This is a genomic window from Actinoplanes sp. NPDC020271, assembly GCF_044388125.1.
In the GTDB taxonomy this organism is placed as follows: Bacteria; Actinomycetota; Actinomycetes; order Mycobacteriales; family Micromonosporaceae; genus Actinoplanes.
The window spans coordinates 55,491-170,833 of record NZ_JBIRWQ010000021.1; the positions used below are offsets into that span (position 1 = coordinate 55,491).

81 protein-coding genes and 3 pseudogenes (2 of these 84 cut by a window edge) are annotated in these 115,343 nt (G+C 71.0%); 46 read left to right on the plus strand and 38 right to left on the minus strand.

What is annotated here, in order from left to right; translation table 11 throughout:
- A protein-coding gene (locus ACH442_RS34720; RefSeq protein WP_396342297.1) for a hypothetical protein crosses the window boundary here: on the minus strand, positions 1–1,001 show its 5' portion. Its footprint begins 358 nt before the window's first position; the window shows 1,001 of its 1,359 coding nt (coding positions 1–1,001); the start codon lies at positions 999–1,001; its stop codon lies off the left edge, out of view.
- 760 nt (positions 1,002–1,761) lie between these two features.
- Here ACH442_RS34720 and ACH442_RS34725 point away from each other — a divergent pair.
- Both ACH442_RS34725 and ACH442_RS34730 read left to right on the plus strand, forming a co-directional pair.
- Positions 1,762–2,082, plus strand: coding sequence for a MerR family transcriptional regulator (locus ACH442_RS34725; protein ID WP_396342298.1), 321 nt, complete (start codon positions 1,762–1,764; stop codon positions 2,080–2,082).
- 301 nt (positions 2,083–2,383) lie between these two features.
- Positions 2,384–2,587, plus strand: a complete 204-nt coding sequence (locus ACH442_RS34730; RefSeq protein WP_396342299.1) for a cold-shock protein — start codon at positions 2,384–2,386, stop codon at positions 2,585–2,587.
- A gap of 204 nt (positions 2,588–2,791) precedes the next feature.
- On the opposite strand, the gene ACH442_RS34735 is transcribed toward ACH442_RS34730, so the two are convergent.
- Together ACH442_RS34735 and ACH442_RS34740 are read right to left on the minus strand one after the other, a co-directional pair.
- Entirely contained in the window at positions 2,792–3,547 is a 756-nt protein-coding gene (locus tag ACH442_RS34735) for a class I SAM-dependent methyltransferase (RefSeq protein WP_396342300.1), read from the minus strand.
- A 118-nt stretch (positions 3,548–3,665) separates the two neighbouring features.
- Positions 3,666–3,869, minus strand: coding sequence for a cold-shock protein (locus ACH442_RS34740; protein WP_396342301.1), 204 nt, complete (start codon positions 3,867–3,869; stop codon positions 3,666–3,668).
- A 337-nt stretch (positions 3,870–4,206) separates the two neighbouring features.
- Here ACH442_RS34740 and ACH442_RS34745 point away from each other — a divergent pair, with 337 nt between their 5' ends.
- Positions 4,207–4,500, plus strand: a complete 294-nt coding sequence (locus ACH442_RS34745; protein WP_396342302.1) for a hypothetical protein — start codon at positions 4,207–4,209, stop codon at positions 4,498–4,500.
- A gap of 12 nt (positions 4,501–4,512) precedes the next feature.
- Here ACH442_RS34745 and ACH442_RS34750 read toward each other — a convergent pair whose 3' ends face one another.
- Positions 4,513–5,289, minus strand: a complete 777-nt coding sequence (locus ACH442_RS34750) for an inositol monophosphatase family protein (RefSeq protein ID WP_396342303.1) — start codon at positions 5,287–5,289, stop codon at positions 4,513–4,515.
- Between the two features lie 119 nt (positions 5,290–5,408).
- On the opposite strand from ACH442_RS34750, the gene ACH442_RS34755 reads away from it, so the two are divergent.
- The 3 genes and pseudogenes from ACH442_RS34755 (at position 5,409) to ACH442_RS34765 (ending at position 10,069) form a co-directional block, all read left to right on the plus strand.
- On the plus strand, positions 5,409–7,061 hold the full coding sequence (locus ACH442_RS34755; RefSeq protein ID WP_396342304.1) for an MFS transporter: 1,653 nt from the start codon (positions 5,409–5,411) through the stop codon (positions 7,059–7,061).
- A gap of 258 nt (positions 7,062–7,319) precedes the next feature.
- Positions 7,320–7,514: pseudogene (locus ACH442_RS34760) on the plus strand (respiratory nitrate reductase subunit gamma); the annotation flags it as partial.
- 257 nt (positions 7,515–7,771) lie between these two features.
- Complete coding sequence (locus tag ACH442_RS34765) at positions 7,772–10,069, plus strand: putative bifunctional diguanylate cyclase/phosphodiesterase (protein ID WP_396342305.1); 2,298 nt, start codon at positions 7,772–7,774, stop codon at positions 10,067–10,069.
- On the opposite strand, the gene ACH442_RS34770 is transcribed toward ACH442_RS34765, so the two are convergent.
- Both ACH442_RS34770 and ACH442_RS34775 read right to left on the minus strand, forming a co-directional pair.
- Positions 10,027–11,091, minus strand: a complete 1,065-nt coding sequence (locus ACH442_RS34770) for a sodium:calcium antiporter (protein ID WP_396342306.1) — start codon at positions 11,089–11,091, stop codon at positions 10,027–10,029. The genes ACH442_RS34765 and ACH442_RS34770 overlap by 43 nt on opposite strands.
- 203 nt (positions 11,092–11,294) lie before the next feature.
- Positions 11,295–13,001, minus strand: a complete 1,707-nt coding sequence (locus ACH442_RS34775) for an amylo-alpha-1,6-glucosidase (protein WP_396342307.1) — start codon at positions 12,999–13,001, stop codon at positions 11,295–11,297.
- 347 nt (positions 13,002–13,348) lie between these two features.
- Here ACH442_RS34775 and ACH442_RS34780 point away from each other — a divergent pair, with 347 nt between their 5' ends.
- Together ACH442_RS34780 and ACH442_RS34785 are read left to right on the plus strand one after the other, a co-directional pair.
- Positions 13,349–14,362 carry a LacI family DNA-binding transcriptional regulator gene (locus ACH442_RS34780; protein ID WP_396342308.1) on the plus strand — a complete coding sequence of 338 codons (1,014 nt, stop codon included), beginning with the start codon at positions 13,349–13,351 and terminating at the stop codon, positions 14,360–14,362.
- Between the two features lie 99 nt (positions 14,363–14,461).
- Positions 14,462–16,198 carry a cellulose binding domain-containing protein gene (locus tag ACH442_RS34785; protein ID WP_396342309.1) on the plus strand — a complete coding sequence of 579 codons (1,737 nt, stop codon included), beginning with the start codon at positions 14,462–14,464 and terminating at the stop codon, positions 16,196–16,198.
- Between the two features lie 103 nt (positions 16,199–16,301).
- Here the strand turns inward: ACH442_RS34785 and ACH442_RS34790 are convergent, their stop codons facing one another.
- A complete protein-coding gene (locus tag ACH442_RS34790; protein WP_396342310.1) occupies positions 16,302–18,638 on the minus strand; it encodes a beta-L-arabinofuranosidase domain-containing protein in 2,337 nt (778 codons plus the stop codon).
- A 1,091-nt stretch (positions 18,639–19,729) separates the two neighbouring features.
- On the opposite strand from ACH442_RS34790, the gene ACH442_RS34795 reads away from it, so the two are divergent.
- Positions 19,730–21,472: a glycoside hydrolase gene (locus tag ACH442_RS34795; protein ID WP_396342311.1), complete on the plus strand. Its 1,743-nt coding sequence runs from the start codon at positions 19,730–19,732 to the stop codon at positions 21,470–21,472.
- A gap of 124 nt (positions 21,473–21,596) precedes the next feature.
- On the opposite strand, the gene ACH442_RS34800 is transcribed toward ACH442_RS34795, so the two are convergent.
- The 3 genes from ACH442_RS34800 to ACH442_RS34810 form a co-directional block, all read right to left on the minus strand.
- The gene (locus ACH442_RS34800; protein WP_396342312.1) at positions 21,597–23,657 is read right to left on the minus strand and encodes a cellulose binding domain-containing protein; all 2,061 of its coding nucleotides are present in this window, start codon (positions 23,655–23,657) and stop codon (positions 21,597–21,599) included.
- 665 nt (positions 23,658–24,322) lie between these two features.
- A complete protein-coding gene (gene adhE, locus ACH442_RS34805; RefSeq protein WP_396342313.1) occupies positions 24,323–26,941 on the minus strand; it encodes a bifunctional acetaldehyde-CoA/alcohol dehydrogenase in 2,619 nt (872 codons plus the stop codon).
- On the minus strand, positions 26,938–28,137 hold the full coding sequence (locus ACH442_RS34810; RefSeq protein WP_396342314.1) for an MFS transporter: 1,200 nt from the start codon (positions 28,135–28,137) through the stop codon (positions 26,938–26,940). The genes adhE and ACH442_RS34810 overlap by 4 nt, the downstream gene beginning before the upstream one ends.
- A 625-nt stretch (positions 28,138–28,762) precedes the next feature.
- Between ACH442_RS34810 and ACH442_RS34815 the strand changes: the two genes are divergently transcribed.
- The 4 genes from ACH442_RS34815 to ACH442_RS34830 all read left to right on the plus strand — a co-directional run bounded on the left by ACH442_RS34815 (position 28,763) and on the right by ACH442_RS34830 (position 33,042).
- On the plus strand, positions 28,763–29,821 hold the full coding sequence (locus ACH442_RS34815; RefSeq protein ID WP_396342315.1) for a hypothetical protein: 1,059 nt from the start codon (positions 28,763–28,765) through the stop codon (positions 29,819–29,821).
- A 144-nt stretch (positions 29,822–29,965) separates the two neighbouring features.
- Complete coding sequence (locus tag ACH442_RS34820; protein WP_396342316.1) at positions 29,966–30,973, plus strand: hypothetical protein; 1,008 nt, start codon at positions 29,966–29,968, stop codon at positions 30,971–30,973.
- Positions 30,974–31,159: 186 nt separating this feature from the next.
- A complete protein-coding gene (locus ACH442_RS34825) occupies positions 31,160–32,437 on the plus strand; it encodes a hypothetical protein (RefSeq protein WP_396342317.1) in 1,278 nt (425 codons plus the stop codon).
- A complete protein-coding gene (locus tag ACH442_RS34830) occupies positions 32,434–33,042 on the plus strand; it encodes a hypothetical protein (protein WP_396342318.1) in 609 nt (202 codons plus the stop codon). The genes ACH442_RS34825 and ACH442_RS34830 overlap by 4 nt, the downstream gene beginning before the upstream one ends.
- A gap of 163 nt (positions 33,043–33,205) precedes the next feature.
- Here ACH442_RS34830 and narI read toward each other — a convergent pair whose 3' ends face one another.
- The 4 genes and pseudogenes from narI to ACH442_RS34850 all read right to left on the minus strand — a co-directional run bounded on the left by narI (position 33,206) and on the right by ACH442_RS34850 (position 39,664).
- The gene (gene narI, locus ACH442_RS34835) at positions 33,206–33,967 is read right to left on the minus strand and encodes a respiratory nitrate reductase subunit gamma (RefSeq protein WP_396342319.1); all 762 of its coding nucleotides are present in this window, start codon (positions 33,965–33,967) and stop codon (positions 33,206–33,208) included.
- Positions 33,964–34,590 carry a nitrate reductase molybdenum cofactor assembly chaperone gene (gene narJ / locus ACH442_RS34840; protein WP_396342320.1) on the minus strand — a complete coding sequence of 209 codons (627 nt, stop codon included), beginning with the start codon at positions 34,588–34,590 and terminating at the stop codon, positions 33,964–33,966. Before narJ ends, narI begins: the two co-directional genes overlap by 4 nt.
- A gap of 29 nt (positions 34,591–34,619) precedes the next feature.
- A pseudogene (narH, locus tag ACH442_RS34845) lies at positions 34,620–36,077 on the minus strand (nitrate reductase subunit beta); the annotation flags it as partial.
- On the minus strand, positions 36,077–39,664 hold the full coding sequence (locus ACH442_RS34850; RefSeq protein ID WP_396342321.1) for a nitrate reductase subunit alpha: 3,588 nt from the start codon (positions 39,662–39,664) through the stop codon (positions 36,077–36,079). The gene ACH442_RS34850 and the pseudogene narH, both read right to left, overlap by 1 nt.
- A 649-nt stretch (positions 39,665–40,313) precedes the next feature.
- On the opposite strand from ACH442_RS34850, the gene pflB reads away from it, so the two are divergent.
- From pflB to ACH442_RS34870, 4 genes and pseudogenes are all read left to right on the plus strand, one after another.
- Positions 40,314–42,575, plus strand: a complete 2,262-nt coding sequence (gene pflB, locus ACH442_RS34855) for a formate C-acetyltransferase (protein WP_396342322.1) — start codon at positions 40,314–40,316, stop codon at positions 42,573–42,575.
- Entirely contained in the window at positions 42,572–43,372 is an 801-nt protein-coding gene (gene pflA / locus ACH442_RS34860; RefSeq protein WP_396342323.1) for a pyruvate formate-lyase-activating protein, read from the plus strand. Before pflB ends, pflA begins: the two co-directional genes overlap by 4 nt.
- Before the next feature lie 470 nt (positions 43,373–43,842).
- Positions 43,843–43,956 (plus strand): annotated as a pseudogene (locus tag ACH442_RS34865) (ATP-binding protein); the annotation flags it as partial.
- Between the two features lie 130 nt (positions 43,957–44,086).
- On the plus strand, positions 44,087–45,031 hold the full coding sequence (locus ACH442_RS34870) for a calcium/sodium antiporter (RefSeq protein WP_396342324.1): 945 nt from the start codon (positions 44,087–44,089) through the stop codon (positions 45,029–45,031).
- Here ACH442_RS34870 and ACH442_RS34875 read toward each other — a convergent pair.
- Complete coding sequence (locus ACH442_RS34875) at positions 44,959–45,822, minus strand: aquaporin (RefSeq protein WP_396342325.1); 864 nt, start codon at positions 45,820–45,822, stop codon at positions 44,959–44,961. The genes ACH442_RS34870 and ACH442_RS34875 overlap by 73 nt on opposite strands.
- A 238-nt stretch (positions 45,823–46,060) precedes the next feature.
- Here ACH442_RS34875 and ACH442_RS34880 point away from each other — a divergent pair, with 238 nt between their 5' ends.
- Both ACH442_RS34880 and ACH442_RS34885 read left to right on the plus strand, forming a co-directional pair.
- Positions 46,061–46,549: a Crp/Fnr family transcriptional regulator gene (locus tag ACH442_RS34880; RefSeq protein WP_396342326.1), complete on the plus strand. Its 489-nt coding sequence runs from the start codon at positions 46,061–46,063 to the stop codon at positions 46,547–46,549.
- A gap of 89 nt (positions 46,550–46,638) precedes the next feature.
- On the plus strand, positions 46,639–48,288 hold the full coding sequence (locus ACH442_RS34885) for an aspartate:alanine exchanger family transporter (RefSeq protein ID WP_396342327.1): 1,650 nt from the start codon (positions 46,639–46,641) through the stop codon (positions 48,286–48,288).
- 88 nt (positions 48,289–48,376) lie between these two features.
- Here ACH442_RS34885 and ACH442_RS34890 read toward each other — a convergent pair whose 3' ends face one another.
- Positions 48,377–48,961: a DoxX family membrane protein gene (locus ACH442_RS34890; protein ID WP_396342328.1), complete on the minus strand. Its 585-nt coding sequence runs from the start codon at positions 48,959–48,961 to the stop codon at positions 48,377–48,379.
- Positions 48,962–49,171: 210 nt separating this feature from the next.
- Between ACH442_RS34890 and ACH442_RS34895 the strand changes: the two genes are divergently transcribed.
- Positions 49,172–49,447, plus strand: a complete 276-nt coding sequence (locus tag ACH442_RS34895; RefSeq protein WP_396342329.1) for a DUF1876 domain-containing protein — start codon at positions 49,172–49,174, stop codon at positions 49,445–49,447.
- A gap of 63 nt (positions 49,448–49,510) precedes the next feature.
- On the opposite strand, the gene ACH442_RS34900 is transcribed toward ACH442_RS34895, so the two are convergent.
- The gene (locus tag ACH442_RS34900) at positions 49,511–50,353 is read right to left on the minus strand and encodes a universal stress protein (RefSeq protein WP_396342330.1); all 843 of its coding nucleotides are present in this window, start codon (positions 50,351–50,353) and stop codon (positions 49,511–49,513) included.
- Positions 50,354–50,464: 111 nt separating this feature from the next.
- Here ACH442_RS34900 and ACH442_RS34905 point away from each other — a divergent pair, with 111 nt between their 5' ends.
- The 4 genes from ACH442_RS34905 to ACH442_RS34920 all read left to right on the plus strand — a co-directional run bounded on the left by ACH442_RS34905 (position 50,465) and on the right by ACH442_RS34920 (position 55,688).
- Positions 50,465–53,182: a cation-translocating P-type ATPase gene (locus tag ACH442_RS34905; RefSeq protein ID WP_396342331.1), complete on the plus strand. Its 2,718-nt coding sequence runs from the start codon at positions 50,465–50,467 to the stop codon at positions 53,180–53,182.
- The gene (locus tag ACH442_RS34910; RefSeq protein ID WP_396342332.1) at positions 53,161–53,817 is read left to right on the plus strand and encodes a CBS domain-containing protein; all 657 of its coding nucleotides are present in this window, start codon (positions 53,161–53,163) and stop codon (positions 53,815–53,817) included. The genes ACH442_RS34905 and ACH442_RS34910 overlap by 22 nt, the downstream gene beginning before the upstream one ends.
- A gap of 58 nt (positions 53,818–53,875) precedes the next feature.
- On the plus strand, positions 53,876–54,760 hold the full coding sequence (locus ACH442_RS34915) for a universal stress protein (protein WP_396342333.1): 885 nt from the start codon (positions 53,876–53,878) through the stop codon (positions 54,758–54,760).
- 280 nt (positions 54,761–55,040) lie between these two features.
- Positions 55,041–55,688 carry a hypothetical protein gene (locus ACH442_RS34920; RefSeq protein ID WP_396342334.1) on the plus strand — a complete coding sequence of 216 codons (648 nt, stop codon included), beginning with the start codon at positions 55,041–55,043 and terminating at the stop codon, positions 55,686–55,688.
- Positions 55,689–56,103: 415 nt separating this feature from the next.
- Here ACH442_RS34920 and ACH442_RS34925 read toward each other — a convergent pair whose 3' ends face one another.
- The gene (locus ACH442_RS34925; protein ID WP_396342335.1) at positions 56,104–56,550 is read right to left on the minus strand and encodes a CBS domain-containing protein; all 447 of its coding nucleotides are present in this window, start codon (positions 56,548–56,550) and stop codon (positions 56,104–56,106) included.
- 802 nt (positions 56,551–57,352) lie between these two features.
- On the opposite strand from ACH442_RS34925, the gene ACH442_RS34930 reads away from it, so the two are divergent.
- Complete coding sequence (locus ACH442_RS34930; RefSeq protein ID WP_396342336.1) at positions 57,353–58,798, plus strand: nitronate monooxygenase; 1,446 nt, start codon at positions 57,353–57,355, stop codon at positions 58,796–58,798.
- A gap of 175 nt (positions 58,799–58,973) precedes the next feature.
- On the opposite strand, the gene ACH442_RS34935 is transcribed toward ACH442_RS34930, so the two are convergent.
- The 5 genes from ACH442_RS34935 to ACH442_RS34955 form a co-directional block, all read right to left on the minus strand.
- Complete coding sequence (locus ACH442_RS34935) at positions 58,974–59,195, minus strand: hypothetical protein (RefSeq protein ID WP_396342337.1); 222 nt, start codon at positions 59,193–59,195, stop codon at positions 58,974–58,976.
- Between the two features lie 256 nt (positions 59,196–59,451).
- Positions 59,452–59,973: a hypothetical protein gene (locus tag ACH442_RS34940; RefSeq protein ID WP_396342338.1), complete on the minus strand. Its 522-nt coding sequence runs from the start codon at positions 59,971–59,973 to the stop codon at positions 59,452–59,454.
- 28 nt (positions 59,974–60,001) lie between these two features.
- Entirely contained in the window at positions 60,002–60,667 is a 666-nt protein-coding gene (locus ACH442_RS34945) for a DUF4232 domain-containing protein (protein ID WP_396342339.1), read from the minus strand.
- Between the two features lie 44 nt (positions 60,668–60,711).
- The gene (locus ACH442_RS34950) at positions 60,712–61,233 is read right to left on the minus strand and encodes a hypothetical protein (protein ID WP_396342340.1); all 522 of its coding nucleotides are present in this window, start codon (positions 61,231–61,233) and stop codon (positions 60,712–60,714) included.
- Between the two features lie 145 nt (positions 61,234–61,378).
- The gene (locus tag ACH442_RS34955) at positions 61,379–62,065 is read right to left on the minus strand and encodes a DUF4232 domain-containing protein (RefSeq protein ID WP_396342341.1); all 687 of its coding nucleotides are present in this window, start codon (positions 62,063–62,065) and stop codon (positions 61,379–61,381) included.
- Positions 62,066–62,503: 438 nt separating this feature from the next.
- Here ACH442_RS34955 and ACH442_RS34960 point away from each other — a divergent pair, with 438 nt between their 5' ends.
- From ACH442_RS34960 to ACH442_RS34970, 3 genes are all read left to right on the plus strand, one after another.
- Positions 62,504–63,019, plus strand: coding sequence for a hypothetical protein (locus ACH442_RS34960; protein ID WP_396342342.1), 516 nt, complete (start codon positions 62,504–62,506; stop codon positions 63,017–63,019).
- Between the two features lie 89 nt (positions 63,020–63,108).
- Positions 63,109–64,374 carry an esterase/lipase family protein gene (locus ACH442_RS34965; protein WP_396342343.1) on the plus strand — a complete coding sequence of 422 codons (1,266 nt, stop codon included), beginning with the start codon at positions 63,109–63,111 and terminating at the stop codon, positions 64,372–64,374.
- A 115-nt stretch (positions 64,375–64,489) separates the two neighbouring features.
- Positions 64,490–68,434 carry a tetratricopeptide repeat protein gene (locus ACH442_RS34970; RefSeq protein ID WP_396342344.1) on the plus strand — a complete coding sequence of 1,315 codons (3,945 nt, stop codon included), beginning with the start codon at positions 64,490–64,492 and terminating at the stop codon, positions 68,432–68,434.
- A gap of 99 nt (positions 68,435–68,533) precedes the next feature.
- Here the strand turns inward: ACH442_RS34970 and ACH442_RS34975 are convergent, their stop codons facing one another.
- The gene (locus ACH442_RS34975) at positions 68,534–69,547 is read right to left on the minus strand and encodes an NAD(P)H-dependent glycerol-3-phosphate dehydrogenase (RefSeq protein WP_396342345.1); all 1,014 of its coding nucleotides are present in this window, start codon (positions 69,545–69,547) and stop codon (positions 68,534–68,536) included.
- Between the two features lie 165 nt (positions 69,548–69,712).
- Between ACH442_RS34975 and ACH442_RS34980 the strand changes: the two genes are divergently transcribed.
- From ACH442_RS34980 to ACH442_RS35005, 6 genes are read left to right on the plus strand one after another with little or no spacing between them, the layout of a single operon-like run.
- Positions 69,713–70,492, plus strand: coding sequence for an electron transfer flavoprotein subunit beta/FixA family protein (locus tag ACH442_RS34980; protein ID WP_396342346.1), 780 nt, complete (start codon positions 69,713–69,715; stop codon positions 70,490–70,492).
- Between the two features lie 23 nt (positions 70,493–70,515).
- Positions 70,516–71,463 carry an electron transfer flavoprotein subunit alpha/FixB family protein gene (locus ACH442_RS34985; RefSeq protein WP_396342347.1) on the plus strand — a complete coding sequence of 316 codons (948 nt, stop codon included), beginning with the start codon at positions 70,516–70,518 and terminating at the stop codon, positions 71,461–71,463.
- Positions 71,460–73,562 carry a (Fe-S)-binding protein gene (locus tag ACH442_RS34990; RefSeq protein ID WP_396342348.1) on the plus strand — a complete coding sequence of 701 codons (2,103 nt, stop codon included), beginning with the start codon at positions 71,460–71,462 and terminating at the stop codon, positions 73,560–73,562. The genes ACH442_RS34985 and ACH442_RS34990 overlap by 4 nt, the downstream gene beginning before the upstream one ends.
- Positions 73,559–75,232 carry an acyl-CoA dehydrogenase family protein gene (locus ACH442_RS34995; RefSeq protein WP_396342349.1) on the plus strand — a complete coding sequence of 558 codons (1,674 nt, stop codon included), beginning with the start codon at positions 73,559–73,561 and terminating at the stop codon, positions 75,230–75,232. Before ACH442_RS34990 ends, ACH442_RS34995 begins: the two co-directional genes overlap by 4 nt.
- Positions 75,229–82,983, plus strand: a complete 7,755-nt coding sequence (locus ACH442_RS35000) for an SDR family NAD(P)-dependent oxidoreductase (RefSeq protein ID WP_396342350.1) — start codon at positions 75,229–75,231, stop codon at positions 82,981–82,983. The genes ACH442_RS34995 and ACH442_RS35000 overlap by 4 nt, the downstream gene beginning before the upstream one ends.
- 13 nt (positions 82,984–82,996) lie before the next feature.
- Entirely contained in the window at positions 82,997–88,528 is a 5,532-nt protein-coding gene (locus ACH442_RS35005) for a carboxyl transferase domain-containing protein (RefSeq protein WP_396342351.1), read from the plus strand.
- Here the strand turns inward: ACH442_RS35005 and ACH442_RS35010 are convergent.
- Positions 88,490–89,236, minus strand: coding sequence for a 4'-phosphopantetheinyl transferase family protein (locus ACH442_RS35010; RefSeq protein ID WP_396342352.1), 747 nt, complete (start codon positions 89,234–89,236; stop codon positions 88,490–88,492). The two genes, ACH442_RS35005 and ACH442_RS35010, sit on opposite strands and share 39 nt — an antisense overlap.
- Positions 89,237–89,442: 206 nt before the next feature.
- On the opposite strand from ACH442_RS35010, the gene ACH442_RS35015 reads away from it, so the two are divergent.
- A complete protein-coding gene (locus ACH442_RS35015; protein WP_396342353.1) occupies positions 89,443–91,695 on the plus strand; it encodes a putative bifunctional diguanylate cyclase/phosphodiesterase in 2,253 nt (750 codons plus the stop codon).
- A 207-nt stretch (positions 91,696–91,902) separates the two neighbouring features.
- A complete protein-coding gene (locus tag ACH442_RS35020) occupies positions 91,903–92,445 on the plus strand; it encodes a GNAT family N-acetyltransferase (protein WP_396342354.1) in 543 nt (180 codons plus the stop codon).
- 225 nt (positions 92,446–92,670) lie between these two features.
- Here ACH442_RS35020 and ACH442_RS35025 read toward each other — a convergent pair whose 3' ends face one another.
- From ACH442_RS35025 to ACH442_RS35035, 3 genes are all read right to left on the minus strand, one after another.
- Positions 92,671–93,885 (minus strand): response regulator, encoded by a 1,215-nt coding sequence (locus ACH442_RS35025; RefSeq protein WP_396342355.1) that lies wholly within the window; start codon positions 93,883–93,885, stop codon positions 92,671–92,673.
- Between the two features lie 431 nt (positions 93,886–94,316).
- Positions 94,317–95,603 carry an MFS transporter gene (locus ACH442_RS35030; protein WP_396342356.1) on the minus strand — a complete coding sequence of 429 codons (1,287 nt, stop codon included), beginning with the start codon at positions 95,601–95,603 and terminating at the stop codon, positions 94,317–94,319.
- Positions 95,603–96,850, minus strand: a complete 1,248-nt coding sequence (locus ACH442_RS35035; RefSeq protein ID WP_396342357.1) for an ATP-grasp domain-containing protein — start codon at positions 96,848–96,850, stop codon at positions 95,603–95,605. The genes ACH442_RS35030 and ACH442_RS35035 overlap by 1 nt, the downstream gene beginning before the upstream one ends.
- A gap of 285 nt (positions 96,851–97,135) precedes the next feature.
- Here ACH442_RS35035 and ACH442_RS35040 point away from each other — a divergent pair, with 285 nt between their 5' ends.
- From ACH442_RS35040 to ACH442_RS35065, 6 genes are all read left to right on the plus strand, one after another.
- Positions 97,136–98,248: an acyl-CoA dehydrogenase gene (locus ACH442_RS35040; RefSeq protein WP_396342359.1), complete on the plus strand. Its 1,113-nt coding sequence runs from the start codon at positions 97,136–97,138 to the stop codon at positions 98,246–98,248.
- A gap of 6 nt (positions 98,249–98,254) precedes the next feature.
- On the plus strand, positions 98,255–99,232 hold the full coding sequence (locus ACH442_RS35045) for a LuxR C-terminal-related transcriptional regulator (RefSeq protein ID WP_396342360.1): 978 nt from the start codon (positions 98,255–98,257) through the stop codon (positions 99,230–99,232).
- A 33-nt stretch (positions 99,233–99,265) separates the two neighbouring features.
- Positions 99,266–100,327: a saccharopine dehydrogenase gene (locus tag ACH442_RS35050; RefSeq protein WP_396342361.1), complete on the plus strand. Its 1,062-nt coding sequence runs from the start codon at positions 99,266–99,268 to the stop codon at positions 100,325–100,327.
- Positions 100,320–101,459 carry a saccharopine dehydrogenase family protein gene (locus ACH442_RS35055; protein ID WP_396342362.1) on the plus strand — a complete coding sequence of 380 codons (1,140 nt, stop codon included), beginning with the start codon at positions 100,320–100,322 and terminating at the stop codon, positions 101,457–101,459. The genes ACH442_RS35050 and ACH442_RS35055 overlap by 8 nt, the downstream gene beginning before the upstream one ends.
- A 180-nt stretch (positions 101,460–101,639) precedes the next feature.
- Positions 101,640–101,888 carry a WhiB family transcriptional regulator gene (locus tag ACH442_RS35060; protein WP_396342363.1) on the plus strand — a complete coding sequence of 83 codons (249 nt, stop codon included), beginning with the start codon at positions 101,640–101,642 and terminating at the stop codon, positions 101,886–101,888.
- A gap of 6 nt (positions 101,889–101,894) precedes the next feature.
- A complete protein-coding gene (locus ACH442_RS35065; protein WP_396342364.1) occupies positions 101,895–102,797 on the plus strand; it encodes a LysR family transcriptional regulator in 903 nt (300 codons plus the stop codon).
- 33 nt (positions 102,798–102,830) lie between these two features.
- Here the strand turns inward: ACH442_RS35065 and ACH442_RS35070 are convergent, their stop codons facing one another.
- Genes ACH442_RS35070 through ACH442_RS35115 form a run of 10 tightly spaced genes read right to left on the minus strand, consistent with a single transcriptional unit; the run spans position 102,831 to position 112,451 of the window.
- Positions 102,831–103,349, minus strand: coding sequence for a flavin reductase family protein (locus ACH442_RS35070; RefSeq protein WP_396342365.1), 519 nt, complete (start codon positions 103,347–103,349; stop codon positions 102,831–102,833).
- A 25-nt stretch (positions 103,350–103,374) separates the two neighbouring features.
- A complete protein-coding gene (locus ACH442_RS35075; RefSeq protein ID WP_396342366.1) occupies positions 103,375–104,721 on the minus strand; it encodes a TrpB-like pyridoxal phosphate-dependent enzyme in 1,347 nt (448 codons plus the stop codon).
- Between the two features lie 12 nt (positions 104,722–104,733).
- Positions 104,734–105,393 carry a 4'-phosphopantetheinyl transferase family protein gene (locus ACH442_RS35080; RefSeq protein WP_396342367.1) on the minus strand — a complete coding sequence of 220 codons (660 nt, stop codon included), beginning with the start codon at positions 105,391–105,393 and terminating at the stop codon, positions 104,734–104,736.
- Positions 105,383–106,570, minus strand: coding sequence for an acyl-CoA dehydrogenase family protein (locus tag ACH442_RS35085; RefSeq protein ID WP_396342368.1), 1,188 nt, complete (start codon positions 106,568–106,570; stop codon positions 105,383–105,385). The genes ACH442_RS35080 and ACH442_RS35085 overlap by 11 nt, the downstream gene beginning before the upstream one ends.
- A 2-nt stretch (positions 106,571–106,572) precedes the next feature.
- Positions 106,573–106,821 (minus strand): phosphopantetheine-binding protein, encoded by a 249-nt coding sequence (locus tag ACH442_RS35090; RefSeq protein WP_396342369.1) that lies wholly within the window; start codon positions 106,819–106,821, stop codon positions 106,573–106,575.
- 24 nt (positions 106,822–106,845) lie between these two features.
- Positions 106,846–108,114: a type III PLP-dependent enzyme gene (locus ACH442_RS35095; protein ID WP_396342370.1), complete on the minus strand. Its 1,269-nt coding sequence runs from the start codon at positions 108,112–108,114 to the stop codon at positions 106,846–106,848.
- Positions 108,111–109,643 carry a class I adenylate-forming enzyme family protein gene (locus ACH442_RS35100; protein WP_396342371.1) on the minus strand — a complete coding sequence of 511 codons (1,533 nt, stop codon included), beginning with the start codon at positions 109,641–109,643 and terminating at the stop codon, positions 108,111–108,113. Before ACH442_RS35100 ends, ACH442_RS35095 begins: the two co-directional genes overlap by 4 nt.
- Positions 109,640–109,936 carry an acyl carrier protein gene (locus ACH442_RS35105; protein WP_396342372.1) on the minus strand — a complete coding sequence of 99 codons (297 nt, stop codon included), beginning with the start codon at positions 109,934–109,936 and terminating at the stop codon, positions 109,640–109,642. Before ACH442_RS35105 ends, ACH442_RS35100 begins: the two co-directional genes overlap by 4 nt.
- The gene (locus ACH442_RS35110) at positions 109,933–111,477 is read right to left on the minus strand and encodes an amino acid adenylation domain-containing protein (protein WP_396342373.1); all 1,545 of its coding nucleotides are present in this window, start codon (positions 111,475–111,477) and stop codon (positions 109,933–109,935) included. Before ACH442_RS35110 ends, ACH442_RS35105 begins: the two co-directional genes overlap by 4 nt.
- Entirely contained in the window at positions 111,474–112,451 is a 978-nt protein-coding gene (locus ACH442_RS35115; protein ID WP_396342374.1) for a hypothetical protein, read from the minus strand. The genes ACH442_RS35110 and ACH442_RS35115 overlap by 4 nt, the downstream gene beginning before the upstream one ends.
- Before the next feature lie 208 nt (positions 112,452–112,659).
- Between ACH442_RS35115 and ACH442_RS35120 the strand changes: the two genes are divergently transcribed.
- The 4 genes in view from ACH442_RS35120 to ACH442_RS35135 are tightly spaced (at most 43 nt apart) and all read left to right on the plus strand, a layout consistent with a single transcriptional unit that may run on beyond the window.
- Positions 112,660–113,955: a glutamate-5-semialdehyde dehydrogenase gene (locus tag ACH442_RS35120; RefSeq protein ID WP_396342375.1), complete on the plus strand. Its 1,296-nt coding sequence runs from the start codon at positions 112,660–112,662 to the stop codon at positions 113,953–113,955.
- Positions 113,956–113,998: 43 nt separating this feature from the next.
- Entirely contained in the window at positions 113,999–114,295 is a 297-nt protein-coding gene (locus tag ACH442_RS35125) for an acyl carrier protein (RefSeq protein ID WP_396342376.1), read from the plus strand.
- The gene (locus ACH442_RS35130) at positions 114,292–115,293 is read left to right on the plus strand and encodes a hypothetical protein (RefSeq protein ID WP_396342377.1); all 1,002 of its coding nucleotides are present in this window, start codon (positions 114,292–114,294) and stop codon (positions 115,291–115,293) included. Before ACH442_RS35125 ends, ACH442_RS35130 begins: the two co-directional genes overlap by 4 nt.
- 24 nt (positions 115,294–115,317) lie before the next feature.
- On the plus strand, positions 115,318–115,343 hold the 5' end (the start) of the coding sequence (locus ACH442_RS35135) for an aminotransferase class III-fold pyridoxal phosphate-dependent enzyme (protein WP_396342378.1). Its footprint extends 1,231 nt past the window's final position; only the first 26 of its 1,257 coding nucleotides appear in the window; it begins with the start codon at positions 115,318–115,320; its stop codon lies beyond the right edge, outside the window.

Consider the following 115,343-nt stretch of genomic DNA (forward strand, 5'->3'; position numbering starts at 1 on the left):
CGCCCGCCGTTCAGGTCCTGGTCACACGCGATGACGTGGGCCGCCACCTCGGCGAAGAAGCCCGGCACGGCCCGGGCGGCCCGGACGGCCTCGACCATCAGCCGCCCGGCGTCCCTCGCGGCGGTGAGCAGCGCGTCGGCGTCCCGCGAACCCTGATCCTGGAAGATGCCGGCCAGCATCCGCAGGAAGGCGCCGGTGAAGACCCGGGAGAAGGAGTGCGGGCTGCGCGCCAGCATGGAGGCCGGAGCCGAGTTCGGCAGGGTGCGCGGGTCCTGGTAGGCGAAGTTGTTCGAGGCGTTGCGCAGACAGTCCGGCTCGACGCTGTTCGGCGACTCCTGGCGGATGGCCCAGCCCAGCTGTTCGGCCAGGCGGGAGAGCTGCGAGGAAGCGGCCAGGTTGCCGTTCGTCTCGACGATCACCGCCGCACGCAGGCTCGGCAGCATCAGGTTCGACAGGATGGAACTGATGTCACCGAACGACTCGTGGAAGGCCGCCGGTTCGACGCCCATCACGTCCCAGAGGCCCGGCTTCAACGCGTCGAGAACGGCGTGGCCGACCTCGTGGCACACCACGTCCGGGCTCTCGCCGGACATGACGCGGATGCCGCTGACCAGGTGATGCTCGAACCAGACACCGCGGCGGTCGTAGAAGGCGTTGAGTTCGTCGCCGGCGTCGAGAGTCGCGATCAGCGTCCCGCGGACCGCCGGGTTCCAGGCGGCCGGCGGCGGCATCAGCGGACCCCAGAAGCCGGCGGTGCGTCGCAGGGAGTCGGCCAGGTTCCAGTAGAGGAAGTCGGCGGTGCCCGGTCTGCCGCTGTGCGACGACGGCGCGCGCCCGGCGACGGCCACCGGAAGCAGGCTGCCGGCCAGGTCCGGCATCGGCTGCAGGACCGGGGTGTTCCACCGCGGCGGTGCGCCCGGGTCGGTCTCCCAGATCAGGACGTCGGTGGTTTCCCGCGCCGACAGCGGGGCGGGTGCGGGGGCGACTTCGAGTGTGTCCACGGCTGCTCCTGTGCTGGTGTTGATCACGCCAGTTCGGAGTATGTAGGTGTGGATGTTGAAAAAAAGGGTATTAGGGACAGTTTTACTCTTTTGAGGCGGCGTTCCCTCCCCTTGTCACCCGGTGGCCGGCCGAGAAAGCCGCTACCAGCCGCCTAGAAAATCTGGGTCCCGAGGACTAGACATTCTCGGCGTGGGTGGTTAATGTTGGCTCCGTTGACGACGGAGATCGGTTGAAGACGCCGACGTGACAAGCCGAGCGTCGAAGCAGGGCCCGGAAGTTCTCGTGGCTCGCTCGGTTATCGCGGTGGAAGTGCATCACCGCGCGCAACACCGCACGTGCACGACAAGACCTTGACGTAACTCCAGGTCAGGGCAACCGCAGGCAGGGCTGATGCAGTTTTCGGGGCTCCGCCTGATGCACCAAGGATCCGCCGCACATGCTCGGGGCCATGAAGTCGCGTGGGGCTCCGGCATCGACGGACAGCACCGTGGATAGTGAGAAGTTGAGGAAAGGGAGGGTTTGACGCCGTTGGATCGCCCACCGTCAGGACGTAGTTCCAGTTCTGGGGTGGACACCGTGGTCACTTTGAACGTGAGGTGGTCTCAGGTCACGCTTATGCGATCCTCGCACCGCTCGCTGACAGTGGCGGGGTGCGGAAAAGAGAACCCGACGAACCTGTCGGTAGATGGTGTGTGTAACCCGTAACCCTGGGCCCCGGCGCGACACGCGCCGGGGCCCTCGTTCTTGAAGAAGGAAGGTATGGCCCAACCCGACGACATGCTCAACGACGATGACTACCCCGCCTACACCATGGGCCGCGCCGCCGACATCGTCGGCGCCTCGCAGGATTTCCTGCGCCGCCTCGACGAGGCGAAACTGATCATCCCCTTCCGCTCCGCCGGTGGCCACCGCCGCTACTCCCGCTACCAGCTGCGCCTGGCCGCACGCGCCCGGGAGATGGTCGACCAGGGCACTGCCCTGGAAGCGGCCTGCCGGATCATCATCCTCGAGGACCAGCTCGAAGAAGCGCTTCAGCACCACCGCGACCACGAGTGCCGCCAGCGGGCCGGCGCCGCCTGACACCAGGCCGCACGGTCCTTCTCCCCGTGGGAAGGACCGTCCGAAGAAGCCTGTGGATGCCGTGCACCGCGGAACTGCCGGACCGCAACCCCGTACGAAAGATCTAGCCTGCCGTCCGATCTGTGGTACGGTCTTGTCGTTGCAGTTTTGATTTCCGTAGACGTTGCCAGCGCCTGATGGGTCATCCGAAACCCATCCAGGCGCTTTTTCGTTTTGTCGTGTCGGTTCGACGCGGGTGATCAACGCGGCGGCGTAAGGAGTTCGCACACCGCGGTCTCCCACAGCCTGCGAAGGAGCAGACATGACTACAGGTACCGTGAAGTGGTTCAACGCCGACAAGGGCTTCGGCTTCATCACCCCGGACGGCGGCGGCCCCGACGTCTTCGCCCACTTCTCCGCGATCTCCTCGAGCGGTTTCCGCAGCCTCGACGAGAACCAGAAGGTGGAGTTCGACATCACCCAGGGCCAGAAGGGCCCGCAGGCGGAGAACATCCGCCCGCTCTGATTCCCCGCACTACCCGAACGGCGGCCCGACTGATTCAGCGGGCCGCCGTTCGGCGTTCCACCGCACCGGCGTTACGCGCGGCCCTCGCCGGCACCGGGGTTCGGAACCGGTGCGCTGTTGAGCGCCGGGGCGAGCAGGCGCACGGCCTGACACGCCACCCGAGGTGAGCCCGAGCCCGCCAACCTGGCGCTCGACACCACCCGCTCAGCCCAGGAAACCGTTCCGGGCCGGTGGCATGTCGCTGGTGCCGTCCCGGTCCGTCTTCACCGCCGGCACCTGGCTGATCCCGATCCGCGCCTGCTCGAAGCCGAGCGCCGACGCCGCCGTGTAGAGCCGCCACACCCGGGCCCGTCCGCGGCCGGTCGGTTTCACCGTGGCGGCCCACTCCGAGTCCAGGCCGGAGGCCCAGGCGCGGGGCGTACGCCCGTAGTACTCCCGCAACGCGTGCACGTCCCGCACCTCGAAACCGGCGTCCTCCAGCAGTGTCACGGTGGTGCCGATCGGAGCCAGTTCGCCGTCCGGGAAGACGTACGCGTCAATGAAACCGCGCTGCTCGGAGGTGCCCGACGTGGACGGGTGCAAGGCCGAGATCCGGTGGTTGAGCCCACCGCCTCGAAGTACCGCAGCCCGAAGAAAGCCCGGGCTGCCGGCTGATCCAATTCGGTCAACGGCATCAGCGACAGTGGCCTGCCGGCGGTGTAGACGAGATGGCCGAACGAACCGATCCGCTCGAGCGGGTCGCCCGGCGGATCGTGAGGCCGGCGGCCGGCGGCCGGCGCCGTCCCGGACCCGCTGCGCGCCGGAGGAGACCACCACCACGTCGGCGCTCCGCTCGGCGGTGGCTGCCGGGTCGCGTACCCGATGCCCGACGTACCGCCGAGGACCGTGCCTTCGCCCGCGTCGACGACATCCCGGACAACCAGGTCGTCCTGGTCTGGCGGGCCGATCGGCACAGACCATTGGTCAGCGAGTTCGTGTCACTGGTGAATCCGGCAGGGCGAGCGTGGAAAACGTATAACGGAAAACGCAAACGGCGGCCCGCTGAATCAGTCGGACCGCCGAGATTGTGGTGCGTGGATCAGATGACGCGAATGTCCTGCGCCTGCGGGCCCTTCTGGCCCTGCGTGATCTCGAACTCCACGCGCTGATTCTCGTCAAGGCTGCGGAAACCGCTGGCCGAGATCGCGGAGAAGTGGGCAAAGACGTCCGGGCCGCCGTCGTCCTGGCTGATGAAACCGAAACCCTTGTCCCCGTTGAACCACTTCACCGTACCGGTAACCATGTCTGCTCCTTAGCAGGCTGTTCGAGTCCGCAGTTGCGGAATCGCACGCCGCCGTGTTGATCGCCCGCGTCGAACCGACGCGACAAACGAAAAAGCGCCCGCCGGGCTCAGATGACCCAACAGGCGCCGAAAACGTCTACGGAAATCAAAACTGCAACACGACGAACGTAGCACAGAATTAGCCGCGCGCCGCGCATTTCGACGAAGCGACCGCCGTCACAGCGTCGCCGGGATATCCGGCACGCGCGAACAGCGGCTTACGGCCGGGTGGCGCGTAGGGTTGAGCGGGGCTCGATCCGCCGGGGTCGCTCCACCGAGACCAGAGGAGAACCACCTCGTGTCAGTGCTGCCCACGGTCACCACCAGAAACCTGCGGGACAGGGGAGCAGCGAATTTCCACGCCGCGCTCGCCCGGGTCCTGACGACCGCGCTGGACGCAGCGCTGGAGGCGGGCGACCATCCCAAAGCCATCAGTGTGATCAACCGCGCTTTCGCCGAGGGCACCACTCAGATGGGCTGCGAGCTACTCTGCCACGCCAGTGAGAAAGTCGGTGCCGCCCGCACGTGGACGGTGCAGCTCTCGCCGCTGAACCACCCGCGGCAGCGACCCCTCACCGCCGACGTGCCCTGACCCGGGCACCCGTCAGGCGCTGGCCCGGACCCGTTCCGACAGGTCCGGCCAGAGCGCCGGTGCCGCCCCGATCGTCAGTTCGGTCGAGAAATCGGCCCCCTGACCGCCGAGGACCACCCCGGCCTCCCGGGCGATCAACGCCCCGGCCGCGATGTCCCACAGGAACGTGTCCAGGGCCACTCCGCCGTCGAGCCGCCCGGCCGCCTGATAGACCAGGTTGAGCGCGGCCGGCAGCCGCCGGATGTCCCCGACCGCCGGGAGCAGGTCCCGGACGACCTTCGCCGCGCGTTCCTTGGTCGCCGGGTTCGGCTGGAAGCTCACCCCGACCAGCGCCTTCTCCAGGGCCGCCCCGGCCGGCTCGGTGAGCCGTTCCCCATCGAGGAACGCCCCGCCGCCGTCGATCGCGCTGAACGTCTCCCCGGCCACCGGCTCGTGCACCACCGCCATCCGCAGCCGGTCCTCGAACCGCAGCGCGATGCTGACCGACCACGGCCCGGTCCGGCTGATGTAGTTCCGGGTCCCGTCGAGCGGGTCGACGATCCACGTCCAGCCGCTCGTCCCGTCCCGCCCGTGACCCTCCTCGGCCTGCACGGCGTCCTCCGGCCAGGCCGCCCGGATCGCGTCGACGATCAGCTGCTCGCTGGCGATGTCGACATCCGAGACGACATCGTTCACGTGCGCTTTCGGCGCGCCGACCGTCAGCGTGTCGCGGCGGTCCAGTTGCAGGCGCCCGGCCTGCTCGGCGAGGCCGGCGACCAGGTCACGGGCGGCGCGAAGATCTCGGTCCATCCCGGCACGCTATCGGATGGCACGTGACCAAATCCGGGCGCACAAGTGTTACCGTCTCCCGCCGAGCCGGTCCTGTTTCTCGCCGCCGGCAGAAACGGGACGAACGGAACAACGACCCCATGGTGCTCCTGGACCGCGTCTACGCAGGCCCGCGTGCCGCCCTGCCACGCTGGTGGCGCCGGCCGGACGTGGTCGCCGGCTCGCTCGCCGGTGTGCTCAGCCTCATCTGGGGCTTCTGGCTGGCCCGGGATGCCGGTGACCTCGCCGCGCAGTACGCGTGGACGTCGTTCGTCCGGCACCACCCCGGTTCGGCGTACAACCTGTCCTGGTACGGCGGCATGCACCCGGCGTCGTACAGTGTCCTCTCGCCGTACCTGATGGCCTGGCTCGGCGTCCGCACCACGGGTGTGCTCGCCTGCACGGGCACGGCCGCCCTGGCCGGGTATGTGTTGCTCCGCTCGGGCTTCCCGCGGCCGCTGTTACCGGCCCTGTGGATGGCGGTCGCCGTCTGGGGCAACCTCGCCGCGGGCCGCGTCACGTACCTCATCGGCCTGGTCTTTGCTCTTGCCGCGGCGATCTGCTCACTGAACGGAACCGGTCACCGCCGTCCTCGGCCGATCGCCGCGGCGGTGCTCGGCACGATCGCCACGCTGGGCAGTCCGGTCGCCGGCCTGTTCATCGAGGTGCTCGCGGCGGCGATATTCCTGACCGGCCGCAGGCGCCACGCGATCTGGCTGGCGGCCGGCCCGCCCGCGGTGATCGGCGCGACGACGATGCTGTTCCCGTTCTCCGGCGTCCAACCGTTCCCGTGGTACGCCGCCCTGGTCACGGTCGGTGCCGCGGTCGCCGTCGCCGCGCTGACCCCGGCCACGTGGCGCACCGTCCGGGCCGGTGCCTGGGTCTACGCGCTCGGCGTCGCGCTGTGCTGGTTGCTGCCCACCCCGATCGGCAGCAACGTCGAACGCCTCGCGGTCCTGCTCAGCGCGGCGTTCCTGATCTGTGCCGCCGCGATCAGCCGACCGCGCAGAGCGAAGACCCTGATCACGTTCGTCATAGCCACCGCCCTCGCGGCCTGGACCGTCATCCAGCCGCTGGTGGACTACGCCCGCACGAAGAACGCCCCCGCCACCGTCGCCGCCGCCCAGCCGCTGGTCGAAGCCCTGCAGCAACTGCACGCCGAACAGGGCCGGGTCGAGGTGGTGCCGTTGCGCACCCACTGGGAGGCGGTCAGCCTCGCCCCGCACGTCAACCTCGCCCGCGGCTGGAACCGGCAGGCCGACGTGCACCGTAACCCGCTCTTCTACGACGGCACGCTGACCGCCGAGTCGTACCGCACGTGGCTGCACAACTGGAGCGTCGGTTTCGTCGTCCTGCCCACCGCGGAGACCGACGACGCCGGCATCGCCGAGGCCCGGATCATCACCGCCGGCCAGTCCTGGCTGCCGCTCGTCTGGCAGGACCACAACTGGCGCATCTACCAGGTGGAGGGCTCCGACCCGCTCGCCTCCACCCCCGCCACGGTCACCTACGCCGGCCCCGCCGCGGTCACGGTCCACCTCCCCGCCCCCGGCACCACCCTTCTGCGCATCGCCTGGTCCCCGTGGCTCGCGATCCACGGCACGACGCCGCGAGCCTGCCTGGTCCAGAGCGGCTCCTGGACCGAGCTGATAGCCCAGGCCGCCGGCACGTACACCATCGAAGCCCGCTACAGCCTTCTCCGCGGCACCCCCTGCCCGACGAGCAGTTCCCCGTCCCCGACCCCGACCGGCTGACCCAAGATCACATTCAAGAGCCTCAGGTCCCCTCTCCGCTGTGGTCGCCCTCCGCCGCTCCCGCGGGGACCCTTCCGGGCCGAGCAGGGCGCGGGGCGCCCAGAACGCTCAGCCCTGCAGGGCGACCTCCGTGGCGGGTCCAGCTCAGACCGGAACCCGTCGAGGCCATTCAGTCAGCCGTGCGGTTCAGCCACCCGGAGTCCGCGAGGCAGCCGCTGGTCAGACCAGCGGCACGCCCCCGGTCCGGGCGGGGCGGGGATGGCGGTGGTCGATGCGCCGGTGGGGTGGGGCGCTGCGGAGCGGGGTGTGAACATCCTGCTGGTCGCCGTCGGCCACATCGGCGGCCTGCTGATCCCGGAGTCGTGGACCGAGGCCGCCGGGATCAGCGAGACCGCGTACCACGCGGTCGCGGTCGCGCTCGGCACGGTTGCCGGGTTCTGCACCCTGGCCGGCGGGGCGGCGGCTGCGGGCACACCGGCCGACACGGGGTGGCCGCGGGAGCTGATCGACACCCTCGATCTGCTGCGCGACCACATTCTCCGGGAGCAGGACGGGGTTTTCCCGGCCGCGCTGACCAGCCTCGACGGGGACGGCTGGGAGACGGTCGACCAGGTCCGGGCCCGGGTCGGCACCCTCCTGCCCGCCGAGGCGACCCCGGCGACCGGCTGACCCGGGCTCAACTTCACCTCGGCGCTGCCGATGGTTCCGGCATGCCCGAGACGCCCGGCGGCTTGCCCCTCTTCGCCGATCGGGCGTTCCGGGCCGTCACCGCTCTGGCGATCGTCGACGTCGCGGCGTTCCTGATCCAGGAACACGCCGGCCCGCTGTGGCCGGGGCCGGTGAACTGGCTGCTGATGATCGCGGTGATCATCCCCACGCTGATGCTCTGCCGCCGGGTGCGCAACGACCCGGAGTCCTCGCCGGTGGTCCGCCGCTACTGGCGCACGACCGAGATCGGCGTGTGCCTGTTCGTCGCCGTCGCGGGGCTGCGCATCGGCTACGAGTCCGGCGCCGGGAGCCGGCTGCTCCCGGCCTCGGTCGGGCTGCATCTGGTCGGCGGCATGGTGCTGACCGTGCCGCTGGTCGGCTTGCCGTTCAGTGTCCGGGGGCGCGCCCGCAAGGCCGGGGTCTGGCTCGACCTGGGCACCCTGACCACCGCGGCCGGGCTGCTGATCTGGCACTTCGCCGCGTCGGCCCAGTTCGCCGACGGGCGGGTCACCATGCCCCGGGTGCTGGCGGCGATCGTCATCATGGGCGCCGGGCTCAACGGCGTCTACCTGGCCGCCAAGGTGGTGCTGGCCGGCGTCGACTCGTTCGCGCGGCGCGGGCTGTACTGGATCGGCGCGTCGGCGCTGATCGGTGGGCTGGGCTCGGCCGTCAGCTTCCTTCAGCCACATCAGCCTCGGGGCAATCTGCTGGTGCTGGTGTTGCCGCTGGCCGCCTACGCCGCCGCGGTCGGCGCCCGGATGCAGGTGGTGGACACCGCGACCGGTGGCCGGCCGCGACGGGCCGCGCGCGGGTACAGCCTGATGCCGTACGTGGCGATCGCGGCCGTCGACGCCATGGTGATCTACCACCACGTCACCGGCCGGGGCAGCGGCGCGCTGATCGACGGGGTCACGGTCACGCTGACCACGCTGGTGGTCGTCCGGCAGCTGATCGCCTTCCGGCAGAACGACGCCCTGCTCACCCGGATCGGGCTGCAGGAGAGGCGGTTCCGCCACGAGGCCAGTCACGACAATCTCACCGGGCTGGCGAACCGGACGCTCTTCCACGAACGGCTGACCGCGGCCGTCTCCGCCGCCGGCCCGCATGAGGTGGTGCGGGTCGTGCTGGTCGACCTGGACGACTTCAAGACCGTCAACGACACCCTCGGGCACGCCGCCGGGGATGCGCTGCTGATCCACGTGGCCGAGCGGATGCAAGCCTGCCTGCGACCGGTCGACACCGTCGCCCGGCTGGGCGGCGACGAGTTCGCCATCCTCTTCAGCCGTGACGGTGACGTCGACGTCGACCAGGTGCTGGCCCGCGTCGCGGTGGCGCTGCTCGAACCGACCGTGCTCGACGGCGAGCCGATGACCGTGCGCGCGAGCTTCGGCGTGGTCGAGGGCCGCGGCGGCGACGACGCCGGCAACCTGCTTCGCCAGGCCGACATTGCGATGTACGAGGCGAAGGCGCGCGGCGAGGGCGGCCGCGAGTGGTATCGGCCGGGCATGGAGGCCCGTGGCGCCGAACGCAGCCGGCGGGCGGCCGCGCTGCAGACGGCGATCCTCGAGGACCAGTTGGTGGTCTACTTCCAGCCGGTGGTGACGTTGCCGGACGGCCGGCCCACCGGAGCCGAGGCGCTGGTGCGCTGGCAGCACCCCGCGGAGGGCCTGCTCGGGCCGGGCGCGTTCATCGACACCGCCGAACAGACCGGCCTGATCGTGCCGCTCGGCGCCTGGGTGCTGCGCGCCGCGACCCGTGAGGCCGCCACGTGGCCGGACGCCCTGACCGTGTCGGTGAACGTCTCCGCCCGGCAGTTGCGCGAGACCGGTTTCCCCGCCGTGGTCGCGGAAGCGCTTCGGGACAGCGGCCTGCCACCCCACCGGCTGACCGTGGAGATCACCGAGTCGGTCGCGGTCGGCGGCGGCGCCACCCACGACAACCTGGACGAGTTGCGGGCCATGGGCGTACGCCTGTCGCTGGACGATTTCGGCACCGGCGCGTCCACGCTGAGCCTGCTCGCCGGCTGCCCGGTGCACCAGATCAAGCTGGACCGCTCGTTCGTGACCGGCACGGAGGCAATCGCCGACGCGGTCGCTCAGATGGCCCGGGCCTTCGGTCTGCAGGCGGTCGCCGAGGGGATCGAGACGGCGGAGCAGGCGGCGCGCATGACCCGGCTGGGCTACGAGCGGGCCCAGGGTTTCCACTTCGCCCGGCCCATGAACGCCGCCGACTTCCGCGCCCGCCTCACGGTGAGGAGTCAGCCGGAGATGAACGCCAGCCCGGCGATCCCGGCCGCGTAGAGGATCAGCACGGCGATCGAGTCGGCGCCCATCCGCAGCCACTGCCGCTGCGGCCGGAACACCAGACCGGTCATGTAGACCACGGTCAGCAGTGCCCCGAGCGCCGTCAGGTAGATGTCGCTGTGGTGGGCGCCGGGCAGCACCGCCTGCCCGGACAGCACGCTCGCGACCAGGAACAACACCGGCAGGAAGGCGTTCCCGCCGAAGATGTCGCTGATCGCCAGCTGGTAGTCGCCCATCCGGGTCGAGGTCAGCCCGGTCGAGATCTCCGGCAGAGCGGTCGCTGCGGCCAGCACGGTCGCGCCGAACAGCACCCCGGACATGCCGAGCCGCCCGAACAACTCCTCACCACTGCGCTCGATGAACACACCGGCCACCAGGGTCACCGCTGCCGCGGAAGAGAAAATTGCCGCCGTACGGGCGGTGCTCACCCCCTTGGCGCTGGCCTGCCCTTCTTTCGTGGTCCGCGAGTGCCCGGCCGGCTTCTCCTGCCCGTCGGGCGCGTCGCCGCCCTCGTGCCACGGCAGCCCCCGCCCGGCGCGGCGCAGCAGGAACAGCCCGACGCCCCAGAGCACGGCGATGAGCACCGCGCCGGGCGTGAGCCGGAACGCGATCAGCGACGCCGGCAGCTGCGTCGACATGACGACCACCAGCAGCAGCGCGACCACGAGCGCGCCTTCCAGCAGCAGAGTCAGCGAAGCGGCGAGGTAGGTCAGCGGTTTGCGGGGGCGGACCCCGGCCGCGTCGAGGACTACCAGCACGACGGTCTGGATGGCGATGCCGCCGAGGATGTTGCCGACCGCGACGTCGAGCTGGTGCGAGAGCGCGGCGCTGACGGTGATCGCGATCTCCGGCAGGTTGGTCGCGATGGCCAGCAGGATGACCCCGCCGAGGGCCGCGCCCAGGTGCAGGCGCTCGGAGAGCACGTCGGTGGTGTCGGACAGCTTGATCCCGGCGCCCCAGATCGCCGCGGCGCAACCCACGAAGATCAGTAGCAACAGCCAGGAGTTGAGCGAGCTCATCAGGACGGCTCCGGTCGGTCAGGCGGTACGGGTGAATTCCGCTTGCCCCACCGATCGAAGCCGAAACCGTTGCCCAGTGCAACGCTTGCCGAGCGCAAGCAGTCGCACGCCGCAGAAAGCGGCGTGCGGTGGATCCGCAGCGCGAAGGTGCCCGGAACATGCCTGGCCGACCACGCTCGCAGCGGTGGCAACGTCCCTGAGCATCACGGGCGCCGGCAGTACTCCGCGGCGAGGATGAGATAGGTGGCGGCGGTCCAGGTGTACGCGCGGTCGCGCAGTCCGGCACCGGTGTCGGCGTTGAAGTTCTCGGCGAAGCCGGATGTCTCGCAGAGCCGCCGGAAGCGGCCGCTGAGGTCGTCGGCGAGGTCGACGTGCCCGGCGCGGCGTAGACCGTCCTCGATGAGCAGGGTGGCGGGCGCCCAGATGGGCCCACGCCAGTAGCCGTCGGGGGAGTACAGGTCGGAGTCGACTGGTTCGGTCGCCAGGCCGTGCGGCGTCAGATGTGCTTTGAGGGCGGCGGTCAGCGACGTGCGGATCTCGGCGGGAAGGTCGGCGCCGAGCACGATCGGCATCAGCGCGAGCAGGCTGGTGCTGTCGTGCACGGCGCCGGTGCGGGGGTCGCGGGCGCGGAACTGGTTGCCGTCCCACAGTTCCGACAGCAGCGCGGCCTGCAGTTGCCCGGCGGTGTCGTTCCAGCGGAGGGCGGCCATGGACTCGTCGAGCCGGTCCGCGAGATCACTGAGCTCGCGCAACTGGATGATCAGGAAAGCGGCCAGGTCGGCGGTCTGGAGTACCGGTCCGGCGTCGAAGGTCGTGGCGTTGTCCCAGCCGCTGTCGTTGCCGTGGTGGTAATAGGGCAGCGGGTGGCCGGGTGTGCGGCGCTGGGTGAGCCAGAAGGTCGTCCACCGGCTCAGCCGCTCGTAGGTCTCGGTCAACTGCTGTCGGTCGAGGGGCTGGGGGAGCTGCCGGCGCAGCCGGGCGAAGGCCCAGCCGTGGATGGGAGGTTTGACGAAGTTGTAAAGGACTTCGGAGTGGGTGACGGAGTCCGGCAGCGCGCCGGTCCGGTCCTGGTGGTCGAAGGGGAGGTGAAACTGGTGCCAGGCCAGTTCGGGGTCTCCCGCGGCGAGTGCGAGCGCGTTGAAACAGTGGTCCCAGCTCCAGACCTTGTCCATCCAGTGTTTGGACATCAGTACAGCCGGGCGGCCGATGAACCCGCCGGGTGCGACCGTGGCGGACCAGATCACGTAAGCGGCGAGTTCCGCGGCCGGTGCCCGGGAGTCCCGCCACGGCGCCACCGTCTCCAGGAATCGGTGGTAGGTGTCCTGCACGTTCCCGGCAGCCTCGTCGAAGGTCATGACAGGCCGGTACGGGTAGCGGCTTGCGGCGTATTCCTCGATGGCGATCTCCCACGGGGCGCCGGCGGCCAGTTCGACATGCCGGTCGTGGGTACCGAGCATTTCCGCGCCCTCCACCGTGTGCGGGCCACCGCTGAGCACGGTGATGCGGTAGCGGTGTCCGGTTTCGTAAGAGGTGAAGACGTACGAGTCGTCGCGCGGGTCGCGGAAGAGGTAGGTGCCGGAGAACGGCGTCAGGGCCGGTGCGGCGGCGGCGACACGCAACCCGAGCCCGGTGCCGCGCAAGCGGATGGTGTCGGCGTTCTCGTAGACCAGGTCGATGCGGCCGCCTCGAGATGTCCACTGCAGCCGGGTGGCCGAGGCTGCCGCGGGTGCCTCCAGCGGGCCGTCGGTCGAACGGGTTTCGAACCGCAGGATCGCGTGCATCCCGTTGCGGTGCGAGACCAGGTGCAGGTCTTCGGCGTAGGTCTTCTCCGCGATGACCGGGGAGATGTCGAACCAGGAGCCCGCATGACTGAAGGGGATTTCCTGGAGGGAGAAGGTGGCCTCGGACATGGATGCCTTTCCCGGGTGGCTCAGTCTTCCGCGCCGCCGACGGTGATGCGCGACGTAGCGCTGCGCGTCGTTCAGCGAACCGATTCGACATGTCGGTCAGCCGACCATAGGCCGCGTCCAACGTGACGGTCAAGAACATTGCAGAGCTGGAGTCCAGCGCATCGCCTTTGGCGGGGACAGCCGTTGACATCGACGATTGTCGCTATCTACGGTAGGGAGCGAATCGATTCGACAGCTGTTGTCTCGGTAAGGGCGCGTCCCGGCCGGCGACGAAGGCGGGCGGCCCTCGCGCGCGAGAGACCAAGATCGCCGTACAGTCTCGAGACGCCCAGTCAGATGAGGTGGAGATGAACATCGCGGAGATCGCCCGCCGGGCCGGGGTGTCGCGCAGCACCGTGTCATATGCGCTGAGCGGCCGCCGTACGGTGAGCCCGGAGACCAAACAGCGCATTCAAACCGTGATCGACGAGATCGGCTACCGCCCGAACGCCGCCGCCCGGGCGCTGAAGGAGGGCCGCACGCGCACTCTGGGCCTGGTGATCCCGCCGGCCGGGCTACTTCTGACTGATATGCAGCTGGGCTTCGTGGCCAGCGTCGTGGAGGCCGCGGCCCGCGCCGATCTCGACGTGTTGCTGTCACCCTCCGGCGGCGATCACGACCGGTCGTTCGAGCGACTCATCTCGGGCCGCCGAGTCGACGGAGTCATCCTGATGGAGATCCGGTTGGAGGACGAGCGGGCCACCCGGCTGCAGCGGACCGGACTGCCGTTCGTCACCATCGGCCACACCGCGCACCCGCACGGCACCTGCTGGGTCGACGTCGACTACGCCACGCTGGTCGCCCGATGCGTGCACCACCTCGCCGACCTCGGACACCGCATGGTCGCGTTGATCAACCGGTCCACCGAACTGATGGCCGCCGGCTACGGGCCGGCGCACCGGGCGCAGGCCGGCTTCGACGAGGCCATCAGCCAGCGAGGCCTGGTCGGCATGAATCTTCCTTGCGCCGACGATCCCGCCGCAGGCGAAGAATGCTTCGAACAACTGCGAGAGCTGCACCCCGAGGTCACCGCCATCGTGACCGTCAACGAAGCAGCGCTGCCCGGGATCCAGCGTGGCATCGAACGGGCCGGCGTCGCGGTCCCCCGGCAGATGTCCATCGCCGGAGTCGCGGCCCGGCACTGGGCCGAGGGGTTCCGGCCTCGGCTCACGGCCGCCGACGTCCCCGCCCTGGAAATGGGCGCATACGCCGTCGAACTGCTCCTCGAACGGATCGCCGCGCCGGCCGGCTCCCCCCGGCACCTGCTGCTCACCCCGCCGATCTCGCTGCGGGACAGCACCGGACCGGCGCCCACCCACTGACCCCAGTCCACCGCCCGGGACGAGCCGCCGGCTCGCCTCGCGATCCCTGCTGTCCGCTTCACCCCATCCCCCGTCATCGACTCGCCACCGGAGACCTCGATGCAACAGAGAACAGAACTTGCACGGTTCGTCACCCGAGCCTCGATCGCGCTGGGCATGATCCTGGCCGTCATCGTCGCGCTCACCACGGCCGGCCCCAGCCAGGCGGCCACCAACGAGGCGCTCAGCGTCGACCTCGCCTCCAACCGCGGAACGTCCACACTGGTCGGCGAAGGCGTCCTCTACGGGATCAACCAAGACGCCACCCTGCCGGCCGATCAGCACATCCAGCCGCTGAAACTCAACGCCTTCCGAGGCGGAGGGTGGTTCTCCGGCGGCTGGATCAAGGACAACTATCGCTACGGCTCGGCGACCCAGGCCGACATCACCTCGATCATCGCGCAGGCCCGGCGGTTGAACCAGGTCGGCAACCACCCGCAATACCAGGTGCTGCTGAGCGACCTGTACGGGCTCAACGGAGGCCAGCCGTCGAACACCGTCTACCCGTGTGACAACGGCAACTGCTCGAACTGGGCCACGTTCATCGACACCACCGTGGCGGCGCTGCAGGCCAGCGGTCTGCCGTTCGCGTACGACATCGACAACGAGCCCGACATCTCCGTGTTCTGGAAGGCCGGCGTCAACAGCGCCCAGTACTTCCAGATGTGGGACACCGCCTATCGGGAGTTGCGTAAGGTCGCCCCGGGCGCGCAGATCGTCGGCCCGTCGTTCGCGTACACGCCGCTGGCCCGGCCCTCGCAATGGAGCACCTTCCTCGACCACGTCAAGGCGGCCGGAACCGTACCGGACTGGATCACCAACCACGACGAAGGGGACGTCGACGACCCGGTTGCCGTGTCGCAGGCCCTCAACAGCCGGCTCGCTGCAGCCGGCATCCCGGCCCGTCCGCTGTCGGCCAACGAATACCAGCCCGCCGACCGGCAGACCGCCGGCGTGACCGCCTGGTATCTGGCCAGGTTCGCCCAATCCGGCTACACCAACGCGATGCGCGGCAACTGGGTCTGCTGCATGACACCCAACCTCACCGGAATCCTGACCCAGGTAAACGGCGCCTGGACGACCAGCGGCAACTGGTGGGCGATGCGGTCGTACGCCGACATGACGGGCACCCTGGTCAACACGTCCGGACAGGTCGGCAGCACCGCGATCTCCGCCTCGATCGACAGCACCAACCAACGGGCGGTCGCCATCATCGGCGACAGCAACGGCTATACCGGCACCGCCACGGTCACCTTCAACGGTGTGTCGGCCAACAGCTGGCTGGCCGGCAACGGCAGCGTCAACGTCACCGTCAAGCGGATTCCCGAGCAGGCGACGCTGACCGCCCCGCAGGTCGTGCTCAATCAGACCATGACCGTCTCCGGTGGCGTGGTCACGGTGCCGCTGACGTTCCAGGCCTCGCACGACGCCTTCGCCGTCTATGTCACCCCCGGAAGCGGGACCAGCCCCACGCCGCCGACGTCACCGTCGGCCTCGCCCCCGGTACAGGGCGCCTGCACGGCGACCGTCTCCACCAACGCCTGGACCGGCGGATTCGTCACCACCGTCCGGGTCACGGCCGGCTCCTCCCCGGTCAACGGCTGGTCGGTCGCGGTCACCCTGCCGTCGGGGTCCGCGGTCACGAGCTCCTGGAACACGCAGGCGGCCGGCAGCGCCGGAACCGTTCGCTTCGGCAACGTCTCCTACAACGGCCAACTGGCCGCTGGAGGTAGCACCGAGTTCGGCTTCCAAGGGACTGGCACCGCACCGTCCACCGCGATCTGCACGGCGAGCTGAGCCCGGCCGAAGAGCGGCTCGGCTGCCCGTGCGCGAGAGCGCGGAGAGTCGTGGGCCGGGCCACCACTGGGGTGACCCGGCCCGGCGCCGAGCGGTGAATGTGTCAGCTGACCTGGACAAGGCGCCAGTTGTTCAGGGCGCTGCCGTTGTCGGTGTATTGGACTATCTGGGTGCCCCACGCGTTGGCGCCGTTGAGCAGGGCGAGGACCTTACCGCTGTTGACGTTGCGGATGCGGTAGGACCCGTCGCTGTTGGCGACCAGGGTCCAGCGGTGGTCGGCGGTGCCGGTGTCGCCCCATTGCAGAACCTTGGCGTTGTCGGCGGTGGACATGCTGTCGACGCCGAGGACCTTGCCGCTGTTGGCGTTGCGGAACCGGACGTTGCCGCCGTCGGTGATCCGGACCCAGTTGTGGTCGGCGGTTCCGGTGTCACCCCAGCCGAGGGCCAGGCCGCCGTCGGCGGTGGACATGTTCTGCACGCCGACGACCAGCCCGGTACTCACGTTGACCAGTTTGTAGACCGGCTCGCCGCCGGTTCCGGTGCCGCTGGTGTTCCAGTAGACGACGTAGTTGAACCCCTGGGCGTCGTGGAACGGCGCGAGGTTGACCGTGCTGCCGTTGGCGGTGGCGGTGAAGGCGAGGCTGCTGGTGCTGCTCCGGGTGATCGACGAGGCGGTCAGTGACGGCGCCGAGGACAGGGTGGTGTTGCCGTAGTTGCCGCACAGCACCGCCGGCCCGTACGTGATGGCCTGAAGGTTGGGATTGTCGTTGGCCGCCTTCAGCTGCACGCTCATCGGCAGTCGCAGGGCGAGGGTGTCGCCGGCTGCCCAGGTTCGGGTGACGGTCGCGTAGCTGCCCGGTGTCGCGGTGATGTTCTGCGCGACGCCGTTGACGCTGATCACCGGGTTGCTCGTCCAGGACGGGATCCGCAGGCGGATGCTCCACGAGCCACTCATGCTGCCGGCCAGGGTCAGCGTGGTGGTGTCGCTGACCGGGTACGTCGTGGATTGGGTGACCGTGATTCCGCGCTGGCGCCAGGTGAGCACCGAAGGCGCGTAGAGGTTCACGGTCAGTGTGGTGCCGTTGTAGAAGTAGATCGAGTCCATCAGTTTGGTGTTGGTCTCGATGCCGGTGCCCTGACAGCACCAGAAGCTGTTGTAGTCGGTCGACCAGGTGCCGCCGCCCCAGGCCGGCCCCACACCCCGGCGTCCACCAGCCTTGAGCGGGGTGAAGTAGGTGATGTGACCGTGGGAGTCGGCCGGGTTCTGCGCGCCGACCAGGTGATTGAGCAGTGCCCGCTCGTAGTAGTCGAAGTAGTCGGCCCGGTTCGGGTCCAGCAGCCACAGCTCCCGGGTCAGCTTCAGCATGTTGTACGTGTTGCAGTGCTCGCAGGTGTCGCCGGTGAGGTAGCCGGCGATCGCGTTCGGCGGCTTGAAGTACTCGCCCTGACTGTTCCCGCCGATGACGTACGTGTGCGCCGACGTGATCATGTTCCAGGCATTGCCGGCGATGTCGCGGTAGCGAGTGGTGCCGGTGGCCTTGTACTCCCGCGCGGCGCCCACGAATTTCGGCAGGTTGGTGTTGGCGTGCTTGCCGTTGAGCTGGTCCTGGTTGCTCGCCAGCGGGTCGAAGATCGCGGCGTGGTCGAACCGTTGTGCGACGGTGAGCCAGCGTGAGTCACCGGTCTGCTGGTAGAGGTCGGTCAGGACCGCGTTCATGCCGCCGAACTCGGTCTTCAGCACCGTCTGCATCTGGCTGTAGCTCAACCGGCCGGTACGCCAGTCGACCCAGGCGGCGAAGTTGAGCAGCACGTCCCTGGCCTGGGTGCTGCCGATGTAGCGCCAGACGTCGAGCAGCCCGGCGAGGGTCTTGTGGATGCAGTAGTACGACACGGCGACGGGAGTGCCTGCCTCGACGGCGGCGACGTCGGATTCGGGGAAGCCGGAGAGGTATCCGGCGTTGAATCCGGCAGCGGCGTTGTTCGCCTGGCATTTAGCCAGCTCAGCCACCATGTAGGTGGCTTTGTCGCGGCACGTGGTGTCGCCCAGCACGGCGTACGCCTGAGCCCAGGCCGTCAGGAAGTGGCCCTGCATGTGACTGCGGAACGGGAACGACGGAGCATCCCATCCGCCGTTGGTGCCGGCGCCGTTGGTGGACAGCCTGTGATTGGCGCGGAACACGTACAGCATGCGGTCGACGTCGACGAACTTGAGGTAGTTCAGCGTGCGGGTCTGGTTCTCCATGAACCGGCCGGCCGACAGTTTGACCTGGTCAAGGTCGAACGGATAAGCGGACACGCCGATGTCCGAGCGGGTCGGCGCGATCACGGCGGCGGCAGCCGAGCCTGGCCGGAAGACGCCGGTGCCGCCGGCCGCGGAAGCCAGGGCGCCGGCACCGGCGGCCTGCAGAAGGCGGCGTCGACTCAGGGGCGAGGAAGACATGGATGCACTCCAACGCGGGTGGGGGAGGACGGGGATGTGGGATGCCGGCCGACCGCACATTCGCGGCTCGGGCCGGGTTGCGCTGATGCGTTACGAGGAAGGCATCAGCAACCACTCACGGCATGCTACGACATTGATCGCCGCAGATTCAAGAAAATGTTTCTCTCTTGTTTCCGGCAAATCCCAGGAGCTATCCGACTCAAGCAGGGAAATTATCGCTGCAGCTCAAACAGCTGAGTGGAGTCATATAACATTTTCCGGGCGGTGAGTTTTACATCATGCTGAAGAAAGTTAGGAAAACGTTTTCTCGAATGGTCGAGCTGGCTGACGGCCGGTGATTCCGGTAACCGAGCCGTGCGGCCGGCGGTGCGTCAGCCGGGAGATCGAGGTGCCTGCACAGGCCCGGCCACGGCAACCGGCCGTCCACCCTTCGGTCTCGACAGGTTCGGCGCAGGCGTGCGGGGTTCGAGCCGGCCCGCATCCCGGGCCGAACCGGCCGGGCGAAAAACTTCGGCCGCGGACGTCAGTTTTTGTTATCGGTAGCGCGGCAGCCCGGCCTGTCTGTGGTGAGCACCCTCGCGGTGAAACACGACGACAGGTGGAGCCTGCCCCTCATGACTTCCCATCGACCCGCGGCCCGGTCGCGCCGCACTACCCGGTTCCGGACGACCCCGGCGCGGATCACGTTGTCCGGGCCGGCGGTCTGCGCGAGGGTCTTCGGTACCGGCGCCAGGTCCGCTGCCGCGGCTGTCGGCTGTGACCGCCCGACGGCGGCCATCTGACGCGGTTTCCGCCCGGAGAACCCGCAGGCGGCAACCGAGGCGACCGGTTCGCGACGAAAGTCGTCAGTGGCGTCCTGCCGACCAGCGACATCAACCCGGCGATCTGGCCCGCGCGAACCGCGGTCAGGCGATGATCGCCGATTCGCGACACGGCACCGCTTCGGGCCCATCCACGGCGGTGCCACCGACTCGAACCCCGAACTCGGGTCCGCGAACCCGCAACCGAGCGTGCGAGGAACGCCCGGCGGCGGAACGTCCCCATCCCCCCGCAGGTCGTCAACGACCAGCGTGAACCCCGAAAGGTACGTCATGACAACCTCGGAACGTCCGGCCGGACACCGTCACCCCAGGAGACGGCGGACGGCGGCCGTCGCGGCCGGTATCGCCGGACTGCTCGCCGCAGGTGTGGGCATCGCCTACACCCAGAACGCCGATGCCGGCGCCGTCAGCTGCACGGTGACGGCCGGCCAGGTCTGGGGCGACCGGTACAACACGACGGTCACCGTCGACGGAGCCAAGAGCTGGACCGTCGTGGTCGCCATGACCGCACCGCAGAAGGTGGCTTCCGTCTGGAACGGTGCCGCGACGTGGGGCGGCGGTAGCGGCGACATCATGACGGTGAAGTCCGACGGCAAGGGCAACGCGTTCGGCTTCACCACGATGAACAACGGCAACGGTACGGCCCGCCCCAAGATCACCTCGTGTGCCGGCGGCAGTTCCCCGGCGGCATCGGCGTCGGTCACGACGGCCGTGGCCACCACGGCCCCGGCCGCGGCCCCTTCCGCCGCGCCGGCCACGGCCGCGTCCACCCCGCCGACGACCGCACCCGCCGCAGCGGACATCACGGTCAACACCGCGACCACCTTCCAGACCATCGACGGTTTCGGTGCCGCGGTCCCGATCTGGGGCACCGGCTGGTCGACCGCCGAGACCCGGACCTTGGTCGGTGCCGGCGCCGGTCAACTCGGCTTGTCGATCGTGCGGACCGGCATCTCGCCGGTCTCCAGTGAGTGGGCGACCCAGGTGAACGCCCTGAAGGCGGCGAAGGCATCAGGGTCGAACGTGAAGATCCTGGCGTCGCCGTGGACGGCGCCGGCGGCATGGAAGACCAACAACAGCCGGACCAACGGCGGCAAGCTGAAGTCCGACTACTACGACGACTACGCCGGCCACCTCAACGACTACGTCACGTACATGAAGAGCCAGGGCGTCACCATCGACGTCGTCTCGATCCAGAACGAGCCGGACTGGAAGCCCGAGTACGACTCCATGGAGTGGACCGGCGACGAGCTGCGCACCTTCGTCCGCGACCAGGGCTCCAAGATCAAGAACACCAAGCTCATGATCGCCGAGGGCGTCAACATGAACTACGGCCTCACCGACCCGACGCTCAACGACGCCACCGCCCGCGACAACACCGGCTACATCGGTGGGCACCTGTACGGCACCGAGGTGTCCGGCCGGCTCAAGGCGTACGCGCTGGCCGATCAGTACAAGAAGCCGGTGTGGATGACCGAGTACAACTTCCACGAGGCGGCCGGGGACACCTCCACCGCCTGGGCCGACGGCGGCAACCAGGCCGTCTGGGACGAGACCCTCGACGAGGTCATGCGCACGGTCAACAAGTCGATGGAGTCGGGTTGGAGCGCCTACGTCTGGTGGTACGGCAAGCGGTACTACTCCTTCATCGGTGACGGCACCGCCGGGACTACTTCCGGCGCCGTGCTCAAGCGGGGCTACGCCTTCGCGCAGTACGCCAAGTACGTACGCCCCGGCGACCAGAGGATCGCCCTGACCAAGAGCACCAAGGCGTCTCCGCTGGAGGTGACCGCCTACCGGGGTGACGGAAAGATCAAGCTGGTCATCCTGAACCGATCCGGCAGCGCCGTCACCAACGCCGTCATCCAGGCCCCGCAGACCGTAACCAAGGCTGAGGACCATCTGACCTCGAAGACCGCCAATGAGGCCAGTCAGCCGACCAGCATCAACGGTGCCCAGGTCACGGTGAGCATTCCGGCCCGCAGCATCTCCACCCTCGTCATCACCGCGTGACAGTCCGCCGGGCCCGGTCGCACCACAGCGGCCGGGCCCGGCGCCGCCCGCACCGGGCCAGCCCTCCCTTCCGCATGCCGCGCGGCCGCGGCGGCAGGCCCCGCCTGGTGCGTGTCACCGCACATCACGGCGAGTATGTCGTGGTGCAGACCGTGCCGTTCAACGTGAACGAGGCCGGCGGCGGGTTGGCTCCGCTCTGGTTGCCGATGAATCCGAAGCTGACGGTATTGGCGCCGTCGGCGGCAAGGGTGCCGTTGTAGGCGGACGGGGTGACGACGACGTGTTGGCCGTCGACGGCGAAGGTGGCGTTCCAGGTGCTGCCGGAGACCGATTCGGTGTCGGCGGGGAGAGCAAAGGCGAGGGTCCAGCCGGTGATCGGGTTCGGGCCGGTGTTGGTCAGGGTGATCGAGGCGACGAAGCCGCTGCCCCAGCCGCCGGACAGGTCATAGGTCACGGCGCACGTACTGGTGCGCGGCGTCCCGGTCGTGAAGGTCACCGGCGGGGATGGCGGTGAAAGGTAGCCCTTTTGATCCGTGGCGAGCACATTCACGGTGTACGCGGTCCCCGGCACCAGGTTGCGCACGGTCAGCGAGGTCGAAGTAGTGTCGCCGAGCAGAATGCTGTTGGTTCCGGTCTGCTGATACACGGCGTAGCGAGTGACCGTCGCACCGGATGACGGCTGCCAGCCGATCGTCGCGGTGGTCGCGTCGACGGCGCTGACGGTGGGTCGGGCGGGCGCGCTCAGGACGGCGCTCACCGGGTTGGTGGGTGACGGGCGCAATTTCAGCGTCACTATCGAGTACGGCGGGATGACCTGGCGGTGCGCGGTGCCCTCCCGTGCCGTGCTGATCGCGGTGTCCCGGGAGCCGTACTTGTGCACCGTCGGAACAGCCTCGCTCGGCGCCCAGCCGTCGTAGTTGAGGTCGACCGTGTAGGCGGTGGCCGGGTCCTGGTTGATCAGCTCGACGGAGAGCCCGCCGTCGGTGTTGCGGGCCGCGTGGACCGAGACCAGTCGGTTGTCCGTTCCGGCCCGTATCAGCGTGTCGCCGGGCTGGGCGACCAGGCCGAGCATCTGGAACGCGTGGTACGGGGCGAACGGCGTGTTCAGCGGCGGCTCGCACACGTTGTCGCTGTTGCAGTTGCCGCTGGAGATCATGCCGCCGTCGCCGTACGAAATGGTGCCGTCGGGCGCTGTCGTGACCCCGTTGTCCGGCATGCCGTTGCGGGTGTCCCAGTAATCGATGTTGAACACGCCGTTCTCCAGCGCCGCGAAGTAGACATCAGCGGTGAACAGCGCACCGACCTGAGTGTCGGATTGGTAGTTGGACGCTGTCTCGGTGACGGCGATTCCGATGTCCGCCGCATTCGGGCCCGCGTAATGGTCGATCTTCTGACGTAGCTGGGCCAGCTCGCCGGGTAGCAACTTCGTCTGCTGGAGCACGTCTGCGGCGGTGGTGTGGTTGGGGTAGTAGTGCATGATGACGAAGTCGATGGCCGGTCCGGCGATGGACAGAACGGTCCGGTTCCAGTCGCCCGGGTCGGCCGAGCCGACCACGCCGTCGGGCCAGTTACCCGGGTCGGTCACCACCGCGCCGACCTTGATGGCCGGGTCGACGGCCTTCATCGCGGCGGCGTATTGCACGACCAGGTTCGCGTACGTCGTGGCGCTCTTGCTGTCGTGGTAGTCGAGCTCCCAGTTCGCGCCGTAGTAGCCGTTGCCGAAGATCTCGTTGCCGATCTCCCAGTACTTGACTTCGTAGTCCTTGGTGACGTTGGCATAGCGCACCCAGTCGGCCGCCTCCTGCGGTGTGCCCGAGCCATAGTTCGCGATCAGCATGGCCTGGGCGCCGATCGCCTGGGTGGTGTGCATGAACGCGTCGAAGCCGGTGCCGGGGGCCACGTACCCGCCGCCGGAGACGGTTCCGGTCTGCCAGTGGTAGCCGTCGCCGTACGAACCGCCCGGGTAGCGCATCATCCGCACCCCGGCACGACCGAGGAGGTCCACCGATGCCGCGGTGTTCATGTTGGTGTCCCAGACAGCCTGGTTCAGCCCGTACGCCGTAGCCGGTACGACGCCCAGGCCGGCACGGGCGTTGACGGTGACGTTGACCGTCGCCGCCTCGCCGGCCGCCCGGACCGCCCCGCCGGGCCCGAGGCCGGCGACGACTGCGAGCAGCATCGTCATGGCGACGCTCGCCAGACGGCGCCGACCTCGCGCGGAGGATTCCCGGAGCACCATGTGCGGCCGGCTTTTCTGACTTCTCGATGAGGAGAGTCCGAGCCGGGGGACCCCGGCATGGATTGCCCTTGACTCGATCACAGGGACCTCCCGGATCCGTGACGATCCGTGCACGCAAAATATCGACGCATGCCAATGAAATGAACCGTGTCGAGCATGTTACGGGAGCGCTCCCAAATTTCCAACAGGATGCTCGTAGAATCGGTTTCAGCACGTCCGACAGTTCTGCGGTAGTCAAACTTGCAGGTGAGACCCGCACCACGGGCGGCGCGGCGCCTCACGCCGGGTCGCAGCCGTGCAGCTCGTCGTGCGGGAGAAAACCGCTCCAGCCCGGCCTGACGGACCGGGAGACGCAGGCGGGTTACTCGCCTCGAGGGGAGGGTCGGCGGGATCCGGTCCTCCCCGGCGCCGCGAAGAGCTCTTCGTACACCGTCACGGCGGACGGCGCGCCGCCGTTCGTCGAGGCGATGACCGAGTGCGCCCCGGCAATCAGGTGAACTCCGCGCATTGTTCGATGGTGAGTGATCGACACAGGCGTGATCGTCGCTGACTGTGTCAGCGACGATCACGCCGAGGTGCCGCAATATGTTCTCAGAGCGAGAAGATCAGCGCTACTTGCCGTAATACGCGGCTCGCATCAGGTCCTGCATGTCGTCGAGCATCGGCATCCGCGGGTTCGCCGGCGCGCACTGGTCCTCGTACGCGTTGAGCGCCTGCTGCGGCAGCGACTCGAGAAACGCCGTCTCGTCGACCCCGATCGCCGCGAAGGACGGTTCGATGCCGACCGCCGAGCGCAGCTGCTCGACCGCGGCGGCCAGTGACTCGACTGCCTCGGCCGGGGTGGCAGCGGGCAGGCCCAGCATGCGGGCGATGTCGGTGAAGCGTTCCGGCGCGCGGTAGCTCTCGTACTTCGGCCAGCCGGACAGCTTCGACGGCGTGGTGCCGTTGTACCGGATCACGTGCGGCAGCAGCACCGCGTTGGTGCGTCCGTGCGCGATGTGGAACGTGGCGCCGAGCGTGTGTGACATCGCGTGCACGATGCCGAGGAAGGCGCTGCCGAACGCCATGCCGGCGATCGTCCCGGCGTTGTGCATCCGTTCCCGCGCGTCCCCGTCCCCGTGCAGCACCGACTTCTCCAGGTTGGCGAAGATGAGCCGGATGGCGTGCAGGGCCAGGCCGTCGGTGAAGTCGTTGGCGTAGACCGACACGTACGCCTCGATGGCGTGGGTCAGTGCGTCGAAGCCGCTGTCGGCGGCGACGACCCGGGGCAGGTCCGCGGTCAGGGCGGGGTCGACGATGGCCACGGTCGGGGTGAGCGCGTAGTCGGCGAGGGGGTACTTCTTGCCCGTACGGTGGTCGGTGATCACCGCGAACGGGGTGACCTCCGCACCGGTTCCGGAGGTGGTCGGGACGCAGACCAGGCTGGCCTTCTCGCCCAGGGTCGGGAACGCGAACGCCCGCTTGCGGATGTCGAAGAACTTCTCCCGCATGTCGTCGAAGTCGATCTCCGGGTGCTCGTACTTGAGCCACATCACCTTGGCCGCGTCCATCGCCGATCCGCCGCCGAGCGCGATGATCGTGTCGGGCCGGAACGAGCGCATCAGCTCGGCGCCGCGCTCGACCGTGGTCATCCGCGGTTCCGGTTCGACGTCGTCGATGATCTGCACGACCACCCGGTTCGGGCGGTTCTGCAGGACCCGGTCGATGCGCTCGACGAAGCCGAGGCGGGTCATCGTCGCGTCGGTGACGACGGTGACGCGCTCGACGCCGGGCATGTCACTGAGGTACCGGATCGCGTACGGCTCGAAGTAGATCTTCGATGGCACCTTGAACCATTGCATGTTGTTGGTCCGCCTGCCGATCCGCTTGACGTTGATGAGGTTGACCGCGGAGACGTTGTTGGACACCGAGTTGTGCCCGTAGCTGCCGCATCCGAGGGTCAGCGAGGGCAGGAACGCGTTGTACATGTCGCCGATGCCGCCCTGCGAGGCCGGCGAGTTCCAGATCACCCGTACGGCCTTGACCCGCTGCCCGAACTCGACGACCAGCTGCTCGTCCTCGGTGTGGATGACCGCGCTGTGCCCGAGCCCGTGGAACTCGACCATGTCGGCCGCCGCCCGCACACCTTCCTCGCGGCTGCCGACGCGCAGCACGGCCAGGACCGGGCACAGCTTCTCCCGGGTCAACGGCTCGCTCGGCCCGACCTCGCCCACCTCGGCGAGGATGATCGAGGTGCCGTCCGGGACGGTGAACCCGGCGTGCTCGGCGACCCACGCGGCGCTCTGCCCGACGACGGCCGGGTTGAGCTTCGCGCCGTCGCATCCGGCGCCGTGCGCGGCCGTGCCGAAGATGAACTCCTCCAGCAGGCGCTTCTCGTCGGCCGACACGACGTACGCGTGCAGGCTCCGGAACTCGGCGAGCGCCTGGTCGTAAATCGCGTCGTCGATGATCGCGGCCTGCTCGGAAGCGCAGATCATGCCGTTGTCGAACGACTTGGACAGCACGATGTCGTTGACCGCGCGCTTGAGTTTGGCGCTGCTCTCGACGTACGCGGGAACGTTTCCGGCGCCGACGCCGAGCGCCGGTTTGCCGGCCGAGTACGCGGCCCGGACCATCGCGTTGCCGCCGGTGGCCAGGATCGTGGCGATGCCCGGGTGGTGCATGAGCGCGGTGGTCGCCTCGACCGACGGCTCGTCGATCCACTGGATGCAGTTGGCCGGCGCACCGGCGGCGACCGCCGCGTCCCGCACGATCCGGGCCGCCTCGGCGCTGCACCGCTGGGCGGACGGGTGGAACGCGAAGACGATCGGGTTGCGGGTCTTGAGGGCCAGCAGGGCCTTGAAGATCGTGGTGGAGGTCGGGTTGGTGACCGGGGTGATGCCGGCGACGACCCCGACCGGATCGGCGATCTCGGTGATCCCACTGATGTCGTCGTGGCTGATCACGCCGACCGTGCGAACCTTGGCCATGCTGTGCGTGACGTGCTCGCAGGCGAAGATGTTCTTCACCGCCTTGTCCTCGAAGACGCCGCGGCCGGTCTCCTCGACGGCGAGCCGGGCCAGCGCGGCGTGCCGGTCCAGGGCCGCGACCGAGGCCTTCTTGACGATCTGGTCGACGGTCTCCTGGTCGAAGGTGTCGTAGTCGGCGAGCGCCTTCAGGCCGGCGGTCACCAGGGTGTCCACCATGATGTTGACGTCGGTGGTCATCGTCTTCTCCTCCATGATCGTCATGCCGTCACCGCCGTGCGGGCGCGGCCGACCGAGAACAGGTCGAGTGCGAGGGCGGCCAGAGCGACCACGGCCAGCAGGGCCAGGCCGAGGCCGTACGAGTGGTAGCTGCCGTAGATCGAGCCCATCACCAGCGGCGGGACGAAGCCGCCGAGCCCGCCGGCCGCACCGACCACCCCGGTGACCGAGCCGACCTGACTGGCCGGGGCTTTCTGCGCGACCAGGGCGAACGTGGCCCCGCTGCCGATGCCGAGAGCCGCCGCCATCCCGAGGAAGGCGACCGTGCCGAGCGGCGCGAGCCCGGGGGTGAACGCCTGCACGACCGCACCGAGGGCGACGACGGCGAGGCCGGCGGCCAGCACGCGGGCGGCCGGAACGCGGTCGGCGAGCCAGCCACCGACCGGGCGCATCAGGACGGCGAGCAGCACGAACCCGGCCATCCGGTTCGCCGCGTCGGCCTGGGTCAGCCCGTACGCGTTCTTCAGATACGCCGGCAGGTAGACCGAGAAGGCCACGTACCCGCCGAACGCCACCGCGTAGAGCGCCGACGCCTGCCAGGTGATCCGCAGTCGCGTGGTCGCGGCGAGCCGGGCGGCGAAGGGGGTCGACGGGACGACGCGGCCGGGCGCGTCGCGCAGCACCAGCCAGGCGGTCACGGCGTAGACGGCCAGCACCGCGGCGGTGATCAGGAACGGGGTGCGCAGGCTGTTCGCGTTGACCAGCTTGACCGTGGTCAGGGCGCTGATCGCGGTGCCGCCCATGCCCATCCCGAAGACCCCGACGGCGAAGCCGCGGCGTTCCGGCGGGAACCAGGCGTTGACGAACGGGACGCCGACCGCGAACGCGGTGCCGCCGATACCGAGGAAGAATCCGCCGACCAGGATCGCCGCGAGGGAGTCGTGCCCGAACAGGCCCAGGTAGAGCACCGGGACGATGGTGGCCAGCGAGACCAGCGGGAACATGATCCGGCCGCCGAACTTGTCGGTGAGCGCGCCGACCGGGATCCGGCCGAGCGAGCCGACCACGACCGGGACCGCCACCAGCAGCGACTGCTGGAAGGAACTCAGGTGCAGGGCGGTGGTGAATCGGGCGGCGAGCGGGCTGAGCAGGGCCCAGGCCCAGAAGTTGACCGCGAAGCCGATCGTCGCGAGAGCCAGCATCACGCCGGGTCTCCGCCTGCTCTGGATGGTGCTGCTCATGACTTGATCCACCGTTCTGTGCGGCCCGTTCCCCGGGCTCTCACGAACAGCCTTCCGCGCCGCTGGGAGTTGGTACAGGGACCTTGGTCCCGGTCCGACGGGCCCTAATGACGGCAGCAGCACCGAAGTCGCCACCGCACGGAAGTGCTGCTGCGGCAAGCCGGCACCGGGCATCACCCCGACCCGGCGCTGGTGCGGTGAACAGTCACGCAGCGCAACATTCTCTGTGAGTTCAGAATCACCCAGCCGGGGCCGGATCGGACAGTCACGTCCCTCGGTTTCCCGATGGTCTTGGCCGTGACAGTCAGACCGGGCGAGGCCGCTGAGCTGAGGCACCTCATCTTCGACTCCGGTACCTCGGAATAACAGCAGCTCAATCAATTGCAGATCATGTTCGCCGCAGCGGCGGCGCGCGGTCGCCGTTCTCGCCGGCGTCGCGAGCGGATGGCCACCCGGCATGGCGAGTGTCAGCCGGGATGGATGCCGAACCAGCCCGACGCTGCCGTCTTTCGGCCGTGCGACGAATGCGGTGAGTGACGAATTCTGGCTGTAGAGATCTTTTTAACCCGCCCGTACCTGCGTACCGTCCGCTGCGCCTCATCAAGATCATCGAAAGGATGAGTTAGTGCCAAAGGCAAGACTCGCAGCGGCTGTCGTCGTCGCGACCACGTCCGTGCTGGCCACGGCCGGCATCACGGCGCCGGCGGCGGCCGCGCCCGCAGCCGCCGTCGGGAAGATCGCCAAGTACGACAGGTCGGTGCTGCGGCCGTCCTCGTCGGTGACCGGGAACCTGCGCAAGAAGCTCGAGACCGCCAAGACCGACTACCTCGACTTCGCTGCCCGTCACGGCCGGTCCTTGGACGCCCGCGGCGTGTCCGCGTTCACCGACCCGGCGTCCAAGGTCGTTCTCGCCGTCGGCGAAGGCACTGTCATCGACAAGGTCAACGTCGGCACGGTCGACGGCAAAGCCCGCGGTGTCGGAGTCGAGAGCCACGAGGCCGGCAACACCTCCACTGCTCAGGCACCGGTCATGGGCTTCGCCGGCGACCCGACGACCGACGGTTACAAGATGGTCGCAGCGAACTCACACATCGTCACCGTCGCTGACGACGCCGATGTCCAGCCGACGTCGCACTACACCAACTACGTCAAGAGCTGGTTCTGGAAGTACGAGCTTCCGGAAGGATCCGAGGTCAACGCGTTCAGCTCCACGGAACGTTCCGGGTCGGACTTCTTCGTCTACGCGCGGCGGGGTGACGCGAACCCCGGCGGCGCGAACGCCGATCTGTACTCGTCGGTCATGGATGATCTGACAATCCGGGCCCGGCCGTGGGGCGGCACGTCCGGCAACTTCAAGAAGATGATCAGCCGGCTGCCGGTGAGCACCACGAACTCCTGCACCAGCTCGGGCTCGCTCGAGGTCAGCGCGGGCCCTTACAGCGTGGAGATCCCGCAGAACAACTGCTCGAACGTGACCGGTCTGACGTCGACGTCGTCGCCGTACGAGTTCGGCGCTGACTGGAACGGCAAGACCCAGGGCGCCGTTTCGATCGAGGCGATCGCGAGCTTCAAGGTCGCCGAGGGCAAGGTGCCGTCGTTCGCCGACTACATCTGGATGAACTTCTACACCGTCACCGCGGGGTACCCCGTCGGCACCGTGAAGTGGACCGACACCGGCTGGTGACCGGTCACGGACACAGCAGTCGAGTGTCCCCGGACCACCAATGACCACCACCGCCCGGCGGGCCCGTGCGACCCGTCGGCGGTCAGCCAGATCACCAAGTAAGGCGAATCAGTGCGTAAACGAACAATAAGGGTCGCGATCGCTGTGGCGTCTGCCGCGATCGTCGCCGGGGCAGGCCTCGCGTCGCCGGCTCAGGCGGCGCCGAAGCAGACCGCCGGCAAAGTCACCCGGTACGACCGCGCCACCCTGCGGCCGGCCGCAGACGTGTCCGGAGTCCTGCGCCGCAAGATGGACACCGCCAAGTCCGACTTCGTCGAGAGCCACGCCCGCCGTGGCCGTAACGTCGACAGCCGCACGGTGGACGTCTACACCGACCCGGCGCAGTCGGTGATCGTGGCCGCAGGCGCCGACGAAGCGGTTGACGGCATCGACCTCGGTACCGTCGACGGTGTCCACGTGGCCGCCGGTGTGCGGACTCACCAGACCGGTGTTGTGACGAACCCGGCGGCGTCGGCAGTCGTCGGCTTCGCCGGAGCTCCGACCTACTCCGAGTATGTTCAGGACGGCTCCGGCTACCACACCGTCACAGCCACCAATGACGCCGACATCAAGATCGGCGGGACGGTCAACTTCCTGGAGAGCTGGTACTGGAAGTACGTCCTCCCCGAGGCCAAGGAAGCCAACTCGTTCGGCTCCGCGATGCGTAGCGGATCGGACTTCTACGTCTACGCACGTCGTGGTATCGCCGACGCGAAGTCGTCCGGCACGAGTCTGGTCGACCTGACCATCCGGTCACGTCCGTGGGGCGGCACGTCCGGCAACCTCAAGAAGATGCTGTACAGCGCGCCGGGTGGGTCCGCCACCAGCTGCTCCGAGCAGGGAGCAATCGGCGTCGGGTACGGCCCGGCCAGCGTGAAGATCCCCCGCTCGAACTGCGCCTCGGTGACCCAGGTGACCTCGACCGGCTCCGCGTTCGAGTTCGGCGCGGACTGGGACGGGGACACCAGCGACCAGATCGCCATCGAGGCGATCGCCAGCTACCAAGCCGTAGAAGGCAAGGTCCCGAGCTTCGCCGACTACATCTGGGCCACCTTCGACCCGGGCCTGCTCAGCAGCAACAAAGACGTGAAGTGGACCGACACGGGCTGGTGAACCGCCTGAGCCGGTGAACCGCCGGCCGGGCGAGCGCCGCCCGCGCTCACCCGGCCGGCTGGTACCGGCACCCACACCGGCCGAGAGCTTGCACCAACGCATCCCGAAGCGTCGAGTCACCGTCTTTGAAGGGAGGGGCGTCACCCGGCCTGATCGCAGGCCGCGGGCAAACGCCGCACAACACACATGACATCGCTGAGAAAAGCAGCTGCCGTCCTCGCCGTCCTCGCTGCCGTCACCCTGGCCGGATGCACGAACACCGGACATGGACCCGCAGCCGCGAAGCCGGACGTCGCCGCGAGCCAGCCGCCCTGCCAGGACTCCATCGCCGACGGCTGCCGCGAACTGTCCGTCGGCGGACGTGACTACCGGTACTACGTCAGCCCACCGCCAAGCGGGGCGACCGGTGAGGCACTTCTGGTCGACCTCGGCGGTCCCGGGATCAGCCTCAGCAGTCTGCTGCCCCCGAACTACGGAGACTCCTTCCGTAAGGACCTCGGCCCGATCGCCGACGGCAAGACCCTGCTGCTCGTCGAGGAACCGTGGGTATCCGGTAAAGCCGACCCCGCATGCAGGGAATCGTCGACGGCGTTCTACGCCTGGGCCCGGCAGAACTGGCGCACCATGAGCGCCGCGACAGCACCGCAGATGACCTGCCCGTGGGGCCAGGGAACGTATGGCTGGAACGCCACGACCTACCGCAACGTCATCCAGGCCATCACCGGGCGAGAACAAATCACCGGCGTCGACATGGCGGCGATCTCGTTCGGTGCCGTCCGCTACACCTACATCAGCGACCTCGTCGGCCATGTGACCCTGGTCCGCCCGGCCGCGGCGCCAGGAACGAACAGCGACACGGTCGTCGAAGCCCGGACCCGGCAGGTCTGGAAAGACCTCGTTGCCCGCTGCGCCGGATGCACCGCCGGGACGGTCAAACGCGTCGTCGCTGACACCGTCCGCCGCTACGCGGGAACAACCACCGAACTGCCCGACCGCAGCGTGCCGGTCAACGATTTCGACATCGCCAGCGGCCTCGCCGCCGCCGGGATCAGCACCGCTGACATCACGCTCTCCTGGACGTCCGCCACCCACACCGTCGATTTGCGCACAGCCGCGCAGCTGTCCGACGCGTTGTGGATGCGCATCGGGGAACAGTCGGTCAGCCCCGCCCTGGTCGCCTACACCGACGAGTACTGCCAGGCGTACCCTGCCGGACACGGCTCCACCGGCGACGACCCCATCCGAGCCATCCTCAACGCCCCGAACCTGTGCAACGGCCGGCAAGCTCAGACACCGGTGACCACCAAACCCGTCGACTGTCTGATCATCGGTGCCGATGACTCCTCCGCTCCCGCCGACCTGGCCGCGACATGGAAAGTAAACCCAGGAGGAATCACCTCCGTCTCCACCACCCGCCGGCACTGGTTCACTGATACAGCCAGGTGCGCGAAAGAGGACAAGTGATGATCGTGAAAAAGACCTACGTTCTCGGAACCGCGGTCGCCGCCGTGGCCGTCGCCGGCGCCGTCGTCGCCATGCACGCCGCGGACGCGGCGGACACCCCGGACAGTGCAGCCGTCGATGTGGTCGACCCGGCCGTCGCACAGCACGAGCTTCTTGACGACGTCCTGGCCATCGACGCGAAGCGGGCGACGGGAACAGACTTCGGGTTCACCTACCTGCCGAAAAACCAACCGGTCGGCTTGCGGCGTATGACACCCGCAACCGCTGGGGACACGATCGTCGACGGCTACCGGATCGGTACCGGGCCGGCGCAGGTGTTCGTCGAGTTCTCCGCTGAACCGACCGATACCTGCAACGGCATCACCGCGGACCCCGGATCCGGCATCTGTCTGAAACAGCGCACGTTGCCGGACGAACCGAAGATGCGAAACGTGACTGTCTATGTCACGCAAATCGGCGTATCCGCCGCCGATGCGAAAGACCCGGCGGCGCAGGCCCTGCAAACGTTCTGGAGCAGCACCGACCTGGTACCCGCCGGGCAGGCCGCCTGGTTCACCGACCTGGTCACCGAGGCAAGGAACGCGCCGAAGAAGCGCATGGGCTGAGCACAGCGCATCAGCAGTCAGCGAAAGCCCTGGACCCGCGGTCCAGGGCTTTCGTCTCGGATGGCGCAGCCTCGTCGAACGTCATACCGCCCGGCCGGCAGCGGCCGCAGCGTCAGGCTTCACGCACGGTCGACGTTCGTGACCACAGCCGCAGCGTCAGGCTTCACGCACGGTCGACGTTCGTGACCACGCCGGCCGCCGACCGGGCCGCGTCGCGAACCCGTGCCGGGGCGGGGACCGGCGCCGGGACCGGGCCGCGGCGGGCGCGGTACACGACGTACGGCCGGGACAGGTAGGCCAGGGGAGCGGACCAGACGTGCACGAGCCGGGTGAACGGCCACAGCGCCAGGAACAGGAACCCGCCGATCGCGTGCAGCCGGTAGACGAGCGGCGCCCCGGTCATCAGCTCGGTGTGCGGCTGGAACCAGAAGATGCCCCGGAACCAGACGGCGATCGTCTCCCGGTAGTCGTAGCCCGCGCCGAGCAGGTTCTTGCCCACGGTCGCGGTCATCCCGAGCACCACCATGGCGGCGAGGAAGACGTAGAGCACCTTGTCCATGCGTGTGGTGACCCGGCGGATCCGGCCGCTGACCAGGCGCCGCGCGATCAGCAGGAGCAGACCGGCGACCATGACCAGGCCGGTGACCGTGCCGCCCCAGACCGCCACCGCGTGGTAGAGGTGCTCCGGGATGCCCAGCGTCTCGGTGACCGACGCCGGGATGAGCAGGCCCATCGCGTGCCCGCCGATCACTCCGAATGCGCCGAGGTGGAACAGCGGGGACCCGAGCCGCAGCAGCCGGCTCTCCAGCAGCTGACTGGTGTGGGTGGTCCAGCCGAACTGGTCGTGCCGCCAGCGCCACACGTGCCCGGCCACGAAGACCGCGAGGCAGGTGTAGGGCAGCACGACCCAGATCAGGGTGTTCATCGGGGGGCCTCCGCGGGGGTGCAGGTGGCGTAGGACGTCAGGTCGGGGCCGAGACCCACGGTCTCCAGGGGCGGGCCGTCGAAGGCCGCTGAGGCGAGCGCGGCGCGATCGGTTTCGGACAGTTCCGGCAGCACCGCGCAAACAGCCGTCAAGATCTGCGCGTACGGCGTTCCGTCCTCCTCGAGAGCGGCACGAAGCAGTTCCAGACCTTGCCGGTGCTGCCGTAGCGGCGCCTCGCCGTCGCCGGGACCGACCGTGGCGGCGAACTCCAGGACCACCGGGAGAAGATCGGGCAGCTCGCCGCCGTCGAGGCGCAGCCCGTGCGCCCGGTACCGCTGCTTGAGCATGAGCAGGGCCATCCCGCGCTTGCGGGTGTCGCCGTGCAGGTAATAGGTGAGGTACAGGCCGGACTTGCGTCGCAGGTCGAACGTCCGCACGTAGTGGCGTTGCGCCTCGATCTCGGTCCAGCCCAGCAGTTCGCCGACGAACGCGGTCAGTGGTTCCCGCGCCTCGGGGACGGTGATCGCGGCGGCCGCGGCCCGCAACTCGTCGCCGGCCGCGAGCAGTTCCGCGTCGGGGTAGGTGAGCAGCACCGACGCCAGCTGGAAGATGGCCGCCCTCATGACCGGCCCGCCGGCGTGATCGTGAGTCCCATGCCGGGGCCGCCCGAGCAGTCCAGCGCGCACTCGGTCATCTGCGAGTCGAGCACGGCGGCCTGACGCCGGTGCGCGACCGGGATGACGTACCGCTCGCCGTACTTGGCGATGGCGAGCAGCCGATACATGGCCTCGACCTGCTCGCCGGTCATCCCGATCCGGTCGAGGATCTCCTCGGCGACCGTCCCGTCCAGGGTCCGCGCCCGCATGTACGACCGCATCCCGGCCAGCTTCATCAGCACGCCCCCGGTCGCCGCGGTGTCGCCGGCCGTGAAGATCGAGGCCAGGTACTCCAGGGGGATCCGCAGGTCGCTGATGGTGTGGAAGACGTCGTCGGCATCGGTGTCGTCCCGCCCGGCCGCACCGACCGCGTCCAGCACGGGGGAGAGCGGCGGCACGTACCAGACCATCGGCATCGTGCGGTACTCCGGGTGCAGCGGCAGCGCGATCCGGTACTCGCCGATCAGCTTCCACACCGGTGAGTTCGCGGCGGCCTCGATCCAGTCCTCGGGCATGCCCGCGTCCCGGGCGGCCTGCTGCACCGCGGGGTCGTTCGGGTCGAGGAAGACCGACCGTTGCGCGTCGAGCAGTTCGGTGTCGTCCTCGACCGAGGCGGCGGCCAGGACGGCGTCCTCGTCGTACCACATCAGGCCGAGGTAGCGCAGGCGGCCGACGCACGTCTCGGAGCAGATCGTCGGCTGGCCGGCCTCGATGCGCGGGAAGCACAGCGTGCACTTCTCCGCCTTGCCGGTCGCGTGGTTGACGTAGACCTTCTTGTACGGGCACGCCGACACGCACATCCGCCAGCCGCGGCACCGGTCCTGGTCGACCAGCACGATGCCGTCCTCGTCGCGTTTGTACATCGCGCCGGACGGGCACGCCGACACGCACGCCGGGTTCAGGCAGTGTTCGCAGATGCGCGGCAGGTGGAACAGGAACGTCTTCTCGAACTCGAACTTGACCGTCTCGCCCATCTTGGCGAGGTTCGGGTCGTCCTGCGCGGACGGGCCGCCCAGCGAGTCCTCCCAGTTCGCGCCCCAGGTGATCGCCATCGGCTCACCGGTCAGCTTCGAGTAGGGTTGCTTGACCGGGGTGTCGGCCAGCCCACCGGGTGCGTTGACCAGGATGTCCTTGTCGAACGTGGCCGGCTCGTAGTAGTCGTCGATCGACGGCAGGTCCGGGTTGGCGAAGATACTGCCGAGCCGCTTGAGCCGGCTGCCGCCGCGCAGGACCAGCCGTCCCTTGCGGTCGAGTTTCCAGCCGCCCTTCCAGCGTTCCTGGTCCTCGTAGAACTTCGGGTAGCCGATGCCGGGCTTGGTCTCGACGTTGTTGAACCAGACGTACTCGGTGCCCTCGCGGTTGGTCCACGTCTGCTTGCACGTGACCGAGCAGGTGTGGCAGCCGATGCACTTGTCGAGGTTCATCACCATCGCCATCTGCGCGCGGATCCGCATCAGAACTCCACTTCCTGGGTACGGCGGCGGATCACGGTGATCTCGTCGCGCTGGCTGCCGATCGGGCCGTAGTAGTTGAAGGCGTACGTGAGCTGCGCGTGCCCGCCGGCCAGATGTGTGGGCTTGATCAGCAGCCGGGTCATCGAGTTGTGGTAACCGCCGCGCTTCTTCGACTTCTCGGCCTTGGGGACGTTCACCGTGCGTTCCGGCGAGTGGTACTGGAAGACCGTGCCCTCGGGCATCCGGTGGCTGACCACCGCGCGGGCGACGACGACGCCGTTGCGGTTGTGCGCCTCGATCCAGTCGTTGTCGCGGACGCCGATCTTCTGCGCGTCCGGGACGCTCATCCAGATCACCGGGCCGCCGCGGGACAGCGCCAGCATCAGCTCGTTGTCGTGGTACATCGAGTGGATCGACCACTTGGCGTGCGGGGTCAGGAACCGGACCGTGAGCCCGCCGTCGACCGCGTCCCCGGGCTTGCCGAAGTGCCGGGCCATGTTCAGCGGCGGCCGGAACCCGGGGAGCTGCTCGCCGAGTTCGGCGACCCAGTCGTGCTCGACGAAGAAGTGCTGCCGGCCGGTGATCGTGTGCCACGGCTTGAGGCGTTCCACGTTCAGTGTGAACGGGGAGTAGCGGCGGCCGCCCTTCTCCGAGCCGGACCACTCCGGGCTGGTGAACACCGGCTGCGGACGGTCCTGCGTGTCCGCGTACGTGATGAGGTCCTTCTCGTGTCCCTCGATCAGGTCGGTGAAGGGCTGACCCGTTCGTTTCTCCAGCTCGGTGAAGCCGGCGTGGGCGATGCGCCCGTTCGTCGTGCCCGACAGCGCGAGGATCGCCTCGCACATCCGGTCGGCGGTGGCGATCGACGGTCGGCCGTCGATCACCCCGTTCCGGTGCTTCAGGTAGGCGATCTCCGGGTTCACGTCGACCGTGATCGCCTTGGTGGTGGTGCCGACCTCGTCCAGCAGGGGACCGACCGTGCGCATCTTCCGGCCGAGCTGCGTGTAGTCCCGCTCGATCGTGACCAGCTTCGGCATCGTCCGGCCCGGTGTGGGGTCGCACTCGCCGAGCTTCCAGTCGCGGACCCGTCCGCCCGGCATCGCCAGCTCGTCCGGGGTGTCGTGCATCAGAGGAACCGCAAGCACGTCGGTACGCGTACCGAGGTGCGTGACGGCCAGCTCGCTCACCCTGTCGGCCAGCGCCAGGAACGTGTCGTAGTCGGTGTGCACGTCCCCGGGCGGCTCGACCGCCGGGCTGAACGCGTGCACGAACGGGTGCATGTCCGTGGTGGAGATGTCGTGCTTCTCGTACCAGGTGGCGGCGGGCAGCACCAGGTCGGCGTGCAGCCCGGTGTTGGTCATCCGGAAGTCGATCGCGGTCAGCAGGTCGAGCTTGCCGGCCGGTGCCTCGTCCCGCCAGGTCACGTCCCGCGGCCGTTCCCCGGGCCCGCACTCGGTCGCGGTGGCCGAGCCCTCCACGCCGAGCAGGTGCCGCATGAAGTACTCGTTGCCCTTACCGGAGGATCCGAGCAGGTTGGCCCGCCACAGCGTCAGGCAGCGCGGGAAGTTCGCCGGGTCGTCGGGGTCCTCGGCGACGGGCTTCAGCGTCCCGTCCCGCAGCCCGTCGACGACGTACTCCGGGACCGGCTTGCCGGCGGCAGCGGCGTCATCCGCGAGGTCGAGCGGGTTGCGGTTGAAGAACGGATGACCCGGGCTCCAACCCATCCGCTGCGCGGCGGCGACCGTGTCGGCGAACGTCATCCCCTTGAACCGGCCGGTGCCCAGCGGCGAGGCCAGCTCGTCGGCCGGCACCCGCTCGTAGCGCCACTGGTCGGTGTGCAGGTACCAGAACGGGGTGGCCGCCTGGTGCCGCATCGGCCGCTGCCAGTCGAACGCGAAGCTCAGGTGCTGCTGCCCGGTGACCGGGCGCGCCTTCTCCTGACCGACGTAGTGCGCCCAGCCGCCACCGTTCACGCCCTGGCAGCCGGTGAGCGTGACCAGCGAGATGAACGCGCGGTAGGTCATGTCCGAGTGGAACCACTGGTTCGCGCCGGCGCCCAGCACGATCATCGACCGGCCGCGGCTGCGCTCGGCGTTGCGGGCGAACTCGCGGGCGATGCGGGTGGCGACCGCGGCCGGGACACCGGTGATCCGCTCCTGCCATGCGGGCGTGTTCGGGCCCTCGTCGTCACCCACGCCGTACTGGGCCAGAAGGAGCTCGTAAACCGTGGTGACGAGACGCTCGCCGACGCGCAGCGCCGGGACGGCCCGGCGGATCGTGGCACCTCCCTCGGTGTCGCCGACGTCGAAGCGCGCCAGGTCGAGCTCGGCCGTCTCACCGCCGGCCACTCCCAACGCCGGCACGACGTCGCCGAGGTCGAGATTCCAGCGGCCCGGTTCGCCGTACCGGAAACCGAGGGTGCCGTTCGGGACGACGATCTCCCCGTTGCGCTGGTCGATCAGCACCGGCTTGTGCTCGCCCTGCTCCTGGCCCAGGTCGGCGGCGGTGAGGAAGCGACCGGCCTTGCCGTCCTCGATCGTCACCAAGAACGGCAGGTCGGTGAACTTGCGCACGTAGTCCTGGAAGTAGGGGACCTGCCGCTCGACGAAGAACTCCGTGAGGATCACGTGACCCATCGCCATCGCCAGCGCGCCGTCGGTGCCCGGGTGCGGCGCCAGCCAGTCGTCGGCGAACTTCACGTTGTCGGCGTAGTCGGGGCTGACCGCGACCACCTTCGTGCCCTTGTAACGGGCCTCGGCCAGGAAGTGCGCGTCCGGCGTGCGGGTCACCGGGATGTTCGAGCCCCACATCATCAGGTAGGTGGAGTTCCACCAGTCGCCGGCCTCGGGCACGTCGGTCTGGTCGCCCCAGATCTGCGGGGAGGCGATCGGCAGGTCCGCGTACCAGTCGTAGAAGCTCAGCAGCGTCCCCCCGAGCAGCGCGTGATACCTGGTCCCGGCCGCGAACGAGGCCATCGACATGGCCGGGATCGGCGAGAAGCCGACCACCCGGTCCGGCCCGTAGGTCTTCGTGGTGTAGACGTGCGCGGCCGCCGCGATCTCGATCGCCTCGTCCCAGCTCGCCCGCACGAAACCGCCGCGCCCACGCTGCGACTTGTAGGCGCGTGCCTTCAGCGGCGTCTCCACGATCTCGGCCCACGCGAGCACCGGGTCACCCAGGCGCTGCCGCGCCTCCCGGAACATCTCGGCCAGAGTGCCGCGGAGGTACGGGTGACGCACGCGCGACGGCGAGTACTCGTACCAGGAGAACGAGGCACCGCGGGGGCAACCGCGCGGCTCGTAGTCCGGCGCGTCCGGGCCGGTCGTCGGATAGTCGGTGGCCTGGTGCTCCCAGGTGATCAGCCCGTCGCGGACGAACACGTTCCACGAGCACGATCCGGTGCAGTTCACGCCGTGCGTGGAGCGGACGACCTTGTCGTACTTCCACCGGTCGCGGTAGAACGACTCCCAGTCGCCGTCGGAGACCTGGTGCACCGTGCGACCGTGATCGCCGACGGTCTCCCGGGTCAGGAAACGGCGAGCAGCGAGCAGCGGCGCGAATTGTTCAGCCACGGAGGCCCCCTTCATCCGCCCCACAGCCTGGTCGTCCCCCTGCTCAAGATCAGGGGGACGTGGTCCCGAGTTCGTCGGGACCAAAGACACCGGGGGAGAGGTGTCCGCGAATGAGCGGAGGAGGGTGACAGGCAGCCCGTCCGACGTCCTTTTGGGCCTCTGAACTGCAGGTTTGACGATCATCGGCATCGGAAGCGAGGGCCTGCCGCCGGGGTGATGATGATGCTTTGCAGTGACATTTCCGGCACGGGACCTTGGACCTGGCTGCCGGCGGTCGATGCCACGAACGCCGGCGGTGGCGATGCGGGATGATTCCCGTCGTGCGGTTGGTGAGCCGCCTCAGGGGGCGGCTCAGGGCGGGGCAGAATTCTGGTGACACGGTGGTCCTGATCGCGGTGGCCGCCGGGACGCGATGACGGAGCCCGCGCTGCGCGGCCGACTGCGGACGGCCTGCGTGATCCGGGAATCGAGCTGGTCCATGCACACCCCGCGAGTCGCGCCACGGCGCCGGGCCTCTCCATCTGCGCCGGCCAGGGACGTGGAAAACGGGCCGAAGGTCCCGTGCAGTCCGTGCCGAAGCACCTGACCCCCGGGCTCGGGCACGCGCAATCTGTGAGTGAGCTCAAATCCGACAAGGATGAGACGAACGACCTGGGGGACTGAGATGAGCGCGACCGTTCTCGACGCTGCCACCACCGGCTTGGAACCGTGGCGGGGGTTCGCCGGTGACGACTGGCGCACGGGTGTGGCCGTGCGCGATTTCATCCAGGCCAACTACGTCCCGTACACCGGGGACGCGTCGTTCCTGACCGGGCCGACCGAGCGGACCACCGGCATCTGGGCCCGGCTGACGGCGATGTTCCCCGAGGAGCGCGAACGCGGCATCTACGACGTCGACGCGATCACCCCGTCGACCATCACCAGCCACAAGCCGGGCTACATCGACGAGCCGCACGAGCTGATCGTGGGCCTGCAGACCGACGCCCCGCTGCGCCGCGCGATCATCCCGAACGGCGGCTGGCGCATGGTCGAGGGCGGGCTGAAGGCGTACGGCTACACGCCCGACCCGCGGGTCGCGGAGATCTTCACCCGGTACCGCAAGACCCACAACGCGGGCGTGTTCGACGCGTACACCCCGGGGATCCTCGCGGCGCGCAAGTCGCACATCATCACGGGACTGCCCGACGCGTACGGCCGGGGCCGGATCATCGGCGACTACCGGCGCGTCGCCCTCTACGGCGTCGACGCGCTGATCGCGGCCAAGAAGGCGGACCTGGCGGCCTGTGCGACCGGCGCGATGACCGAGGACGTGATCCGCCGCCGGGAGGAGCTCGCCGAGCAGATCCGCGCCCTGGGCGAGCTGAAGGAGATGGCCGCCGGTTACGGCTACGACATCTCCGGGCCGGCGAGGACCGGGCGCGAGGCGATCCAGTGGCTCTACTTCGCCTACCTGGCCGCGGTCAAGGAGCAGAACGGCGCCGCGATGTCGCTCGGCCGCACCTCCACCTTCATCGACATCTACCTGCAGCGCGACCTGGACGAGGGCCGGCTCACCGAGCGTGAGGCGCAGGAGCTGGTCGACGACTTCGTGATCAAGCTGCGGATCGTGCGGTTCCTGCGCACCCCGGAGTACGACGAGCTGTTCTCCGGCGACCCGACCTGGGTGACCGAGTCGATCGGCGGCATCGGCACCGACGGCCGACCGCTGGTGACCCGGACCAGCTTCCGCTACCTGCAGACCCTCTACAACCTGGGCCCGGCGCCCGAGCCGAACCTGACCGTCTTCTGGTCGTCGCGGCTGCCGCAGGGCTTCAAGGACTTCTGCGCCCAGGTCTCCATCGACACCAGTGCCATCCAGTACGAGTCGGACGATCTGATGCGCCCGCGCTTCGGCGACGACACCGCGATCGCGTGCTGCGTGTCGGCCATGGAGGTCGGCAAGCAGATGCAGTTCTTCGGGGCCAGGGTCAACCTCGCCAAGACCTTGCTGTACGCGATCAACGGCGGCCGTGACGAGATCTCCGGCGCCCAGGTCGGCCCGGCGCTGCCTGCGCTCGACGGTGAGGTGCTCGACTACGAGCAGGTCGCCCAGCGGTTCGACACGATGATGGAGTGGCTGGCCGGCACGTACGTGAACGCGCTGAACATCATCCACTACATGCACGACCGGTACGCCTACGAGCGGATCGAGATGGCCCTGCACGACACCGACATCCTGCGCACCATGGCCTGTGGCATCGCCGGGCTGTCCGTCGCGGCCGACTCGTTGTCGGCGATCAAACACGCGACGGTACGGCCGGTCCGCGACGACCGTGGCCTGGTCGTCGACTACGTGGTGGAGGGCGAGTTCCCGGCCTACGGCAACAACGACGACCGGGCCGACGACATCGCGCGGGACCTCGTCGAGACGTTCATGGCGAAGATCCGCAAGCACCCGACCTACCGCGGCGCGGTGCACACCCAGTCGGTGCTGACGATCACGTCCAACGTGGTCTACGGCAAGCACACCGGCAACACCCCGGACGGCCGCCGCGCCGGAGCGCCGTTCGCACCGGGCGCCAACCCGATGAACGGACGCGACAAGCACGGCATGGTGGCGGCGGCACTGTCGGTGGCGAAACTGCCGTACGAGCACGCTCAGGACGGCATCTCGCTGACCACCACGGTCACCCCGAACGGCCTCGGCAACCGCCGTGACGAGCAGGTGCGCAACCTGGTCGGGGTGCTCGACGGCTACACCCGCGTCGACGGCTTCCACATGAACGTCAACGTGCTCGACCGGGCCACCCTCGAGGACGCGATGGCCCACCCGGAGAACTACCCGCAGCTGACCATCCGGGTCTCCGGATACGCGGTCAACTTCGTCCGGCTCACCCGGGAACAGCAGCTCGACGTCATCTCCCGCACCTTCCACGGTGCCCTGTGAACGGCCTTCACCTGCAGCGTCCCGACCTGGGCATCGCCCCGGCCGGGACGCACCCCGGGGACCTCGTCGCCTCGATGCACTCGTGGGACGTGGTGACCGCCGCGGACGGCCCCGGCACCCGGTTCGTCACGTTCCTGGCCGGCTGTCACCTGCGCTGCCTCTACTGCCACAACCCGGACACCTGGGAAGGGCGCAACGGGCAGCACGTCACCCTCGACGCGCTCGTGGCCAAGATGCTGACGTTCAAGGCGTTCATCCAGGCGTCCGGCGGCGGGGTGACGGTCTCCGGCGGGGAGCCGCTGCTGCAGGAGCACTTCGTGGAGGCGTACCTGCACCGCTGCAAGCAGGAGGGCATGCACACCGCCCTGGACACCTCCGGCTACCTCGGCGCCCGCGCCACCGACCGGCTGCTCGACGACACCGACCTGGTCCTGCTCGACGTCAAGTCCAGCGACCCGGCAACCTACCGCCGGGTCACCGGGGTCGACCTGCGCCCGACGATCGCATTCGGACACCGGCTGGCCGAGCGCGGCAACCGCATGCGGATCCGGTTCGTTCTCGTCCCCGGCCTCACCGACGACCCGGCCAACGTCGACGGCGTTGCCGAGATCGCCGCCGACTGGGGTGACGTCGTGGAGCAGGTGGACATCCTCGGCTACCACCGGCTGGGCGTCGCCAAGTACCGCGAGCTGGGCCTGCGTTACCCGCTGACCGGTACTCTCCCGCCGACCGCGGCGCAGTTGGCCGCCGCGGCCGAGCACTTCACCAGCCGGGGCCTGAGCGTCACGACCCAGTGACCTCGGGAGGCCGCTCGTCGATCTCCCACCCGGCCCCCAGCAGACAGTTCCCGCAGCCCCGGCAGGCGCCGTCCCCCTCGACGGCGCCGTCGGCGCGCACGGAGTACGGGCACGGCTCGCCGGTCGGGGTGGCGTAACGCCTGGGCTGCGCGGGGACCTGCGAACGGGTTTCCATACCTCTATTCACCCATGATCGCGCCGGGGCAGCGCCGGCCACAGGTCCCGGAAGCAACGGGCCGAAGGGCCGGGTCAGGTGTCGCTCACGCTGCCGGTCCACGTGGCTTCCGCGCCGCTGTCACCGATCCGGTAGATGCCGTAGACGCCGGCGGCCGCCGTCGCGACGGCCGCCACGGTCACGATCGCGGTGACCGCCCGGGACCGGGGAGCCAGCAGGGTCCGACCCCGGAACAGGGCCGTACCCGTCGCGGTCTCCCGCTGGCGCCACCAGATGACGGCGCCGCTTCGGGCTCGGCCTCGCCCTGGCCCGCGAGGTGATCACCGGGCACGGCGGCACGATCGAAGCCGTCGGCGCGCCCGGTCAGGGGGCCACCTTCACCGTCCGGCTTCCGGCGGCTGCTCCCTGAAGGTCCTTCCCGGTACTCACCGGCGGGCCCCGGCAGCGGCCGATGGTGTCGCGGTTCTATTGTGGAGGCGGTGTGCCGGGAAGGCTGGTCGGCGGCAGTTCATGCTGTCCTACCAGGCAGGAGAAGCACCATGCTGTGGCCCTTGCCGGCGGTCGTCGCCGGGCTCGTGATCCTCACCGCCGGCGCCGATCAACTCGTCGCCGGGGCCGGACGCCTGGCCCGCCGCTTCGGCGTCTCACCGATCGTCGTCGGTGTCGTGATCATCGGAATCGGCACCAGCGCGCCGGAGTTCGTCGTGTCGACCATCGCGGCGGCACGGGGCGACGCCGGCATCGCGCTGGGCAACCTCGTCGGCTCGAACATCCTCAACTTGACGTTGATCCTCGGCATCGCCGGTCTCATCGCACCCGTCATCGTGGGCTCGTCGGTGCCCCGGCGGGAGGCACCGCTCATGGTCGCGGGCGTCCTGCTCTTCGCCGTCGCCGCAGCCGCCGGGCTCGGCCGGGTTGCCGGTGCCGTCCTCGCGTTCGCCACCGCCGCGGCGACTGTTCTGCTGCTGCGCAACGCCCGCGTGGAGTCCGGCGATCCGTTGCCGGGCGAGGTCAGCTCGTTCCGGGAGATGGCGGAAAAGCCGGTGCGCACCTCGATCGAAAGCGTGCGGACCGTCCTCGGACTCGTCGCCACGCTCGTCGGGGCCCAGCTGCTCACCACCGGCGGCGCCGACGTCGCGGGACACCTCGGTGTGTCGCCCACGGTCATCGGCTTCACCGTCGTCGCGCTCGGCACCTCGCTGCCCGAGTTGTTCACCGCCGTTCAGGCCCAGCGCCGGGGAGACGGAGACCTGCTGGTGGGCAACCTGCTGGGCAGCAACCTGTTCAACAGCGTCGCCGGTGGTGCGCTCGTCGGGCTGGCCGGACGGGGCGAGCCGACCCGCCTGGGCTACCCCGTACTCGCCGCGATGGTCGCGGTCAGTCTGCTGGCGTGGCTGGTGCTGTACCGCCGTTACCGGGTCACCCGGGCCGAGGCGTCGTTCCTGCTCGTCGCGTACCTCATGACCCTGCCCCTGATCGGCTGACCGGGCGCGCATGCCCGGCCTGGTCCGGGCCGATCCGCAGCCGGGGCCGAGCGAGCGGGCGCCGGTGCGCTGACCACGGCATCGGCGGAAGCCGTCGTGGCTACAGCGCCGGGCTGCGGGTACAGCGCCGGGATCAGCAGACAGGCGACGGCCAGACCCGCCACCTGCGCCAGCAGGAACGCCGGAACGGAAGCGGGGGCGATGCCGGACTCGGTGCCGGTCAGCATCCGGCCCAGCGTGACGGCGGGATTGGCGAAGCACGACGACGACGTGAACCAGCAGGCGGCGCCGATGTACGCGCCCACGGCAGCCGGGCCGGCGGCGCCGCGCCCGGTGCGCACCAGCGCGGCGATCAGCACCAGCAGGCCGGCGGTGGCGACCACCTCGCTGAGCAGCAGATGCCCACCGGTACGGGCGGTGCCGGCGATCGTCACCGCGGGCCGGCCGGTCATCAGATTTCCGAGAACCGTTCCGGCCGCGGCACCGGCGAGCTGGGCGGCGATGTATCCGGCCAGTTCCGCGGTGGTGAGCCCGGTGCCGGTGCGGCGGCCGAGGAACCAGTCGGCGGCGGACACCACCGGGTTGAAGTGCGCACCGGAGACGGGGCCGAGGGCGACGATGACAGCGGCGAGGGCGAGGGCGACCGTGCTGGAGTTCTCCAGCAGCCGCAACCCGGCATCGTGCGGGGACAGGGTGGCCGCCATGGCGCTGACACCGACGACCGCGGTCAGCAACGCCGAAGTGCCGAGGAACTCGGCGAGCAGTCGTCGCTTCAGAGGCGGGGTGGTCATACGCACCTCCGATCGCTGGTGAGGCACGGACCGTGATCGCCATGCATCCGCCACGGTAGGCGCGCTGCCGGCGATCCACCCGGGCCCTTCGCACCCGTACGGCAGGCCTTTGTTCTCGGGTTGTCCCGGGCCCGGGTCAGAGGTCCTGATCGCCAGGTCCCCCGGTCCTGTCCGGTCACGTCAGGCCGGGCATAGCGTCGGAACGACCGCGACGAACCGCACCACCAGGAGATGCGTCATGACGTCCCTGAGCATTTTCGACCAGCTCGTGATGCACGACTTCGCGGCGGACGTGCCCGCCGAATGGTTGAGCCGCTGGGCCGCCCACGGCCGGCCGGTGTTCCACGCCAGCCGGACCCGGCTGTTCTCCACCGGCGACCCGGCGACCAGGTTCTGGCTGATCAACTCCGGGGCGGTGGTCCTCGACCTTCCCGTCCCCGGGCGCGGCGACATCGTCATCGAACGACTGCGCCACGGTTCGGTGCTCGGCTGGTCCTGGCTGATCGCCCCGTACCGCTGGCGGTTCGGTGCCCTGGTCGCCGAGGACATGCACGCCATCGAGTTCAGCGCCGCCCGGATCCGCGACCTGATCGCCGAGGACCCGGAGATGGGCCGCGACCTCAACAGCCGGTTCCTGACCGTGCTCGCCGACCGGCTGCAGGCCGCCCGGGGACGGCTGGCCGAGTTGTACGCCTACCCGGACGTGCCGCCGGGCGACCCCCGCTGAGACCACGAATACGGGTCACGCTGTTCGCGTGGCCCCGGCCGTTTCCGTCTCCGCCCGCTGACCTGCGCGGGCCGCGCATCATATCGAGGGTGAGTTTGTCGCCGATCAACCTGCTGGCGGGCAACGCCGTACTGCTGTGCGCGGTCGTCCTGGGTCTCGGGCACCTGCTCGGGAGTCTCCGGGTCCGTGGCGTCGCGCTGGGTGTCGCGGCCGTCTTCTTCGTCGGGCTCGGCCTCGGCGCCCTCGACGAGCGGCTGCGGCTGCCGGACTTCGCCGACCAGTTCGGGCTGGCCCTGTTCGTCTACCTGATCGGGCTGGCCGGCGGGGCCGGCTTCGTCACCGCCCTGCGCCGGCGCGGCCTGCTCGACAACCTCCTCGTCGTCGCGGTCCTGGCCGTTGCGGCACTGACCGCGGCCGGGGCCGCGGCGGCGCTCCACCTCGGTCCGGCCACGGCCGCCGGTGTGTTCGCCGGTGCACTGGTCAACGCGCCGGCGCTCGGGGGCGCCCAGGAGGCGCTGCGCGCCGTCGACCCGGCCCACGCCGGGGCCCTCGCCGGCGACGCGGCGGTCGGCATGAGCCTGACCTACGGGTACGGCGTCGTCGCCATGATCGGGGCGCTCGTCACGTACATGGTGATCGTCCGGGTCGACTTCGGGCGTGAAGCCGCCGAGAACACGGACCTGGCCGCCGCACCCCGACGACTCGTCGAACGAGCGGTGCGGGTCACCCGGGGTGCCGGAACCGACGTCCGGGAACTCAACGACGAGCTGGCCCGGCACGGCGAGGTGTTGCTGGTCCGGCTGCAGCGCGGCGACCACACGCACCTGGTCCCGACGATGACCACCCTGCGGGAGGGCGACCTGCTGTCGATGGTCGGCACCACCGACGCGACCAGGGACCTCGTCGCACGCCTGGGCGAGAAGGTCTGGCCGGTGCTGTCACTCGACCGCAACAGTCTCGACTTCCGGCGCATCACCGTCTCCAACCCCGAGGTCGTCGGCACCGCGCTCGCCGACCTGGATCTGCCGCACCTGCATCACGCGATCATCACCCGCGTACGGCGTGGTGATCAGGACCTGCTGGCGACCCCGGCCACCCGGCTGCTTCCGGGTGACCGCGTCCGCGTCGTCACGTCACGCGACCGCATGCCCGACGTGACGGCCATGCTCGGGGACTCCGACCAGTCGCTGACCCGCGTCGACTTCACCGGCCTCACCCTGGGCCTGGCCCTGGGGCTCCTCCTCGGTACGGTCTCGGTGCCGCTCGGCGGCGGTGCCGGCCTGCGCCTCGGCCTGGCCGCGGGGCCGCTCATCGTGGGCCTGATCCTGGGCCGCCTCGGCCGGACCGGCCCGATCACGTGGCACCAGCCGCGGTCCACGATGCTGGTGCTCCGTCAGGTCGGCGTCGCGCTGTTCTTCGCCGGGGTCGGGCTGAAGTCCGGCGGTGCGCTCGTGCACGGGTTCGCCGGCGGGGACGCGTGGAAGACGATCGCGGCCGGCGGGCTCGTCGCGGCCGGCACCGCCGTCGCCTGCATCGCCGCCGGGCGACTCCTGCGCATGCCCGTCTCGTGGCTGATGGGTGTGATGGCCGGCATCGACACCAACCCGGCGGTGCTCACCTTCGCGGAGGACCGCGCCCGCAACGAGTTGCCGGCGCTGGCGTACTCGACGGTGTTCCCGGTCGCCATGGTCCTGAAGATTCTCATCGCCCAGTTGATGATCGTGCTGCTGCTTCATTGATCGTGCCCGCGCCGCACGAACGCGTGGAGCGGGCCGGCCGCGGCAGCGGCCGGCCGATTGCGCTGTTCGCCGTCGCGCGGCGCGAGGGTCAGATCAGCCAGCGGTTGCGCTGGACCAGCGGGAGCTGCGCCCACCAGCGACCCAGGCCCCAGGTGTGACCCGCGTAGGTCAGGGCGGTGACGATCGCGCCGAGGGCGTACACGATGTGGTAGTCGACGATCGGGTTGGTGGAGTGGGTCGCCTCGCCCGAGCCGCTGGTCTTGGCCGGCGGGAACTCGGCGAACCACATCAGCAGCATCATCGCGGTGGCCGCGGTCGCGGCGATGCGCATGCCGATGCCGAGGATCAGCGCGACACCGATGCCCAGCAGGCCGAGCATGAACAGCCAGTCGGCCCAGCCCTTCCCGGCGATGTCGTTGAAGAAGCCCTGGAACGGTCCGACGTCGACGCCGGAGAGGAAGCCCTTGGTCGGCGAGCCGCCGTTGATCCAGGATTTCTCGGACGGGGTGGCGTAACCCCACCCGAAGGTCTTGTCGAGGAAGGCCCACAGGAACACGAATCCGGTGGCGATGCGCAGAACGGCGAGGCTGCGAGCCGCGGTGGTGGTGAGCATCGAGCCGGGCGCCGGGGCCCTCTCGAGCGAGGTGGCCGCGTCACGGCCGGTGGCAGTCATGATCTCCTCCTTTAGACGGTGCTCTATGGATCGACTATTCGCCGCCCCGGTTCTTGGTCACCTGGGCTGGTGGACCCGACTGCGCAGGGCCGAAGGACCCGGACGGGCCGCGGTGGACAGCCGGGACCCCACGACGGGACGAACAGCACTGTGCGGGCGTGCCCGGAACGGGTTCGCTGGCAGGAAACGGGACCGTGAGGGGAGTGGACGATGATTCACACGAAGACCTGGACGGTCGAGATCACCATCGACGAGCACGAGGACGAACGTCGTACCCGTGCCGTCGCCGTGTTGCGGACCGAGGCGAGGCCGCAGATCCATGGGGAGGGCAGCGCCAACCGGGCCCCCCGGGATCTCGAGGTGCCGGAGATCGGGGACGAGCTCGCCACCGCGCGGGCGCTGGCCGATCTCGCCTACCAGTTGCTGGACGTGACGGCCGCCGACATCGAACAGATCACGCACCGGCCGGTGCGCCTGCCCGGCTGACGATCACTCCGGTCGCGGCTCGACCCGCGGCGCCCAGAGGTTCTGTCCGGCGGGACAGAACCTCTAGGCGCTGACGACGAGCACCGGGCAGTCGCTGTGCTGCAGCAGGTGGCCGGTGGTGGCGTTGAACAGGTTTCCGCTGATCAGGCCGTGGCCGTGGTGGCCGGCCACGATCAGCTGAGTGCCGTGCGAGATCTCGGTCAGGGTCGCGGCCGTGCTCTCCGCCGAGACCAGGGTCTCCACAGCCACCTGCGGATACTTGTTCTGCCAGGGTGCGAGCTGCTCGGCCAGCCGATCGCGGTGGGCGGCCTCGGGGTCGGCCGTCACCTGTTCGGTGGCCGGCGTCGGGGCATACGAGCGGACCACCACCAGGCTCGCGTCGCGTCCGGCGGCCGTGGCGAAAGCGGCGTCCAGAACGGCGTCGTCGCACGCGGAGTCGTCCACCCCGGTAGCGACCGGTCCGGCACCAGGGTCGGCGCGACCACGGACGACGACCACCGGGCAGTGGGCGTGGGCGGCGATGCGCCGGGCGGACGAGCCCAGCAGCCGCTCCGAGAGACCGCCGTGGGCTCGGGTACCGACCACGAGGCCGGCCGCGCCGACCGACGCGTTGAGCAGTTGCGTCATGGGGCGGCCGATCCGGACCTGCGCCTCGGCCGCCATCAGGCCCGGCGCGGCTTCGGCGGCCTGACGGACAGCGTCGCGGACCACGGTCTGGGCACCTTCCCGGGCCATGCGGAAGTGCTCACCCGCGAAGTCGTAGCGGCTGACCGCCCAGTCCCACTGGAGGACGTGGACGATGCGTAACAGCAGATTCCGGCGTACGGCCTCGCGCGCGGCCCACCGGACGGCGGCGGTGCCGGCAGCGGTGCCGTCGGTGCCGGCCGTGATGCTCGGGGCGCCCATGGTGCCTCCTCCGCGTGTTCGTCACCATCGATCGTCTTGCTGACCCGGGCCTGCCGGTCAGGGCCGAACGACCCTGACTGTGGCCACTGTCGGGAGCGGACGCTGGGAGGTATGGCTCAGACGACGACGGCTCCGGCCGAGGTCGACGAGCGACAGCCGCCGACCGAACTCTTCCGGCACCTGCGTTCCGGACCCACTGGCCTGCGCTCTCGCGAGGCGGCCCGCCGGCTCACGGTGTACGGACCCAACGAGCTGTCGCGGCGGCACACCCGCAACTGGCCGCGTCAGCTGCTCGCCCAGTTCACCCAGCCACTGGCGGTGCTGCTGATGGTCGCCGCGGTGCTGGCCTGGGCCGGGCACACTCCCGCGCTGGCCGCCGCGGTGATCGCCGTGATCCTGCTCAACGCCGGGTTCGCGTTCGTCCAGGAGCAGCAGGCCGAACGGGCGGTGGAGGCACTGGCCGCGTTCCTGCCGCAGTCGGCGCGGGTGCTGCGCGACGGCGTGCTGGTCGAGGCGCCGGCCCGTGACCTCGTACCCGGTGATGTCATCGAGGTCGCCGAAGGCGATCGGATCTGCGCCGACGCACGGCTGATCGACGGATCCGTCGCGGTCGACCTCTCCGCGCTCAACGGCGAGTCCGTGCCCGCCATCCGGGCCGCCGACTCCGAACCGGTCCCAGGCCCGCTGCTGGAGGCCCGGGAACTGGTGTTCAGCGGCACCTCGTGCACAGCTGGGCAGGGGCATGCGGTGGTCACCCACACCGGCATGCACACCGAGATCGGGCGCATCGCCGCGCTCTCGCAGCGCGGTCACCTCGAGCCCAGCCCGCTGGAGCGGCAGGTCCGCCGGGCCACCTGGATCATCGCGGCCGCGGCGGTCGCGGCCGGGATCGCGTTCCTGCCCATCGGCGTGCTCGCCGGGCTGGGCTGGGCGGCCGCGATCAGCTTCGCGATCGGCCTGATCGTCGCGAACGTCCCGGAGGGTCTGCTGCCCACCATCACCCTCGCGCTCGCCGCGGGGGTACGCGAACTGGCGCGGGCCGGCGCGGTGGTCAAGCGGCTGTCCGCGGTGGAGACCCTCGGCTCGACCACGGTGATCTGCACCGACAAGACCGGCACGCTGACCGAGAACCGGATGCGGGTCACCCGGCTGTGGCTGGCCGGTGGCGAGCGCGACGCGAGCACCGCGGCCGGTGACGGACCGGCCCGCGCCCTGGCGATCGCGGCGGCCACCTGCACCACCGCCCACCCGGCCGGTGACGGCGCGCCGGCCGACAGCGGCGACCCGACCGAACTCGCCCTGATCCACCTGGCGTCCGCACTCGGGGTTCCGGTGCGATCGACCGAACGCGATGCTGCCCGCACCACCCTGTACGCCTTCGACCCGCGTACCAAGCGCATGTCCACGGTGACCGGTGGCCGCCTGCACGCCAAGGGCGCGCCGGAGGCGGTGATGCCGCTGTGCACGCGGATCCTCGACAGCTCCGGGCGGCCCGCCGACCTCACCGACGCGCAGCGCGACGAGGTCACCGCCGCCGTCGACCGGTACGCCCGGACCGGCCTGCGCGTGCTGGCCGTCGCCGAACGCGTCGCGGGCAGCGATGTACTGACCGCCGACCGCGACCGGGCCGAGACCGGGTTGACCCTGCTCGGCCTGATCGCGATGCTCGACCCGCCGCGCGAGGCGGTGCCCGCCGCGGTCGCCGCCGCACACCGGGCCGGGGTCCGGGTGCACGTCATCACCGGCGACTACGGGACGACCGCGGCGACGATCGCCGGCCAGGTCGGCATCGGCGACGGCCACCAGCAGGTGGTCACCGGGGCCGAACTGGACGCGATGGGCGACGCCGAGCTGGACCGGCTGCTCGGCGACGGACAGGAGATCGTCTTCGCCCGATCGTCGCCCGAGGGCAAACTGCGCATCTGCGAGGCGCTGCGCTCCCAGGGCCACATCGTGGCGATGACCGGTGACGGCGTCAACGACGCCCCGGCGCTGCGCCGCGCCGACATCGGGGTGGCGATGGGCCGCTCCGGCACCGACGTGGCCCGCGAGGCGGCGACCATGGTCCTCACCGACGACAACTTCGCCACGATCGTGCGGGCGGTCGAGGCCGGGCGGCGCGTGTTCGACAACGTACGCAAATTTGTTCTTTACATCTTTGCCCACGCCGTACCCGAGGTCGTGCCGTTCCTGATCTTCGCCCTGTCCGGCGGGGCCGTGCCGTTGCCCCTGACCGTGCTGCAGATCCTCGCCATCGACCTGGGCACCGAGACCCTGCCGGCGCTCGCGCTCGGCCGCGAACGCGCCGAACCCGGCCTGATGGACCGGCCGCCCCGGTCACCGAAGAGCGGGGTGATCGACCGGCGCCTGCTCTGGCGGGCCTGGGGCCTGCTCGGCGTCACCTCGGCGATCCTGGTCACCGCCGGGTTCTTCTGGACCCTGTGGCGCTCGGGATGGCATCCCGGCAGCGTGCTGGCCGGCCCGGCGCAGGCCAAGGCCACGACGATGACCTTCGCCGGGATCGTCGCGTGCCAGATCGGTACGGCGTTCGCCGCCCGCACCGACTACGCGCCGCTGCGCGCGATCGGCGTGTTCAGCAACCGCCTGCTGCTCGGCGGCATCGTGTTCGAGATCGTCTTCGCCGCCGCCCTGATCTACCTGGCACCTCTGCAGCCCCTGTTCGGCACGGCCGCTCTCGGCGGCGCCGAACTGCTGTTCATCGCCCCGTTCCCGCTGGTGGTGTGGGGCGTCGACGAGTTGTACCGCGCGTGGTTGCGCCACCGCGGCCCGGACAAGGAGGGATCATCATGCGAGTCCGCGGCATCATGACCAAGGCTGTTCACGTCGTCTGGCACGACGCGCCGGTGGAAACCGCCGCCGACCTGATGACCACCCATGCCGTCACCGCGCTGCCCGTGGTCGACGCCCACTGCCGTCTGGTCGGCATGGTCGGCGAGAGCGACCTGCTCTGGCATCGCGTCGCCGCCGAACCGCTGGCCGGTCCGGACGGGCATGCCGACACCATCGCTGAACCGGGGCGTCGCCCCGGCATCGTGGGTGAGGTGATGTCGGAGTATCCGGTCACCACCACACCGGGCGCGGACGTGGCCGACGTCGCGCAGGTGATGCTCGACCATGACGTACGCAGCCTGCCCGTACTGGAGGACGGCGAGATCATCGGCATCGTCAGCCGGCGGGACATCCTCAAGGCGATGGTCCGCGACGACAGCCTGCTCGCCGAGGACGTGCAGCGCCGCGTGGACGAGTACGCCGGCCGGCGCGGCCGCTGGGCGGTCACCGCCGACGCCGGCGTCGTCACCGTCACCGGCGGATTCCCGAACGAGCAGCAGCGTACGGTCGTCGCGCTACTGGCCCGCACCGTCCCCGGCGTGGCCGGCGTACGCCTGCCCGAGGTGGACGGGTCCAACGGCTCTGCCCCGCGGAACACGGCCGTGCTGGCATAGAGACATGGAGACGCCGGCGGCGGAGCCGGCGTCTCCGGCATTGCCGGGAGGTGTCGCCATGAGCACCATCGACTCGGGAACCTCGAACCGGTTCGGCGAGATGATCAACCGTTATCTGGCCACGGAGAGCTACCCCGACCCGTACGCCGTCGTGCCCACCCGGGCCCCGGCAACCACCCCGGTCCGCCCGGCCGCCACCACCGGCACGGTCCTGGTCGGCGTCGACGACAGCCCGATCAGTTGCGTCGCCGTCGACCACGCGGCGATCGAGGCCGAGTTGCACGGTTGGTCCCTGCACCTGATGACGATCCGGCGCGGCGAAGCCGACGAGGCGGCGGAGACCCTCCTGCAGCGGCTCACCGACCGGGTGCACGCCAGCGCTCCCGCTGTCTCGGTGACCAGCAGTCTGGCCGTCGGAACCCACCCGGCGCGGCTGCTGATGGCCGCGGCCGCCGAGGCCGGCCTGCTGGTGGTCGGTCACCGGCACGGCGCCACCAGCACCGCGCTGGGACGCAGCGTCGCCGACCAGGTCGCCCGGCGGCACTGCGGGCCGGTCCTCGTGGTCCGGATGCCGGGCTGGCCGGCCGGCCCCGAGTTCGGCCGCAAGCCGCTGGTGGCCGCGGTCGACGGTTCGGCGACGGCACAAGCCGCGGCGGAGTTCGCGTACGCCGAAGCCCGGGCCCGCGGCTGCGACGTCAACCTGCTGCACGTCGTCGGCGACCGGATGGACCTGGCGCGCCGCCTCGAGACCAGGGACGGCGTACGAGTGCACCACCGGATCCTCGTCGGGGACCCGGTCACCGCACTGATCCAGGAATCCGGGCGGGCGGCGGCCGTGGTGATCTCCCGCCAGCGGCGCAACCTGCTCGATCGGACCCTGCTCGGGCCGGCCGTGCATCTGCTGCCGCAGCGGGCGTACTGCCCGGTCTTCCTGGTCGGATGACCCGTGGCCGCGCCGTCCGTCGCCGTGCGGATGCCGGCGGCGGTCGGATGCTCGTGTGTCGGCGAGACGGCGGCGAGCCGGAAGAGGCCGGTGGGCCCTACCGTGCGCGGCGAGTAGCGGGAGACGGTGAGGATCGAAGAGTGCCATAGGTGCGGGCCGGAGTCCGCGTGGCGCGCGGCGCCATCTCCGTCGTCCGGCCGGCACCGGCACACCGTGGAGAAACCGGAGGTGAGCCGTGTTCCACCAGCGTAGTGACGACCCACATGAAAGCGCACCCCGCATGCGCGGCCTGCGACTGGGCATCGGCGCGGTACTGGCGCTGTGCCTGGGGCTCCCGTCCCTCGCGATGGCGACCCCGGCTGCGGCGGCGCCCGGGACGGGCGCGCCATCCGTGATCTCCGTCCCCGACGAGGCCATGCTGCAGCCGGCGGACCTGGGCGGCGTCGAGACCATGCCGGCCGCCGACGATCTGCGTCCCTGGCTGCGCCCGCCGCAACCGTGCGCCCTGTACCGCAGCGCCGCTCTGCGTGGCGCGGACCGCGCTGTCGAGGCGGTCTACCCGGTCGGTGACGTGCGACCCACCGTGTTACTGGAGTACGTCGCCGTCTACCGCGGCGGCGGTGCGGCCCAGTACCTGCGTGAGCTGACCCGGGCGGTGACCCGCTGCTCCGGCTGCACCGACACCGGCCGCACCTGGCAGGTGGTCGGCACCGGCATCGCCGGCCGGCACTCGCTGCTGCTGAGCGTGCGCGAAACCGTCGGCTACGAGGGCGACAACCGAGTGCAGACCAGCTATGTCGCGGTCGCCCGGACCGGACACGCGATCGTCGTGCTCGCCGACATCGGCTGGGAGATCGGCGACGGTCACGAGGCCGTGGTCCGCGATCTGGCGCCGGTCGCCGTCGCCCGCGCCGCCGTGGTGGGCTGACCGGCGATCGGCCGGCGGTGAGGCGAACATCAGCGGGTCCGGCCACCACGGTGCACCGCCACAGCCCGGGCAGGTCTTCGACGGGCTGTGGCGGGCGCTGGCTGTCGGCGCCGACTTCGGCGGCAACGCCACCGCCGTGGGCGCTTCGGCGAACGTCGTGGTGCTCGGTATCGCCAGTCGCGCCGGTCACAAGATCACATTCTGGGGTTCACCGAGTACGAGCTGATCGTCGCGGTGATCACCGTGCCGTACCTCTGGTTGCGGTTCTTCGCCTTCTGACAGTGCACCGAGAGCCCGCTCCAGGAGGAAGAGGCTCATTGATCCGACCCGCATCCGACCGGTCCGGGGCCCTCCGCACCGGCGTGGCAAGAATGCTCGCTGGCATTCGCCCTGCGGTGGCGGACGTTTGCCCTGGTCAGGTGCCGAGAATCCGGTCCAGCAGCCCGTCGAGGGTGATCACGCCGGTCATCACCTTTGTCTTGTCGACGACGGCGACCAGCGGCACGTTGGAGCGGGCCATCACCGCGGCGACCTCCAGCAGGGTGGCGTCGGCGCTGACGGCGGGCAGTTCCGGCCGGTGTCGGGGGAGCAGGTCGGCGACCGTGCGCTCGCCGATGCCGGCCAGGATGACGTCCGCGTCGGCCTCGCCGATCACCCGTGCGAGAGCGGGATCTTCCTGGCAGTACGACGGCAGCGCCATGCGCAGCACCTGGGTGCCGGCCAGCACGGTGACCGGCCGTCCCTTGTCGTCGGTCACGACCAGGCCGGATAGATCCTGGGCGGCCAGCAGCCGGGCGGCGTCACGGGCCGGGGTCTTCTCGGTCACGGTGTCCATCCGGGTGGACACGTCTGCAGCGCGCATGAGACCGAACCTACGCCTGTACGTCACGGGAACGACGGCTGCCGGCCCGCATTCTGCGCCGTAACACGCCGTACCAGGCCGGCACGTCAGCCTCCTCGAGCTGCCGCACCGCCTCGACGAGCTGCCCGCCGGTGAAGTCTGGGTGCACTGCGCCGCCGGCTACCGCGCCTCGATCGCCGCGTCCCTGCTCGCCGCCGCCGGTCGGGTGCGCCGGCGTACCAACCCGTGGCGATCTTCGTCGCCACGCCTGCCACCGCGAGCGCGGACGCCGACGGCAGCGCGCCGATCAGCTCGGCCGGTTGGACAACCAGCCCGATGGCCCCGGCAACAACGTCCAGGGGCGTTGGCCCTGACCTCGGGTTGCCCTGCCGGGTGCGGCGTCGCGGGAGTCGACCCCCGGACCGGCTGTGGTCACGATCGCGCCGCTGTTCACCCTGCGCCGTACCGCCGGATGGGCATCTCCCGCCCCGCTGCACGTCATGGAAGAACCTGGCGGAAACAGGCCGGCGGACTCTGACCGCCGACCCGCGGCGGCGCGACTGCCGAGGCACCGCAAGCCCTCCCGGCAGGTCCGCGCCCGGCCGGCGCGGCGACGCGCCGGCACCGTCGGCGGCCGGATGGCCTCATGCGGCGTGGTCGGCCGTACGACGGCCGGCCAGGATTAGAGGCCTTCGACCCATCAACCGATCAGTAGGGTCAAGCTACCGTGTCTGAACATCGAGTCCGTTCTGTGCTGCCGAGCCGCGCCAGGCGGCACTGCACGGCGCCGCTTCGCAAGTCGCTTCCGCTGAGGAGGACGACGATGAACACCACGGATACGAATCTGCCGCGCATCATCCAGGGGGGCATGGGCGTCGCGATCTCCGGCTGGCCACTGGCCCGGGCGGTGTCCCGGACGGGGCAGCTCGGCGTCGTCTCGGGCACCGCCCTGGAGATCGTCTGCACGCGCCGGCTTCAACTCGGGGATCCCGGAGGGCACGTGCGCCGGGCGCTGGCTCACTTTCCGGTAGAGGGTGTCGCCGAGCGGATCCTGGCCGCGTACTACTGCTCCGGTGGTAAACCTGACGCGGCGCCGTTCCGGCCGGTGCCCCGGTTCACGCTGAGCCCGGCCCGGGCGTTGCGGGAGCTGACCGTCGCGGCGAACTTCGTCGAGGTGTACCTGGCCAAGGAGGGGCATGACGGTGAGGTGGGCATCAACTATCTACGCAAGATCGAACTGCCGATCCCGTACGCCTGCTACGGAGCCATGCTCGCCGGCGTCGACCACGTCCTGATGGGCGCGGGCAGCCCGGCCGAGATGCCGGCACTGCTCGACCGGCTGGCCGGCCACGAGCCGGTCACCCTGCCGATCCGGGTGCAAGGCGCCACCTCGGCCGAAGGTGACTTCGCGGTCACCTTCGATCCGGGTGAACTCTTCGGCCCGCCGCTGCCACCGTTGCGCCGCCCGCGCTTGGAAGCGATAGTCGCCTCGGTCGAGCTTGCGGAAGCCCTTGCCGCCGACCCGGTCACCCGCCCCGACGGGTTGATCGTCGAAGGTCAACCGGCCGGTGGGCACAACGCGCCGCCGCGGGGCCCGCGCCGTCTGGACGCCACCGGGCAGCCGATCTACGACCAGCGGGACATCGTCGCACCACACCAGCTGACCCGGCTCGGCCTGCCCTACTGGATGGCCGGCGGCTACGCGACGCCGCAAGGGCTGGCCGATGCCGTTGCCGCCGGCGCGCACGGCATCCAGGCCGGCACCATCTTCGCGCTGTGCCGCGAATCCGGGATGGCTCCGGACTGCAAACAGGAACTTCTCGCACAAGCGGCGGCCGGACAGGTGACGGTCCGCACCGACGGACGGGCCTCACCCACCGGGTTCCCTTTCAAGGTTGCCGACCTGCCCGGCACACTCTCCGACGAACAGGTCTACGCCGACCGGCCCCGCCTGTGCGATCTCGGGGTGCTCCGCATGGCCTATTGCCGACCTGACGGCAGCATCGGCTACCGCTGCCCCTCCGAGCCGATCACGATGTACGTCGAGCGCCGCGGCGGCCGGGAGGCGAACACCGTCGGACGTCGCTGCCTGTGCAACGCGCTGCTGGCCACCGCCGGTCTGCCCCAGCGGCGACCCGACGGATACACCGAACCACCCATCGTCACGACCGGGAGCGACTTCACCGGAGTACGCGACCTGCTGTCCCGCACACCGGACGGCCAGAACTACACCGCCGGCGACGCCGTCACCTACCTCCTCGCGGCTTGAGTGCCGGCGGTGGCAGCCGCCGTGCTCATCGATCAGCTCCCGATCCCGTCCGCGCATCCGGCCTCGGCCGGCCGAGCACAGCGGCCGGGCGAGGCGGCGGGCGAGGCGGCGGGCGAGGCGGCGGGCGAGGGGACTACCGGCCCATTCGAAGATCGCGGGTTGGGGCCGCGACCGGTCACGCCTTCATCGGCGGGCCCGTCGCCTCCGGTCCGGATGCCGCGGGGGCAGCCTCGGCAAGGGTGGCGGGGTCGATGCCGAGCGTCGACAGCAGACTGCGGTTGCGCAGGATGTCGATGTCGTCGGGTAGCTGGCGGTCGAACCAGTCAGCCCGGCTCTGTAGTCCTCGAGTCCGGAGTACCTGTAGAACGTCGGCTTTGCGGGCGGTCTTCTCGGCCATGAGCAGCTCCTTCGCCGACCGGAGCCTGTCGCGCCGGTCTGCGTCCCGGATCCTGTCCTCATCGTGCGGGCTGTCGGGGGGGCGATTGCCAGGGCCGTCCGGACAGTGGCGTCCGGGCCAGTCGCACCCGCACCGGCTGACCAGCCGCTGGTCGCGGGTGGTCAGCCGGGCAAGCTCGTTCGGTGCGGCTGGTGCGGCTGGTGCGGCCGGTGCGGCTGGTGCGGCCGGTTCGACGAGTTCGGCCCGGCCGGCTTGTTCAGGGCGTGAAGATCTCGTCGATCGCGACGGCGGCGCCGCCCCGGACGGTGAGGGTGACCTTCGGCTCCTGCCCCTTCTCCTTGGCGGCGAACTGAGCGAGGGTACGGGCGCAGCTCGGATCCTCGGCGCCCGGGTCGCAGACCTCGTCGTCGTCGTTCATCGCGGTGGTGAAGGTGGCTCCGGCCGCGATCGGTAGCTCGGTGACCCCGCCGAGGTTCACCGTGTCGTAGTCGTTCGTGCAGTCGGCCTTGCCGACGCAGGAGACCATCTTCATCGGCTGGATCCGCGCCACCCGTTTCGACACGTCGATCGACATGAGGAACGCCTGCGACTTGCCGTCCGCGATGCCACCGGCCCGCTGCGGGGAGGAGGTGACGTGCGTGGGCGCCGGGGCGGTGGCCGGGCTGGACCCCGCGGCGGCCGGGTGGGTCGCGGCAGCCGGCGTCGCCGTTCCCGCGTCGCAGGCGCCCAGCGCGAGCAGGGCACCCGCCGCGAGCGCGGCACCGAACAGGGCCCTCATCCTCCTCCTTTCTGATCGCATCGACACCTCAGGCGCCGGCCGCGACCGGCTCGATCGCGTTGGGCAGGCCGATGCCCGGCTCGGTCGACGTCGTGAAGGCGACCGGCAGGGACTTCGGCCAGGCCAGGGTGAGGTGGGTGGTCTCGTCCGGAGGGGTCAGCTCCACCTGCGACGGCAGCGTGGGGCTCTCCGCGTTGGGCACGTCCCAGATGCGGATCACCGTGTGCGCGGCGGCGCCCGCCTTCAGCGTGATCCGCCCGCCGTCCCCGGCGCGGGGCAGACTGTAGCGTCGGCCGGAGCCGCCGATCAGGTCCGCGCCCGGGAAGCCGTACATCGTGCACGACTTTCCACCGGTGTTCTCGAAGACCACCCGTACGTCGGTGAAGTGTTCGTCGTTGTGCTCGTAGGGCTCGCCTGCGGTCAGCCGGGCGCTCAGGTCGCCGGTGTGGCACCGCGCGATCGTGGCCCCGGTGGTGCCGCTGACCGGTTTTGCCCCGGTCCCGGCCGGCTTCGGTGTGCCGGCTGGGCCGGCCGTGCCGGCGCCCTCCGGGTCCGGCGTGGACGTGTCGTTCGGGCTGGTCGTGATGGTGGCCGCCGGGGCGGCCGCGGTTGGCGACCCGCTCGGCGTGCCGCAGCCTCCGACGGTGGCCACCGCGCCCACCGCCAGTGCCGCGACCAGCAAAAACTTGCGCATGCGCAGATCCTTCTCAGTCAGGATGTCGAGGCGGGAGAGGGTGTTCACTGGTAGTAGCAGACCGACAGCTTCTTGCCTGCGGCTTTCGGGATGCCCACCTCGCCGCAGTCGATGGAGCTGCCCTCGGTGCTGAACTTCCACTTGCCGGCGCTGTAGTGGTAGACCAGGACGCCGTCTCCGCCGTCGATGCCGGGATCGGCCTGCGCCCAGCCGTCGGCGCACTGGATGCTGGACGCCACCACCTTGATCTCCCCGGCGGAGTATCCGGGGACCGGGATGGCGGTGAGCGTGCCGGCGCTTACCGGGCAGCCGCCCGCGGTGGCCGGCGCCGGCGCGACGGTGGTGGCCTTCGTGGTCTTCTTCTCGGTGGGCTTCGCGGTCGGCGTCGCCTCGGCCGAGGTCCGGGCAGGCGCGGCGGTGGTGGCGGCGACGGCCGGTGCGGACGCGGTGGCGGCCGCGGGCGCGGCGGGTGACACGGGCGAGCCGGCAGTGGACCCACCGGACGTCGAGGTGCAGCCGGCCACGGCCAGGACTGCGGCGATCGGTACGACGATCAGACGAGACAAGGGTTCCTCAGTTCGAGCGAAGGAGTCGTTGCGGACAACATCATTCCGGGAGCGCTCCCACGGTTGATGTCTGGAACCCGACTTATTTGCATACATCGGGTTATGTCGTCGGTCACCTTGAGCCGGTGGACCGGCTGCGGAACGGTCAGCCCTGCCGGCCGGTGGTGCCGGCGATCAGCGGGTGCACATCGAACCCGGAGCACCCACCGGTCCAGGCAAGGGTCACCGGCTGCGTGCCGGTGGGCGGGCCGATCTGCACCTTCGCAACCTCACCGCAGCCGCCTCCGGTCGTGAGGTCGAAGCTCGAGGAGTCGATCATGGCGGCGGCCGTCTGGCCGGTCTTCAGCGTGATCCGCGGCGGCGTACTGCGCCCGTCGGTCTGCCCGCCCGCGAAACCGGCCGGGCTCCGCGTGAACGTCACCTTGGTGCCGTCGGTCTTCCGTGCGGCCACCGCCGGGTAGCCGCTGATCCAGCAGGCCGCCCCGGTGTTGCGGAACTGCACCGTGTTCACGATGCGCCCGCTGGCGCCGTCACCGTCGTCCAGCGTGATCTTCAGCTGGGCGGTCGTGCAGTCCGGCGCCTGACCGTCGCCCGGGTCACTGGTCGGCGTCCGGGTGCGGGCCGGGGCGGTCGTGGTCTTGTGGGCGGCCGGCACCGCGGTGTCCGTTGCGGACGAGGTCTCGGGCCGGGCCGCAGCCGCCGGCGACGCCGGGCCGGCCGGTTGCCCGGTCGCCGGCGCGGAGCCGGCCGTGGTGTCCACCTTGCAGGCGGTCAACGCCAGCAGCGCGGCAGTGCAGACAGCGGGTACGGCGAGAGTGGAACGCCAGTTCATGACAAAGTCCCCAAGGTTCAAAGGTTCATTGACATCCGGCCGCGCCGCCGGACATCCAGAACCTTACGAAGCGCCATGGGAGCGCTCCATCCCGACATCGTGCCATGCGGTCGTCACGCGATGTCAGGTAGCTCACCGTCCCCGCGGGATCGTGCCCGGTTGATCACCCGGACAGGTCTGCCGTCGGCGGTACAGCTGCCGCCATGATGCGTGGCGTACTGGGGAGGGTCCTGCTGCGGCGCTGAACCGCTGTGCGCCGGTGACGGACAGGTTGCGAAGTCCCGCCGGTTCTGGCCGGGTGCCATTCCGATCTTCGACCGCGGTCACGACCGGTGCCCAACGCCGACACGGAACGTCAAGAGGCTTCCGGCACTGCCCCCACCCGCGCGCACCTGTTCACCGTTGAGTAGACCAATATCGATGCCGAAGGGGTGTGTCATGACTGAGCAAGGGCTTCTCGACGCCGCAGTGGCACCGCACGACGCCGAGGTGGCGACCAGTCAACCGGTATCCCTGTTCGGCATTCGCAGCACGGTGAAACTGACTGCCCTGCGAACCTACCCGCAGGACATCCTTCCCGTTGTCGCAAGCGCCCTGCAACGCCTGCGGGTCCCGCCGGCCGGCCCGCCGTTCTGCGTGCTGCGCCCTCGCGGCGACGGACAATTCGACGTCCTGGCCGCCTACCCCACCAAGAGACGGCCCAGGATCGGCCAGCCTTTCACGACCAACAGGCTCTCCGGCGGTCTCGTGGTGCGGACGTTGCACCACGGGCCGTGGACCACGCTGCTGAACACCTATGACCAGCTCAGCGAATGGCTGACCGTGCACCACATCAAACAGGTCTCGCTCATGTGGGAGGAATACCTCGTCGGACCGGACACGACAGCTGACCCCACGATGTGGCAAACGCGAATCGTCGTGCCCCTGCCCGGCGGCAGGTCCGGCAGACGCTGAGGCTCCGTCGTCGGCGCCACCTCGTTTGCCCGGGCGGCGTCCGCGCGTCAACCTGGAAGGGCACAAGGGTGCGGGGACGGAGCGTTGCCGTGGAGAGCGCGAGGGAGGCCGGGGCGGTCGGGCGGCTGGTCGGTGACGGGCTGGCCGGTGTCGTCGCGGTGGTGCGGGACACCCACCGGGCGATCAGCGACCGGGCCTTCGACGCCGTGGGGCCGGTGAGCCGGCCGGTCCGGGCCGTTCATGATGCTGTCACCGGTGGGGTGTACGCGATCGTCCGGGCCGCGCACGCCACGATTCCCCGGCTGATCGGCACGACCGTCGAGCACGGATGGCGCCCGGAGAAGTCTCCCTTGTCCGGCAGCCCGGCGGGGCGGGTGACCCTCGGGGTGGTCAACGGCATCTGGGGGGACACACTCGACGCCCGGCATCCGGACCTGGCGACGCCGATGGCGCTGCGAGCGCGTGACGCGGACGTGCAGCCCACTGCCGAGGACCTGCGCGCGGCGTTCCCGGCGGCGACCCCACGGATCGTCGTCTTCGTGCACGGATTGTGCGAGACCGAGGACCACTGGTCGCTGGCCGCCGACCGGCATCACGGGGTGGCCGGCACGACGCTCGGCTCCCGGTTGCGGCGCGAGTTCGGTTACACCCCGGTCTACCTGCGATACAACACCGGCCTGCACGTGTCCGACAACGGGCGGCGGCTGGCCGCTCTGCTGGAGGAGGTGAGCACGGCCTGGCCGGTCCCGGTGCGGGAGATCAGCCTGATCGGGCACTCGATGGGCGGCCTGGTGATCCGCAGCGCCGGCCAGCAGGCCGCGGGGGCCGGTCATCGCTGGGCGCATGCGGTGCGGAACGTGGTGTTCCTGGGCACCCCGCACCTCGGGGCGCCGCTGGCCCGCGGCGTGCACCGGGTGGCGTGGCTGCTGGCCCGTTTCCCGGAGAGCCGCCCGATCGGTGAGCTGCTGCGCCGGCGCAGCGCAGGAGTCCAGGATCTCGCCTACGGCAACCTGGTCGAGGCGGACTGGCGTGCCGCCGACCCCGCCGCGCTGCCCAGCGACACCTGCACCGACGTGCCGTTCCTGCCGGGCGCCCACCACTATTTCATCGGCGCCACCCTCGGCGGCCGGCCGCACGACCCGCTCGCCGCCGTGGTCGGCGACCTGCTCGTTCCGTTCAGCAGCGCCGCGGGCCGGGGCGACCGGCGCCGGCTGCCGTTCCCGGCCGGCAACGGGCGCCATCTCGGCGGCCTGCACCACCTGGACCTGCTCAACCACCCGGCGGTGCACGATCAGGTCTGTGCCTGGCTCGCCGCCCCGGCAGCGCAGCCCGAGGGTGACGAAGCGTCGCGTTGACGACAGGACGACGGGTCCAACAGCACTGCCCGTGGTGCCGGTGCCGCGATGGGATGGAGTCGGTGGCGTCCTGTTCATCGGAATCGGGCGTCCGCGGCCGGCGAAGGGAGTCGTCGTGTCCCCTCACGTCAATTCGGCCCAACGGCACCTGCGGCGAGGCGAGTACGCGCAGGCCGAGGTGGAGGCCCAAGCTGTCCTGGACGGCGGTGACGAAGCTGCCGGCCGCATCCTGCAGGGACGTGCCGATCTGGAGCGCGGCCGGCTGGTCGCCGCGCTGGAACAGTTCGAGAAGGCGGCCGCAGCCGCGCCCGACTCGGCGCAGCCGTACGCCTGGCAGGTTGCGGCCCTGGATCGGCAGGACCGCGACGACGAGGCGTGGACCCACGCCGAACGTGCGTTGAAACGGTTCCCCGCCAGCGTCGATCTCCTCATCGCCGCCGGTCGTGCTTCAGCCGGTCGCTTGGACTTCCGGACCGCCCTGCTCCGGTTCCGGAAGGCGGCGCGCCTTGCTCCGAGCGATCCGCGCACCCGTGAATGGGAGGTGACCGGACTGCGCCTGGCGTACCGGTACGACGATGCCACCGCGGCGATCGATGGCGCTATCGCTGACCAGCCGGGCGAGCCGTGCCTTTATCGGGAACGCGGGTACAACCTGTGCCGCACCAGCCGCCATGACGCGGCGCTCCGGGCGTACGAGACCGCCTTGTCCATCGACCCTCTCGACCGCGCCACGATCGAATGCATGGCCGCGGAGCTGTGCCATCTGGGCCGCCGACAGGACGCCGAACGCCGGCTGCGAGACGCCCAGACCCGGCTCCCCGAAGAGGCGTGGCCGTCTCTTGCTCTCGCCGATCAGCTGTCCGGCGAGAGCAGGTACCTGGAGTCGCTCGTGTGGTGCGAGGAAGCTTTGCGGCGGGAGCCGCAACTGGCCGAGGCCATCACCTTGGCCGCGGACACGGAGCGTGCTCTCGGCCGGCCGGACGACGCGCACGACCGGCTGACCGCCGCGCTCGCCGGTGGGTCCGTACAGTGCCGTCCCCGGTTGCAGGTCGCCGACGCCGCTGCGCTCCTGAGACTGCAACGCCTGAACGAGGCGCTGACCCTGCTCGAGAGGCTCCTCGAACAGCGACCACACTCCGTGGACGCGATCACCCGCAAGGTCGAATGCCTGAACGCGATGGGACGCTCCGGGGCCGCCACCGACGCACTGCGCAAGGCCACCATCCGCTTCGGCGAGACTCGACTTCTTCTCGCCTGGCAGTTGTACGACCACGGTGATCCGGACGGCGCGCTGAGTGAGTACCAGAAGTACATCAAGCTGGACAGCTGGTCGCTCGCCGCGTCGTGCGGCAAGGTACGAGTGCTGGGTGAACAGCACCGTATGGACGATGCCGTCGAAGCCGCTGAGACCGCGATCCGCCGATGGCCGCGTGACATCGACCCGCTCCTGGAACTTGCCTACCTCCGCACCGACGAGAAACGCCTCGGAGCGGCCCTCCAGATCATCGACCAGGCCCTCCAGCTGCAGCCCACCGACGAATCCGCGCTCCGCTGGCGAGTCCTGGTTCTGCAGGAACTCGGCCGGTGGGGCGCGGCCGAAACCGCCGCCGCCGAGTGGAAAGCGCGATCGCCCGAGTCCGCCCTCGCCCTGGAGCAGTATCTCGACGTGCTCGATCATCGGGGATGGCCGAGGGAAGCGGACCGGCTGCTGAACCGGGAACTCGACCGGCGCCCCCACGACCTCAATCTGTTGCTGCTCCGGGAACAGCGGCTGCGCTCGCGATGCCGGTACGACGATGCCCTGGCGGTGCTGGACGAACTCGCTAGCCGGTATGACGCTTCCGACGTGTGCGTTCGCCGTACGGAATCGCTGATCGGCACCCGCCGCTTCGAGCAGTGCGAGGCCGAGATCAGCGGCGCCATCGACCGCTTCGGCCGGAGGCCCGAGTTGCTCACCGCCTCCACCGAACTGCAGCTGGCAATCGGTGGCACGGAAGCGGCCCTCGAGCTCTGCGACCAGATCTTGGAGGCGGACCCCGACAACCTGACGGCGGCCCGGAACCGGATCGAGGCGCTGCTCGACCGGGACCGACTCGAAGACGCCGAGCGGTGCGCCCGGCAGGAACGCCTCCGGCGACCCGAGAACGCGGACTCTCACCTGCAGCTTGCCCGCGTGCATCACGCCCTCGGCGACTACGACCTGGCAATCACGGAATGCCGGACTGCTGCCGAGCTCGAACCCGGCGGCTATCGGGCCGCCATCGGCGAATTGCTTCTCCTGCGCGCGAAATGTCAGTTCGCGACGGCGGAGGAGCGGGCGCGCCGGGCACGGAGCCGGTGGCCGGAACTCGCCCTCGTCCAGATCGAGCTCGGTCTGGTTCTGGCCGCCCAGAACCGTTTCTCCGAAGCCGTCGCCGAGTTCGACGCGGTCCTGCGGACCCACCCCACCGACTCGTTCGCGGCGATTGTCAAGTCCGGGGCTCTGTGCGCGATGCGCCGGTTCGCCGAGGCCGAGGCACTGATCAGCCGGTTCTGCAGCGATCAGCCATACGACCGATACCTGCGCGCCGAGCTGGGCCGGATACAGAGTGATCGACAACAGCCGGACGCTGCCAGGATCACTTTCCGCGGACTGCTACGGGACGCCGCCAATCCCGCGGAACGGCAGGAAGCATGCTGCGCGCTGGGCTGGATCGAGGTCGATCAGTGCCGTTCCGGCTCGGCCGAAGAACATTTCCGGGCGGTCCTCGAGGAGTCTCCCCGCTGCACTGACGCGCTGCTCGGGGTCGCTTCAGTGTTGGTCGGCCGCGGAGAATCCGCAGGTTACGACGAGGCCGAACAGCTGTGCCGGCGGCTTCTGGAGCTACGTCCTTACTCTCCCGAAGCCCACACCTGTCTGGGTCAGCTGCACGCACAGCGCCAGGAGCCCGCCGAGGCTTACTACCACCTGCGCCGCGCTGTCGACATCAATCCCTTCAGGGGCAATTACGTCAAACTCGCCGATTTCCTGCTCGGGCGTGAACGTCTCGACGAGGCCGGCGCGATGCTGAGTGCGGCCCTCCGGACAGACCCCGACGACGTGCGGGCGCACGTCCTGCTCGGCCGGGTGTTCCTGGGGCGTGCCGACAGCGCCGCTCAGGGCGACGGGAAGGATGCGGCACAGGCCGCTTACCACTTCGGGCAGGCGTACGGCCTGCGTCCGGAGAGTGAGGAAGCCGCTTTGGGTATGGCGGTGGCCTGCGCCTGTGGTGCGGCGGGCGGTCTGGTGGAGGCCGAGCGGATTCTGCGCCGCCGGCTCGCGGGGCAGCGCACCGACGTGTCGTCAGCGGCGGTACGGGTGGTCCTGGCCCGCGTTCTCGTTCAGCAGGGTCAGCAGAGCGACCGCAGCGAGTTCTACGCGGACGCGCTGGACGTGATCCAGCCCGTCCTGCGTGCAGGCTCGACTGATGCCGAATGTCACTACCTGGCGGCACTGGCGGACCTGGCGCTCGTCGGCGCCGCGACGGCGGCTCGCCCGCAACCGATTCGCTGGCGGCGAGCCCGGGCGCGACTTCGCACCTGCACGAGGCTCGGTCAGGACCATGTCGAGGCCCGGCACCTGCTGCGCGCGATGCAGGAGTCGGAGCGGGCCGCCAGGCCCGCCCGCCGGGTGGCCGCCGGCAGCGGCCTTCTGGTCGCCGTCTCGATCGCGATCGTCGTGCTGATGTGGGCCGGCCTGGCCGGCGCCGGGCCGAAGATCGAGGCCACCATGGTCGTCGCCCTGACCCCGGTCATGGTCGGTTTGGCCGCACTGAGTCTCGTGCTGCCCACGATCAGCCGGATGAATCTGCCCGGTGGGGTCCGAGCCGAACTGTCGGCCGGGCTCGACGACACCGCCGGTCGGCTGCCCGCAAAGATCTTCGCGCCGATCCGGCACAGTTGGAAGTCGCCCTTCCCCACCCTGAGCGCGCCCCGTCCCGCATTGGTTCCCGCGTCCGCGGACACCGACCTTGGCCCGAAGAGCGATCTGCTTCTTCAGCGCCGACAACCGGCCGGTGGCAAGGTAGGGGGGAGCGGCTGAACGCAAGCCGGCCGCGGTCCCGTGGCCGGGCACCGAGTGCTCATGCGCGCGGAGCCGAGCATGATCCACGCTTCCGGCGCCGTCGTCGGCGCGAACCGGTCACCAGGTGTCGCCGGACTCGTGGCCGGGCATGACCCGCAGCAACCCGCGATAGGTCTGCTCGATCGGCTGCCCGTGGTTGAGCACCGCGTCGACCTCCCGGGCGATGGGCATCTCGATGCCCCGCTCGGCGGCCAGTTTCAGCACCGCCGCCGTTGTCCGGACGCCCTCGGCCACCTGGTTCGTCGAGGCGAGGATCTCCGCGAGCGGCCGGCCACGTCCCAGTTCGTAGCCGACGCGACGGTTGCGGCTGTGCGGGCTGACGCAGGTGACGATGAGGTCGCCCATTCCGGCCAGCCCGGCGAAGGTCTCCGGACGGCCGCCGGCCGCCGTGCCGAGCCGGGTCAGCTCGTGCAGGGACCGGGTGATCACCATGGCCCGGGTGTTGTCGCCGGCGCCGAGCCCGTCACCGAAGCCGACGGCGATCGCGAACACGTTCTTCAGCGCGCCGGCCACCTCCACCCCGATCACGTCGTCGCTGGTGTAGACCCGGTACCGGGAGGTGTTGAGCACCGGTTGCAGGGCCTGCGCGGTGTGGTGGTGCGGCATGGCGAGCGTTGCCGCGGCGGCGTATCCCTGAGCGATCTCCCGGGCGATGTTGGGCCCGGAGAGCACCCCGGCCGGGTGCCCGGGCAGGACCTCGCCGATCACCTCGGTCATCCGTTTGCGGCTGTTCGGCTCCAGGCCTTTGACCAGGCTGACCACCGGGATCAGCGGGCGGACCCGGTCGGCGGACAGTTCGAGCACGCCGCGCAGGAACGGTGACGGCACCGCGGCGATCAGCACGTCGGCGTCGTCGACCGCCTCGGCCAGGTCGGCGGTGGCGCGCAGGGCCGGGCAGAGGGCGAATTCCGGCAGGTAGCGCGGGTTGCGATGGTTCTCGTTGATCTGCCGGACGATCGCCGGGTCACGCAGCCAGAGCACGGTGCGGGTGTTGCGGGCGGCGATCGAGGCCACTGTCGTGCCCCAGGTGCCTCCGCCGAGCACGGCGATCGTGGGGGTGCGGGCGGTCATGGCTGCGCCCCTTCCGCTCGGGGAGGCTCACGGACAGTCTTCGGCCGGGCCGCGCCGCCCGGCCACCGGCGATCGCCTCGTAAATCCGGGTCCTTGGTCCCTGTGGATCAATCGAGCGAAGTCATTACGGTGCGCCACGAGGGAACTACCGATTCGAGGGAATCCATGAAGATCGTAGTCCTGGTCAAGTACGTGCCGGAGCCCACCGCCGCGTGGCGCTTCGCCGATGATCACACGCTGGACCGGCAGGGCGTCGAGGGCCGGCTGTCCGAACTCGACGAGTACGCCGTGGAGCAGGCCCTGCGCCTCGCCGATGCCGGTGTCGCCACCCACGTCGGCTACTTGACGATGGGCCCGGCCCGGGCGGCCGAGGGTCTGCGCAAGGCTCTGGCGATGGGCGGTGACGACGCCGTTCACGTGGTGGACGACGCGCTGCACGGCTCGGACGCGCTCAGCACCTCGCTGGTGCTTGCCACCGCGCTCCGCCAGGTCGGCTTCGACCTGGTGATCTGCGGCATGGCCTCGACCGACGCGGAGATGTCGGTGGTGCCGGCGATGGTCGCCGACCGGCTCGGCGTCCCCGCCCTGACCGGTGCCGAGACGCTCACCGTGGACGGGACGGAGGTCACCGCGCGCCGGGACACCGACGACGCCACCGAGGAGCTGACGGCGGCCCTGCCGGCGCTGGTGTCGGTCACCGATCGCTCCGGCGACGCCCGGCTGCCGTCGTTCAAGAACATCGTCGCCGCCAAGAAGAAGCCGGTGCGCACGCTGGCGCTGGCCGACCTCGGCATCGCGGCCGAGCGGGTCGGCGCGAACGCGTCGGCGACCGTGGTCCGCGCGGTGCGGCCTCGTCCGCCCCGCGAGGCCGGGACGGTCATCACCGACGAGGGGGACGCGGCCGCACGGCTCGCCGACTTCCTCGCCGCCAACAAGCTGTTGTAGACCACGAGCCCCGGGAGGCTGCGGTGAGTACGGTCCTGGTCCTCGTCGAACACGACGACACGGGAGTCCGCAAGGCCGGACTGGAACTGCTGACGCTGGCTCGCCGCCTGGGCGAACCGGCCGCCGTGGTGGTCGGCGACGCCGATGCCGCCGTCGTCGCGACGCTCGGCCGGTACGGCGCGGCCACTGTTCACACACTGCCGGGCACCGGCTCGCCGGCGGCGCTGACCGCACTGGTCAGGAGCATCTCGCCGGCCGCCGTGCTGATCGGCTCGAGCCCTGCCGGCAAGGAGGTCGCCGCGCGTCTGGCCGTGCGCCTGGATGCCGGGTTGATCACCGACGCGGTGGACGTGACCGGGTCGCCGGAGGGCCCGGTGGCGACCCAGTCGGTCTTCGCCGGCGAGTGGTTCGCGGAGAGCCGGGTCCGTCGCGGCACATCGGTGATCACGGTCCGGCCGAACGCGGTGATCCCGGCCGAGGCGCCGGTCGAGCCGCGCGTCGTGCCCGCCCCCACGCCGGTGCCCGACGACGGGCCGGGGGCCCGGCTGGTGTCCCGGCAGCCGAAATCGGCCGGCGGGCGGCCCGCGCTGAGCGACGCCCCGGTGGTCGTGGCCGGGGGGCGTGGGGTGGGCTCGGCGGACGGGTTCGCCCTGATGGAGCGCCTGGCCGACGCTCTGGGTGGCGCGGTCGGCGCGTCCCGGGCCGCCACCGATCTGGGGTACTGCCCGCACGAGTGGCAGGTCGGGCAGACCGGCAAGACCGTCGCCCCGCAGCTCTACCTCGCCGGCGGTATCTCCGGCGCGATCCAGCACCGGGCCGGGATGCAGGGCTCGCGGACCATCGTGGTGATCAACAAGGATCCGAAGGCGCCGATCTTCGAGCTGGCCGACTTCGGCGTGGTCGGCGATCTGCACACGATCGTCCCGGCGCTGATCGACGAGATCGACCGGCGGCGCGGGCCGCGGTCATGACCGCCGTACGGATCGTCGTCGGCCTGCTGATGACGGCGGTGGCGGCGATCGTGGCCGGGCGCCGGCTGTGGCTGCTCTACCGGATCGGGCGCGCCGCCCAGCCGGTCGAGCCGGACCGCCTGCGCGGTGTCCCGGCTCGTCTGCGGGCCGAGCTGGCCGAGGTGCTCGGCCAGCGCAAACTGCTCAAGTGGACGGTGCCCGGGGTGGCCCACCTGCTGACCTTCTGGGGTTTCCTGATCCTCGGACTGACCCTGATCGAGGGCTACGGCGCCTTGTTCCAGCGCGACTTCCATCTGCCGTGGATCGGCACGCAGCCGTGGCTCGGGTTCCTCGAGGACCTGTTCGCGGTGGCCGTGCTGCTGTCCGTCGTGGTCTTCGCCGGCATCCGGCTGCGGCACGCGCCGGCTCGCGAGGGGCGTCGTTCCCGGTTCTTCGGCTCGCACCTGACCGGTGCCTGGCTGATCCTGATCATGATCGTCGGCGTGGTCGGAACCCTGCTCCTCTATCGCGGGGCTCAGATCAACACCGGCTATTTCCCGTACGCCCATGGCGCCTTCGCCTCCGAGGCGGTCGCCCGGGTGCTGTCGCCGCTGGGTGTCACGGCCAACGAGGTGATCGAGACGGCCGGGCTGTTGCTCGCGCTCGGCGTCGTGCTGATCTTCCTGGTCATCGTGGTGCACTCGAAGCACCTGCACATCTTCGCCGCCGCGGCCAACGTGGCGTTCGGCCGCCGCCCGCGGGCGCTGGGCGCGCTGCTGCCGGTGCGGTCCGGTGGCGAACCGGTCGACTTCGACGACCCCGACGAGGACGACGTGATCGGCCGCGGCTCGATCGCCGACTTCACCTGGAAGGGCATGCTCGACTTCGCCAGCTGCACCGAGTGCGGCCGCTGCCAGTCCCAGTGCCCGGCCTGGAACACCGGCAAGCCGCTGTCACCCAAGCTGCTGATCATGGGGTTGCGCGACCACGCCCTGGAACGCGCTCCCTACCTGATCGGCGAGACCCCGCAGAACGGGGACGCGCCGCCGCTGGTCGCCGAGGGCGGTGTGATCGAGCCCGACGTGCTGTGGTCGTGCACCACCTGCGGGGCCTGCGTCGAGCAGTGCCCGGTCGACATCGAACACGTCGACCACATCGTCGACATGCGCCGCTACCAGGTCGCCATGGAGGCCACCTTCCCGCGCGAGGCCACCGTCATGCTGCGCAATCTGGAGCACGCCGGCGACCCGTGGGGGCGCGGGGCCGGCGCGCGCACCGACTGGCTCGCCGGGCTCGACTTCCCGGTGCGGGTCCTGGCCGCGGGCGAGCGGCTGCCCGACGACGCCGAGTACCTGTTCTGGATCGGCTGCGCCGGCGCCTTCGACGAGCGCGCGGTCCGCACCAGCCGGGCGGTGGCCGAGCTGCTGCACACCGCCGGCGTGGGCTTCGCGGTCCTCGGGTCGGCGGAGACCTGCACCGGCGACCCGGCCCGCCGGCTCGGCGACGAAATGCTCTTCCAGATGCTGGCCCGGCGCAACGCCGCGACGCTGACCTCGGCCGGCGTGCGCCGGATCGTGACCACCTGCGCGCACTGCCTCAACAGCCTGGCCAACGAGTACCCGCAGCTGGGCGTCACGGTCGAGGTGGTGCACCACACGCAGCTGCTGGCGACCCTGCTCGCCGAGGGCCGGCTGACCCCGGTCACCCCGGTCGACGCGACCGTGACCTACCACGACCCGTGCTATCTGGGCCGGCACAACCGGATCTTCGAGGCGCCGCGCGACATCCTCGGGCAGGTTCCCGGCGTACGGCTGACCGAGCCCGACCGGAACCGCGAGCGCTCGTTCTGCTGCGGGGCCGGTGGCGCCCGGATGTGGCTGGAGGAGTCGCTCGGCACCCGCATCAACGAGGCCCGCACCGACGAGCTGCTCGCCACCGAGCCGGACGTCGTGGCCGCGGCCTGCCCGTACTGCATCGACATGCTGGCCGACGGCGTGGCCCTGCGCCAGCAGCAGCAACGTGCCGCCGAGGAGGTCGTGGTGACCGACGTCGCCGACGTACTGCTGCGCGCCGTCCACGCGCCGGCCGCGGCCGGCTCACCGGAGGGGAGGAACCGATGACCGACACGACCACCGGGCTCGACCCGGACACCCTGGCGATGATGCTGTCGTCGCTGGACGAGTTCGTGGCCACCGCGCTGCCGGAGAGCCGGCTGCTCGAACTGGACCACGAGGACACCTGCCCGGAGGAGACGGTCCGGGCGATGTGCGGCGACGAGCTCGGCGTGCACCTGGTCTTCGTGCCCGAGGAGTACGGCGGCCTGGGCGGCGGCGCGTTCGACGCGTACCGGGTCTGCGAGCGGCTGGCCCGTGCCGACATCGGCGTGGCCACCTCGGTCTTCGCCACCTTCCTGGGCAGCGACCCGATCCTGGTCGGCGCAACTCCCGAGCAGCGCAAGGAGTGGCTGGGCCGGATCGCCGAGCAGGGCACCATGTTCGCCTACGGGGCGACCGAGCCGGAAGCCGGCAGCGACCTGAGCGCGCTGACGACCACGGCGACGCCGGTCGAGAACGGCGGACGGATCACCGCGTACCGCCTGAACGGGCGCAAGCAGTGGATCAGCAACGGCTCGATCGCCGACGTGACCACGATTCTGGCGCTCGCCCCGGGCGGCCCGTCCTGGTTCGTGGTGGAGCGCGGCACCCCCGGGTTCAGCGCCGCGCCACCGGAGGACAAGCACGGCATCCGCCTGTCCAACACGGCCGCGCTCTTCCTCGACGACGTCGAGGTCCCGGTCGAGCACCTGGTCGGCCGGGTCGAGGGCCGCGGCCTGCAACAGGCGCAGCAGGTGTTCGGCTACACCCGGGTGATGGTCGCCGCGTTCGGCCTCGGCGGCGGCTGGTCCGCCCTGGACCGGGCGATCGCCTACTCCCGGGAGCGAGTGCAGGCCGGCGGCCCGCTCGCGGCCAAGCAGGGCTACACCCACAAACTGATCGTCCCGCACGTGGTGCGGCTGGAGGCCGCCCGCGCGTTCGTGGAGCACACGGCCGCCCTGATCGACGCCGGTGAGAGCCCGGTGTCCACCCTGAACACCGCCGGGGCGATCGCGAAGTACCTGGCCACCGAGTCCGGCAACGCCGCCGCCGAGGCCGCGATCCAGGCGCTCGGCGGGTACGGCTTCACCCGTCCGTACCAGGTGGAGAAGATCAAGCGGGACGTCCGGATCACCACCATCTACGAGGGCACCTCGGAGATCCTCGAGATGACCATCGCCCGGGACCGCTGGCAGCAGCACCTCAAGACGCACGGCGAGCACTACCGGGCGGCGGCCCGCGAGCTCGCCGGGCTGCCCGCCGACTGTGGCGCGCCGGCTGCCGCGCTGGCCCTGGACTGCCTGGCCGCGGTGCTGGAGGCGTGCCGCGCCGGTCGGCTGACCCGGCACCAGCACGTTCTGCTGCGGCTGGGGGAGCTCATCGCGTACGCCGAAAGCGCTGCGGCCCTGGCCGGCCGCGCCGCCGATGCCGTCGCAGCGAGCCTGCCCCCGAAGGCGGACCGGCGCTTCACGCCGGACGCGATGGCCGCGATCAGCCGGGTCTTCGCCCGGGAGGCGGCCCTGAAGGTGGCCGAGGAGGGCCTGCGCTGGGTGACCGGCGCGCTGCCCGCCGGATCCGCCACCACCGCTCTGCCCCTCGATCAGGTCCGGGCCGTGCAGGCCGGCCTGATCGCCGACCTCGACCGGGTCGCCGACGCGATCTACGGCCGGGCACCCACCCAGGAGATGCCCTCATGAGTGACATCCTGCCCCCGATCGCGGTCGTCGGCGTCGGCGCGATCATGCCGGACGCCCCGGACGCCGCCACCTTCTGGTCGAATCTCACCACCGGCCGGTACTCGATCAGCGACGTCCCGCCGGAACGCTGGAGCCCCGGCCTGTACTACGACCCGGATCCGAAAGCACCCGACCGCACCTACTCCCGCATCGGCGGCTGGGTCCGCGACTACGAGTGGAACCCGCTGGCCTGGCGGCTGCCGGTGCCGCCCGCGGTCAGCGCGCAGATGGACGTGGGTCAGCGCTGGGCGGTCGCCGCGGCCCGAGCGGCGCTGCTGGACGCCGGTTGGCCGGACTGGCACCTCGACCCGGACCGGGTCGCCGTGGTGATCGGCAACGCGCTCGGCGGCGACAAGCACTACCGCAGTGTGCTGCGCGTGCAGTTCGCCGAGGTGGCGGCCGCACTGCGGGCCGCTCCGGCGTTCGCCGCCCTGCCCGCCGCGGCCCGCGAGACGCTGATGGCCGAGTTCCGCGAGCCGTTCCTGGCCGGTCTGCCGGACATCACCGAGGACACCATGCCCGGCGAGCTGACCAACATCATGGCCGGCCGGGTCGCCAACCTGTTCGACTTCCGCGGGCCCAACTTCACCACCGACGCGGCCTGCGCGTCGGCGCTCGCCGCGATCTCCGTGGCGGCCCACGGCCTGCGCTCCGGCGAGGTGGACGCGGTGGTGGCCGGCGGGGTGGACCGCAACATGAACGCCGCCGCCTTCGTGAAGTTCTGCAAGATCGGCGCGCTGTCGGCCACCGGCACCCGGCCGTTCGACGCCGGCGCCGACGGCTTCGTGATGGGCGAGGGCGCGGCCGTGTTCGTCCTCAGGCGCCTGGCCGACGCCGAACGCGACGGCGACCGGATCTACGCGGTGCTGCTCGGCGTCGGCGGCGCCAGCGACGGCCGGGGCAAGGGGATCACCGCGCCCAATCCGGTCGGCCAGCGGCTCGCGGTCGAACGGGCCTGGCAGATCGCCGGCGTCGATCCGGCCATGGCCGGTTACGTCGAGGCGCACGGCACCTCCACCCGGGTCGGCGACGCCACCGAGCTGGCCAGCCTGACCGACGTGTTCGGCAAGGCCGGCGCGCCCGCCGGTGCCGTCGCGCTCGGCTCGGTCAAGTCCAACATCGGCCACCTCAAGGCCGCGGCCGGCGCTGCCGGGCTGTTCAAGACCGTGCTCAGCCTGCACGAGAAGGTGCTCGCTCCCAGCCTGCACTTCGAGCAGCCGAACCCTAACGTGGACTGGGCAAGCACCCCGTTCCGGGTCAACACCGCGCTGCGCTCGTGGCCGGAGCCGTCCGGCGGGGTCCGCTACGCCGGGGTCAGCGCCTTCGGGTTCGGTGGCACCAACTTCCACGCGGTGCTGGAGGAGTACGTCCCCGGCCACCACCGTGATCCCGCGGCGGCCCGCTCGTTCGCCGGCGCCGAGCCGGTGCGGACGACGACGGCGGTCACCGGAGCGCGGGCGCCGGTGCGGGGCGCGGCCGTGGTCGGCGGGCACGACGACGCCGAGGTGCTGGCCGGGCTGGAGCGGCTGCGCGCGGCGGCCGACGCGGGGACGGCCCCGCCGCCGGCGTCCCCGGACCCGGCGCTGGCCGGCACCGCGGTCCGGGTCGCGATCGACTTCGCCGACGCCGCCGACCTGGCCGCCAAGGCGGGCCGGGCGATCCAGGCGCTGCGCACCGGCAGTGCGGCGATGTGGAAGATGCTGCGCGCCCAGGGCGTCTTCCTGGGCCGCGGCGCACCCGGCAAGGTCGCCTTCCTCTACACCGGGCAGGGCTCGCAGTACGTCAACATGCTGCACGACCTGCGCGCCCGTGAGCCGATCGTGGCCGCGGTCCTGGCCGAGGCCGACCGGGTGATGACGCCACTGCTCGGCCGGCCGCTGTCGGCGTACGTCTTCGCCGAGAACCCGGACGAGGCCACCACCCGCCGGCTGGAGCGGCAACTGATGCAGACCGAGATCACCCAGCCCGCGGTGCTCGCCACCGACCTGGCCCTGACCCGCCTGCTCGACTCCTACGGCGTGCGGCCCGACCTGGTGATGGGTCACAGCCTGGGGGAGTACGGCGCACTGGTCGCGGCCGGCGCCCTGTCGCTCGGCGCGGCACTGGAGGCGGTCAGCGCCCGCGGCCGGGAGATGGCCGGCCTGGACATGGCCGACAACGGTGCGATGGCCGCGGTCACCGCCCCCCTCGACGAGATCGAACGGATCGTCGCCGAGACCGACGGCTACGTGGTCGTCGCCAACCTCAACAGCACCAGCCAGGCAGTGATCGGCGGCGCCACCGACGCGGTCGAGCGCGCCATCGACGCGTTCCGGGCAGCGGGGGTGACGGCCGACCGGATCCCGGTCAGCCACGCCTTCCACACCGCCATCGTCGCCCCGGTCAGCGAGCCGCTGACCGCGGTGCTGCGGCGCCTCGACGTGCGAGCCCCGGTGACCCCGATCGTGTCCAACGTGACCGGCGACTTCTACCCGGCCGGCGCCACCGCCGCGACGATCGTCGAGCTGCTCGGCCGGCAGGTCGCCTCGCCGGTCCAGTTCGTCCGCGGCCTGCGCACCCTGTACGCGGCCGGCGCCCGGATCTTCGTCGAGGTCGGGCCGAAGAAGGCGTTGCAGGGCTTCGCCGCCGACGTGCTCGGCGACGACGTGCTCAGCCTGTACACCAACCACCCGAAGACCGGCGACCTCGCATCGTTCAACCAGGCCCTGTGCGGCCTGTACGCCGCCGGCCTGGGCTTCGGCGAGCCCGCTGCCGAGGTTCCCGCCCCGGCCGCGCCCGCCCCGGCCCCGGCCGCCCGCGAAGGGACCCCCATGACTGACGACCGTTACACCGAACTCGGCAAGCTCTTCGCCGACGTGCTCGAACGCGGCATGCGTGTCTACTCCGGCGCCGGCGCGCCCGCCGGCGGGCCGCCCGCCCCGGCCATCACCGAGCCGGTCGTGGTCACCGGCGCCGCGCTCGGCCTGCCCGGCGTGCCCCGGGTCTTCGACGACGAGAACATCGCCCGCATCCTGGCCGGCCAGCAGTTCATCGACACCATCCCGCACGGGCTGCGCCGGGCCATGGTCGACCGGCACATCACCCGGCTGGTGAAACCGGCGTCCGGCGACCCCACGTTCGTCACCATCGACAGCGAGGCCGACGTGGTCAAGCTCGCCGGCCGGGGCGCCGACGTCGACATGGTCACCGAGTACGGGGTGGACCCGGCCCGGGACGCGGCCCTGGACCGGGCCACCCGGCTGGCCGTCGGGGCCGGATTCGACGCCCTGCGCGACGCCGGGATCCCGCTGGTCATGCACTACAAGACCAGCACGCTCGGCACCCGCCTGCCGGACCGCTGGGGGCTGCCCGGCGAGCTGCGCGACGACACCGGCGTCATCTTCGCCTCGGCCTTCCCCGGGTACGACAACTTCGCCCAGGACGTGCAGCGCTACGTCACCGACCGGGGCCGCCGCGACCAACTGGCGGCGCTGGAGGCGGTGCGCGCCCGGATGCGCGGTGACGAACCGGCGGCCGCCGAGGCCGACCGGCGCATCCGCGAGCTGCGCCACACGCTGGAGCAGGACCCGTACGCCTTCGACCGGCGCTTCCTGTTCCGCGTCCTGTCGATGGGGCACGCCCAGTTCGCCGAGATCATCGGTGCACGGGGGCCGAACACCCAGATCAACGCGGCCTGCGCCAGCACCACCCAGGCGGTCGCGCTGGCCGAGGACTGGATCCGGGCCGGCCGGTGCCGCCGCGTCGTGGTGATCTCCGCCGACGACGCCGCGTCGGACACGATGCTGCCCTGGCTCGGCTCGGGCTTCCTGGCCTCCGGCGCGGCCGCCACCGACGACGTGGTCGAGGACGCCGCGACGCCGTTCGACCGGCGCCGGCACGGCATGATCGTCGGGATGGGCGCGGCCGCCCTGGTGGTCGAGTCCGCCGACGCGGCCCGCGAGCGCGGCCTGCAGCCGATCTGCGAGGTGCTCGGCGCGGTCACCGCGAACAGCGCCTTCCACGGCACCCGGCTCGACGTCGAGCACATCGGCCAGGTGATGGAACGGGTGATCCGGCAGGCCGAGGCGCGCGGCGCCGACCGACACACGATCGCGCCGGCCACCGTGTTCGTCTCGCACGAGACGTACACGCCGGCCCGCGGCGGCAGCGCGGCCGCCGAGATCAACGCGCTGCGCCAGGTGTTCGGTGCCGACGCCGACGCGGTCGTCATCACCAACACGAAGGGCTTCACCGGGCACGCGATGGGCGCCGGCATCGAGGACGTCGTCGCTGTCAAGGCGCTGGAGACCGGGATCGTCCCGCCGGTGCCGAACTACAAGGAACCCGACCCCGAACTGGGCCGGCTCAACCTGTCCACCGGCGGGTCGTACCCGGTGCGGTACGCGCTGCGGCTGGCGGCCGGGTTCGGCTCGCAGATCGCGATGTCGTTGCTGCGCTGGACCCCGGTGGCCGACGGGCAGCATCGCCGGCCCGCGGAACTGGGGTACGCGTACCGGATCGCCGACCCGGCGGCCTGGCAGCGCTGGCTGGCCCGGATCGGCGGCGGCGAGACCCGGCTCGAGGTCGTCCAGCGGCGGCTACGCGTCGCCGACACCGCCGCCCCGCCGGTGACCGAGCCGGAGCCCGAGGCGCCGGTCGTCGTGCCGGAACCGGTGACCGCCGGGCCGCAGACCGACGAGCTCACCGCGGCGGTCGTCGGCATCGTCGCCGATCTCACCGGGTATCCGCCGGATCTGCTCGACCTCGACCTGGACCTGGAGGCCGATCTCGGGGTGGACACGGTGAAGCAGGCCGAGGTGTTCGCGGCCGTCCGGGAGCGGTTCGGCGTGGCCCGGGAGGACACGCTGCGGTTGCGTGACTTCCCGACGCTGACCCACGTGATCGGCTGGGTCCGGGAGCGGACCGGGGCAACGACCGCCGCCGCGGCGCCGGCCGGGACCGAACCGATCGGCGGTACGACCCCCGCCGTCCCGGACGAGATCACCGAGGCCGTGGTCGGCATCGTCGCCGATCTGACCGGCTACCCGCCGGATCTGCTCGACGTCGACCTGGACCTGGAGGCGGACCTCGGGGTGGACACGGTGAAGCAGGCCGAGGTGTTCGCGGCCGTCCGCGAGCGGTTCGGCGTGGCCCAGGAGGACACGCTGCGGTTGCGTGACTTCCCGACGCTGACCCACGTGATCGGCTGGGTCCGCAGCAGGACCGCAGCATCCGTCACCCCGCAGCAACCCGTGCCGGAACCGGTGACCCCGCCCGCGGCGGCCGACGGGATCACCCGGCGTGTGCCGGTGCCCGTGCTCCGCTCCGACCTGGCCGCGTGCCTGCCGACCGGCGCTCACCTCGGCGAGGGTGCCCGGCTGCTGCTGATGCCGGACGACGGCGGCGCCGCCGAGGCGCTCGCCACCCGGCTGCGTGAGGGCGGCGCCGAGGTGCTCGTGCTGCGCCCCGACGACCCCGAGGACGGCCAGGACGAGTTCCTCGCCGCCGGCCCGGTGCACGGCGTGTACTGGCTCGCCGCGCTCGACGACGAGGGCCCGCTGGCGGAGCTCGGCCCGGACGACTGGCACGCGGCCCTGCACCGCCGGGTCCGTGCCCTGCACACCACCGTGCGCCGCTGCTACGAGCACCGCCCGTTCCTGGTCACCGCGACCCGGCTGGGCGGCTACCACGGCTACGACGAGGCCGGCGCCACCTGCCCGCTCGGCGGGGCGGTCACCGGTTTCGCCAAGGCGTACCGTCGCGAGTGCCCGGACGCGCTGGTCAAAGCGGTCGACTTCGGTGCCGGGCCGGACCCGGCCGAGCTGGCCGCCCGGCTGATCGCGGAGACCCTGAGCGATCCCGGCTGCGTCGAGGCCGGCTATGCGGCCGATCGTCGCTGGGGTGTCGGACTGGCCGAGCGTGCGTTCCCGCCCCCGGTCACCGAGCTGAACCCCGATCAGGTGTACGTGGTCACCGGCGCCGCCGGCAGCATCGTCTCGGCGATCACCGCCGACCTGGCCGGCGCCGCCCGTGGCACGTTCCACCTGCTCGACCTGGTCCCGGAGCCGGACCCGGCGGATCCTGACCTGCGCCGGTTCACCGACGACCGGGAGGCGTTCAAGACCGAGCTGGCGACCCGCATGCGCGAGCACGGTGAGCGGCCCACCCCGGCCCGCATCGAACGGGAACTGGCCCGGTTGGAGCGCTCGCAGGCCGCGCTGGCCGCGATCGAGGCGATCCGGCACGCCGGTGGCACGGCGTACTACCACCAGGCCGACCTGACCGACCCGGACGCCGTACGCCAGGCGCTGGCCCCGGTGTGCGAGCGGCACGCCCGGGTCGACGTGCTGCTGCACGCGGCCGGCGTCGAGATCAGTCACACCCTGCCGGACAAGGATCCGGCCGAGTTCGGCCTGGTGCTCGGCGTGAAGGCCGACGGTCTGTTCCACGTGCTGCGGGCGCTCGGCGACACCCCGCTGGGCACCGTGGTGGCGTTCAGCTCGATCGCCGGCCGGTTCGGCAACACCGGGCAGACCGACTACAGCGCCGCCAACGACCTGCAGTGCAAGATCCTGAGCAGTTTCCGGCGGTCCCGTCCCGGCACCCGCGCCGTCGCGATCGACTGGACCGCCTGGGGCGGGATCGGCATGGCCACCCGCGGCTCGATCCCGAAGATGATGGCCCTGGCCGGGGTGGCGATGCTACCGCCGGGGACGGGCGTGCCGTGGATCCGGCGGGAGCTGACCACCGGCGCCGGTGACCCCGAGGTGGTCGTGGCCGGGACGCTGGGCGCCCTGGCCGCGGAGCTGCACGAGAGCGGTGGGCTCGACCCGTCGGCCCTGACCGGCGGCGGTCCCTGCGCCGCCCGCGCGGTCGCCGCGAGCGTGCACGACGGCCTGGTCGTCGAGACCGAGCTGGACCCGGCCCGGGTGCCGTTCCTCGACCATCACCGCATCGACGGCGTCCCGGTGCTGCCCGGTGTCATGGGCATCGAGGCGTTCGCCGAGGCGGCCCGGCTGCTGGCCGGCGGCTGGCACGTGGCCGGCGCCGAGAACGTGGACTTCCTCGCGCCGGTCAAGTTCCACCGCGACGAGCCGCGCACGCTCACCGTCACCGCGCTGATCCGGCCGGACGGCGCCGACCTGGTCGCCGACTGCCGGCTGACCACCAGCCGGACGCTGCCCGGCAGCGCCGAGCCGCAGCGGACGCTGCACTTCACCGGCACGATCCGGCTCTGCGCCCAGCCGCCGGCCCTGGAACCGGCGAAGGAACCGGTGCCGGAGCCTTCCGACGGTGACACGCTGAACGCGGCCGACATCTATCGGCTGTACTTCCACGGCCCGGCCTACCGGGTCGTCGAGGCGGCCTGGCCGGTCGGGCCGGGCGCCGCCGCCCGGTACGCCACCGGCCTGCCCGACGCGACCGCAGCACCGACCCTCATCGCCCCGCGCCTGATCGAGCTCTGCTTCCAGACCGCGGGCCTGATCGAGGCCGGTCACGACGGACGGCTGGCGCTGCCCCGGCACGTCGACGCGCTGCGGCTGGGCGCCGGCCCGGCCGAGCGGGCCGGCCTGACGGTGCTGGTCGAGCCGGACGGCAACGGCGGTTTCGACGCGTCGGTCCGCGACGGCGACACGGTGATCGTGTCGGTGCGGGGCTACCGGTCGGTGCCGCTGCCGGACCAGCCGTCCGACGCGGTGATCGCCCCGGTCCGATCGATCCTGGCCGGTTGAGGGGGCGACGGTGATGCCCAGGACGATCCGCCGGCTTGCCATCGCGAACCGGGGCGAGGCAGCCGTACGCGCGCTGACCGCCGTGCAGGAGCTGAACCAGGCCGGCGACCGGCCGCACATCACCACGATCGCACTCGCCACCGACCCGGACGCCCGGGCGTGGTTCGTCCGCGAGGCCGACGAGTCGGCCGGGCTCGGCCCGGCCACCGTCCTCGACCCGGTCACCGGCCGGCGGCAGTCGGCCTACCTGGACGAGGAGGCGGTGCTGGCCGCTCTGCGCGCCACCCGCGCCGACGCGGTCTGGGTGGGCTGGGGATTCCTGGCCGAGCGGGCCTCGTTCGCCCGGCGCTGCGAGGAGGCCGGCATCATCTTCGTCGGCCCGTCGAGCGCGACGATCCGGCTGCTCGGGGACAAGGTCGCGGCGAAACGACTGGCGCAGAGCGCCGGCGTGCCGGTGGTGCCCTGGAGCGGCGAGCCGGTCGAGGACCTGGAACAGGCCCGGGTGCACGCCGTCCGGCTCGGCTACTCGGTCGTGCTCAAGGCGTCGGCCGGTGGCGGCGGCCGCGGCATCCGGGTGATCCATGCCGACGCCGAGCTGGCCACCGCGTTCAGCGCCGCCCGGGGCGAGGCCGCGCTCGCCTTCGGTGACCCGACGGTGTTCCTGGAGCGGCTGGTACCGGCCGCCCGGCACGTCGAGGTGCAGGTGATCGCCGACCAGCACGGCACCACCTGGGCAGTCGGCGTCCGCGACTGCACCCTGCAGCGCCACCACCAGAAAGTGATCGAGGAATCAGCGTCCACCGTGCTCGACGCGGCGCTCGAACGTGCGGTCCGGGACGCCGCCGTCCGGGTCGCGTCGGCCGCCGGCTACCACGGGGCGGGCACCGTCGAGTTCCTGGTCGACCCGGCCACCCGCCAGTTCCTGTTCCTGGAGGTCAACACCCGGCTGCAGGTGGAACATCCGGTCACCGAGCAGACCACCGGTCTGGACCTGGTGAAACTGCAGCTGCACGTGGCCGCCGGGGGCCGGCTGACCGGCGCGCCGCCACCGGTGCGCGGGCACGCGGTCGAAGCGCGGCTGTGTGCCGAGGACCCGGAGAACGACTTCGCCCCGGCCCCCGGTCGGCTGACCCGGCTGGTTCTGCCCACCGGCACCGGCATCCGGGTCGACACCGGCGTGCGCGAGGGCGACCGGATCCCGCCCGACTTCGACTCGATGATCGCGAAGATCGTCGCCTGGGGCGGTGACCGGGCCGAGGCCCTGGCCCGGCTGCGGCGGGCGCTGACCCAGACCACGGCGGTGATCGAGGGCGGCACCACCAACCGCTCGTTCCTGCTCGGCCTGCTCGGCCGGCCCGAGGTGCACGCCGGCCGCTTCGACAACCACTGGCTGGACCGGTTCACCGGCGGCGGCGGTCACCTGCCGCCGGCCGACCCGGTGGCGTTGCTGGCCGCGGCGATCACCGCATACGACCGGGACGAGGCCGACGAGCGGGTCGCGTTCCACGCCCGCGCCGCCCGCGGTGGCGCCGAGGCCCCGGCCGGGGTCGGGCACCGCTGCCGGCTCAGCTACCGCGAGCAGCGCTACGACCTGCTCGTCTACCGCACCGGGCCGGACACCTACCGGGTGACCGGTGCGCCCGGGCGGGCCGACGTGACGGTCACCCGCCAGGACAGCTTCGAGAACCGGGTGACGGTCGGCGGACACACGTACCGGTGTCTGGTCACCGTGGAGGGCAGCACGATCCGGGTGGACGTCGGCGGTGTCGCGCACACCGTGTCACGCGACGACGGCGGGGTGGTGCGCTGCGCCGGCCCGGCGTTCGTGGTGGCGCTGCGGGTGGCCGCCGGGGACCGGGTCACGGCCGGGCAGCCGGTGGCCGTACTGGAAAGCATGAAGATGGAGTCGACGCTGGCCGCACCGTTCGGCGGCACCGTGGTGGCGGTCGAGGTGACCGAGAACACCCAGGTGGAAGCGGGTGCGCCGATCGTGCGGATCCGGGCCGCGGAGGGTGGCCCGGCCGGCGGCGGCACCCCGGTCGGGTTCACCGGCCTGACCGCGTCCCCGCCGCCGGGCACGCCACCCTGCGAGCAGGTGTACCGGGCATTGCGTGGCTACCTGCTCGGCTACGACCTGGACCCGGAGGGCCTGCGCGAGACGATGACCCGGCAGCGCCGGCTCGGCGAGGTGTCCCCGCCGGCCGACCCGGGGCTGCTGCGCTGCGAGGACGGGCTGCTCGACCTGTTCGCCGACATCGGGGCGCTGTACCGGTCGCGGGACGGCGGCGCCGACGAGGACGAGCCGGCTGCCGCCAGCGGCGAGGAACACCTGTTGTCGTACCTGCAATGGCTCGACGCCGACCGGGCCGGGCTGCCCTACGAGTATCGCGAGCGCCTGACCGCGGCATTACGCCGCTACGGCGTGACCGGGCTGGACCGCAGCCCCGAGCTGGAGGAGGCGGTGCTGTGGCTGTCCCGCTCGCTGCGCCGCATCGACGACGTCGTCCCGGTTGTGGTGAACATCCTGGACCGGCGGCTGCGGCACCGCGGGGAGCTGCTGAGCCTCGCCGACGACGAGACCCGCGCCCGGCTCGACCGGCTGGTCACTGCCACCGGCGGGCACCGCGGTCCGGTCGCCGGGCTGGCCCGCGACGTCCGGTTCCACTACGTCGACGAACCGCTGCTGGCGGCCACCGTCGCCGAGGAACACGCCCGGGTGCAGCGGGATCTCGACGCCCTGCGCGCCGACCCGGACGGCACCGATCGCGCCGCCCGCGTCGATCGTCTCGTCGCCTGTGCCCAGCCGCTGCACGGCATCCTGCTGCGGGCCTGGCGTGACACCACCGACTCGCGGCTGCGCCGGGTGCTGCTGGAGATCTGCGCCCGCCGCTACTACCGGATCGGGCAGCTCACCGGACTGCGCTTCGCCGAGGCCGGCGGTCACCAGCTGTGCCTGGTGAGCTGCGCGGCCGACGGCGAACAGTCCTCGGTGATCACCGCGTTCCTGCCGGTGGACGAGTTGCCGGGCCTGTCCCGGGCGCTGGCCGGCCACCTGACCGCCGCGACCGTGGTCGACGTGGTCGCCTGGCACGACGAGCCGGTCGGCGACAGCGGCGAGATGGCCGTCCGACTCGACAAACTGGTGGCCCAGGCCGGCTTCGACCGGTTGCCGCGGCGGCTGAACATCGCGGTCACGAGCGGGCCGCGCACCCATCGGGTCACCTACCGGCCGGGTGAGACCGGCCTGATCGAGGACTCGCGCTTCCGCGACCTGCACCCGATGCTCGCGGCCCGGCTCGAACTGTGGCGGCTGGGAAACTTCCGGCTGCGGCGGCTGCCGACCGACGCCGAGGACGTCTACCTGTTCGACGCGGTGGCTCACGACAACCCGGACGACCACCGGCTGTTCGCCCTGGCCGAGGTACGCGATCTGAGCCCGGCCCGGGACGCGGCGGGCGCCCTGCGGTACCCGCGGCTGGAGCTGATGGGCCTGCTCGGGCTTTCCGCCATCCGTGCCGCCCTGGCCCGGATGCCCGGCCGTGACCGGGCGGCGGCCAACCGGCTGGTGCTCTACGTCCAGCCGCCGTGGGAGCCCGAGACGGTGGCCTGGCGCGGGCTGGCCCGGTCGCTGGCCCCGCTGGCCGAGGGAGCCGGGCTGGACAAGGCGGTGCTGCGCGTGCACCTGCCCGGCGGTGGGGACACCGTGCTGCACGTGGAGGGGTTCGGTGCCGGGGTGACGGTGCGGCGGCGGCCACCGGGCCGGGATCCGGTCCGGACGCTGACGCCGTACCGGCAGAAGTTGTTGCGGGCCCGGCGGCTGGCGGCACCGTACCCGTACGAGATCGTTCGCATGCTGACCCCGCCGGTCGGCGCGGTCTCCCGTTTCCCGCACGGCCGCTTCACCGAGTACGACCTGGGCGAGGACGGCGAGTTCCGGGCGGTGTCGCGGCCCTACGGCACCAACACCGCCAACGTGGTGACCGGGGTGCTGACCAACGACACCGCCACGGTGCCGGAGGGGATGTCCCGGGTGATCCTGCTCGGCGACCCCACCCGGGGTCTCGGGAACCTGGCCGAGCCGGAGTGCCGGCGCATCATCGCCGCCCTGGACCTGGCCGAGCGCCTCGGCCTGCCGGTGGAGTGGTTCGCCCTCTCGTCGGGCGCGCGGATCGCGATGGACAGCGGCACCGAGAACATGGACTGGATCGCCGCCGTGCTGCGCCGGCTGATCGAGTTCACCCAGGCCGGTGGTGAGGTGAACATCGTGGTCACCGGGGTGAACGTGGGCGCCCAGCCGTACTGGAACGCCGAGGCCACGATGCTCATGCACACCCGCGGCATCCTGGTGATGACCCCGGCCTCGGCCATGGTGCTCACCGGCAAGCAGGCGCTGGACTTCTCCGGCGGGGTGTCGGCCTCGGACAACTTCGGCATCGGCGGCTTCGACCGCATCATGGGGCCGAACGGGCAGGGACAGTACTGGGCGGCCGGTCTCGCCGACGCCTGCGAGATCCTGCTGCGGCACTACGAGCACACGTACGTCGTGCCGGGCGAACGCTGGCCGCGCCGGCGCCCCACCACCGACCCGCCGGACCGTGACGTGTGCGCGTCCCCGCACACCGGCCTGCCCGGCTCGGACCTGCACACCGTCGGTGACATCTTCTCCGCCGAGCACAACCCGGACCGCAAGAAGCCGTTCGACATCCGCTCGGTGCTGCGGGCGGTCGCCGACATCGACGCCGAGCCGCTGGAACGCTGGGCCCGATGGCGTGGCGCGGAGAACGCCGTGGTCTGGGACGCGCACCTGGGCGGCATCCCGGTGTGCCTGCTCGGCATCGAGTCGCACCCGGTGCCACGGCGCGGGTTCGTCCCGGCCGGCGGCCCGTCGGCGTGGACGGCGGGCACCCTGTTCCCGCAGTCCTCCCGCAAGATCGCCCGGGCGGTCAACGCGGCCGGCGGCAACCGTCCGCTGGTGGTACTGGCCAACCTCTCCGGCTTCGACGGATCGCCCGAGTCGATGCGCCGCCGGCAACTGGAGTACGGCGCGGAGATCGGCCGGGCGGTGACGAACTTCCGCGGTCCGGTCGTCTTCGTGGTCGTCTCCCGCTACCACGGTGGCGCGTTCGTGGTCTTCTCCAAACGGCTCAACGAGCAGATGGAGATCGCCGCGGTGGCCGGCTCGTTCGCCTCGGTGATCGGCGGCGCCCCGGCCGCGGCGACCGTCTTCGCCCGTGAGGTACGCCGCCGCACCGAGGCCGACCCGCGGGTCCGCGCGGCGGCCGAGCGGCTGCGGGCCGCCGCCGGCGCCGACGCCGGCCGGTCCCGCACCGCTCTGGCCGAGATCACCGAGGCGGTCCGGGCGGCGCAACTGGGTGAGGTGGCCGACGAGTTCGACCGGGTGCACACCGTGCAACGAGCACAGCGGGTCGGCTCGGTGGACCGGATCGTCCCGGCGCGGGAGCTTCGGCCGTACCTCATCGATGCCCTGGAACGAGGGATGGCCCGGTCAGCGCAGGGGACGCCCGGCCCAGGAATGCCGGGGTGACGCCGTGGCCAGCCGGTCCGTGCCGGTCAGCAGGACCGGTGGCGGGCCGGCCGTCGTCCCGGCGACGGTGAGCAGGAACCGGCCGGATCGCCGCCACCAGCCAGGGAAACGACGGCCGAGGCTCTCGCGCACCGACAGCGGACCCCAGCCGTCCGGTCCCGGGTCGCCCACCTCGACCTCGACGTCGCGGGTGTCCCGGCGCAGACCGACCCGCAGCACCTTGAGCGCCGCCTCCTTGGCCGACCAGACGAGGTTGGCGGCGGCGTCCCGCGCGTCCCCGGCCGGGCGCGAGGTGACCCACCGCTGCTCGGCGGCGGTCAGGAAGTCCTGCACGAAGCCCGGTGTCCGCGGCTCCACCAGTTCCAGGTCGCAGCCGATGCCGGGACCGATCGCGCAGACCGCCCAGCCGGCCCGGTCGGTCAGCGACAGGTCGGCGCCGAGCGGGACCCCGTCGACCCGGACCAGCGGCGCGCCGCCGGGAGCGTTGCCGACCTCGATGGCGGCCAGTGTCGCAGGCACCGGCGGGCGGCCGAGGACCGTCGCGACGGCGTGCTTGGCGACCAGCCGGCGCAGCAGGAACTCGTCGTGCCGCTTGCGGAACCGCAGGCCGGCAGCCCGTTGCCGCTCGGCCGGGGTGAGCCAGTCGCCGCCGCCCGGCAGCGCGTCCTCACCCAGGGCCAGCCACGCCGGTGCCTCCGCGACCCGCATACCGGCCATTCTGCACCCGCGCACGTCTTTTCCGGGGGAGCGCGAGACCGAGGAGTTCCTCCACACCCGCCCGGACATCGTCGAAGCGCAGGTGGTCGGTGTGCCGGGCGTGAGGGCTCCGGCGTGGGTGCCGACCTTCTCAGAGGTGGGCCGACCCGGCCGATGAAGTGTTGTGCTGCCGACGAGCGGGGGCGAGAGGAGAGCCGGTGAGCCGGTCTGTGGTCGCGCGCCGCGCCCGTTCGGTGGCGTTCTCGCTCGGGCTGCTGGTACTGATGTTCAGCGTGGTGGCCAGTGTGGTGACCGCGCGGCAGCGACAGGTGGCGGCTCAGGACAACACTCTGCGCGTGACGCTGGGGCGTCAGGTCGAGGCTCTGGACAACTACTTCGAGCGGGCGCGGGCGATCAACGCGGTGCTCGCGGCCAACCCGGCGTTCGCGGATTTCTACCGGGCGCCGGGCGCCAACCGGCAGAAGATCGCTGCGGGCGGCCCGTTGCTGAACCAGGTCAACGACGCTCTCGCGTACCTGGAAGAGCTTTTTCCGGATCGGATCGGCGAGGCCTGCTTCATCGACGGTGACGGCTCGGAGATCGCCCGGGTCGTCGACGGGGTGCCGGCGAAGGCGGCTGACCTGTCTCGGGACGAGGCGGAGAACGCGTTCTTCGCGCCGACGCTCGCGCTTACCCCCGGGCAGGTCTACCAGGCCCGCGAGTACGAGTCGCAGGACACCCACGACGCGGTCATCTCGAACTCCACCACGGTGAAGGCCGCCGGGCACACCGGCATCGTGCACTACGAGATCGCCCTGGACAGCTTCCGCATGCGCACCGGATCCGGTGGGGTCACCGCCTCAATCGTCGACGCGGGCACCGGCCGGATCCTGGTCGACAGCCGCACCACGGCGATCAGCGACGACGACCCGCTGGCGCGGGTCGCGTCGAGCGGGCGGGATCAGGGCATGACGACCATCGACGGGCGCCGGGTCGCGTTCCAGCGGGTTCAGGCCACGGCCGGCAACGCCAACGACTGGTACCTCGCGGTGTCCGCGCCCGCGTTCGGGCTCGGCTGGACGCACGGACTGAGCCTCGGCTCGCTCGCGCTGCTCGCCGGAGCGTTGCTCACGCTGCTGGTCTCGGGGCTGAGCAGCTGGACCTACCGGCGTGCGGTACGCCGGGCGGCCTCCTACGACCGGCTCACCGGGCTGCCGAACCGGACCCTGCTCGCTGAGCGGGCCGACGCCGCCGTGCGTGATGGGCAGCGGGCCGCCCTGCTGGTGCTCGACGTGCAGAACTTCAAGGATGTCAACGATGTTCTGGGCCAGCACCACGGCGACCTGCTCCTCGCCCACCTCGCCGACCGGTTGTCCGCGGCGGTGCCGGCCGGTGCCACGGTCGCCCGTATCGGGGCGGACGACTTCGCGGTCCTGCTGCCCGGCCACGATCTCGACCAGGCTCGTGAGCAGGCCGGGCTGCTGCTCGCCGCCCTGCGTCCGGGCTACCTGCTCGACGGCATCAGCCTCGACGTGGACGTCAACGCGGGCGTGGCGGCCGGCCCCGAGCACGGCACCGACGCAGAGACGCTCCTGCGTCATGCGGACGCGGCGATGCACCTGGCCGAACAGCACGGCGGCGACGTGGGGGAGTACGACCCGGCCGGGGACACCGGCGCGCCGCGCCGGCTGGAACTGCTCGGCGACCTGCGCCGGGCGATCGAGTCCGACGACCAGATAAGCCTGCACTACCAGCCCAAGATCGACCTGCGGGACGGGCGGGTCAGCGGGGTGGAGGCGTTGATCCGCTGGCAGCACCCGCAGCGGGGACGGATGGCACCGGACTCGTTCATCCCGATGGCCGAGACGACCAGTCTCATCCGTCCGCTGACCACCCACGTGCTGGGCATCGCCGTACAGCAGGCCAAGGCGTGGCAGCAGGCCGGGCGGCCGATCCCGGTCGCGGTCAACCTGTCCACCCGCTGCCTGCAGGACCCCGGGTTCGCCGGGCAGGTGCTGGGCCTGCTCGACCAGGCCGGCCTGCCCGCCGAACTCCTCGAACTGGAGATCACCGAGAGCATGGTGATGAGCGACCCGGAACGGGCGCTGACCGTCCTGCAAGCCCTGCGGGCCGGCGGCATCCGGCTGTCCATCGACGACTTCGGGACCGGCCACTCCTCGATGGCGTACCTGCGGCGACTGCCGGTCGACGAGCTCAAGATCGACCGATCGTTCGTGCAGGAGATGACCGGCAGCCACGGCGACTCCATGCTGGTGCGTACGGCGATCAGCCTCGGCCACAACCTCGGCTTGTCCGTGGTCGCCGAGGGCATCGAGGACCAGCAGACCGCCGACGCGCTGCGCGAGCTGGGCTGCGACGTCGCGCAGGGGTATCACTTCGCGCGCCCGATGCCGGCCGCCGACCTCGACCGGTGGACAGCCGAGTACCACGGGCAAACGGTCCCGGTCTGAAGTTCCGGCCCAGGTGTCGTCGAGCACCCGCTGCGCGAACATCGGCGCCGCTCAGCAGCTCCGCGTTGCGGCCTGTCGCGTCGGGAAGGGCCAGGCGCCGTGCGAAGACAGAAAGGCGCCGCGGACACTCCGGCCGGACACGGGACCTCCCCGGTTCGCCGCCGGTGCCGGATGCGAACTCCACACCGGTGTCCGTACAGTGGGGTCGTGGTGAGCTGGTCGTTCCGGCGGGTGGACACCGCCGATTTTCCGCTGCTGGCGCACTGGCTGGCGCAGCCGCACGTCGCGCGCTGGTGGCATCACGAGTGGTCCGCCGAGGCGGTGGAGCGGGACTTCGGGCCGTCGGTGCGCGGCGAGGAGCCGAATCAGGACTGGCTGGCGTCGCTGGACGGACGCCCGGCCGGGCTGTTGCAGCGCTGCCGCTGGACCGACTATCCGGAATATGTGGCCGAGATGACCCCGGTCTACCCGCTGCCGCCGGGTGCGGTCAGCATCGACTACCTGATCGGCGAGGCGGGCGACGTCGGCCGCGGCTGGGGCCCGTCGATGATCGCGGCGTTCGTTGCCCGCACCTGGACGGATCTGCCCGGGTCGACGTGCGTGATCATCCCGGTGGTGGCGGCGAACCGGGCGTCGTGGCGGGCTTTGGAGAAGGCCGGCTTCACCCGGGTGGGCGAGGGCGAACTGGAGCCGGACAACCCGGTCGACGACCGGCGGCACCTGGTGCTGCGCCTCGACCGCCCGGTCTAGACCAGAACGCCCTGGGGCAGGCGGGCGGTGACCGGCTGCCGCAGATCGTCGCCGGAGGTGTCCGTCGCCGCCCGGGAGACGGCCACCAGGACCGTCCGCCCGGAAGCCTGCTCGCCCGGGGCGCAGGCCCGTCCGGTGACCGCAGGATGAGCACATGGGTGGAGTCGCGATCGTGACCAGTGCCCATGCCGTTCGCGGGGCCGGGACGCCCACACACCGCGCGGCCTACGACGTCAGCAACGCGATCCGACGTTGTTCAGCATCGAGAAACGCCTCGATCTGCGCGATCGCGGACTCGTCGTCGTTCATGAACCGGACGCGCACGCCACTGGTATCCGGCACACCGCCGACCAACCGGCACACGAGGCGGACGCTACCGGCCGGCAACGCCAACTCGACCGTGATGGGTTCACCCCCTCCCTTCTCCGACACATCGGGCAGAAACGTCAGGAGGCCGTCGCCGCAAGAGACCGGATCGGCAACGATATGGGCACCGCTGCGGGAGAGATCGGTCGTATGGCCGGTGAGCGCCGGACCGGACGGCGACAGCACGCGTGCCGCCACCCGGGCCGGCAACCGACAGCCGAAACGCCGTTCGACGCCGGTCACCGACTCGTCGATGCGGATGTACACGCCCGGCGGTTCGGACTCCGGTGGGGCAATGACGGTACCCGCGGCGTATCCGCCACGATCCTGTTGCGTCCACTGGACCTCCACCCGTGTTCCGACCGGTAACGGCCGGCCACCGGCTCTGACGAACAGCAGATCACCGGGACAGCGCGACACCTGGCAGGTGAACTCCCGGCCGTCGTGGAGCAGGACGTGCACTTCGGGCGCATTCCACGGAAGCGGCTGTTCGTAGGTGCAATCGATCTCGGCAATCAGCAGGGCGCCGGAACGGATCGTCCGCGTGGTCCTCCGGCCTGCACGATGCGGGTTGACGGCCGCGTCATACCTCGGCCGCGCGAGGCCGGGCCCGGGGGACGACTGCCGAGACAACCGCCGCTGCCGCACCGACCGGGGCGTCAGTTCCTGCTGATGGAAGGCCGGCCTCGACCCGGACGAATCGCGAGTCGGCGTGAGACCCGCCGCGAGCACCTGATCGACTTCTGCTCGAAGGGACCGGATGCTGAACGGCTTGTCGACCCAGCGCACGAAGATGCCCTCCGGCACGGCCTCCCGCCTGGCCGCGGCAGTCACCACGATCGCCGGGACGGCGAAGCCCTTCGATACCAGCCGATGACGCTCGACGAGTTGCGCTCCCGTCATCCCCGGCATGTGGAAGTCGGTCACGATCAGGTCCAGGTCTCGCCCGGCCGCCGCGGTCAGCGCCGCAGCGGCATCCCCCGCCGCTATCACATCATGCCCGGCGCTCTGCAACGCGAAGCACAACAGATCCAAGGCGTCGGGGTCGTCGTCCGCGACCAGTATCAGAGCCATCGTGCGGCCACCTCTCGCCCTTCGCGTATGCGCCAGCGACACCCGCTGACCTTTCGACTCAGCCATCATCGGCAAACGCCCGGCAGCGGCGACGCTTTCCCCAATGGTCGGACCGGCCTCATGACGAAGGTCCCGAATCAGACAAAATTCCGGCCCACCCTGCAAGCAACCGCTGACGTCCGGCGGATCACCCCCGTCCGCCCCGTCGAGTGGACCGCTCCGCGATGCGCCGACCGCAGGCCAGGAGCAACGGCAGGACTGTCCGCAGCTCGCCGTGGCAACCGTGCCCGGAAGGCCTGGCCAGGTATTTCAGCACCACGTCGGCGCCGGTTACACCGCTTCCCGGGCAGTCACCAGCCGGCAACGCCCACGCGCGAACGTCGTCTACGGCCGGAATCAGGTGAGCGGGTCAGCCCGCTAACGGCCGCCCGTCAGCGCGAGGTCGCGGGCGTCTGCTCGCGGGCGTCTGGCGGTGTCGCGTCGACGAGCTGTTGCAGGGATCGCAACCGGCGCGCCGGCGAGAAGATGATGAACAGGCAGGTGCAGAACAGGCCGATGGTGCTGACCGCGAGGGCGCCGCGCAGGCCGATGGTGTCGCCGAGCCAGCCGCCGAGCACCGCGCCGACGGGGATGATGCCGTAGGCCAGGAACAGGTAGGTGGCGTTGGTGCGCCCGCGCAGGTGGTCGGGGGTGACGGTCTGCCGGATGACCATCGTGTGCACGTTGCAGCCGGTGATGCCGATGCCCTGGATGAAGAAGGCGGCCGCCAGTACGACCGGCGCCCAGGTGCCGCTGGGGGTGAACGGGACCGCGATCGGCGCGATGTCCCCGATGATCACGGCGGCGACCAGGGTACGGCCGAGCCCGACCCGGTTGGCGACCCGCTCGGTGGCAACCGCGCCGAGCAGGGCGCCGACCGCGCCGATGGAGATCGCGATGCCCAGCGTGCCGGGTGTCATGCCCAGGTCGCGGACCGCGAACAGTGCCAGCAGGGTGAGCACCGCCTGCCAGAACAGGTTGTAGCTGGCGGCCTCGCCGGCGAAGGCGCGCAGGTAGGGGTTCTTGAGTGTGGACCGGAAGCCGTCGGCGATCAGGGTGCGGGCCGGGGTCGGGTCGCGCGGCTTGACCGGTTCACGCCGGCGCACGGCCGCGTTGCTCAGCGCGGACGCCAGGTAGGAGACGGCGTCGGCGACCAGCGCGTACTGGGCGCCGATCGCCTGGATGAGGAGGCCGCCGAGTCCGGGCCCGGCGATCTGCGCGGCCGACTCGCTGGCGGTCAGGCGGGAGTTGGCGTAGGTCAGCTGCTCGGTCGGGACCACCACGGGCAGATAGGAACGGTAGGCGATGGTGAAGAACACCCGGAAGAAGCCGGCCACCAGCGCGGCCGTCAGCAGCAGCGGGAAGGTCAACAGCCCGAGCGCGGCCAGGACCGGCACGGCGCCGATCCCGGCCATCTGCCCGAGGTTGGAGGCGACCAGGATGGGCCGGCGCCGCCACCGGTCGACGAAGACGCCGGCGGGCAGCCCGAGGATCAGGAACGGCAGGTAGGTGACGGCGCCGAGGACGCCCAGCTGGCCGGGGGTGGCGTGCAGGTAGGTGATCGCGGTCAGCGGCATGGCCAGCTGCAGGATCTGTGTGCCGAACAGGGAGGCCGTCTCACCTGACCAGATGTAGCGGAAATCGGTGCGCCACCGGGCGGCGGCCGTCGTGCTCGGCATTACGCGGGCTCGAGATCGTAGAAGCCGAATCCGTCGAGGTAGATCACGGTCATGAAGTCTTGCAGAAGGGTGGCGCGGTCGGGGTGGGACAGGCCGACCCAGAGCGGTTCGGAACTGTCGTCGACCGTACGGCGAAGGATGTCTCCGGGGTTGACTTTGAACGCGCTGTCTCGATAGCTGCGCAGCTCGTGGACCAGCGGCAGCAGTGGGTAGGAGCGCAGTGTCCCCTCTACCGGGGAGGCCATGAAGACCATGGCGGCGTGATGGCCGAGCCGGTACGGCTGCCCGGCGTCGGCCAGGAACCGCTCGGGTTCCAGGTAGGCCTGCACGGTCCGGTCGACCTGGGATTCTCCGGTGGCCAGCGCGGCGAACTGCGCTACGTCCTCGCCGCACATGCGGGCGCCGGCCTCGACGATGCGCGGCCCGTCCGCGGTCAGCATCAGCTCCAGGTGCACGGGCCCGTTGCCGATGGCGAGGGCATCGAGCACGCCGAAGGCATACGTGCGCAGCTCCTCGAAGACCGAGGCGCCGGCCGGAACCGAGGTCATGCCGTTGATCCGGTCCGGGATGCCGTTGACCGTGATCTTGCTGTACTCCCACATGTCGGTGAGCCGGTGGGTGCCCCCGCAGCTGACCGTATTGACGATGTACTCCGTGCCGGACAGGTACTCCTGCGCGACCACGCCCTCGTTGCGCAGCCCGTACACGTTGACGCTCCGTCTGATTCTCTCGTAGGCGGCGACGGCCGCCTCGGGGGTGTCGCAGAAGCTGACCCCGTCGTTGCGGGCGCTGCGGGTCGGTTTGACGACGACGCGCCCGCCGAGCCGGCGGTGCCAGTCGGCGAGCTCGTCGGCGCTGGTCACCGACAGCTGCCGGGCGGTCGGCAGCCCGGCCGCCCGTACGGTTGCGATCTGCGCGTCCTTGGTACGCCGTGCGTAGCTGAGCGCCGTGCCGTTGGTGCGCAGCCCGAGCGCCTCGCTGAGCTGGTCGGCCAGTTCGACGCCGGACTCGCCGCCGGCGATCACGATGACCGGCTCGTGGGCGGCGACCGCCTTGAGAGTGGCGTCGAAGTCACCGTGATGGATGACGCGGTCGGTGACCAGCTGTTCGGCCTGCGCCGAGGGCGCCTTGGCCTCGGGGTTGCTCTGCACCCGGATGCAGGTGAGCCCGCGCGCGTTGAAGGCGGCGGCGAGCCGGGCCGCCGATCCGTTGAAGTCGACAATGGTCACCACGCCGGCTGTCGTCACTACAGTCTCCCGTCCAGGCGTTCTCAGCGGGCATTCCGTGGCCCCAGTACCCAACTTCCGCTATTTCACGCATTCACTTTCGGGCCGCCTGAAGTGATCAGTGGGGCGCTATGGGGGAATCGATTTTCGCTATAGCTACGGCCGCGCTTTTGGTTGACAATGCGAGGGTGGGCGTTCGTAGGCTGGCACAGTGATAGACGTCAAATCCTATTCTTTTTCGAGTGTGCGCTCAAAAAACATCGGTGCAGCAAGGAGGGCGTTTATGCGCGTACTCGGGAGGGTGGTGTGAGCGCGCCGGGCGTGCTGCTCGACGGCGCCGGCCCCGGCGGTGACGGCGCCCGGATGTGGCAATCGCTGGCCCAGGCGCGGCTCATCGCACCGGTCTATCGCGGCGGCGATCCGGGCAACGGCGTCGACCCGCTCGCGCTGGGCGCTCTGCTGGCCGGAGTGGACGAGCACGCACCGATAGGCGTCACTCTCTCGGTCTGCGTGCAGCTGGCCTCCGGTCTTCCGCTGCTTGCCACCGGTGGGCCCCCGGCGCACGAGTTGCTGGACGAGGTGGTCGGTCGCGGCGCGGTCGTCGCGCTGGCCGCCACCGACGACAACGCCGGCAGCGATCTGACCGGTCTGGGCACCGAACTGGCCGTCGACGGCGAGCAGCTGCGGGTGACCGGTGCGAAGCGCTGGATCACCAACGCCACCCATGCGGACGCGTTCCTGGTGCTGGCCCGTACGAGCGCAGGCCGGCACTTCACCAGTTTCACCTGGGTCCTGGTGCCGGCGGGAGCACCCGGTGTGCAGGTCAGCGCGGCCGACACCGACCTTTTCGACGGTTCCGGGACCGGCCACGTGCGATTCGATCAGGTGCGGCTCTCCCGCGCGTACCTGGTCGGACGGGTCGGCCGCGGGCTGGGCATGTTCGCCCGGCACATCGCCGTGGAGCGGCTGGCCGGCGCGCTGTGGGGGGTGGCGCTGTGCCGCCGGGTCATGGCCGACACCAAGCGCCGCCTGCAGGCACGCGCCTACCGGGATCAGACGCTGTGGCATCGCGGCAGCGTGCGCCAGCGCTTCGGCGAATGCCTGGTGTCGGTCAAACAGCTGGACGCGCTGACCGGACAGCTCGGGGAGGCGGTGGCCGCGCGCCACGACGCCACCGCGGCGGCCCTGCTCAAAGCCGGCGCCGCGGCCACGGTCGAGCGGGTTCTCCGCGAATGCGCACATCTGCAGGGCGCCGACGGCTTCGCCCTCGGCGGGGCGCAGCGGCTGCTCGGGCCGGGCGCGATCTGGGGCGTCGGCGGCGGTGTCACCGAACTGGTCCTGGAGACGGTCGCCGACTCGGCCGACACTCTGCTGGCCGGACTGACGCTCGGCCCACCGCTCAGCCTGGCGCGGGAGTAACCGCCGATGTGGGACATGCTGGGGCTGGGAAAGTCGGACGAGGCCGTCTACCGTTACGAGCTGAGCAATCCGGGGTCGGCACCGGCTCAGGTGGCCAAGGGAACCGGGCTGGCGGAGGCGGAGGTGGAGAACAGCCGCGAACGGCTGATCGCCTGCCAGCTGCTGCGCCGGGTGCACGGCGAGATTCGGCCGTCGCCGGCCGGCCCCTCGGCGGTGGCCGAGCGGTTGCGCGCGGACCTGGAGATCAAGCACGCACGCCACAGGCGGCAGGTGAGCCTGTTCCAGGCCGAGATGACCCAGTGGCTCAACGCCCAGCTGCTGGGCCCGGTCACCGCACGCTGCCAGGTCGAGCGGCTGCGCAATCCGGAAGCGGCGATCATGCTCACCGAGGAACTGCTGGCCGGCGCTCGGGCGGAGGTGATGCGCTGCGCGCCGGTGCCGTTCGCCGAAGGGCGCCGCACGCCGGTCACCGGCGAGTCGCGGGCCGCTCAGCGCGGGGTGAGCGTCAAGCTGCTGTATCCGTCGGCCCAGCTGACCGACCCCGATCTGCGCCGTGCGGTCGGCGATGAGATCGACGCCGGCATGGAGGTCCGCGTCGCCGACGGGATCGGCCTGAACATGACCGTCGTGGACCGCTGCTGTGCGGTGGTCACCGACCAGCGGCGTCCCGGCGGCCACCAGCATTTCCTGATCCGCGAGAGCGGTCTGGCCGGCACCCTCTACGACCTGTTCGAGCTCGGCTGGGCGTACGCGCGTGACGCCGCTGCCCTGCTCAAGAGCGACGACCCGGACGGTGAGATCACCGCCGAGGAGCGCCTGCTGCTGCAACTGCTGAGCATCGGCTGGAAGGACGAGGCCGTCGCCAAACGCCTCGGGGTATCGGTGCGCACCGTGCGCCGCAAGATCTCCGAGATCGTGCTGCGCCTCGGCGCGTCGAGCCGCTTCCAAGCCGGTGTGATGGCCGCCCGCCGTGCCTGGACCTGAGCGTAAGCCACCCTCATTCTGCTAAGGAGCGCCATGTCACCGGTCCCTCGCATCTGGATGCGCAGTGAGCAACGGGCCACCGAGCACCGGGCCCCGATCGTCCCGGCCGACGCGGCGAACCTGGTCGCCCGCGGGTGCGAACTGGTCGTGGAGGACTCGCCGCACCGGCTGTTCCCGGCCGGTGAGTACGCGGCGGCCGGAGCCACGATCGTGCCGGCCGGGACCTGGCCGAGCGCGTCGGTGGACACGTTCGTCCTGGGGATCAAGGAACTGCCGCCGGAACCGGCGGCGCTGCGGCACACGCACATTTTCTTCAGTCACTCGTTCAAGGGGCAGCCGGGGGCTGCTGAGCTGCTGGGCCGCTTCGCCGCGGGCGGCGGCACGATTCTCGACCTGGAGTATCTGACCGATGTCGCGGGCCGCCGGCTGGCCGCGTTCGGCTACTGGGCGGGCTATGTGGGCGCGAGCCTGGCGGTGCTGCACCGTCGCGGCCGGCTGCCGGTGCCGCTCACGCCGACGGCCAGGGCGGCGCTCGACGCGGCGCTGGAACGCCGGCCCGGCGACGCGCCGTTGCGCGGGCTGGTCATCGGTGCGCTCGGCCGGTGCGGCAGCGGCGCCGGCGACGCCCTGCGGGCGGCCGGGGTGGAGGTCACCGGATGGGATCTGGCCGAGACCCGCGACCTGGACCGGGTCGCGATCCGGGCGCACGACCTGCTGGTCAACGCCGTGCTGGTGAACGCGCCGGCCGAGCCGTTCGTCACCGACGCCGACGTCGTCGACGCCTCGCGGCGGCTGTCCGTCATCGCCGATGTCACCTGCGACGTCGGCTCGCCGCATCATCTGATCCCGGTCTACGCCGAGACGACCTCCTGGGCGGCGCCCGTGGTGGACGCCGGCACCCCGCACGCCCCGTTGGACGTCATCGGCATCGACAACCTGCCCTCTCTGCTGCCGCGTGAGGCGAGCGCGGCGTTCTCGGCGGACCTGACTCCGCTGCTGGCGCGCTTGGACACGTCGGACGAGGTCTGGCATCGGTGCCGCTCCCGTTTCGTGTCCGCTCGCGACACCGTCACCGCGGAGGTCTCCCATGTCTGAACTGACGCGCAGTGGCACGGTGCACTGGATCGGCACCGGCCTGTCGACCGGCAGCGGCCTGGGCCTGGTCGCCGACACGGCCCGTGAGACGGTCATCTGGGGGCGCACCGAGGCCAAGGCGGCAGCCTGCGCCGACCGGCTGGGACTGTCCGGCCGGGTCGGGACCGCGGAGTTGTCCGGGCGTGCGCTGCAGGGGGCTGTCGGCCCGGGTGACGTGGTCGTGTCGATGCTGCCGGCCACCGAGCATCCCGGCCTGGCCGAGCTCGCTTCGCGCGCCGGCGCGCACTTCGCCTGCACCAGTTATCTGTCGCCGGAACTGGAGCGGATCGCCGCCCGATCGCGTGATCGTGGCCTGGTGGTGCTGGCCGAGGACGGGCTGGATCCGGGCATCGATCACCTGATGGCGCACGTGCTGGTCGACGAGGCCGTGGCCGCCGTGGGTGACGGGCCGGCCATGGTGCGGTTCACCTCCTACTGCGGTGGCATCCCGGTCACGGCCAACGCGTTTCGCTACCGGTTCAGCTGGGCGCCGCGCGGCGTGCTGCACGCGCTGCGGGAGCCGGCGCGTTACATCAGCGCGGGCGAGGTTCGCCGGGCGCCGCGACCGTGGGAGCACACCCGGACGTTGCGTCAAGGGCGGGAGAGCTTCGAGGTCTACCCCAACCGCGACAGCCTGCCGTTCGTCGCCCAGTACGGCCTGCCGCAGAGTTGGCGCGCCGACGAGTTCATCCGGGGCACACTGCGCCTGGACGGGTGGCGCGACGCCTGGCAGCCGGTCTTCGAGCAGTTGCGTGCCGGAGGCGACGAGGCGATCGACGCGATGGCCGACAAACTCGCGGCCGAGTTCCCGGCCGGTCCGCAAGATCTCGACCGGGTCGTGCTCATCGTCGGCCTGACGGTGACCGCGGACGGCGGCGGCGAATTCTCGGGGCGATTCGCTCTCGATGTCGCCGGTGACGAGCGGGAGAGCGCGATGGCCCGATGCGTGTCGTTGCCGTTGGCGATCGGCATTCGCAGAATCCTCGACGGGCAGATGCCGGCCGGGCTCACCCGCGCTGCTGAGAACAGGCGGGACGCGCAGTCGCAACTCGACACACTGGCGTCGGCCGGATTGCCCGTTATCCGTGAATAGGAGGGCGATTGTTAACACTTTATCGGAACTGTGTCATTCGATTCATGACATTTAGAGCTTCCGATGAACCAGGTTATGGGCGCGGTCAGGCGGGTACGGATTTACGCGAAGCGTAGTGCCGTGATCACATACCGGAGCGTGGTTCGCCGCGCGCGGTATCAGCGAAGACTGGGATTCACCATGAGTCTGTGGAACAACGCCGCCTGCGTCGCCATCAGCGCCGACCTGTTCGCGGCCGCCGCGAAGGCCACCCCCGATCAGCGCAGCGTGCTGGCGGCCAAAGCCGTCTGCGGGGAGTGCCGGGCCCGCACCAGCTGCCTGGCCTGGGCGATGGCCGCCGACGAGTCAGGGGTCTGGGGCGGGCTGGACCAGAACGAGCGGCGCCGGCTACGCCGCAAGTCCGCCCCGCCGGCCGGGCCACGCCGCTGACCGATCGTGGACACACCGCAGCTGGAAGCCTTCCTGGAAATCGTCGAAGTCGGTAGTTTCACCCGGGCCGCGGCCCACCTGGGCGTCGCGCAGCCCAGCATCACCAACCGGATCAAAGCGCTCGAACGGGTTCTGGGCGTGCCCCTGCTCGAACGCCTGCCGCAGGGCGTGCGACCCACCGAAGCGGGCTGGGCGCTGGTGCCGTACGCCCGCGAGATCGTCGGCCTGACGTCGCGGGCGCGTGAAGCGGTGCGGGCCCACGGGGAGCCGCACGGGCTGCTCAACGTGGGCTCGGTCGAGAGTCTGACCAGCCACCGGCTGCTGCCGCTGATCGAGCACATCTACATGCGGTACCCGATGATCGAGGTTTCCGTGCAGTCGGTCGACAGCAGCGACGCGATCAGCCGGGTCCGCGACGGGCGGCTGGACTGCGCGTTCTTCATCGACTGCCCGCGCACCGAGGACGACCTGGTCACCGAGACCCTGTGCGTGGAGCCGCTGGCACTGGTGGTCGGTGCCGGGCACCCGCTGGCCGAGCGCGACACGGTCACGGTCAACGACCTGCAGCAGACCACCCTGGTGCGCAGCGAGAACCACCAGACGTACCACTCGTTGTTCGTCGACGCGCTGGGGCACCCGCCGCACCGGCAGGGCCGGCGGGGACTCAACCTGGGCTCGATCGACGCGGCCAAACGCAGCGTGGCCAACGGCATCGGGATGGCGCTGCTGCCGGCCGTGGCCCTGGAGCCGGAGCTGAGCGCGGGCACGCTGCACCGGCTGGCCTGGGATCCGCCGTTCGACACGTACACGCAGGTCACCTGGCGGCGCAACCGTACCCACCACCCGGCGATCGTGGCCGTGGTGAGCGCCGCCGGCAAGGTCATCCAGGAACAGCTCACCGTGGACTGACACCGGCGCGCGTGCCAGTCCACGGCCGTGAGCTCATCGCCGGGTCAGGTCGTGGTACGCCTTCTGGTAGAAGACCAGCGGATTGGCCTGCTCGCCGGCCCCCTGCCAGAACGGCGCGCCGACGACCAGTACGTGATCGCCGCACTCGGTCAGGTCGTGCACGCGGCACACGGTGGCCGCGCCGACCTCGTCGAGCACCGGCACGCCGTGACGCCAGTGATACGGCGTCTGCTGGAACCGATCGGCATTGCTCGCGGTGGCGAATCGTCGGCACAGGTGCTGCTGGTCGCCGGTGAGGAAATTGAGCGCGAAACGGCCCGAGTCCCGGACCGCCGCGAGCGTACGGCTGGCCGTGCCGAGCGCCACGACCAGCAGCGCGGGCTCCAGCGAAACCGACATCACCGCGTTGGCGGTGCAGCCGGCCGGCTGTTCGCCGTCGGTGGTCGTCACGACGCTGACGCCGGTCGGCCAGTGGCTCATGAAGGCGCGAAACGCCGTTCCCGAGCAGGGGCCGGTCGCGTCGGCCATGGGCAGGGCGGTCATCAGGGTCATCGGTTTTCTCCTTCGCCGGCGGGGCCTACGAGGCCACGGTCTGCAGGGTGGCCGCGTCGGGCTGCGGCGGAAGCTGGGCCAGCGACGACTCGATGGCCTCGGACGGGATGATCTCCTCGGGCATCTGGCCGTCCATGAACGCGCGGTAGGCGCCCATGTCGAACAGCCCGTGACCGCTGAGGGCGAACAGGATCGTCGGGTGCTCGCCGCGCTCGTCGGCGCGCCGGGCCTCGACGATCGCGCCGTGCACCGCGTGCGCGCTCTCCGGTGCCGGGACGATGCCCTCGTGGGCGGTGAACAGCTGGGCCGAGGCGAAGATGTCGCGCTGCTGGTAGGCGGCGGCCTCGATCAGGCCCCGGTCGTAGAGCGCACTGATGATCTTCGCGGTGCCGTGGTAGCGCAGGCCGCCGGCGTGCATGGCCGGCGGGGTGAACTTGTAGCCCAGCGTGTACATCTTCTGCATGGGCGTCTGCTCGGAGCTGTCGGTGAAGTCGTAGGCGTAGCGCCCGCGGGTCAACTTCGGGCAGGCGGCCGGCTCGACCGACACCGCGCGGATCCGGCCGCCCGCGGTCAGGTTCTCGCGCAGGAACGGGAACGCCATGCCGCCGAAGTTGCTGCCCGCGCCGAGCCCGGCGATCACCACGTCCGGCCAGGCCCCCTGTGCCTTCATCTCCTCGCCGCTCTCCAGGCCGATGACCGTCTGGTGCAGCAGCGAGTACGTCTCACCGCTGCCCGCGCAGAACCGGACGCCGGGCTCGCCGGCGGCCTCCAGGGCCTCGCCGAGCGCGATCGAGAGCGTGCCGCCCTTGTCGCCTTCGGCCAGGAAACGGCGGCCGATCGCGGTGCCGGTGCTCGGGCTGGCGGTCACGGTGGCGCCCAGCAACTCCATCAGGGTCCGCCGGTACGGTTTGCCCTCCAGACTGCTGCGCACCATGAACACCTGGCACTGCAGACCGAACGCCTGGCACGCGGCGGCTACCGCGGTGCCCCACTGGCCGGCGCCGGTGGCCACGATCAGTTTCTTCGCGCCGGCGGCCTTGTAGTAGTACGCCTGCGCCAGGGCCGTGTTGAGCTTGTGACTGCCGGTGAGGTTGCCACCCTCGTACTTGAAGTAGATCTGCGCGCCGGTGCCGAGCGCCTTCTCCAGGCTGGTCGCCCGGCGCAGCATGGTGGGCCGCCACTGGTGGTAACGGCTGCGCACCTCGTCCGGGATGGCGATCAGGGGCTGGCGTGACAGCTCCTGGCGGATCAGCCCGAGCGGCAGTTGCGGGTCGATGCCCTGCTTGCCGGGCACCCCCGGCGCGGCGACGTCCGGCGGCAGCTCGAAGTCGAGGTCGGCGAGGATGTTGTACCAGTGGGTCGGGATGGTCACGGCGTCTCCTGTTCAGTTTCCGGCGTCGAGGTGATGTGGTGCGGCGGCGACGGCCAGCGCCGCGGGCACCGCTGCGTGGTGGGTGGTCCAGCGCACCGCGCCCCAGCGGCCACGGGACGACCACGGAGAAACCGGGATGCGCCACGGCGCGCCGGCCAGACCGAGGCCGGTCACCTTGACGCAGGCCTCCTGGACCGTCCACACCCGGGCGAACGCGGTGCTGCGGTCGAGGCTCGGCAGGGCGGCGATCTGTTCGGCCCACGGCCCGCAGCAGCGGCGCAGCAGGGGGGCGCTGACCTGCTCGGGCGGTTCCTCGACGTCGACGCCGACCCGCCCGGCCGGCCACACGGCGACCGCGGTGTGCCGCCGGGTGTGCGAGATCGACACCCCGGCGTCGTGCCCGGCGAGCGAGATCGCCCCGGTGGCCGCGACCCGCACCCGGATCGTCTCCGGCGCCCGGCCGAGCACGTCGGCCGCCAGTTCGCGCAGCAGGGCCCGGCCGCGCAGGAATTCCTCGCCGCGGTCGCGGCCCATGGCGGCGGCCTCGGCCCGTTCGGCCGGTGCGACCAGGTCCGGGGCGAGCGGCCAGGCGCCCTGCCGGACCGCGATCGCGACCGGCGCCAACCCGTCGACTACGTCGACGAAGGAGCAGAGAGCCGATTCAGTACGCAAGGTGGACCCCGTTGTCGAGCAGAGCCATCGCCCCGTTGGCCGCGATCAGGCGGTCGTTGGCGTAGTTGAGGCTGGCCGAGCGCAGGTCGCGCAGTACCCGCTCCAGTCCCAGCGGCGCGTCGCGCATGTAGCCGTGCCGCAGCCCGACGATCTCGGTCAACGTGTTCACCACCGCGAAGCTGCGCTCGGCGGTGTACACCTTGAGTGCGTTGAGCCGCAGCTGGACCGGGATCTCCTCGACGGACGCGGTGTCGCGGGCATCGCTGATGCACTGGGCCAGCAGCGCGGCCATCGTGTCCAGGTCCATCCGCGCCCGGGCGACCCGGGCCCGCAGCAGTTCCGAGTCGAGCGAGAACTGCTTGCGGCCGGCCGGGCTGCGGACCAGGTGCAGCACGTCGCGCAGCGCGCCGCGGGCCGCGCCCAGCCAGCACGCCGCCCACGCGACGTGCCCGACGGGCGCGAACGTGCGCACCGCGACCTGCTGGAAACCGCCCGGCTCGCCGACGATGGCGGTCGGATCGAGGGTCGCGTCCAGGACCATGGCGATGCTGTGCGTGCCGCGCATGCCCAACGGGTTCCAGGAGCCGCTGGTGGTGAGGTTCAGGGCGGCCCGCGGCGCGTACACCAGCGAGACCTTGCCGGCCGGCGCGTCGGGCAGATCACGCATGGTGATCAGGAAACCGTCGGCGTGCAGACCGCCGGTGACGATCGGCGCGTCCCGGTGCAGGTGCAGCCGCTCGTCGCTGCGTTCCAGCGCGTCCTGGGCACTGAGCAGGTGCCCACCCTTGCCTTTCTCGCTGGTGACCGACGCGATGTAGACCTCGCCCCGCGCGATCTGCGGCAGCAGGCCGGCACGCAGCTGCGGGCCGGCGAACTCGACGATCGCCGCCACCTGCTGGCAGTGCATCGCCCAGATCATCGCCGTGGACAGGCAGGCGCCGCCGAGCAGGTCCGCGATCTGCGCGAGATCGTGCAGATCGCCGCCGAGGCCGCCGTACTCGTCCGGCACCAGCAGGCCCAGCAGGCCGCTGCCGCGCAGCGCGGTCAGCGCCTCGGTGGGGAACCGGGCCTCGGTGTCGACGGCCCGGGCGTGTTCGCGCAGCACCGGCAGCACCGCTTCGGCGCGCTCGCGCGGGCTCGTCGTGGCCGCCGGTGCGGCCGTGGTGTCGACGCTCATGGTTACTGCACCGGGAGCTGGTCGCCGACGCCGAGCGCGGCTTCGAGGTCGCCGGCGGTGCTGAACGTCTTGGCGTTCATCATCTCGTCCGGCAGGGCGACGCCGAGCTCGTCCTCCAGGTCGAAGACCAGCTCCACCGCCTTCATCGAGTCCAGGCCGAGGTCCTTGAGGTCGGCGCCGGGGTCCAGCGGCGCGCCGGCGGGCAGGTAGGTGAGGTGGCGGCGCAGGACGTCTTCGACGATCGGGTTCATGACGAGACCTTTCGGGAGAGGGGGTCAGACGAGGGAACCGACGGCGGGATCAGCGGCGGTCACAGCGGGGTCGTAGGGGCCGGGCTCGCGAGCCAGGACGAGGTGGGAGACGTCCAGGACGGTGTCGCCGTCACAGACGACCTCGACCGGGGCGGGATGACCGAGGAAACCGAGCAGGCTGGCGGTCAGGCCGTAGGCGCCGACGTTCGGGACGGCCAGCAGCTCACCCGGGTGGACCTCGGGGAAGTCGGCGTCGCGCACGAAGGTGTCCAGCGGTGTGCAGAGCGGGCCGACCACGGTCGTGCGCGTCGTCGGGCGCCCGTCGTCCGGGCCGGTCACGGCCAGCGCGGGACGCAGCGGCGGCAGCCGTCGCAGCCCGGCCATGCCGCCGAGGTGGTTGATGCCGGTGTCCAGGACGACGAAGGTCTTGCCCTTGGACGTCTTCACGTCGACCACGCCGCACAGCAGCGAACCGCTGGAGCCGGCCAGGTAACGGCCGGACTCGAAGGCCACCGCCGGGCGCGCGTCGCGCCAGCCGGGCAGCCGCGTGTCGAGCACCTGCTCGATACGCGGGCGCAGCGACGGCCACAGCGGGCGCGAACCCGTCTGCGCGTACGGTGCGCCGAACCCGCCGCCGAGGTCCACCTCGATCAGCTCGCCCAGCACCGGCCCGAGCCGCTGTGCGGTGGCCGCGGCGGTGTCGAACTGGGCGATCAGCGCATCCTCGTCGGCGATGTTGGTGCCCATGTACAGGTGCAGGCCCTCGATGCGGACCCGGCCGCCGCCGCGGAACTGCGCCGGGTCGGCCTCGATCCAGGAGGCGTCGGCCCCGAACGCCGACGGCGCACCGGTCATCGTGAGCCCGAGACCGGCGACCGGCTGGTCGGCGTTGACGCGCAGCAGGCACCGCACGTCGGTGCCGGACTGCTCGGCCAGCCAGGCCACACGCCGCAGGTCCACCGGCGAATCGAGCGAGAACCGGCGCACACCCTGGCGCAGCGCGTACGAGACGGTGGCGGCACTCTTGCCGGGCGCGGTGAGCAGAATGTGGTGCGCGTCCACGCCGGCGGCCAGGGCGGCGTCGATCTCACCGGCCGAGCTGACCTCGGCGTGGCAGCCGAGCCGGTGCAGCTGGCCGACCACGAGCGGGTGCGGGTTGGCCTTGAGCGAGTAGTACAGCTTCGCCGGGCCGGGCAGCATCGCGCTCAGGTCGGTGTGCGCGGCCCGGATCGCGGCCAGATCGTAGACGTAGGCCGGGGTGCCGTACTGCTCGGCGATCGCGGTGAGGTTCATGCCGTCGCTCCCGCCGCGACGGGGACGACGGATACGGCAGTGTCCCAGTCGGCGGCCAGGGCTTTCTTGTCGACCTTGCCGTTGACGCCGAGCGGGATCCGCTCGGTGACGCGCACGGTCGGTGGCATCTTCTGAGCGCCGAGCCGCGCCTTGAGCGCCTCGGTCAGCTCGGGCAGCTCCAACCGGGTGCAGACGGCCAGCCGCGCGTCCTGGCCGTCGCGTCCGGGCAGCGCCGCGGCCATCTCCACGCCGGGGATGTCCAGCGCCGCCGCCTCGATCTCGGTGGTGCTCACCCGTACGCCGCGCTGTTTGAACACGTCGTCGTCGCGGCCCAGGAAGTACAGGTAGCCGTCGGCGTCGACCCTGGCCCGGTCGCCGGTGAACAGCATCGGCGTGCCGAACGCGTCGCGGCGGTAACGGCGGGCGTTGAGCTCCGGCGACTTCCAGTACCCGGCCATCACGTGCGGGCCGCGTACCACCAGTTCGCCCGGCTCACCGGCGGGCACGGCTCGCCCGTCCTCGTCGAGGATGAGCACCTCGGTGTCCGGCAACGGCCGCCCGACCGACCCGGGCCGGGTCAGGTCCAGATCGGGCTCGGCTATCGAGACCCGCTTGCACTCGGTGAGCCCGAACATGGCGAACACCTGCAGGCCGGGAATGGCCTCCCGCAGCCGGGCGCACTGGCCGGCGGACAGGTCGGCGCCGGTGTTGGTCACCATTCGCAGCAGCGAGGGCTGACGTCCGCCGCGGGCGGCCAGCCGGCACAGCGTGACGGCCAGGCTCGGCACCAGCGGCAGTACGGTGACGTCCTGGTCGACGAGCCGGTTCAGGAGCGCCGGCCCGGCGTCGGCGTCGTTGCCCAGTACCAGGCGCGCCCCGGCGATCGTGGACAGGAACACCTGGTAGAGGCCGTAGTCGAAGGAGAGGGGCAGACAGCACAGGACGGTGTCGTCGGCGCGGTAACCCAGCCGCGACTGGATCGCCGCGGCCGCGAACAGCACCTGCCGGTGAGTGGAGACGACCGCTTTGGGCAGCCCGGTGCTGCCGGAGGTGTAGATGAAGCAGACGGGATCGCTGGAGATGCCGGAACCCGGGGCGCCGGCTTCGAACGCCCACGAGTTCTCGATGGCGTATTCGGCGACCTCGTCGAGCCGGTAGGCACGCGCCCCGTCGATCGACGAGGCCACCGGCCACGCGGTGCCGTTGGCGATCACCACCGGCGCCTCGCTGTCACCGAGGATGTGCCGCAGATGGAACTCCGAGACCTGGTCGCTGACGACGACGAACACGGCGCCGATGCGCGAGGCGCCGTAGGCGAGGGCGACCACGGCGGCCTCGTTGGCGCCGACGATCAGGACGCGGTCACCGCGGCCGACACCGGCCGCGGCCAGCCAGCGCGCGGCGCCGCAGGACCAGCCGGCGAGGTGCCGGTAGGTCCAGGAACGCTCCGAGCGGGTCAGCGCGGTCGCCTCCGGTGTGGCGGCCGCACGGAGGTCGAGCAGGTCGTGCAGCAGCACGGGGGCGGTCATCGGTCGTCTCCTGACGGGTCGGCGGGGCGGCGGTGGTCGGGCAGAGCGCCCTCGATCAGCGCGGTCAGCGAGGCGATCGAGGTGAAGGCGTCGGGCAGGATCCGTTCCGGCGGCACCTCGACGGCCAGGTCGTCCTCGAGGGTCTCCAGCACCGCGACGATGGCCAGCGAGTCGAAGCCGGGCAGGTCGAACAGTGTCGGCGCGGCCAGGACCTGCTGCGGGCTCACGTGCACGGTGGCGGCGACGGCGTCGAGCACCTGCGCGCGCAGCGGCCGCGGCGCGACGGCGGTCATCGGCGGGCTCCCGTCACCGCGGCGGCGACCGTGTCGGTCAGCTGTCTGCGGGCGATCTTGCCGGAGGCCGTCCGTGGCAGGTCGGTCACGACGTGCACCGCGCCGGGAACCATGTAGGCCGGCAGGTGCGCGCGGCAGTGCGCGAGAACCGTGGCGCCGAGCTGCCGCTCGTCGGACTTGGCGGCGCCGATCACGACGGCGTGGATGCTGTGGGTGATCTTCTCGTCGGGCACGGCGACCACCGCCACCTCGGCCACCTCGGGGCAGCCGTCGACGGCTGCTTCGACGTCGCCGAGCTCCACCCGGTATCCGCGGGTCTTCACCATGAAGTCGCGCCGGCCGAGGATCTGCAGCAGCCCGTGCTCGTCGCGGCGAGCCAGATCGCCGGTGCGGTAGAAGCGCCGTTCGTGCGAGCCGGCGCTCAACCGGACGAATGCCTTCTCGTTGAGCTCCGGCCGGTTCAGGTAGCCGGGGGTGACGCAGTCGCCGGCCACGACGATCTCCCCGGTCGCGGCGCCCTCGAGACTGGCCGAGCCGTCGTCGGCGAGCAGGGCCAGCACGACATCGGCGATCGGCCGGCCCAGCGGGACCCGGCGCTCGGGCGGCCCGGGCAGGGTCCAGGCGGTGACGACGTTGGTCTCGATCGGGCCGTACAGGTTGCTGACCGTCGCGTTCGGTGCGGCCGCCATCAGCTCGGCCAGCGGGCTGGGCTGGAACTCCTCACCCGCGTAGAGGATCTGGGTGAGCCCGGGCAGCGACCCGGCGGTCACCGTGGAGCGCTGGACCAGGGCGGTCAGCGCCGACGGCACGGCGTACAGGTGGCTGATCCGGCGCTCGGCGAGGAAACCGCGCAGGCTTTCCGGGAACAGGGCCACCCGCTCGGGCACCGGATGCACGGTCGCGCCGCCGGCCAGGCCGACGTAGATGTCGTACACGGAGACGTCGAAGTGCAGTGGCGCGTGGACCGCGACCTGGTCACCGGGCCGCAGCGGCAGGTCCGCCGCCGCCCAGGCGACGAAGGCGGCCGCGTTGCGGTGCGTGATGACCACACCTTTGGGCAGCCCGGTCGACCCGGAGGTGAACAGGATGTAGGCGGTGTCGTCGAGGCCGACAGCGGGCGCCCGCCACGCCGGGTCGGGGTCGGTCAGACCGGCCGAGACGTCCAGCAGCGGCAGGCCGAGCCCGGCGGGCGCGTCCGCGGTGTCGGCGACCATCAGCGTGCAGCCGGCCTGTTCGACGATGAAAGCGCGCCGCTGCAACGGCGCGGACGGGTCGATCGGCACGTAGGCGCGGCCCGCGCGCAGCACGCCCAGCATCGCGAGGATCGCGCCGGCCGTCTTGCGGCTGTGCAGGGCGACCGGCGCCCGGCCGGGGCCGGTGGCGTCGATCGCCTGCGCGATCGCCTCGATCCGGTCCTGGACCTGCCGGTACGTGAGGGTTGCGCCGGTCTCGTCGACCAGCGCGATGTCGTCGGGGGTGCGGCGCGCGGCCTCGATCACCGCGTCGTGCACGAGCAGGGTCCGGTCGTGGGTCGACATCATCGCTCGCTTTCCCGCTCGAGCAGGGTGGTGGCGGCGGCGAGTTCGGCGTCGGCGGCCGCTCGCAGCGTCTCCAGGGCGGCCGGCGGCGCGGTCCGGCCGCGGCTGACCCGGCGCAGCGCCACGTACGCGCTCTCGCCGGCCCGCTGCCAGGCGGCCTCGACACCGGCGAACAGCTGGGCCGTCGCGGCCGCGACCGTGCCGGGCCGCAGCCCGGCGAGCCAGAGCCGGTGCAGGCCCCGGCTGCGCCGCAGCAGCCACGTCTGCAGCGCCAGGTGGGTGAGGTCGGCCTCGGTCAGCGCCCGGTACTGGTCGATGAAACGCTCGTAGCGGCCGTCACGGGCGGCCTCGGCGATGGCCTGGGCGTTGTCGAGGACCACCTCGCCGGGCCGCCGCGGGTGAGCAGCGCCCGCCGGCTCCAGGAAGCCCCAGCGGCCGCCGGGCAGCGCCGGGGCCAGGTCGCTGAGCGCGATGGCGGTCTGCGTCGGCACCGCCGGGCCCCACTGGGTGACGTTGTCGTACGGGTCGACCACCGTCACCACCGGGTCGTCGCCGGCGTCGACGGCCTCGACCACGAAGCCGTGCTCCATGTGCTCGTGCCCGTGATACGGCAGCCACGGCAGGTGGAAGGCGTCGGCGACGACGGCCAGCGGCGTGCCGGCGCTCAACCTCGCGTGCCAGGCCCGCGCGTCGGCGCCCGCCTCGGCGGCGGGCTGCCAGCGCGGACGCCAGCCGGTCCGCTGGGCCAGCAGCTCGTCCTGGCCGGCCGGCGGCAGGGCCGGGCCGAGGCGACCGTCCGCGCCGCGGCTCAGGTCGAAGCGCCAGTCGGCGGCGAAGGGTGCGCGGACGTCGGCCACTCCCCGCTCGGCGAGCAGCAGCGCGAGCGTGTCGGACACGCAGTCGAGGTAGGCGCTGTCAACGACCGGCAAGCGGTCGCCGCAGCGTACGAGAACAGATCTCGAGATGACGTCCTGCACGAAGCTCGCTCCTTCACAATGGCCCGTTGGCATCGACTTGTCTGGCTACACAACCGATCCTGTTCGCCACCGGCGGTGTGCTCAAGCCGGTGGTAGCTAGTTGCCAGCCCGGCCCGCTGCAGGAAGAAGACAGCGCGGTTTGCCGGTCGGCTCCTCGGCGATTTGTTCGCTGTCAGTCCGCTGAGACGAGCCGCGAGCACTGGGAGACATGATGGATGCGACTGCGATCGACGAATGCCTGGCCGATTGCCGGCGCACACTGGGTGACGCCCCGCCGATCGGTGACCCGGCCTATCCGCGGTTCGTCGCGGCGGTCCGGCGCATCCTCGACGAGCGCTGGGTGCAGGTCGTCGCGGCGAATCAGGCCGACCTCGGCCGCTGCCGCGAGCGGGGGCTGCCCGACGGGATGCTGCACCGGATGACGCTCACCGACGCGCACCGGGACGCGGCGTTCGCGCTCACCGGCCGACTGCCGGCTGAGATCGAGCGGGCCGTGACGCCGTCGCGGGACGTGATCGGCCCGCACGGCACCCGGTCGCGCCGCATCGCTCGGCCGCTGGGCGTGCTGCTGATGATCTACGAGTCACGGCCGTCGGTCACCATCGACGGCGCGCTGCTGCCGGTCTGCGCGGGCAACGTGGTGCTGCTGCGCGGCGGTTCCGAGATCGCCGGCACCAACGCCGCCCTGGCCGAGGTCTTCGAGCAGGCGCTGCGCGAGGCCGGCCTGCCCACCGGTATGGTCCGCGTCCTGCACGACGTCGATCGGGCCGGGCTACGCATGCTGCTGGCCCGCGAGGACGCCATCGACGTGCTGATCCCGCGGGGCAGCCCCAGCCTGACCGACGCCTGCCGGTCGCTGTCGAAGATCCCGATGATCGTCGGCGGTGGCGGCGTCAACCACCTCTACGTGCACGCGAGCGCCGACCTGGACCTGGCCGTGCGCATCGTCCTGGACGGCAAGCTGCACGAACCCGAGGGCTGCACCGCCCTGGAGACGGTCCTGCTGGACGCCGCCGTCGCCGGAAAATTCTGGCAAACCCTCATGGGGTACGGCGATGAGCTCGCCGGCTGCGGTCTCACGGTGCGGGTCGACGCCGACGTGGTCGCCGCCATCCCGGCCGAGATCGCCCGGGTCGTCGCGGTCGAGCCGCGCTCCGACAGCGACTTCGGCCGCGAGTTTCTCGACCGGACCCTGTGCGTGTCCACCGTGGGCGACGCCGACGACGCCGTCAAACACGTCCGGCGCCACGGCAGCGCCCACACCGAGGCCATCGTCACCGGCAGCGACGAGGTGGCCGACTCCTACTGCGCTCAGATCGACGCGGCCATGGTGATCGTCAACGGCTCGGTGCGGCTGCACGACGCGCCGACGCTCGGCCTCGGCTGCGAGATCGCGATCAGCACGAGCCGGCTGCACGTCCGCGGCCCGGTGACCCTGGCCGACCTGATGAGTTACAGCTGGCGCGTCGACGGCGCCGGCACCCTTCGTTTCCGCAAGGCCTGATCCGCCCACCGCCCCGAGCACGACCGTCATGGAGGAGCCCCCCGTGTCAGAAACGTCCCGCGTCCCCGGCCGGCAAGCCGTAACCGACGCCGTCAAGCGGCTGGTCGTGCGCGAATCGCGCCTGTCGATCGGATACGACCGGATCGCCGACGACGAGCCGCTCAACGGCTCGCTGCTGCGCATCACCTCGATGGGCCTGCTCGGCATGCTCATCAAGCTCGAAGACGAGCTCGACGTCACGCTGCCGGACGACATCTTCGTCGGCAAGGTGATGTACAAAGTGTCCGACCTGGTCGACGTGATCAGCGAGGCCACCACTCAGGGCGAGGTGGCCCGATGAGCGTCGAGACGACCTCGCGTACGCGAGAAGCCGGCGGGACCTGCCTGACCGTCAACCTGATGACCTACCTCAGCGCCACTGAGGCCGACCCGGACGGCCGGGTGGCGCGCTCGGTTCGCCTCGCCGTGCGCACCGACGAACCCGGCGGGCTGCTCGCCTTCTCCCACCACCGCTACTCGCTCGGGCACCTCAGCGACGGGCGCCGCCTGGCCTACCGCGCCGCCCAGGACACCGCGACGCTGGTTCGTGAGCTGCGCGAACAGTCGCGCCGCGACAGCGGTGTCCTGATCGTCACCTACGCGGGCGCCATGCCCTGGTCGCTGGCCGACCGCAACGACAGCGCCCCGCACCTGGTCCGGGTCACCGCCGCCGCCGACGATCACTGGCAGGTCGACGACGCCTTCAGCGCGCTGCTGCCGGCCGGCCGGCAGGAGCCGTTCCGAGGCCGGATCACCACCACCGAGTTGATCCGGTCGATGAGCGCGCCGCGCGAACTCGAACCCGAGCAGCTGCTGCGTCTGACCCACGCATTCGGCGACACCACCGTCGTCCCGGGCGAGCACCGCTTCCTCTGGGTCGCACCCGAGGACGCCGACCGGCAGCCGCAGATGCCCGAGCCGCCGAGTTGGAGCACCGGCCTGCCCGAGGTCCTCACCTACCTGAGCGGCTTCTTCTGCGCGCTGCCGGAGCACCCGCAGCGCGAACGGCACATCGACGACCTGTGGGCCGCCGCCCAGCACCATGCCGTCCGCTACACCCACCTGCTCGACGAGCACGATCTGGGCGCCGAGGACCGGGACCGCGCCGAGCAGGCCCTGATCGCCTGGACCAACCTGCCCATGTCCCTGCACTTCGCCGCCGACTCGGCCAGACGCGGCCGCCCGCGCGCCGCCCTGGTGCGCACCGCCTTCGCCGCCATCGCCGACGCCGAGGACCGATGCGCGCCCCTGCTGGCCCGCCTCGGCTATCTGCCCGACACCCAGTTCGCCCCCGTCTGACCGACCCGCCGCCCGAGGAGAGAAATGACCGCCGAAGCCGTACGGACCCA

Excerpts from the sequence above, each read along its gene's own strand:
- ACH442_RS35010 (WP_396342352.1), bottom strand. The coding sequence starts at position 89,236 with ATGCGGGTCGCGGAGGCACCGGCGTGGCTGGCCCTGGGTGAGGACGCG.
- ACH442_RS35100 (WP_396342371.1), bottom strand. The coding sequence starts at position 109,643 with ATGACCGCCCCCGTGCTGCTGCACGACCTGCTCGACCTCCGTGCGGCC.
- ACH442_RS34890 (WP_396342328.1), bottom strand. The coding sequence starts at position 48,961 with ATGACTGCCACCGGCCGTGACGCGGCCACCTCGCTCGAGAGGGCCCCG.
- ACH442_RS34750 (WP_396342303.1), bottom strand. The coding sequence starts at position 5,289 with ATGGACCGAGATCTTCGCGCCGCCCGTGACCTGGTCGCCGGCCTCGCC.
- ACH442_RS34915 (WP_396342333.1), top strand. The coding sequence starts at position 53,876 with ATGAGCACCATCGACTCGGGAACCTCGAACCGGTTCGGCGAGATGATC.
- ACH442_RS34770 (WP_396342306.1), bottom strand. The coding sequence starts at position 11,091 with ATGAGCTCGCTCAACTCCTGGCTGTTGCTACTGATCTTCGTGGGTTGC.
- ACH442_RS34810 (WP_396342314.1), bottom strand. The coding sequence starts at position 28,137 with ATGAGCAGCACCATCCAGAGCAGGCGGAGACCCGGCGTGATGCTGGCT.
- ACH442_RS34940 (WP_396342338.1), bottom strand. The coding sequence starts at position 59,973 with ATGAGGGCCCTGTTCGGTGCCGCGCTCGCGGCGGGTGCCCTGCTCGCG.
- ACH442_RS34955 (WP_396342341.1), bottom strand. The coding sequence starts at position 62,065 with ATGAACTGGCGTTCCACTCTCGCCGTACCCGCTGTCTGCACTGCCGCG.
- pflB (WP_396342322.1), top strand. The coding sequence starts at position 40,314 with ATGAGCGCGACCGTTCTCGACGCTGCCACCACCGGCTTGGAACCGTGG.
- ACH442_RS34725 (WP_396342298.1), top strand. The coding sequence starts at position 1,762 with ATGGCCCAACCCGACGACATGCTCAACGACGATGACTACCCCGCCTAC.
- ACH442_RS34990 (WP_396342348.1), top strand. The coding sequence starts at position 71,460 with ATGACCGCCGTACGGATCGTCGTCGGCCTGCTGATGACGGCGGTGGCG.
- ACH442_RS34975 (WP_396342345.1), bottom strand. The coding sequence starts at position 69,547 with ATGACCGCCCGCACCCCCACGATCGCCGTGCTCGGCGGAGGCACCTGG.
- ACH442_RS34775 (WP_396342307.1), bottom strand. The coding sequence starts at position 13,001 with ATGTCCGAGGCCACCTTCTCCCTCCAGGAAATCCCCTTCAGTCATGCG.
- ACH442_RS35130 (WP_396342377.1), top strand. The coding sequence starts at position 114,292 with ATGAGCGTCGAGACGACCTCGCGTACGCGAGAAGCCGGCGGGACCTGC.
- ACH442_RS34945 (WP_396342339.1), bottom strand. The coding sequence starts at position 60,667 with ATGCGCAAGTTTTTGCTGGTCGCGGCACTGGCGGTGGGCGCGGTGGCC.
- adhE (WP_396342313.1), bottom strand. The coding sequence starts at position 26,941 with ATGACGATCATGGAGGAGAAGACGATGACCACCGACGTCAACATCATG.
- ACH442_RS35070 (WP_396342365.1), bottom strand. The coding sequence starts at position 103,349 with ATGACCCTGATGACCGCCCTGCCCATGGCCGACGCGACCGGCCCCTGC.
- ACH442_RS35025 (WP_396342355.1), bottom strand. The coding sequence starts at position 93,885 with ATGGCTCTGATACTGGTCGCGGACGACGACCCCGACGCCTTGGATCTG.
- ACH442_RS34740 (WP_396342301.1), bottom strand. The coding sequence starts at position 3,869 with ATGGTTACCGGTACGGTGAAGTGGTTCAACGGGGACAAGGGTTTCGGT.
- narJ (WP_396342320.1), bottom strand. The coding sequence starts at position 34,590 with ATGAGGGCGGCCATCTTCCAGCTGGCGTCGGTGCTGCTCACCTACCCC.
- ACH442_RS35030 (WP_396342356.1), bottom strand. The coding sequence starts at position 95,603 with ATGCCGAGCACGACGGCCGCCGCCCGGTGGCGCACCGATTTCCGCTAC.
- ACH442_RS35105 (WP_396342372.1), bottom strand. The coding sequence starts at position 109,936 with ATGACCGCCGTCGCGCCGCGGCCGCTGCGCGCGCAGGTGCTCGACGCC.
- ACH442_RS34735 (WP_396342300.1), bottom strand. The coding sequence starts at position 3,547 with ATGGTCTGTGCCGATCGGCCCGCCAGACCAGGACGACCTGGTTGTCCG.
- ACH442_RS35005 (WP_396342351.1), top strand. The coding sequence starts at position 82,997 with ATGCCCAGGACGATCCGCCGGCTTGCCATCGCGAACCGGGGCGAGGCA.
- ACH442_RS34765 (WP_396342305.1), top strand. The coding sequence starts at position 7,772 with ATGCCCGAGACGCCCGGCGGCTTGCCCCTCTTCGCCGATCGGGCGTTC.
- ACH442_RS34930 (WP_396342336.1), top strand. The coding sequence starts at position 57,353 with ATGAACACCACGGATACGAATCTGCCGCGCATCATCCAGGGGGGCATG.
- ACH442_RS34910 (WP_396342332.1), top strand. The coding sequence starts at position 53,161 with ATGCGAGTCCGCGGCATCATGACCAAGGCTGTTCACGTCGTCTGGCAC.
- ACH442_RS34795 (WP_396342311.1), top strand. The coding sequence starts at position 19,730 with ATGACAACCTCGGAACGTCCGGCCGGACACCGTCACCCCAGGAGACGG.
- ACH442_RS34900 (WP_396342330.1), bottom strand. The coding sequence starts at position 50,353 with ATGGGCGCCCCGAGCATCACGGCCGGCACCGACGGCACCGCTGCCGGC.
- ACH442_RS35050 (WP_396342361.1), top strand. The coding sequence starts at position 99,266 with ATGTCACCGGTCCCTCGCATCTGGATGCGCAGTGAGCAACGGGCCACC.
- ACH442_RS34875 (WP_396342325.1), bottom strand. The coding sequence starts at position 45,822 with ATGACCACCCCGCCTCTGAAGCGACGACTGCTCGCCGAGTTCCTCGGC.
- ACH442_RS34925 (WP_396342335.1), bottom strand. The coding sequence starts at position 56,550 with ATGCGCGCTGCAGACGTGTCCACCCGGATGGACACCGTGACCGAGAAG.
- ACH442_RS35055 (WP_396342362.1), top strand. The coding sequence starts at position 100,320 with ATGTCTGAACTGACGCGCAGTGGCACGGTGCACTGGATCGGCACCGGC.
- ACH442_RS35120 (WP_396342375.1), top strand. The coding sequence starts at position 112,660 with ATGATGGATGCGACTGCGATCGACGAATGCCTGGCCGATTGCCGGCGC.
- ACH442_RS35095 (WP_396342370.1), bottom strand. The coding sequence starts at position 108,114 with ATGAACCTCACCGCGATCGCCGAGCAGTACGGCACCCCGGCCTACGTC.
- ACH442_RS34960 (WP_396342342.1), top strand. The coding sequence starts at position 62,504 with ATGACTGAGCAAGGGCTTCTCGACGCCGCAGTGGCACCGCACGACGCC.
- narI (WP_396342319.1), bottom strand. The coding sequence starts at position 33,967 with ATGAACACCCTGATCTGGGTCGTGCTGCCCTACACCTGCCTCGCGGTC.
- ACH442_RS34780 (WP_396342308.1), top strand. The coding sequence starts at position 13,349 with ATGAACATCGCGGAGATCGCCCGCCGGGCCGGGGTGTCGCGCAGCACC.
- ACH442_RS34825 (WP_396342317.1), top strand. The coding sequence starts at position 31,160 with ATGACATCGCTGAGAAAAGCAGCTGCCGTCCTCGCCGTCCTCGCTGCC.
- ACH442_RS34790 (WP_396342310.1), bottom strand. The coding sequence starts at position 18,638 with ATGTCTTCCTCGCCCCTGAGTCGACGCCGCCTTCTGCAGGCCGCCGGT.
- ACH442_RS35000 (WP_396342350.1), top strand. The coding sequence starts at position 75,229 with ATGAGTGACATCCTGCCCCCGATCGCGGTCGTCGGCGTCGGCGCGATC.
- ACH442_RS34935 (WP_396342337.1), bottom strand. The coding sequence starts at position 59,195 with ATGGCCGAGAAGACCGCCCGCAAAGCCGACGTTCTACAGGTACTCCGG.
- ACH442_RS34800 (WP_396342312.1), bottom strand. The coding sequence starts at position 23,657 with ATGACGATGCTGCTCGCAGTCGTCGCCGGCCTCGGGCCCGGCGGGGCG.
- ACH442_RS35110 (WP_396342373.1), bottom strand. The coding sequence starts at position 111,477 with ATGATGTCGACCCACGACCGGACCCTGCTCGTGCACGACGCGGTGATC.
- ACH442_RS34905 (WP_396342331.1), top strand. The coding sequence starts at position 50,465 with ATGGCTCAGACGACGACGGCTCCGGCCGAGGTCGACGAGCGACAGCCG.
- ACH442_RS34870 (WP_396342324.1), top strand. The coding sequence starts at position 44,087 with ATGCTGTGGCCCTTGCCGGCGGTCGTCGCCGGGCTCGTGATCCTCACC.
- ACH442_RS34995 (WP_396342349.1), top strand. The coding sequence starts at position 73,559 with ATGACCGACACGACCACCGGGCTCGACCCGGACACCCTGGCGATGATG.
- ACH442_RS34920 (WP_396342334.1), top strand. The coding sequence starts at position 55,041 with ATGCGCGGCCTGCGACTGGGCATCGGCGCGGTACTGGCGCTGTGCCTG.
- ACH442_RS34730 (WP_396342299.1), top strand. The coding sequence starts at position 2,384 with ATGACTACAGGTACCGTGAAGTGGTTCAACGCCGACAAGGGCTTCGGC.
- ACH442_RS34980 (WP_396342346.1), top strand. The coding sequence starts at position 69,713 with ATGAAGATCGTAGTCCTGGTCAAGTACGTGCCGGAGCCCACCGCCGCG.
- ACH442_RS35060 (WP_396342363.1), top strand. The coding sequence starts at position 101,640 with ATGAGTCTGTGGAACAACGCCGCCTGCGTCGCCATCAGCGCCGACCTG.
- ACH442_RS35085 (WP_396342368.1), bottom strand. The coding sequence starts at position 106,570 with ATGAGCGTCGACACCACGGCCGCACCGGCGGCCACGACGAGCCCGCGC.
- ACH442_RS34850 (WP_396342321.1), bottom strand. The coding sequence starts at position 39,664 with ATGAAGGGGGCCTCCGTGGCTGAACAATTCGCGCCGCTGCTCGCTGCT.
- ACH442_RS34895 (WP_396342329.1), top strand. The coding sequence starts at position 49,172 with ATGATTCACACGAAGACCTGGACGGTCGAGATCACCATCGACGAGCAC.
- ACH442_RS34755 (WP_396342304.1), top strand. The coding sequence starts at position 5,409 with ATGGTGCTCCTGGACCGCGTCTACGCAGGCCCGCGTGCCGCCCTGCCA.
- ACH442_RS35090 (WP_396342369.1), bottom strand. The coding sequence starts at position 106,821 with ATGAACCCGATCGTCGAAGACGTCCTGCGCCGCCACCTCACCTACCTG.
- ACH442_RS34880 (WP_396342326.1), top strand. The coding sequence starts at position 46,061 with ATGACGTCCCTGAGCATTTTCGACCAGCTCGTGATGCACGACTTCGCG.
- ACH442_RS35045 (WP_396342360.1), top strand. The coding sequence starts at position 98,255 with ATGTGGGACATGCTGGGGCTGGGAAAGTCGGACGAGGCCGTCTACCGT.
- ACH442_RS34785 (WP_396342309.1), top strand. The coding sequence starts at position 14,462 with ATGCAACAGAGAACAGAACTTGCACGGTTCGTCACCCGAGCCTCGATC.